At 39.4% G+C, this 115,343-nt stretch carries 107 protein-coding genes, 1 tRNA gene and 3 pseudogenes (1 of these 111 only partly in view); 46 read left to right on the plus strand and 65 right to left on the minus strand.

The window, feature by feature from the left end; genetic code table 11:
- Window positions 1-83 carry the 5' end (the start) of a septum site-determining protein MinC gene (gene minC / locus ACRWQL_RS19280; RefSeq protein WP_434951678.1) on the minus strand. Its footprint begins 583 nt before the window's first position, so only the first 83 of its 666 coding nucleotides appear in the window; its start codon is at window positions 81-83; the stop codon falls past the left edge of the window.
- Window positions 84-203: 120 nt separating this feature from the next.
- Here minC and ACRWQL_RS19285 point away from each other — a divergent pair, with 120 nt between their 5' ends.
- Window positions 204-485: a YcgL domain-containing protein gene (locus ACRWQL_RS19285; RefSeq protein ID WP_434926234.1), complete on the plus strand. Its 282-nt coding sequence runs from the start codon at window positions 204-206 to the stop codon at window positions 483-485.
- 71 nt (window positions 486-556) lie between these two features.
- Window positions 557-997 carry a YcgN family cysteine cluster protein gene (locus ACRWQL_RS19290; protein ID WP_434937862.1) on the plus strand — a complete coding sequence of 147 codons (441 nt, stop codon included), beginning with the start codon at window positions 557-559 and terminating at the stop codon, window positions 995-997.
- Between the two features lie 75 nt (window positions 998-1,072).
- Here ACRWQL_RS19290 and dsbB read toward each other — a convergent pair whose 3' ends face one another.
- Both dsbB and nhaB read right to left on the minus strand, forming a co-directional pair.
- The gene (gene dsbB, locus ACRWQL_RS19295) at window positions 1,073-1,591 is read right to left on the minus strand and encodes a disulfide bond formation protein DsbB (protein WP_434951680.1); all 519 of its coding nucleotides are present in this window, start codon (window positions 1,589-1,591) and stop codon (window positions 1,073-1,075) included.
- A gap of 117 nt (window positions 1,592-1,708) precedes the next feature.
- Complete coding sequence (gene nhaB / locus ACRWQL_RS19300) at window positions 1,709-3,298, minus strand: sodium/proton antiporter NhaB (protein ID WP_434926231.1); 1,590 nt, start codon at window positions 3,296-3,298, stop codon at window positions 1,709-1,711.
- A gap of 482 nt (window positions 3,299-3,780) precedes the next feature.
- Here nhaB and fadR point away from each other — a divergent pair, with 482 nt between their 5' ends.
- Window positions 3,781-4,500, plus strand: coding sequence for a fatty acid metabolism transcriptional regulator FadR (fadR, locus tag ACRWQL_RS19305; RefSeq protein ID WP_434951682.1), 720 nt, complete (start codon window positions 3,781-3,783; stop codon window positions 4,498-4,500).
- Between the two features lie 64 nt (window positions 4,501-4,564).
- On the opposite strand, the gene ACRWQL_RS19310 is transcribed toward fadR, so the two are convergent.
- The 4 genes from ACRWQL_RS19310 to ACRWQL_RS19325 form a co-directional block, all read right to left on the minus strand.
- Window positions 4,565-4,759, minus strand: coding sequence for a DUF2986 domain-containing protein (locus ACRWQL_RS19310; RefSeq protein WP_434951684.1), 195 nt, complete (start codon window positions 4,757-4,759; stop codon window positions 4,565-4,567).
- A gap of 89 nt (window positions 4,760-4,848) precedes the next feature.
- Window positions 4,849-5,298, minus strand: a complete 450-nt coding sequence (locus ACRWQL_RS19315) for a hypothetical protein (RefSeq protein ID WP_434951686.1) — start codon at window positions 5,296-5,298, stop codon at window positions 4,849-4,851.
- Window positions 5,299-5,375: 77 nt separating this feature from the next.
- On the minus strand, window positions 5,376-5,738 hold the full coding sequence (locus tag ACRWQL_RS19320; protein WP_434937859.1) for a glutathione S-transferase N-terminal domain-containing protein: 363 nt from the start codon (window positions 5,736-5,738) through the stop codon (window positions 5,376-5,378).
- 107 nt (window positions 5,739-5,845) lie between these two features.
- The gene (locus ACRWQL_RS19325; protein WP_434951687.1) at window positions 5,846-8,878 is read right to left on the minus strand and encodes a DUF748 domain-containing protein; all 3,033 of its coding nucleotides are present in this window, start codon (window positions 8,876-8,878) and stop codon (window positions 5,846-5,848) included.
- Between the two features lie 216 nt (window positions 8,879-9,094).
- On the opposite strand from ACRWQL_RS19325, the gene ACRWQL_RS19330 reads away from it, so the two are divergent.
- The 4 genes from ACRWQL_RS19330 to ACRWQL_RS19345 all read left to right on the plus strand — a co-directional run bounded on the left by ACRWQL_RS19330 (window position 9,095) and on the right by ACRWQL_RS19345 (window position 10,909).
- Complete coding sequence (locus tag ACRWQL_RS19330) at window positions 9,095-9,466, plus strand: GNAT family N-acetyltransferase (protein WP_434951689.1); 372 nt, start codon at window positions 9,095-9,097, stop codon at window positions 9,464-9,466.
- 72 nt (window positions 9,467-9,538) lie between these two features.
- A complete protein-coding gene (locus ACRWQL_RS19335; RefSeq protein WP_434931810.1) occupies window positions 9,539-10,237 on the plus strand; it encodes a DUF445 domain-containing protein in 699 nt (232 codons plus the stop codon).
- Between the two features lie 124 nt (window positions 10,238-10,361).
- Entirely contained in the window at window positions 10,362-10,709 is a 348-nt protein-coding gene (locus ACRWQL_RS19340; RefSeq protein WP_434926224.1) for a VOC family protein, read from the plus strand.
- A 5-nt stretch (window positions 10,710-10,714) separates the two neighbouring features.
- Entirely contained in the window at window positions 10,715-10,909 is a 195-nt protein-coding gene (locus ACRWQL_RS19345) for a DUF1289 domain-containing protein (protein WP_434931812.1), read from the plus strand.
- Window positions 10,910-10,991: 82 nt separating this feature from the next.
- Here the strand turns inward: ACRWQL_RS19345 and ACRWQL_RS19350 are convergent, their stop codons facing one another.
- A complete protein-coding gene (locus ACRWQL_RS19350; RefSeq protein WP_434951690.1) occupies window positions 10,992-12,224 on the minus strand; it encodes a uracil-xanthine permease family protein in 1,233 nt (410 codons plus the stop codon).
- A gap of 171 nt (window positions 12,225-12,395) precedes the next feature.
- Here ACRWQL_RS19350 and ACRWQL_RS19355 point away from each other — a divergent pair, with 171 nt between their 5' ends.
- Both ACRWQL_RS19355 and hda read left to right on the plus strand, forming a co-directional pair.
- Complete coding sequence (locus ACRWQL_RS19355) at window positions 12,396-13,484, plus strand: DUF2066 domain-containing protein (protein ID WP_434951692.1); 1,089 nt, start codon at window positions 12,396-12,398, stop codon at window positions 13,482-13,484.
- Between the two features lie 76 nt (window positions 13,485-13,560).
- Entirely contained in the window at window positions 13,561-14,271 is a 711-nt protein-coding gene (gene hda, locus ACRWQL_RS19360) for a DnaA inactivator Hda (RefSeq protein ID WP_434926220.1), read from the plus strand.
- Between the two features lie 90 nt (window positions 14,272-14,361).
- Here the strand turns inward: hda and ACRWQL_RS19365 are convergent, their stop codons facing one another.
- From ACRWQL_RS19365 to ACRWQL_RS19380, 4 genes are all read right to left on the minus strand, one after another.
- Entirely contained in the window at window positions 14,362-16,293 is a 1,932-nt protein-coding gene (locus ACRWQL_RS19365) for a hypothetical protein (RefSeq protein WP_434951694.1), read from the minus strand.
- Window positions 16,294-16,435: 142 nt separating this feature from the next.
- Entirely contained in the window at window positions 16,436-16,816 is a 381-nt protein-coding gene (locus tag ACRWQL_RS19370) for a DUF2069 domain-containing protein (RefSeq protein ID WP_434931816.1), read from the minus strand.
- Window positions 16,817-16,823: 7 nt separating this feature from the next.
- On the minus strand, window positions 16,824-17,177 hold the full coding sequence (gene arsC, locus ACRWQL_RS19375; protein ID WP_434951695.1) for an arsenate reductase (glutaredoxin): 354 nt from the start codon (window positions 17,175-17,177) through the stop codon (window positions 16,824-16,826).
- 33 nt (window positions 17,178-17,210) lie between these two features.
- Window positions 17,211-18,659, minus strand: coding sequence for a M48 family metalloprotease (locus tag ACRWQL_RS19380; protein ID WP_434932004.1), 1,449 nt, complete (start codon window positions 18,657-18,659; stop codon window positions 17,211-17,213).
- A 158-nt stretch (window positions 18,660-18,817) separates the two neighbouring features.
- Here ACRWQL_RS19380 and ACRWQL_RS19385 point away from each other — a divergent pair, with 158 nt between their 5' ends.
- Together ACRWQL_RS19385 and ACRWQL_RS19390 are read left to right on the plus strand one after the other, a co-directional pair.
- Window positions 18,818-19,033, plus strand: coding sequence for a sulfurtransferase TusA family protein (locus ACRWQL_RS19385; protein WP_226415655.1), 216 nt, complete (start codon window positions 18,818-18,820; stop codon window positions 19,031-19,033).
- A 44-nt stretch (window positions 19,034-19,077) separates the two neighbouring features.
- Complete coding sequence (locus tag ACRWQL_RS19390; RefSeq protein WP_226415656.1) at window positions 19,078-20,154, plus strand: AI-2E family transporter; 1,077 nt, start codon at window positions 19,078-19,080, stop codon at window positions 20,152-20,154.
- A 24-nt stretch (window positions 20,155-20,178) separates the two neighbouring features.
- Here ACRWQL_RS19390 and ACRWQL_RS19395 read toward each other — a convergent pair whose 3' ends face one another.
- The 7 genes from ACRWQL_RS19395 to ggt all read right to left on the minus strand — a co-directional run bounded on the left by ACRWQL_RS19395 (window position 20,179) and on the right by ggt (window position 29,077).
- Window positions 20,179-20,442, minus strand: a complete 264-nt coding sequence (locus ACRWQL_RS19395; protein ID WP_434951697.1) for a Rho-binding antiterminator — start codon at window positions 20,440-20,442, stop codon at window positions 20,179-20,181.
- A 28-nt stretch (window positions 20,443-20,470) separates the two neighbouring features.
- A complete protein-coding gene (locus ACRWQL_RS19400; protein ID WP_434951699.1) occupies window positions 20,471-21,052 on the minus strand; it encodes a histidine phosphatase family protein in 582 nt (193 codons plus the stop codon).
- A gap of 267 nt (window positions 21,053-21,319) precedes the next feature.
- Window positions 21,320-23,374: a bifunctional 2',3'-cyclic-nucleotide 2'-phosphodiesterase/3'-nucleotidase gene (locus ACRWQL_RS19405; protein ID WP_434951700.1), complete on the minus strand. Its 2,055-nt coding sequence runs from the start codon at window positions 23,372-23,374 to the stop codon at window positions 21,320-21,322.
- 374 nt (window positions 23,375-23,748) lie between these two features.
- Window positions 23,749-24,144, minus strand: a complete 396-nt coding sequence (locus ACRWQL_RS19410; RefSeq protein ID WP_434926213.1) for a phosphate ABC transporter substrate-binding protein — start codon at window positions 24,142-24,144, stop codon at window positions 23,749-23,751.
- A gap of 12 nt (window positions 24,145-24,156) precedes the next feature.
- Window positions 24,157-25,344 (minus strand): hypothetical protein, encoded by a 1,188-nt coding sequence (locus ACRWQL_RS19415; RefSeq protein WP_434926212.1) that lies wholly within the window; start codon window positions 25,342-25,344, stop codon window positions 24,157-24,159.
- A 107-nt stretch (window positions 25,345-25,451) separates the two neighbouring features.
- Window positions 25,452-27,068, minus strand: coding sequence for a methyl-accepting chemotaxis protein (locus ACRWQL_RS19420; protein ID WP_434951702.1), 1,617 nt, complete (start codon window positions 27,066-27,068; stop codon window positions 25,452-25,454).
- Window positions 27,069-27,382: 314 nt separating this feature from the next.
- Window positions 27,383-29,077 carry a gamma-glutamyltransferase gene (gene ggt / locus ACRWQL_RS19425; protein WP_434953437.1) on the minus strand — a complete coding sequence of 565 codons (1,695 nt, stop codon included), beginning with the start codon at window positions 29,075-29,077 and terminating at the stop codon, window positions 27,383-27,385.
- Window positions 29,078-29,236: 159 nt separating this feature from the next.
- Between ggt and ACRWQL_RS19430 the strand changes: the two genes are divergently transcribed.
- Window positions 29,237-30,400, plus strand: a complete 1,164-nt coding sequence (locus tag ACRWQL_RS19430; RefSeq protein WP_434951704.1) for a GNAT family N-acetyltransferase — start codon at window positions 29,237-29,239, stop codon at window positions 30,398-30,400.
- A gap of 5 nt (window positions 30,401-30,405) precedes the next feature.
- Here ACRWQL_RS19430 and ACRWQL_RS19435 read toward each other — a convergent pair whose 3' ends face one another.
- The 3 genes from ACRWQL_RS19435 to ACRWQL_RS19445 form a co-directional block, all read right to left on the minus strand.
- Window positions 30,406-31,023, minus strand: coding sequence for a LysE family translocator (locus tag ACRWQL_RS19435; protein ID WP_434951706.1), 618 nt, complete (start codon window positions 31,021-31,023; stop codon window positions 30,406-30,408).
- 102 nt (window positions 31,024-31,125) lie between these two features.
- Window positions 31,126-32,166: a 4-hydroxyphenylpyruvate dioxygenase gene (gene hppD, locus ACRWQL_RS19440; RefSeq protein WP_434951708.1), complete on the minus strand. Its 1,041-nt coding sequence runs from the start codon at window positions 32,164-32,166 to the stop codon at window positions 31,126-31,128.
- 80 nt (window positions 32,167-32,246) lie between these two features.
- Entirely contained in the window at window positions 32,247-33,407 is a 1,161-nt protein-coding gene (locus tag ACRWQL_RS19445; protein WP_434931827.1) for a homogentisate 1,2-dioxygenase, read from the minus strand.
- A gap of 234 nt (window positions 33,408-33,641) precedes the next feature.
- On the opposite strand from ACRWQL_RS19445, the gene ACRWQL_RS19450 reads away from it, so the two are divergent.
- Both ACRWQL_RS19450 and ACRWQL_RS19455 read left to right on the plus strand, forming a co-directional pair.
- A complete protein-coding gene (locus ACRWQL_RS19450; RefSeq protein WP_434951710.1) occupies window positions 33,642-34,571 on the plus strand; it encodes a LysR family transcriptional regulator in 930 nt (309 codons plus the stop codon).
- Window positions 34,572-34,680: 109 nt separating this feature from the next.
- Entirely contained in the window at window positions 34,681-35,436 is a 756-nt protein-coding gene (locus ACRWQL_RS19455; RefSeq protein ID WP_434951712.1) for a TIGR00266 family protein, read from the plus strand.
- Window positions 35,437-35,592: 156 nt separating this feature from the next.
- Here the strand turns inward: ACRWQL_RS19455 and ACRWQL_RS19460 are convergent, their stop codons facing one another.
- Window positions 35,593-36,060 (minus strand): EVE domain-containing protein, encoded by a 468-nt coding sequence (locus ACRWQL_RS19460; protein ID WP_434951714.1) that lies wholly within the window; start codon window positions 36,058-36,060, stop codon window positions 35,593-35,595.
- Between the two features lie 156 nt (window positions 36,061-36,216).
- Between ACRWQL_RS19460 and ACRWQL_RS19465 the strand changes: the two genes are divergently transcribed.
- Window positions 36,217-36,972, plus strand: a complete 756-nt coding sequence (locus tag ACRWQL_RS19465) for a substrate-binding periplasmic protein (protein ID WP_434951716.1) — start codon at window positions 36,217-36,219, stop codon at window positions 36,970-36,972.
- Between the two features lie 12 nt (window positions 36,973-36,984).
- Here ACRWQL_RS19465 and ACRWQL_RS19470 read toward each other — a convergent pair whose 3' ends face one another.
- Window positions 36,985-37,398, minus strand: a complete 414-nt coding sequence (locus ACRWQL_RS19470) for a YccF domain-containing protein (RefSeq protein ID WP_434926203.1) — start codon at window positions 37,396-37,398, stop codon at window positions 36,985-36,987.
- A gap of 413 nt (window positions 37,399-37,811) precedes the next feature.
- Between ACRWQL_RS19470 and ACRWQL_RS19475 the strand changes: the two genes are divergently transcribed.
- A complete protein-coding gene (locus ACRWQL_RS19475) occupies window positions 37,812-38,579 on the plus strand; it encodes a 1-aminocyclopropane-1-carboxylate deaminase/D-cysteine desulfhydrase (RefSeq protein WP_434951717.1) in 768 nt (255 codons plus the stop codon).
- A gap of 291 nt (window positions 38,580-38,870) precedes the next feature.
- Here the strand turns inward: ACRWQL_RS19475 and ACRWQL_RS19480 are convergent, their stop codons facing one another.
- The 4 genes from ACRWQL_RS19480 to ACRWQL_RS19495 all read right to left on the minus strand — a co-directional run bounded on the left by ACRWQL_RS19480 (window position 38,871) and on the right by ACRWQL_RS19495 (window position 41,613).
- Complete coding sequence (locus ACRWQL_RS19480) at window positions 38,871-39,044, minus strand: hypothetical protein (protein WP_226415678.1); 174 nt, start codon at window positions 39,042-39,044, stop codon at window positions 38,871-38,873.
- Between the two features lie 523 nt (window positions 39,045-39,567).
- Window positions 39,568-40,245 (minus strand): ChrR family anti-sigma-E factor, encoded by a 678-nt coding sequence (locus ACRWQL_RS19485; RefSeq protein ID WP_434951719.1) that lies wholly within the window; start codon window positions 40,243-40,245, stop codon window positions 39,568-39,570.
- Window positions 40,238-40,888 (minus strand): sigma-70 family RNA polymerase sigma factor, encoded by a 651-nt coding sequence (locus tag ACRWQL_RS19490; RefSeq protein ID WP_434951721.1) that lies wholly within the window; start codon window positions 40,886-40,888, stop codon window positions 40,238-40,240. The genes ACRWQL_RS19485 and ACRWQL_RS19490 overlap by 8 nt, the downstream gene beginning before the upstream one ends.
- Window positions 40,889-41,025: 137 nt before the next feature.
- Window positions 41,026-41,613 carry an LON peptidase substrate-binding domain-containing protein gene (locus tag ACRWQL_RS19495; protein WP_434951723.1) on the minus strand — a complete coding sequence of 196 codons (588 nt, stop codon included), beginning with the start codon at window positions 41,611-41,613 and terminating at the stop codon, window positions 41,026-41,028.
- Window positions 41,614-42,058: 445 nt separating this feature from the next.
- Here ACRWQL_RS19495 and ACRWQL_RS19500 point away from each other — a divergent pair, with 445 nt between their 5' ends.
- Complete coding sequence (locus ACRWQL_RS19500; protein ID WP_434951724.1) at window positions 42,059-43,000, plus strand: chemotaxis protein CheV; 942 nt, start codon at window positions 42,059-42,061, stop codon at window positions 42,998-43,000.
- Window positions 43,001-43,040: 40 nt separating this feature from the next.
- Here the strand turns inward: ACRWQL_RS19500 and ACRWQL_RS19505 are convergent, their stop codons facing one another.
- From ACRWQL_RS19505 to ACRWQL_RS19515, 3 genes are all read right to left on the minus strand, one after another.
- The gene (locus tag ACRWQL_RS19505; protein WP_226415683.1) at window positions 43,041-43,223 is read right to left on the minus strand and encodes a DUF6435 family protein; all 183 of its coding nucleotides are present in this window, start codon (window positions 43,221-43,223) and stop codon (window positions 43,041-43,043) included.
- A gap of 193 nt (window positions 43,224-43,416) precedes the next feature.
- Entirely contained in the window at window positions 43,417-44,073 is a 657-nt protein-coding gene (locus ACRWQL_RS19510; RefSeq protein WP_434926198.1) for a hypothetical protein, read from the minus strand.
- Between the two features lie 69 nt (window positions 44,074-44,142).
- Window positions 44,143-44,502, minus strand: coding sequence for a DUF2750 domain-containing protein (locus ACRWQL_RS19515; protein WP_226415686.1), 360 nt, complete (start codon window positions 44,500-44,502; stop codon window positions 44,143-44,145).
- 221 nt (window positions 44,503-44,723) lie between these two features.
- On the opposite strand from ACRWQL_RS19515, the gene ACRWQL_RS19520 reads away from it, so the two are divergent.
- From ACRWQL_RS19520 to ACRWQL_RS19545, 6 genes are all read left to right on the plus strand, one after another.
- Window positions 44,724-45,932 (plus strand): lytic murein transglycosylase, encoded by a 1,209-nt coding sequence (locus ACRWQL_RS19520; RefSeq protein ID WP_434951726.1) that lies wholly within the window; start codon window positions 44,724-44,726, stop codon window positions 45,930-45,932.
- A gap of 90 nt (window positions 45,933-46,022) precedes the next feature.
- Window positions 46,023-46,505, plus strand: coding sequence for an FKBP-type peptidyl-prolyl cis-trans isomerase (locus tag ACRWQL_RS19525; protein WP_226415689.1), 483 nt, complete (start codon window positions 46,023-46,025; stop codon window positions 46,503-46,505).
- Window positions 46,506-46,565: 60 nt separating this feature from the next.
- Window positions 46,566-46,793: a DUF3389 domain-containing protein gene (locus ACRWQL_RS19530; RefSeq protein ID WP_226415690.1), complete on the plus strand. Its 228-nt coding sequence runs from the start codon at window positions 46,566-46,568 to the stop codon at window positions 46,791-46,793.
- A gap of 39 nt (window positions 46,794-46,832) precedes the next feature.
- Entirely contained in the window at window positions 46,833-47,504 is a 672-nt protein-coding gene (locus ACRWQL_RS19535) for an alpha/beta hydrolase (RefSeq protein WP_434926196.1), read from the plus strand.
- Window positions 47,505-47,837: 333 nt separating this feature from the next.
- The gene (gene ushA, locus ACRWQL_RS19540; RefSeq protein ID WP_434951728.1) at window positions 47,838-49,544 is read left to right on the plus strand and encodes a bifunctional UDP-sugar hydrolase/5'-nucleotidase UshA; all 1,707 of its coding nucleotides are present in this window, start codon (window positions 47,838-47,840) and stop codon (window positions 49,542-49,544) included.
- A gap of 260 nt (window positions 49,545-49,804) precedes the next feature.
- A complete protein-coding gene (locus tag ACRWQL_RS19545; RefSeq protein WP_226415693.1) occupies window positions 49,805-50,254 on the plus strand; it encodes an Hsp20 family protein in 450 nt (149 codons plus the stop codon).
- A gap of 146 nt (window positions 50,255-50,400) precedes the next feature.
- On the opposite strand, the gene soxR is transcribed toward ACRWQL_RS19545, so the two are convergent.
- The gene (gene soxR / locus ACRWQL_RS19550) at window positions 50,401-50,847 is read right to left on the minus strand and encodes a redox-sensitive transcriptional activator SoxR (RefSeq protein ID WP_434926193.1); all 447 of its coding nucleotides are present in this window, start codon (window positions 50,845-50,847) and stop codon (window positions 50,401-50,403) included.
- Window positions 50,848-50,968: 121 nt separating this feature from the next.
- On the opposite strand from soxR, the gene ACRWQL_RS19555 reads away from it, so the two are divergent.
- The 3 genes from ACRWQL_RS19555 to ACRWQL_RS19565 all read left to right on the plus strand — a co-directional run bounded on the left by ACRWQL_RS19555 (window position 50,969) and on the right by ACRWQL_RS19565 (window position 52,828).
- Complete coding sequence (locus ACRWQL_RS19555; RefSeq protein WP_434953438.1) at window positions 50,969-51,388, plus strand: VOC family protein; 420 nt, start codon at window positions 50,969-50,971, stop codon at window positions 51,386-51,388.
- A gap of 12 nt (window positions 51,389-51,400) precedes the next feature.
- Complete coding sequence (locus tag ACRWQL_RS19560; protein WP_434951730.1) at window positions 51,401-51,901, plus strand: flavodoxin family protein; 501 nt, start codon at window positions 51,401-51,403, stop codon at window positions 51,899-51,901.
- A 429-nt stretch (window positions 51,902-52,330) separates the two neighbouring features.
- Window positions 52,331-52,828, plus strand: coding sequence for a fasciclin domain-containing protein (locus tag ACRWQL_RS19565; protein WP_434951732.1), 498 nt, complete (start codon window positions 52,331-52,333; stop codon window positions 52,826-52,828).
- Between the two features lie 156 nt (window positions 52,829-52,984).
- On the opposite strand, the gene ACRWQL_RS19570 is transcribed toward ACRWQL_RS19565, so the two are convergent.
- The 4 genes from ACRWQL_RS19570 to sppA form a co-directional block, all read right to left on the minus strand.
- Entirely contained in the window at window positions 52,985-53,827 is an 843-nt protein-coding gene (locus ACRWQL_RS19570) for a hypothetical protein (protein WP_434951733.1), read from the minus strand.
- Window positions 53,828-54,119: 292 nt separating this feature from the next.
- Window positions 54,120-54,371, minus strand: a complete 252-nt coding sequence (locus tag ACRWQL_RS19575) for a TIGR03643 family protein (RefSeq protein WP_434926190.1) — start codon at window positions 54,369-54,371, stop codon at window positions 54,120-54,122.
- 290 nt (window positions 54,372-54,661) lie between these two features.
- A complete protein-coding gene (gene ansA, locus ACRWQL_RS19580) occupies window positions 54,662-55,675 on the minus strand; it encodes an asparaginase (RefSeq protein ID WP_226415699.1) in 1,014 nt (337 codons plus the stop codon).
- Between the two features lie 124 nt (window positions 55,676-55,799).
- Entirely contained in the window at window positions 55,800-57,641 is a 1,842-nt protein-coding gene (gene sppA, locus ACRWQL_RS19585; protein WP_434951735.1) for a signal peptide peptidase SppA, read from the minus strand.
- A gap of 163 nt (window positions 57,642-57,804) precedes the next feature.
- On the opposite strand from sppA, the gene ACRWQL_RS19590 reads away from it, so the two are divergent.
- The 3 genes from ACRWQL_RS19590 to ACRWQL_RS19600 all read left to right on the plus strand — a co-directional run bounded on the left by ACRWQL_RS19590 (window position 57,805) and on the right by ACRWQL_RS19600 (window position 62,221).
- A complete protein-coding gene (locus ACRWQL_RS19590; RefSeq protein ID WP_434951737.1) occupies window positions 57,805-59,820 on the plus strand; it encodes an FAD-dependent oxidoreductase in 2,016 nt (671 codons plus the stop codon).
- 545 nt (window positions 59,821-60,365) lie between these two features.
- Window positions 60,366-61,343, plus strand: a complete 978-nt coding sequence (locus tag ACRWQL_RS19595) for a transposase (protein ID WP_434951739.1) — start codon at window positions 60,366-60,368, stop codon at window positions 61,341-61,343.
- 287 nt (window positions 61,344-61,630) lie between these two features.
- Window positions 61,631-62,221: a hypothetical protein gene (locus tag ACRWQL_RS19600; protein WP_434951741.1), complete on the plus strand. Its 591-nt coding sequence runs from the start codon at window positions 61,631-61,633 to the stop codon at window positions 62,219-62,221.
- A 129-nt stretch (window positions 62,222-62,350) separates the two neighbouring features.
- On the opposite strand, the pseudogene ACRWQL_RS19605 reads toward ACRWQL_RS19600, so the two are convergent.
- The 3 genes and pseudogenes from ACRWQL_RS19605 to ACRWQL_RS19615 all read right to left on the minus strand — a co-directional run.
- Window positions 62,351-62,839 (minus strand): annotated as a pseudogene (locus ACRWQL_RS19605) (IS3 family transposase); the annotation flags it as partial.
- 318 nt (window positions 62,840-63,157) lie between these two features.
- Entirely contained in the window at window positions 63,158-64,429 is a 1,272-nt protein-coding gene (gene ltrA, locus ACRWQL_RS19610; RefSeq protein WP_434951743.1) for a group II intron reverse transcriptase/maturase, read from the minus strand.
- A 679-nt stretch (window positions 64,430-65,108) separates the two neighbouring features.
- A pseudogene (locus tag ACRWQL_RS19615) lies at window positions 65,109-65,806 on the minus strand (IS3 family transposase); the annotation flags it as partial.
- Window positions 65,807-66,667: 861 nt separating this feature from the next.
- On the opposite strand from ACRWQL_RS19615, the gene malQ reads away from it, so the two are divergent.
- From malQ to ACRWQL_RS19645, 6 genes are all read left to right on the plus strand, one after another.
- On the plus strand, window positions 66,668-69,031 hold the full coding sequence (malQ, locus tag ACRWQL_RS19620) for a 4-alpha-glucanotransferase (RefSeq protein WP_434951745.1): 2,364 nt from the start codon (window positions 66,668-66,670) through the stop codon (window positions 69,029-69,031).
- A 60-nt stretch (window positions 69,032-69,091) separates the two neighbouring features.
- Complete coding sequence (gene glgB, locus ACRWQL_RS19625; RefSeq protein WP_434951746.1) at window positions 69,092-71,407, plus strand: 1,4-alpha-glucan branching protein GlgB; 2,316 nt, start codon at window positions 69,092-69,094, stop codon at window positions 71,405-71,407.
- Window positions 71,408-71,561: 154 nt separating this feature from the next.
- Window positions 71,562-73,670: a glycogen debranching protein GlgX gene (gene glgX, locus ACRWQL_RS19630; RefSeq protein WP_434953439.1), complete on the plus strand. Its 2,109-nt coding sequence runs from the start codon at window positions 71,562-71,564 to the stop codon at window positions 73,668-73,670.
- Entirely contained in the window at window positions 73,657-76,236 is a 2,580-nt protein-coding gene (locus tag ACRWQL_RS19635; RefSeq protein ID WP_434951748.1) for a glycogen/starch/alpha-glucan phosphorylase, read from the plus strand. The genes glgX and ACRWQL_RS19635 overlap by 14 nt, the downstream gene beginning before the upstream one ends.
- A 102-nt stretch (window positions 76,237-76,338) precedes the next feature.
- Window positions 76,339-77,604, plus strand: a complete 1,266-nt coding sequence (gene glgC, locus ACRWQL_RS19640; protein ID WP_434931841.1) for a glucose-1-phosphate adenylyltransferase — start codon at window positions 76,339-76,341, stop codon at window positions 77,602-77,604.
- Window positions 77,605-77,613: 9 nt separating this feature from the next.
- Window positions 77,614-79,308, plus strand: a complete 1,695-nt coding sequence (locus ACRWQL_RS19645; RefSeq protein WP_434951750.1) for a glycogen synthase — start codon at window positions 77,614-77,616, stop codon at window positions 79,306-79,308.
- 148 nt (window positions 79,309-79,456) lie between these two features.
- Here the strand turns inward: ACRWQL_RS19645 and ACRWQL_RS19650 are convergent, their stop codons facing one another.
- The 9 genes from ACRWQL_RS19650 to ACRWQL_RS19690 form a co-directional block, all read right to left on the minus strand.
- Window positions 79,457-80,878, minus strand: coding sequence for a TonB-dependent receptor (locus tag ACRWQL_RS19650; protein WP_434951752.1), 1,422 nt, complete (start codon window positions 80,876-80,878; stop codon window positions 79,457-79,459).
- A gap of 208 nt (window positions 80,879-81,086) precedes the next feature.
- A complete protein-coding gene (locus tag ACRWQL_RS19655) occupies window positions 81,087-82,301 on the minus strand; it encodes a pyridoxal phosphate-dependent aminotransferase (protein ID WP_226415713.1) in 1,215 nt (404 codons plus the stop codon).
- Between the two features lie 237 nt (window positions 82,302-82,538).
- Window positions 82,539-83,099, minus strand: coding sequence for an elongation factor P (gene efp / locus ACRWQL_RS19660; RefSeq protein WP_235084850.1), 561 nt, complete (start codon window positions 83,097-83,099; stop codon window positions 82,539-82,541).
- 46 nt (window positions 83,100-83,145) lie between these two features.
- Complete coding sequence (gene earP / locus ACRWQL_RS19665; protein WP_434951754.1) at window positions 83,146-84,363, minus strand: elongation factor P maturation arginine rhamnosyltransferase EarP; 1,218 nt, start codon at window positions 84,361-84,363, stop codon at window positions 83,146-83,148.
- 8 nt (window positions 84,364-84,371) lie between these two features.
- The gene (locus ACRWQL_RS19670; protein WP_434951756.1) at window positions 84,372-85,280 is read right to left on the minus strand and encodes a hypothetical protein; all 909 of its coding nucleotides are present in this window, start codon (window positions 85,278-85,280) and stop codon (window positions 84,372-84,374) included.
- Window positions 85,281-85,404: 124 nt separating this feature from the next.
- On the minus strand, window positions 85,405-85,932 hold the full coding sequence (gene fldA / locus ACRWQL_RS19675; protein WP_226415720.1) for a flavodoxin FldA: 528 nt from the start codon (window positions 85,930-85,932) through the stop codon (window positions 85,405-85,407).
- 51 nt (window positions 85,933-85,983) lie between these two features.
- Complete coding sequence (gene ybfE, locus ACRWQL_RS19680; RefSeq protein ID WP_226415722.1) at window positions 85,984-86,256, minus strand: LexA regulated protein; 273 nt, start codon at window positions 86,254-86,256, stop codon at window positions 85,984-85,986.
- Between the two features lie 8 nt (window positions 86,257-86,264).
- Window positions 86,265-86,486: a DUF2788 domain-containing protein gene (locus tag ACRWQL_RS19685; protein WP_226415723.1), complete on the minus strand. Its 222-nt coding sequence runs from the start codon at window positions 86,484-86,486 to the stop codon at window positions 86,265-86,267.
- Between the two features lie 111 nt (window positions 86,487-86,597).
- Complete coding sequence (locus ACRWQL_RS19690) at window positions 86,598-87,362, minus strand: alpha/beta fold hydrolase (RefSeq protein ID WP_434951758.1); 765 nt, start codon at window positions 87,360-87,362, stop codon at window positions 86,598-86,600.
- A 306-nt stretch (window positions 87,363-87,668) separates the two neighbouring features.
- Between ACRWQL_RS19690 and seqA the strand changes: the two genes are divergently transcribed.
- Entirely contained in the window at window positions 87,669-88,385 is a 717-nt protein-coding gene (seqA, locus tag ACRWQL_RS19695; protein WP_434951760.1) for a replication initiation negative regulator SeqA, read from the plus strand.
- Between the two features lie 21 nt (window positions 88,386-88,406).
- Window positions 88,407-90,056, plus strand: coding sequence for a phosphoglucomutase (alpha-D-glucose-1,6-bisphosphate-dependent) (pgm, locus tag ACRWQL_RS19700; RefSeq protein WP_434951762.1), 1,650 nt, complete (start codon window positions 88,407-88,409; stop codon window positions 90,054-90,056).
- Window positions 90,057-90,146: 90 nt separating this feature from the next.
- Here pgm and ACRWQL_RS19705 read toward each other — a convergent pair whose 3' ends face one another.
- From ACRWQL_RS19705 to hyaA, 13 genes are all read right to left on the minus strand, one after another.
- Window positions 90,147-90,326 (minus strand): hypothetical protein, encoded by a 180-nt coding sequence (locus tag ACRWQL_RS19705; RefSeq protein WP_434926174.1) that lies wholly within the window; start codon window positions 90,324-90,326, stop codon window positions 90,147-90,149.
- Between the two features lie 68 nt (window positions 90,327-90,394).
- Window positions 90,395-90,739, minus strand: coding sequence for a hydrogenase maturation nickel metallochaperone HypA (locus tag ACRWQL_RS19710; protein WP_434951764.1), 345 nt, complete (start codon window positions 90,737-90,739; stop codon window positions 90,395-90,397).
- Window positions 90,739-91,752, minus strand: coding sequence for a hydrogenase expression/formation protein HypE (hypE, locus tag ACRWQL_RS19715; protein WP_434951766.1), 1,014 nt, complete (start codon window positions 91,750-91,752; stop codon window positions 90,739-90,741). The genes ACRWQL_RS19710 and hypE overlap by 1 nt, the downstream gene beginning before the upstream one ends.
- Window positions 91,745-92,866 (minus strand): hydrogenase formation protein HypD, encoded by a 1,122-nt coding sequence (hypD, locus tag ACRWQL_RS19720; protein WP_434951768.1) that lies wholly within the window; start codon window positions 92,864-92,866, stop codon window positions 91,745-91,747. The genes hypE and hypD overlap by 8 nt, the downstream gene beginning before the upstream one ends.
- Before the next feature lies 1 nt (window position 92,867).
- Window positions 92,868-93,107 (minus strand): HypC/HybG/HupF family hydrogenase formation chaperone, encoded by a 240-nt coding sequence (locus ACRWQL_RS19725; protein ID WP_434951770.1) that lies wholly within the window; start codon window positions 93,105-93,107, stop codon window positions 92,868-92,870.
- Window positions 93,108-93,109: 2 nt separating this feature from the next.
- A complete protein-coding gene (hypB, locus tag ACRWQL_RS19730) occupies window positions 93,110-93,919 on the minus strand; it encodes a hydrogenase nickel incorporation protein HypB (RefSeq protein ID WP_434951772.1) in 810 nt (269 codons plus the stop codon).
- 134 nt (window positions 93,920-94,053) lie between these two features.
- Window positions 94,054-96,543, minus strand: coding sequence for a carbamoyltransferase HypF (gene hypF, locus ACRWQL_RS19735; RefSeq protein ID WP_434951774.1), 2,490 nt, complete (start codon window positions 96,541-96,543; stop codon window positions 94,054-94,056).
- Window positions 96,543-98,009, minus strand: coding sequence for a NiFe hydrogenase (locus tag ACRWQL_RS19740; RefSeq protein WP_434951776.1), 1,467 nt, complete (start codon window positions 98,007-98,009; stop codon window positions 96,543-96,545). Before ACRWQL_RS19740 ends, hypF begins: the two co-directional genes overlap by 1 nt.
- Before the next feature lie 20 nt (window positions 98,010-98,029).
- Entirely contained in the window at window positions 98,030-98,458 is a 429-nt protein-coding gene (locus ACRWQL_RS19745) for a hypothetical protein (protein WP_434951778.1), read from the minus strand.
- Window positions 98,436-99,002 (minus strand): HyaD/HybD family hydrogenase maturation endopeptidase, encoded by a 567-nt coding sequence (locus ACRWQL_RS19750; RefSeq protein WP_434951780.1) that lies wholly within the window; start codon window positions 99,000-99,002, stop codon window positions 98,436-98,438. The genes ACRWQL_RS19745 and ACRWQL_RS19750 overlap by 23 nt, the downstream gene beginning before the upstream one ends.
- A 5-nt stretch (window positions 99,003-99,007) precedes the next feature.
- Window positions 99,008-99,673, minus strand: coding sequence for a Ni/Fe-hydrogenase, b-type cytochrome subunit (gene cybH, locus ACRWQL_RS19755; RefSeq protein WP_434937773.1), 666 nt, complete (start codon window positions 99,671-99,673; stop codon window positions 99,008-99,010).
- 32 nt (window positions 99,674-99,705) lie between these two features.
- Window positions 99,706-101,409 (minus strand): nickel-dependent hydrogenase large subunit, encoded by a 1,704-nt coding sequence (hyaB, locus tag ACRWQL_RS19760; protein ID WP_434951782.1) that lies wholly within the window; start codon window positions 101,407-101,409, stop codon window positions 99,706-99,708.
- A 2-nt stretch (window positions 101,410-101,411) separates the two neighbouring features.
- Entirely contained in the window at window positions 101,412-102,548 is a 1,137-nt protein-coding gene (hyaA, locus tag ACRWQL_RS19765; protein ID WP_434951784.1) for a nickel-dependent hydrogenase small subunit, read from the minus strand.
- A 405-nt stretch (window positions 102,549-102,953) separates the two neighbouring features.
- On the opposite strand from hyaA, the gene ACRWQL_RS19770 reads away from it, so the two are divergent.
- Genes ACRWQL_RS19770 through ACRWQL_RS19780 form a run of 3 tightly spaced genes read left to right on the plus strand, consistent with a single transcriptional unit; the run spans window position 102,954 to window position 105,832 of the window.
- Window positions 102,954-103,436 carry a putative 4-hydroxy-4-methyl-2-oxoglutarate aldolase gene (locus tag ACRWQL_RS19770; RefSeq protein ID WP_434951785.1) on the plus strand — a complete coding sequence of 161 codons (483 nt, stop codon included), beginning with the start codon at window positions 102,954-102,956 and terminating at the stop codon, window positions 103,434-103,436.
- A 51-nt stretch (window positions 103,437-103,487) separates the two neighbouring features.
- Window positions 103,488-105,299 carry an AsmA family protein gene (locus ACRWQL_RS19775; protein WP_434951787.1) on the plus strand — a complete coding sequence of 604 codons (1,812 nt, stop codon included), beginning with the start codon at window positions 103,488-103,490 and terminating at the stop codon, window positions 105,297-105,299.
- On the plus strand, window positions 105,299-105,832 hold the full coding sequence (locus ACRWQL_RS19780) for a BsuPI-related putative proteinase inhibitor (RefSeq protein WP_434951789.1): 534 nt from the start codon (window positions 105,299-105,301) through the stop codon (window positions 105,830-105,832). The genes ACRWQL_RS19775 and ACRWQL_RS19780 overlap by 1 nt, the downstream gene beginning before the upstream one ends.
- A 72-nt stretch (window positions 105,833-105,904) precedes the next feature.
- Here the strand turns inward: ACRWQL_RS19780 and ACRWQL_RS19785 are convergent, their stop codons facing one another.
- On the minus strand, window positions 105,905-107,458 hold the full coding sequence (locus ACRWQL_RS19785; protein WP_434951791.1) for a LysM peptidoglycan-binding domain-containing protein: 1,554 nt from the start codon (window positions 107,456-107,458) through the stop codon (window positions 105,905-105,907).
- A gap of 153 nt (window positions 107,459-107,611) precedes the next feature.
- Window positions 107,612-108,397, minus strand: coding sequence for a hydroxyacylglutathione hydrolase (gloB, locus tag ACRWQL_RS19790; protein WP_434951793.1), 786 nt, complete (start codon window positions 108,395-108,397; stop codon window positions 107,612-107,614).
- 126 nt (window positions 108,398-108,523) lie between these two features.
- Here gloB and ACRWQL_RS19795 point away from each other — a divergent pair, with 126 nt between their 5' ends.
- Window positions 108,524-109,219: a class I SAM-dependent methyltransferase gene (locus tag ACRWQL_RS19795; RefSeq protein WP_434929044.1), complete on the plus strand. Its 696-nt coding sequence runs from the start codon at window positions 108,524-108,526 to the stop codon at window positions 109,217-109,219.
- A gap of 10 nt (window positions 109,220-109,229) precedes the next feature.
- On the opposite strand, the gene rnhA is transcribed toward ACRWQL_RS19795, so the two are convergent.
- Window positions 109,230-109,703 (minus strand): ribonuclease HI, encoded by a 474-nt coding sequence (gene rnhA, locus ACRWQL_RS19800; RefSeq protein WP_434951795.1) that lies wholly within the window; start codon window positions 109,701-109,703, stop codon window positions 109,230-109,232.
- 71 nt (window positions 109,704-109,774) lie between these two features.
- Here rnhA and dnaQ point away from each other — a divergent pair, with 71 nt between their 5' ends.
- The 4 genes from dnaQ to ACRWQL_RS19820 all read left to right on the plus strand — a co-directional run bounded on the left by dnaQ (window position 109,775) and on the right by ACRWQL_RS19820 (window position 113,535).
- Window positions 109,775-110,503, plus strand: coding sequence for a DNA polymerase III subunit epsilon (gene dnaQ, locus ACRWQL_RS19805; RefSeq protein ID WP_434931863.1), 729 nt, complete (start codon window positions 109,775-109,777; stop codon window positions 110,501-110,503).
- Complete coding sequence (locus ACRWQL_RS19810; protein ID WP_434951797.1) at window positions 110,485-111,864, plus strand: TIGR03503 family protein; 1,380 nt, start codon at window positions 110,485-110,487, stop codon at window positions 111,862-111,864. Before dnaQ ends, ACRWQL_RS19810 begins: the two co-directional genes overlap by 19 nt.
- 98 nt (window positions 111,865-111,962) lie before the next feature.
- A tRNA-Asp gene (locus ACRWQL_RS19815) sits at window positions 111,963-112,039 on the plus strand.
- A gap of 302 nt (window positions 112,040-112,341) precedes the next feature.
- The gene (locus tag ACRWQL_RS19820; protein ID WP_434926160.1) at window positions 112,342-113,535 is read left to right on the plus strand and encodes an amino acid aminotransferase; all 1,194 of its coding nucleotides are present in this window, start codon (window positions 112,342-112,344) and stop codon (window positions 113,533-113,535) included.
- A gap of 43 nt (window positions 113,536-113,578) precedes the next feature.
- On the opposite strand, the pseudogene yvcK reads toward ACRWQL_RS19820, so the two are convergent.
- Window positions 113,579-114,519: pseudogene (gene yvcK / locus ACRWQL_RS19825) on the minus strand (uridine diphosphate-N-acetylglucosamine-binding protein YvcK).
- Window positions 114,520-114,673: 154 nt separating this feature from the next.
- Between yvcK and ACRWQL_RS19830 the strand changes: the two are divergent.
- Window positions 114,674-115,309, plus strand: a complete 636-nt coding sequence (locus ACRWQL_RS19830) for a DUF2987 domain-containing protein (RefSeq protein ID WP_434926158.1) — start codon at window positions 114,674-114,676, stop codon at window positions 115,307-115,309.
- Window positions 115,310-115,343 lie beyond the last annotated feature (34 nt).

Genomic DNA, 115,343 nt, shown 5'->3' on the forward strand with positions numbered 1-115,343 from the left:
ACAACATCTAAATTACTATTATTAATATAAAGTACCGATAGAGTAAAAGATGTGGCTTTTAACTCGAGATTTTGTTTAGCCATCTCGTCGCTAGTCTCCAAATTTCTATGCTTGTAAATCAATTTACAATTATTTTATTGGACACCATGTTATAGTGTGCGTTGTGGACTATCAAGTTTGAAACAGCGGAAAATTACACTAAAATGATTTGTGCAGTATATAAAAGCAGTCTGAAGGTCGAAACATACCTTTTTGTCGAGAAACGTGATGTTTTTGATGCAGTTCCTGATGCATTGATGAAAATGTTTGGCGCACCAAAATTAGTAATGCTAGTGCCTTTGTCTAAAAGGGAATCATTAGCGTTAGCGGATATCGAAAAAGTGAAAAGTGAATTACTCGCTAAAGGCTATTATTTGCAAGTTCCGCCTCCAAAAGAGAATTTACTTGAACAACATAAAGCTAGTCTAAATTTCGATAGTAAATAATTTCATCAGTCGACTGAGATTACATTTTGTAAAGTTTCACTTATTGTGATTGAGTAAGAGATAAACTGAACATGAATTTTTGGCAAACCACTGCATTAGAAGATATGACAAACGCACAATGGGAATCCCTTTGTGATGGTTGTGGTAAATGCTGTTTAAATAAAATCATAGACGATGAAACAGAGGCGCTTTATTACACTAATGCCGCTTGTCATTTATTAGATGATGAGAGTTGTCAGTGTAAACGCTATAGCGATCGCTTTAAATATGTACCAGAGTGTACAGCAATTAATTTAGCTAATTTACCTGAACTCACTTGGTTACCAGAAAGCTGTGCCTATAGACGGTTATATTTGGGTCGTGATTTACCCAATTGGCATCCATTGATTACAGGTAATAAAGATGAGATGCATAAATTAGGGATATCAGTTAAAGGCAAAACTGTGAATGAAATGAAAGTAAGGTACCTTGAAGACAATATCGTTTTATGGCCCTTACAAGATTTTGATTAGAGAATACTCAGTCATAAAAAAACAGACCAGATGGTCTGTTTTTTTATGATTATTGAATACCGACAGTTAATAGTGCTATTTGCTACTGCGCTTAGGTGTTAATGCAGGTAATAGCATTATGAACCATACAACACCATAAACGACAAAGCCTATTATCGTCCACTGTACCATGGTAACCGACATAAATGACCAGACTGATTCACCGCACATCCCTGTTGGAGAGAACACTTGCGGTAACCACTTGTCTAGTGGCATAAATGCTGGAAATTCAGGAAAAAAAGAACATGTGGCAAAAGGAGAGGGGTTTACTTGCATATCATTAAGCTCAAATGCCAGTTTGGCTCCCCAAACAGCAGAAACTATCCAGCCAGCCATGCCAATCAGCCTCAGCAACCAGAACTTGGGATTAACTAAACCAACCAGAGCAGATAGCATTATCCCTAAAATGGCAACACGAATGTATACACACATTACACACGGGTCATATCCCATGACGTACTGAAAATACAACGCAGCACCTTCAAGACCTAAACCAGATAGAAATAGAATCGCCCATGATATGCGATGGTGGCAAAAAAGTTGTAATGCGGTCAAAATATTATCCTGTAAATTTTAAAGAAAAACACCCTCTATGAGGGTGTTGATATTATTGATAGACCATAAAATATTTACAGATTATTGTCTATGTTAAGATTTGCTCATTAACAGATATTAATGACCTGAAATCGCGCCACCAATATCTTTTGCCGAATGGTGAATTAACCACTGACTATCATAAAAGTAACTGGTCATTTCGACTAAAAAGCCTGATTCAATCATCATTATGCCAACGATCGATAATACGATGGTATAAGGTAACGCCATCCAAACCATACGACCATATGATAGACGAATGAGTGGTGCGAGGGCTGATGTTAATAAGAATAAGAATGCGGCTTGACCATTAGGCGTCGCAACAGAGGGTAAGTTAGTACCAGTGTTAATCGCTACGGCTAATAAGTCGAATTGGTCGCGGGTAATTTGACCTGAAATTAAGGCTGCTTTCACTTCGTTAATATACACAGTGCCGACAAAGACGTTATCACTGACCATAGACAATAAACCATTAGCAATATAGAAAATCACTAACTGCGTATTACCTTCATAGCTTAACGCCCAGTGGATCACTGGCGCGAATAAATGTTGATCTATTATTACCGCAACAATGGCAAAAAACACTGCGAGTAGTGCAGTAAAGGGCAGTGCTTCTTCAAACGCTTTACCAATTTGATGTTCATCAGTAATACCATTAAAAGCCGTCGTAATAATAATAACGGATAGGCCAATCAAGCCAACGGATGCCAAATGCAATGCTAAACCGGCAATCAACCACACGCCGACTAAAGCTTGAATAATCAGTTTTGCTTTATCCTGTTTAGTGCGATGTTCATCCTCATAATTAGAATAGTCGGTTAAAATTTGATGAACAGCATCAGGAAGTTGCGCACCGTAACCGAACCACTTTAATTTTTCAACCAGGTAACAGGTAAAAAGCCCTGCAATTAAAACAGGCATAGTAACCGGAGACATGCGAATGAAAAATTCACCGAAATTCCAGTGAGCTTGTGCTGCAATAATTAGGTTTTGAGGCTCGCCGACCATAGTACAAACGCCACCAAGCGCGGTACCTACACCTGAATGCATCAGTAGATTACGTAAAAAGGCACGGAAATCTTCTAATTCATCATGATTGAGTTGTGGGCTTGCATCTTCGTTGGTGTGGTCATGGCTTGAGTTAAAGTTTTTACCTGAAGCGACTTTGTGGTAAATCGAGTAAAAGCCTACTGCAACAGAGATAATTACAGCAATTACGGTTAACGCGTCTAAGAAAGCAGACAAAAATGCTGATGCCGCACAAAACATCAATGACACAATAATTTTTGAGCGAACCTTAGTGATCATTTTAGTAAAAGCAAAAAGTAATAATTGCTTCATAAAATAAATGCCCGCCACCATAAAGATTAGCAGTAACAATACTTCTAAATTGGCTTCAATTTCATGTAGCACCTGGCTTGGGGATGTCATCCCTATCATCACAGCCTGAATGGCCAATAAGCCCCCAGGTTGAAGTGGATAACACTTAAGCGCCATAGCAAGGGTGAAAATGAATTCAATAACTAAAACCCAACCAGCAATGAATGGGCTAACAAAAAAGAATAATAATGGGTTAATTACAAGAAATGCCACAATTGCAAGTTTGTACCATTTAGGTGAGTTACCTAAAAAGTTACTAAACATTGCCTCAGCTTGGGTTGCAGGCATAATAGCCACTCCGATAATGTTACGTTACCAATCAAATAGCCAAATTAAGTGCCAATATCATATAAGTCAGTTGCAATGTCTAAAATGGCTGTTTGTTTTCGAACACACGAGTCATGTTTAAAACATAAATTAACAGAGATTAATTTGACTAATATCTGCTCAGCTTGTAAAAGACGATGTTTGCTTACTAATTATTTGATTTTAAGAATATTATTATTAAATTAATTATATTCCCACTCGTTTTGACGTTGTATTTTTCGTTAGTTTAGCTTAATTGATCTTTAAATGTAATTATTAAGCATGTGCTACATCATAAAAATGAATGATTTAATGAGATAAAATAAATTTACTGTGGTGATAAATTGACCACTAAAGTTATTGTGAATAAACAATAGTTTTTATTTACTGCTTCTCTGGTATGATCAGTATTAATTCAAGTAGCAATAATTGCTATTACCGCTAAGTATAGGAAATCTAGGCTGATGATTATCAATGCCAAAGGTCCTGCAAGTTTTGCAGAGAAATACATTGTTCGTTCAATTTGGGACAACAAATTTCCACCAGGGTCTATCTTACCTGCTGAACGTGAGCTTTCGGAACTTATCGGTGTCACACGCACGACATTAAGAGAAGTGCTGCAACGATTAGCAAGAGATGGCTGGTTGAAAATTCAGCATGGTAAGCCAACTCAAGTTAATAACTATTGGGAAACTTCCGGCCTTAATATTCTTGAAACAATAGCCGACTTAAATCCTGATGGTTTTCCGCTATTGGTCGATCAACTTATGTCTGCTCGTGCTAGTGTGAGTACCATTTACTTCAGGGCTTCATTTAGACAAAACCCAGATAAAGCTGCGGACATTTTAGCTAAAATTCATCAATTAGAAGATGATGCAGATACCTATGCAGAATTTGACTATCGACTTCATCATACTTTAGCGTTTGCTTCTGGTAATCCGTTATATGTGCTGATATTAAATGGTTTTAAAGGGCTTTATAGTCGAGTGGGTCGCTACTATTTTTCAAGTAAAGAGGCTAGAAAGTTGGCATTTAATTTTTATATTGAGCTTGAAAAATTGGCTAAAGATAAAAGTTATCAAGCAATTCCTGGTTTAATGCGAACAAATGCAATTGAAAGTGGCAAGATTTGGCAGAAGTTACGAGATGATATGCCAGCTGAAATCGCCCATGACAATAACTAATCTATACTAGAAAATTAAACATAAAAAAACGCCAATCATTTGATTGGCGTTTTTTTATGTTTAATTACTCTGCCGAAGTGGCTGATTCTATTGTTGGTTCAGTGACTGATTGTTCCTGCTCTAAAGCAATTTTTGCACGTTCTGCTTTTGATATATAACGTTCTTTCACTTTAGTACTTGGATTATCTGGCACAACTTTATTTTGTCGTGCTTTAGCACGTTTAGCCAGTTTCTTAATCATCACTTGTTTTTTGTTCATAATAAATCTTCAGTATGCAGGTATTCGATTATTGGATAACAATCTTAAAAAAATAATAGTCCTATTTTATCCTATATTGAGCGAAAACCCTAGTGACCAAATTTACTGATATCTTCAGCTGTAGCCCCATCATTACATTCCCCGCGAATTTCCCCGCGTTCATTCTCAATGTAACGGCTTAATTCAATATAACCTTGTTTACAGTAACCGGTCATTACAATAGTTTTATCTAAACCGACTTGCACTTGTTGGGTCCACAGCTCAAGAAACTCTTCTTTTTCACGCATCTCTTCAGCATAGCTTTGCGCATCTTGCATACGTCGATCTATACGTTGTTGATGAGCAGGTTTATCACTGATATTTCTATCGGAGGCGGTGGCAAGCTTAGCTTGATAAACAAACAATTTAATTCCATCGCCTTTGATTTGAGTGTTAAATTTATCTTTGAATTGACCAGCAAACTCCATAGGGTCAATCGCTTTAGCACTGCAACCCGCCAGTAAAATGAATAGTATATTGAATGCGATAGATTTAATCACTTGAAACCCTTTGTACAAATGGAATGTAGCATTAATTTATTTGAATTTAATTAATGCTCAATAGGCGTATTATCCGGTTATGCTTTTGCATAATTGTCATTGAGGTAATTCATTATTGCCTTAGACTCATACAACCATTCGGTTTTGCCATCGTTATTAATTTTCAAACAAGGTACTTGTAATTTACCACCTTGAATCAATAACGCTTGTTTGTTGCTGTCCTGTTTAGCATCAATTAAGGCGATATTTAAGTTTTGACGACGCATTTCTCGACGTACTTTTACACAAAAAGGGCAGGCATTATACTGATATAGAGATAAATTTTGTGTTTGCATATCAATTTTAGCTTGTTCAGATTCAGGGCGTTGACGTTTTTTAGGGCTAAAAATAAAATTTAACAATAGAATTATCCGACCTAAAATCCAGCGAACTACAAACATAATTACCTCTTTATTATTGAAATATAAATTTACTGATTTTCAGTAAACGCCAATACTACTTTATCTCATGCTGCTTATAAACAATTGTGTCAGCTATCATGCGCTATTTAGTTTGCTTGTAACTCAAGTTGCACTTCTGCTAGTTTTTGTTTTGAATTAATTCTACTTTCCATCACATACACCCTAGTAGCTTCAATGTTTGCCTGCTCAACCAAGAATGATTTAACCGTTTTAGCCCTAAGTTGAGCGAGTTTGCCTAATTCACTAGGTGCTACAACATGGGCACTTTTGATTGTGTTGTATAAAACAATATGCAAACGGGTATTGAGGTCGTTTTCTAACAAGGGAGTATCTGGGTATTGGGCTTCATATTCATCAATAATGGACTGCTTAATTGCCATAGAATCTTGTGCTAACTCTTGTTCAAAAAGTGTATAAAGTGCTTCTGTAATTGGCCCTGATAGTGGAAACTGGCTGGCTGATAAATCAGCTGGTAATTGGTCAATGGGGATCTGCGCTGTATTTGCCAGTTTTAGATGCAGGGCTTGTTTGGCCAGTGCTTGGCTATCATTAATAGCATCAACCTCACCTTTAACATTAACAATCAGTAACGGCCTGTCTAATAATGCATCAGCCAATGTCATTAAGTGTTTAGTCTGTGTATTGCTTAGTTCAGCATTACCATAATCAAAACTGACTTTATTCAACGGTTCGTCTGAGCCAATCAAATTCGCAAGTAAACTAAAAGGAGCCGTAACGGCTTTAGTAATGATATTACCCAAAGCACCCCAAATAACGCTACCAAAACTAAAACTGGGTGAGCTTAAATCACCTTTTACATCAACGCCTAAATCAATAACGCCGTGGCGATCTTGAAGTAAAGCAACAGCTAATGTTATTGGTAAACTAGTAGCAAGATCGCTGTTGCTCGGTTTACCCAGTTGGAGTTGGTTGATAACGACGTGATTAGAACCCACTAAGACATTATTTTTTAATTGATAGTTTAAATCTAATGAGATTTGACCTTTATCGATATAGTAACCTGCATAAGTGCCTGAATAAGGGTTAACAGAGGTTAGCTCTACATTTTTAAAAATGAGATTAAGGTCAAGATAAGGATTTTCTAGTAATGGGTTAATTTCACCTTTTAATATTACTGGAGCATATTTATCTATTTTTCCCGCTAAATTTACCGATGCAATCGTTTGTGGATTATTAGATAGTTGGTTAATTCGACCATTTAACAATTCAATTCCAGATGCAAAATTTGGAGTTAACGAATTATCGGCAAAAAATGCTGAGCTGTCTTTTAGTGTAATATGTTTAATGGCAATTTGTGGACTAATACTGTTTTCTTGTGCAAGTTCTACTTGCTGTTGGTTTTGTTCAATCTCTTCATCATTACTATCAGCTTGAAGCGTAACAGTGGGTTTTTTTAGTAGATTTGAAATATTGGTGCTTCTGTCTTTTGCAATAATGATACGAGAATACAATTGCTCAAATAGAATTTCATCAATATAAATTTTACTTTGTTGTCTATCAAACTCTAATTGATTAATTGACATTTTATGCCAGCTAACTAAGGTCTTTTGATGTAAATTGTCCTTAATATCAAGGTTATCAATCCAAGCCTGACCACTGTAGTTTAATTGTTTTTCAGTGTCTAAATTCAACCGTCCAGTGGTATTGAAAGTGCCGTCTTCGATGGTAATGTTGATAAATTTTTCGACATAAGGTTGCAGAGAGGTTAACGAGACATTTTGATAACTAAAGTCTGCATTTAATGTTTGATCTACTAAGTTAAATACACCGACAGATCCAAGTTCGCTTTTTTGGTTAATTTTAGCCGAAAATTGGTAGTCTAATGGAATGGACAAATCAGATTTAATTTGACCTGTTTTGATATTAATTTGGCCTATTTGCCATAAAACAACCTGATCGCTAGCGACAGATTCGCCTAAATTTATATCATAATTAGCAATGTCGACGGCGTTGAGGTTGATTATCCAAGAAGTGCTAGCTTTCTCAATTGAGGGTTCAAGATTGGTATTGTCGATATCAGTGAGGTTTTTGGGCATTAATAGTTTGATTAAATCTGCTCCTGTTGGAGAGATATTCAGGGCCACTTTACCTGATTTTGTTTGAAAACTGTCTATGTTAACTCGCTGAGTTGCACTATCGACTTGAATGTCATTGAGGTTTATCGCGTCAATAACGATCTTTTCTTCATTGGCATGTGAAGCAATAATGCTATTAATATTGATGTCAGTATCGGTAAGGGTAAATTTGACAGGGGTATCCTGTTTAGGGTCAATATTAAGGATGATTTTACTGTTGATATTCAATTTCCCTTGGGTTAGCTGAATATCAAAGTGCTCATCAACAAACTGCCAATATTTAGCAATATTAAATTCAGACAAGGCAACATTCACTTCTAATACGAAGGGAAATAGCTGCAGTTGTCCAAAAAGTTGCAGCTTACTGCTGTATTCATCTGTGAGAGTTAAATCATACTGATTATGAATACTAGTTGCTTGATGTTTGATTTTAGCAATAGAATCAAAATGATCGAAAGCTAAATTGATTTGCGGATACACCACCTGGCTATTACTGACAGCATCTTTAATTGAGATAGCACCCTGCTCGATAGCTATTTTAGTAATACGTATTTCAATAGGTTTGTCGATAGACTCCTCATTTTGGGCCTCAGGATCAGAAACTGATTGAAATAAGGCAATAATATCAGAGTAATTATAACTATCTGTAGTCAGCCGCTCTATATTAATTGTGGGCTTTGTAATAGACACGTCTTCAAAAATAATGGCGAGATTGGCTAACGATTCCAGTGGTGAGATATTGATATATAGTTGTTCAAACCCGATAAAAGTTTGTGTCGGTTTACTTTCAGAGACAATCAAATGTTCTACTGATAGTTCAAAGGTAAATGGATTAAAGTGAATACTTTCAATTTGAGTTTCACGGCCCAACTTGTCAGAGACTAAAGGTGCCAGGTGTTGTTTTGCGATAAAAGGCATAATAATGCCGAAAATAAAACAAAACAGTCCATAAACGATAAATAGGCTAATAAGAATTCTTTTAAGAAGAGGGCTAGATGAGAATTTTTTTAATGAGCTTGCCATACGATACTCTTAGGCATAAAAACGAATAAGATTATTTTAACTAAAAAGTAGCTTAATTGAGAGGTTTTTATTGGCTATTTTATATATGGTTGGTAAATAGACTTTTAGAATATTAGTGTGTAAGGTTTTACAGTTAATTGTGTTACTTTTTTACAAGAACTATGATTAATCTTGTTTTTAATCATGAGTTTTATGCTGGTAATTCAAGGATGAAATATGCAAATACGTCTTGCCTCAAATATAGATTTACAGACACTTAGCCAGCTTTTTGATCAATATCGCCAGTCTTGTGAACAGCTCAGTGATATAAATGGTTGTTACTCATTTTTAAGTCAGCGCCTATCAGAAAATGATTCGATTATTTTTGTCGCATTAGAAGAGGAGCATTTGCTCGGTTTTATTCAATTGTACCCCTCATTTTCTTCATTAATGTTACAGCCAGTGTGGTTTTTTGATGATGCTTTTGTATTACCACAATACCGTAATAGAGGTATTGCCAGCCAGATGATAGCCAGAGCCAGAGTGTTAGCAAAAAGTGCACAAGTTGCACTAGTTAATAGACACATTGAACAAGATTTAAAGGTATAGGTTCTAATCCTTATGACCCGCAGTATTTTACTGTTAAAATATTGCGGGTTTATTGTATTTGGAGAAGTAAGATTGAATAAAAGTCTTTTTACAAACTTAATTGCAACCTTGTTTGTGTTAGTTGGCTACTTAATGGTTCAGCCCATTATATTAACAATCGGACTGTTTGCCTTGTCTGGTGCGATCACCAACTGGCTAGCAGTGTATATGCTATTTGAGAAAGTGCCTGGTTTATATGGTTCAGGTGTTGTACCAAATCGTTTTGAAGAGTTTAAAGCAGGCATTAAACATCTGATGATGGAGCAGTTTTTCACTCAAGAAAATATTGACCGTTTTCTTACCGTTAGTGACAGTAAAAGTATCGATTTAACCCCTGTAATAGAAAAAGTTGATTTAACGCCATCGTTTGATGCGCTTGTGTCAACTGTTGAAAAGTCATCTCTTGGTGGAATGCTCGCCATGTTTGGCGGAGTAGAGGCTTTAATGCCCCTAAAAGAGCCTTTTATTGATAAAATGAAACAGTCATTAATTGAACTGTCTCAAAGTGATCAATTTAATCAAATTTTAGTTAACGAATTAGAACAACCGAATGTGATTGCTGATATTCAGGCTAAGGTCGCTAATATTGTTGACCAGCGTTTGGATGAACTAACACCTGACTTAGTTAAGCAAATTATTCAAGATATGATTAAAAAACATCTTGGTTGGTTAGTGGTCTGGGGTGGTGTTTTAGGTGGAGTGATTGGTGCTATCGCCGCGTTAATTAACTAAGCTCAAATTAGATAAGTTAGTATTTTGACCCAAGTTTTTCTCTGATAAACATTGGGTCAAAATGGTTATTTGCAATTATTTCGTTATACTCAAAATATCCTTTAATCACTATTAAAAGCAAAGCATGTCACATCATCAGATTAGTTATTTAGAAATACCGGTTAAAAATATTGCTTCTACTAAGGATTTTTTTAAGCATGTATTTGGATGGCATTTTAAAGACTACGGTCCGCAATATAGCTGCTTTATAAATGTGGGCATTGATGGTGGCTTCTTTGAATCTGACAGTCATTTCACTACCACAATAGGTGCACCTTTAATTGTTTTGTACAGTCAGTCGTTAGAGGAGACCCAAAGCAAGGTCACTCAATATGGTGGAGTCGTTAATAAATCCGTATTTGCTTTCCCTGGCGGTAGACGATTCCACTTCCTCGATGTCAATGGCAATGAATTTGCCGTATGGTCTGAGTAATAACTATGGACGATATCCCTAGTGTTGAATGCCCATGCATTAGGCAGTGTAGTTTAGACGAGCAAGATATTTGTTTGGGTTGTCATCGTACTTTAGATGAGATTTTAGAGTGGCACTCTATGAATAATGCACAAAAGCTTAATTTAATTAATAAGTTAAATTTTCGAGCCGTCGCCAGAAAACGCAGTTATGATTTTTAAATTATTGTTGTTCTAAGGTGAATAAAAAAGCCATCAAAAATATGATGGCTTTTTAGTATTTGTTTCCCATTCTGAAATAAGATTAATGTTCAGCTTGATGATTTTTATCAGTTTTAGGCAAAATCATATTCATTAATATGGCGATTATACCGCATAAACTAATACCAGTGAGACTGAAAGAACCTATACCAAATGCCATTCCGCCAATACCAAATACCAAGGTGACAGCGACGATACTTAAGTTTCGCGGCTCTGATACGTCGACTTGATTTCTAATTAAGGTATTCAAGCCCACTGCGGCAATTGATCCAAATAGCAAGCACATAATGCCACCCATTACTGGAACAGGAATTGTTTGTAATAAGGCGCCTAATTTACCCACAAAAGCTAAAATGATGGCGGTAATCGCGGTCCAAGTCATTATGCGAGGATCAAAACTTTTGGTTAAGGTAATCGCGCCAGTGACTTCTGAGTAGGTGGTGTTTGGAGGCCCACCAAATGCCGATGCTGCCATTGTTGCGATGCCGTCACCGGCTAAGGTGCGATGCAAGCCGGGCTTTTTTATATAGTCTTTACCGGTTACGTTAGATATCGCTAAGATATCTCCAATATGCTCAACGGCCGGTGCTATGGCAACGGGGATCATAAAGAGTATGGCTTGCCAATGAAACTCGGGGGCGACAAAGTTGGGCATAGATAACCATGCTGCTTGTTGTACAGGCGTGAAGTCCACCACATCAAAAAATAGACTTAAACTATAGCCCACTATAATACCTGCCAAAATAGGCATCAATCGGGCAACACCTTTTGCAAAAGTCGCGACTAGAATGGTGGTTGATAGTGAGGCAAGTGAAATAATTAACGCGGTGTTGGTATTAATTAATTGGACAGAACCATCGCCCGTTTTGCCTAAAGCCATATTAACAGCCATTGGTGCTAACCCTAAGCCGATAATCATAATGACCGGACCAACCACTACAGGCGGGAGGAGTTGATGAATAAACCCTACGCCACGTATTTTGACTGTTGCTCCCAATAGTACATAAATTAATCCTGAAACCATCAGCCCGCCCATAGTTGCTGGTATTCCCCATGTTTGCACACCATAAAGTATCGGGGCTATGAATGCGAAAGATGATGCTAAGAAAATAGGCACTTGACGCTTTGTGACGAGTTGAAAAAGTAGTGTGCCAATACCTGCAGTAAAGAGCGCTACACTGGTATCTAGCCCAGTAATTAAAGGCATTAATACGAGTGCACCAAAGGCCACAAATAACATTTGTGCTCCTTGGAGCGGAATTGAAAAGCGTTGCATTAGATTAACTCCATTATTTTTATTATGTCTTTGAATAGGTACAGTTAGCATGTTTTCTGCTTATGTTTAAATAGTGCGTTCACATAAAAAAGAGTGTGATTAGACCATACTCGATAGATCTTTATTATGTTACACTTTGATCACTTATTTTGATTGCGTTTATAACTCCCAATGCTAAAAAATTTACTCAATATTACCGTGCTTTCACTGGCTATTTTCCATGTTCAGTTATCTGCTGTCGAGGTGACGAAGCTAGATCAAGCAGATATCATAGTTGATTCTCGCGCTAACAGTGCTCGTTCGGCTGCACTTAAACAAGCGTTAGCCAGTGTTTTTTTGAAAAACTCTGGCAGCCCTAGCGTCGTGATGCACCCTACGGTTAAAGCACAAATTGACAATCCTGAAGCATTACTCATTCAGTATGGTTATAGCCAGGCTGATAGTGATTTATTACTGACAGCAAGTTTTGATCATCAACGCGTAATCAGCACTTTGCGCCAGGCTGATTTACCTGTTTGGGGGGCTCAACGTCCTTTAACCTTATTATGGGTAACAATTGCAGATGCTAATGATACAGTTATTTTATCTGACTCAAGCGAGAGCGCTTTACGATCTGATTTAATCGCTGAGTCAAATAATAAAGGTATTCCAGTATTGTTACCTTTGATGGATCTTGATGATCTTATGGCGGTATCGCCAACAGATGTAAAAGGCATGTTTCTAAGTCCTGTCAATATCGCATCGGCTCGTTACCAAACGGATTATTTTGCTATTGCAGATATTTCAGAGACCACGAGTGCAGTAACATTTACTTTGTCTTTATTCGATAAAACACAAACGGGTTCAACACTTCAACCCTTAATTAAACAACAAGGTGAGGCAGTCGATACAGCTGCGGCATCTAAACGCATAATGGCTTTATTAGCTGATTATTATATTAGCCAATATGCTATTGCATCTTCAGGTAATAACCTTGAAACGCATGTGAGTTTTACCGGTGTGACACAAATGACACAACTGGTAGAAATTGAAAAGTATTTGCAGCAACTCAGTGCAGTGAAAGAGATTTCAATCAGCCAATTCCAAAATGAAACAGTGACTTATCAGTTGTCATTATTCAGTAGTGTTGAAGACCTACAACGATTATTAAGTATTGATAATCGTTTAAGCAAAATAGATACAATGGGCAATGTAAATTCCTACCTTGAGCCGAAATCGAACGATAAGTCAACGTTAACCTATCAATGGCAGGGGCAATAACCCCAGTGATATTTTACCCGAAGGGCGCTTGTGTTATAGTAGCGTCCGCTTTATGTTTATTTTCGAGAATGTTTGAGTGACCCTATCTTCTCCGCGCCAATTATCTTTGCCGGTTTATTTACCGGATGATGAAACGTTTAATAGTTATTATCCTGCATCGGGTAATGATGAACTTATTCAAAAACTTCAGTCTTGTGCTGAGGGGAGCATGACTTCGTCTATTTATTTGTATGGTCCGCAAAAATCAGGCCGTACCCACCTAATGCATGCTGCATGTGCACATGCAAGTGATTTAGACCGTCGTACTTTATACATACCTCTAGGTATTCATGCCAGTATTTCGCCCGCTTTATTTGAAGGTGTTGAGTCTTTAAATTTAATTTGCATTGATGATATCGATGCCATAGCAGGTCATCCTGTCTGGGAAGAAGCTTTATTTCATTTGTATAATCGTATTGCTGAACAACAAGACTGTCGTTTAATTGTCAGCGCAAGTGCATCACCATCTGAAGCCCGTTTTGCTTTACCTGATTTGGTTTCCCGTATGCAGTGGGGGTTAATATACCAATTGCAAGCTATGGCTGATGATGAAAAACTGTTAGCGTTACAACGCAGAGCCGCTATGCGTGGTCTGCAATTGTCTGATGAAGTAGGGCGTTTCTTACTGACGAGAATGGCACGAGATTTACGCACACTGTTTGATGTATTAGACAAGTTAGATAAAGCATCTATGGTGCATCAACGTAAATTAACCATACCTTTTATCAAAGAAATGCTTAAGTTATAGCTGCTTACAAATTGCCCTAGCTTTAAGGCCAGGGCAAAAATTCAAAATCTGCGTTTGTCTAAGTCTATTTGATGCATCAGCTGAATCCTATTATCTATGTTGCTCGCCACTTAATTCTAAGGGCCTATCCTCTAATGCTTTTATCTCGGTTGATTGGCTAACCTTTTGCGGTGAACTCGCACCCGCTGGATTAACTACTAAGTTTTCTGTCCACGATTTACCGGGGGTTAATTGCAACGGTTTCGATAGACTGTTAATAAGGTTTTGACTTGCCACTTCTGGCATTATTTCATCAATAACATATTGTGCACGTATTTTAATATTGGCTTCGCCAATACGACCGCGTTGACCCCAATCGACAGTAATATTAGAGCCCGTTGCATTTTCTGGTTTGTCAGTAACGGCGACATCTCTCAACATACTATAGCGATAGCTCATAAAAGCTTCTTCAAACAGCATAGCTGCATCTTCTCGATTTGAGGAATAGTTGTAATAGTCGGATGCATTGTCTTGACTAAAGAAGGTGGTAATATCGCTTGGTAGGTATGATTTTTGAATGTCATTAGCGGTTTGGCCCTTGAAGCTTACAGTACCTAGTGAATACATTTCGCTGCTTTGTAATGGAAAGCGTATTGCGAGTTGATCAGACACCAAAGCATTACTACTCGAACGTCTGTTGAAATCCTCTAATAAAGTTGGCCCTTGAAGTGTGCTGTGTGTACTGCGGGGGAAAAAGTCATTAGCGTGGGCTAACTCGTGATATAGCAACGAGGAAAGTCTAGGGGTAAAGTCAGCAACTGAGCGGTTTGTTCGGGTTTCATATGGGTAAGATGCATAGGCATACTGATTATTTTTCACATATCGCCATGGCATTAAAAACTGTAAATTATTACCAAAATTACTTCGGTAATCTGGTGCCTCATTAATGGTATCTCGCTCAGCAGCTGTTAACCAAAGATTGTCGGGATCTAGGTATATCGCGCCGGTAACTACCCAATAAAAAGAGGGGCGGACATCATAACTAATGATAATAGCGGTAACAGATTGTAATAATGTAATGAAGTCACTATTAGGGTCTTGCTGCTGCAAAAACTGCTCAAAATTCTTCCCCATCCAATCGTGAGATACCACAACTCTGTCCATGATATTAGCAATAGAGGGGGCACTTGTTTGCTGTCCAATTAAAGGTAGTTGATTAATACGGCAACTACTATCAAGTTTATTTGAATAAACACATTTAGGTAAAACAGCGGCATATGATGAATTAGGCTTATAGGCATAAGTGCGAGAAACGGGCTGATCAAAATAGGGAGAAGTGATCCCTGCTTCATTGGTAATTAAGATGTGGACATCATCGGTTAATGTTTGCCCATTCAGTTCGGCTGTAACCCTAAGAGATACAATGCTGTCTTTGTTGACAATAGGTGCAATGAATAATGGCCGTTCAGTTTTGGTTAGGTCTAAACTAATCGGATTATCTGAGTAAGCACACCATTTTACATTAGTCGGCATTTGACCATTAATGGACGCTAATCTCACGCTAACACCATTACCTTCAACGACTTGATGATCAGCATTTACTGATAATGATATTTGTTGAGCATTCGTGACATTAATGGTAATCAATTGATTAATATCAATACCAGAACCTGAAATTGTCACTTTAAATTGGTATTCACCGGTATTGGACGGTGTAAAATTAAGTATGGGAGAGGAGTTATTGGCTAGAGATAAATCTGTACCTGCCATTTGCTGCCATTTAAAAACTAAGCCACTTGAGTCTTTATTCGTTAGTTTAGCAATAAGTGCCCCTGGTTGGTTTACTTGATAACTTGTCTCAAGCAAAAACTCCAGGTTATCTGTACCTGTTACAGTGCTCAACTCTAAAGGCTGACTACAGGCTGTAACAGGCAGTGTATTGTCGGGGACAACAGGTATCGGTGCTGAGTCGCTGCTACCTCCACATCCGGTTATTATGCTGGTTGAAATAAGAAGCGTAAGAATACTACGACTGAAAGCCATTATTTAATCCCTTCTGCAATTATTTACTGACTATATCATGTGTTTTTTGCATGCGAAAGAATAAAAAAGCGCCAATTGGCGCTTTTAAAAATGAAACATTTATTGATAATAATAAGCAATTAAATTAATTTAAATCAGATTGTTAATCTTCTTGTTGTGATTTTTTCTTTAAGCCCAGGCCCAGTTCTCTGCCTCTTATTCTGGCATAAAATGGAAAGCCAATTAGCAAGGCACAAATAAGCGCAGACTCTATAATTGCAAACACAAGCGCGTCTTCAGTCACATAGACTAAGGTTAATCCGTGAAGCAGATAGAGACACAGAATAAAACTCGCCCAGGCGTAAGTGTATGGATTACCTTGAATAACACCTTTTAATGGCATCAATAGCGGGATAATCCACATTAGATTAAATATTAATGAATAAGATCCTTGCACACCTTGTTGTACAAACCATCCAGTAAGCAATAATACCAGTGCAATATAACCTATACGGCAAAGCTGAAATAAGCTGTTAGTTTTCATTAATAATTTACTCTATGATTGCCAAAACATTTTCAGGAGGTCGACCAATAGCGGCTTTGCCATTGCATAACACAATAGGTCGCTCAATTAATTTTGGCGTTTTTACCATGGCTGCAATAAGTTGCACTTCCGTGAGATTGACATTTTTTAAGCCTAATTCTTTATACTCACTTTCTTTAGTACGCATCAATTGACGAGCGCTTAAACTAAGTAGCGACAGTATGTTACTGATTTCGTCTGCTGAGGGGGTATTTTTTAAATACTCAATCACATTTATTTCATTAGACCTAGCTTGAAGTAATGCTAGGGTTTCACGGCTTTTTGAACAACGTGGATTATGTAAAATAGTAATTTTAGTCATAGTATTAGCTTTCTTTTTATTTCAGTATAAAAGTTATTTGAATTGCTCTAGATTTCGTTCAGCATCTCTAAATTGACGTATTCTGGCTTCAATTCTGGCAATTTGCAGCGGCTGACCTTCAGAGTATCTATATGCGTAGTTTAATTGATCAATCGCGCCAGGGTAATCCGCCACTAATGCCATAACCTCTGCATTAGCATAATATTCTAGTGCTTTGTTGCCCATTTTTTTATAGGCATCATTTAACAATTGATAGGAAAGTATATTTTGCTTATCGAAAAAAATGAGATCTTCCAACAACGGGATTGCTAGCTTGGGCGATCCTGACTCAACATAAATGTGGGCCAAATTAGTATTAATAACCTGAGAGGTCGGCTTTAATTTACGCTGGTCTTGCAATAGTGTAATAGCTTCATCAAAGGCTTTACGTTCGGCCAGTAAATCGGTTTTTGTATCGATATAAAATAAATTATTGACATCTGTTTGGCGTAACTCATCAATTATGGCCTCTGCTTCAGCAAATTTTTTCAAGCGAAACAGTGCCAAAGCTTTGCCATATAAAGCAGCTTCTTTAAAAGTGTAAGAGCGTTTCTTTAACTGGACATTAAATAAAGATAAAGCCGCTTCATCGTTATAGCTGGAAAATCGAACCTGGATACGCGCTTTGGCGAGCTGGTAATTTAAGTTATCTGCAATATAACGATTTGGATATTGTGCTGCCCGATTACGTGCATCGGTAATGCGTGATTCAGGTAATGGATGAGTGAGCAGCATTTGAGGTGGCGTTGTGGTAAAGCGGTAGCGAGTGGCCAGTTCTGCAAAGAAATTAGCAGCGCCATTCTGGTCAAATCCAGCTTCAACCAATATTTGCATGCCTATCCGATCAGCTTCCTTTTCATGCAAGCGTGTGTAATTAATTTTAGCTTGAGTTGCTAAAGCCTGAGTTGTTGCTAATGCCGCCATACCAGCTTGTGGCGCAGCAATAGTCAGTAATATAGCCCCTAGTAAACCGGCAATCGTAGCGGTGGAACTTTTTTCTTGTGCTTCCAATGAACGGGCTAAATGGCGTTGGGTAACGTGGGTGATTTCATGGGCCAGTACTGAAGCGAGCTCACTTTCGGTATCTGCATTTAAAAATAACCCAGTATGAACACCAACATGACCGCCAAAAAAAGCAAATGCGTTAATTTCATCATTGCGCAGCAAGAAAAAATAGAATGGCGTTTTAACGCCTGTGGCGTGAGCAACTAATTTATTACCTAACTCAGATAAATACTGGCTTAGAACGGGATCAGTCAATAGCGGTGCTGATGAGCGTATGACTCGCATGTAAGCATCGCCATAAACCATTTCTTTTTCAAGACTGAAGGTATTGACCGCGGCAGTACCAAGATCGGGTAAGTCGTTATTGGCAAAACTGCTGGTAATATTTGCTGTGAATAGAGTAGCTGCAACACTGCCGGCGATGAAAGTTTTGCTCATTTTGCTGAATGATTTGGTGGTGAAAGTAATTTTAGCCAAACGACACCCTTTAATCTGATTAATTAGTAGAGAAAAACGCGTAAGAGTTTACTCTGTTAGCTTGTGGTTTACTATGCAACTAAGGATAATAGCTTTAGTTTATTTAACGTAAATTCCCTATGAAACTGATAGATTTAACCGCTTATCGATGCCCATATCCATTAGTGCAGATAAAACTGTTATTGAAGCAATTACCGCAAGGTGAAACGTTAAAGGTTTTACTGTCTGACCCTGGTTCCTGCAAAGATGTTCCCACATGGGCTAAAAAAAGTGGATATCAGGTCAGTCTATTGCAACAAGATAAAAGCATTATGGCAATTAATATCACTAAATAGCGTGGTATTAGGTTAATTTTCTTTCATTTATACAAGGTTTTGCAATGTTATCGTTTTTAAAAGATTGGTACCAAACTCGTTTTAGTGACCCACAAGCAATAACATTAGTGTTTATTTTGATGGGTATTGCACTGACAATATATTTTGGTGCGGAACTATTGGCGCCTTTACTTGTTGCATTGGTATTAGCATTTTTACTAGAGTGGCCTGTGGCTCAAATGTCAAAGCTGGGCATTAATCGTACCGCTGGGGCTTCAATTGTGTTGGTGGCGTTTTTAGGGCTAATGATGCTGACATTGTTAGTACTGATGCCGAGTATTTGGCGCCAAGGGGTCAGTTTAGTCACTGATTTACCTAGCATGCTGGACAAGGGGATGATTGTCGTTAAAGACTTAAGCGATAAGTATCCGCAGTTTATTAGTGCTGAACAAATAGATGCTTCACTTAACGAATTCAAAAAATTGCTCGATACTGAACACTTATTGGATTTTGCTAAACAAATACTGGGTATTTCAGCATCTGTATTAGTATTAATGGTTTACGTTATCCTAGTCCCTTTGCTTGTGTTTTTCTTTTTAAAGGATAAAGAGGAACTGATTGCCAGTAGTAAACGATTTTTCCCTGCTAATCGTGGTTTAGCAAGTAAAGTATGGTACGAAATGGATCAGCAGATATTTAATTATATCCGTGGCAAAGTGATCGAAATTATCATCGTTGGTGTTGCCAGCTATGTGTTTTTTGCGCTAATGGGTCTGAGATATTCTGCTTTGTTAGGTGTGTTAACGGGCTTGTCTGTGTTGATCCCTTATGTTGGCGCAACATTGGTGACATTACCCATAGCACTTGTGGCCTTTGTGCAATGGGGTATAGGTCCTGAGTTTGGATATTTAATGTTGGGTTACGGTATCATCCAGGCGCTAGATGGCAATGTATTGGTTCCAATTTTGTTCAGTGATGCGGTAGATTTACATCCGGTGATGATTATTGCCGCAGTTTTGGTCTTTGGTGGCTTATGGGGCGTGTGGGGTGTTTTCTTTGCTATTCCTTTAGCATCATTGGTGAAGGCTGTAATTAATGCCTGGCCAAATAATGATAATAAGTCGGTATTCGATCCCGAATAATCTTTAACATGCTTTATTAACTCTTTAAAAATGCACAATATTAAATTGTGCATTTTTAGTTAATACTGTCACTGTTTTAATGTCAGTTAATACCAAGGTTAAATCAACACCATTATCATCCTTACCACGAATGATCTCTTGCTTATCGGTTGGTTGACCAATAAAGCCGGTTGAGTCAAATTTCCCCGTAATGTGATGACCGTTGTTAAGCGTAATCTGCACTTCATACCGATATAGGCACATTACCTCAATATAATCATGCAGATTGCAAGCAAGTATTTTAGTCATATCGTCCAGCTTCCTTTTTTAAGATAAATTAATAACTGAAACGATACATTGAATTAATGCGTTTTCCATCCACAATATTCACCTCAATAAAATATAAACGATCGAATTCTTCTGCATGATCCGGGTCAGTGTTTACTGATGGTTGATTTAGTTTGTGAGCTAAAATAGCGGTGGTATTACTGTGGCCGACTATCAAATAACTACCAGGACGCTTGAATAATTGTTGGCTGAAACTGTCAAGATCACTTGGGTCGTATGACGTTATAGGCAAATGATGGCCTATAGCAGTTGGCTGGGCGGTTAGCTGAGTGCGTTGGTAATCGGTTGAGTATACTTTATCTAATGGGATATGTTGTAGCATCTGAGCAAGCCGTTCAGCCCGTTCAGTACCTTGTTTCGTTAATTGTGGATCGTCACCAGGTTGCTTTTCACCATGGCGAACTAATATAAAAGTCCATTTTTGAGTCGTCTGTAATGGAGCATTTCCATTGATGGCAGTTTCCCTCTGGTCTATTACCTGCTGAGTAAACCCAAGTGGACAGAAAAGCGTTAAACACAATAGAGTAATGCAAATTGTTGTTTGGTATAAAGCACTAGATGTTGCTCGCATTAGGAAGTTCCGCAGATATTAAATAGCGTTAATACTAACATTAGTTGCTAAAGCTGGCGAAAATAAAACCAGATATAGTAAGCGTTTATTTTGAATAGCATTTGCAGTTATACTGCTCCGAGGCAGTAAATTTGATAAACCTCTTATAGAATTTTTGATGAACTATTTTGGGGGGAGTTAAAAAATTACATTGAAAAAAGCCCTGAGTAAACAGGGCTTTGAATTAGGGATTTACGCCCTGAATAATTATTCGCATCATGTAGTAGATCAGTTCTGTAAATCAATGCTGTAAACAGCAAAACCAAACTCATCTACTACATTATTGAGTTTGATCATCTTACGTTGTTGATACTTAGAAACAAAAGCATCTGCCAAGGCACTATCTTGAGTTTCAAAGCGGACATCAAGAGCAACAGTTGTGCTAATCGTAGCAAAGTCCCAGTTGTTGTCGGCAGATGGATTCACTTCGCCGTAGGTTTCAGTTTCAGCAGTAATATACTGTGCTAGTGCTTCACGGTTTGAATCTGGCAATTCCATTACAACGTAATCAGAACCCGTACCAGCGAATTTACCACCAAAAGCACGATAGTTATTTGATGCAATAATGAACTCTTTTTCAGCAAATTCAGCACCAATAAACACAGTACCTTCTTTGTCTGTATAGGATAAACTGACAATTCGATGTGCATTTGCATCGACTAATTTACAGTCGCCATCAAAGCGGGTTGGCTGAGTCACATCGATTTGATAGTTAACACCATCAATAACATCATAATTGTAAGTTCGATGTGTACTCCAATTAATCAAGTATTGCGGCGTTGTTGCTGTAGGATTAATTTGATTAAATTGATTTGCACTGCATTCCAACCAATCTTGTACTTGGGCTCCGGTGACTTTTACTGCAACCATGGTGTTAGGGTAAAGGTATAAATCGGCCGCATTTTTGTAAGTTAACTCACCAGCGGCAACTTGGACATAGCTCTCTGTATCTGCAGTAGTGCTGTGACGACCACCTGCTTTGAAAGGCGCTGATGCAGAAAGTACGGGGATGTCTTTTAACGCTGGAGGTAAATTTTGTTGCACTTTTGCTATCTGAGCATCTGAAACAATTTGAACGGTAGGATCATCTTGCAATAAACTGAGAAAGCTATACATATCTGATGATGCTTTACCAATTGGCTGGTCAACGTAAGTTTTAGTATCGTCATGCTCTTTAGCAACAGCATCTCGAATACCAAAATCTGGCTGGACTAACTCCGGGGTGTTAGCGTTTTTATCATAAATGGGCATCGATTTAGCCGTTCTATCGACAATCAACCATTTACCATCTTTCATTGCAAGTTTGAAATCGACTATGCCTAAGTTGTCACCCCAACGGCCAGGCATAACGGCAGCGACACCGTTAATAGTGCCTTTTTCAAGATCCGCATTTTCTAACCCTGCAAAAGTACTTGATGGAAATACAGAATGACTATGGCCAAAGGTAATAGCGTCAATACCAGCAACTTTTGATAATGCCCAAGTGGCATTCTCGTCATCAATATCGACAGGATTAGTCGAAGATCCAACACCAGAATGCGGAATCGCAATAATAATGTCAGCACCTTCTGCTTTCATCATTGGAACAAATTTTTCAGCAGACTCCACAATCCCCATGACGGTGACTTTGCCTGTTAAATTTTGTTTGTCCCATAATAGAATTTGTGGCGGTACAAATCCGATATAGCCAATTTTAATGACTTGCTGATCGCCATTACTATCTAGCACTGTTTTTTCTTCAATGAGGTAAGGTTTAAATAAATTATCGCCTTTTTGTTTACCTTCCCAACAATCGGCTTCACATAATACATTGGCGTTAATATACGGAAAGTTTGCTCCAGAAATAGACTCATAAAGAAAATCTAAACCATAATTGAATTCATGATTACCTATATTGCCGACAGAATAACCGAGCGTATTCATAGCTTTATAAGCTGGGTGGGTACCACCAATAGTGCTATCTTGCTTGAAGTTGTTGGCGATATAGTCACCCATAGGACTACCTTGTAATAAATCACCATTATCTACTAAGACAAAGTTATCGGCATCAGCGCCATGACGTTTAATTAAACTTGCGGTGCGGGCTAGGCCGATAGTGGCATCGTACTTAGATTTATAGTAATCGTAATCCATAATATTGGCATGAAGGTCTGATGTTTCCAGAACGCGAAGATTAACTTCAATTGGTTTAACCTCAGGTTGTTTATCATCATCTGAGCTACCACATGCGGACAAGCCTAGTGAACTCGCGATCAATACCGCAAGTAACTTTTTATTGTACATATTCATATTTCCTTTATGACCCCGGAGCGAACTTGCCCCTGTTTAAAACAATAAACCTATGATTAGTATTTGGTTTTTTATGTTGAAAACGTTTGGATTATAATGAAAACCAATTAAGGTATTGTGACTTCTGCTGGATTTTGCTGTATCAATTTGTGGCATTAAGATAGTTTGCCGATTAATTGATCAAAACTTATGATTTTGCGGTTTTGGATATATCAATTATGTTGTGGCGTTATGAATGGCTATTGATCAAATAGTCTTGTTGAGTTTTTGAATCTTATTTATAACAAAAGGAGATGTGACACATATGTGCTACATCTCCTTTTTAATGCCAATACTTAGAAGATTTGCTTAACCTTTTGAGTTAGGAACTATGGTTTTAAGATAACTTTAACTGTGCCATCAACATCAGCTTCATCAATGTACCCAATTGCACTTGGATTTGATGCTACAGCTGCTTTCATAGCCGTTGCTGAAGATACTGTGGCAGGTGGATTACCTTTTCCAGTAAACACTTGTTTAGACCAAAATGCCTTTAACTGTGCATCTGATTTACCCGTAACAGTACTGTGAAATTCAGAGCGAGTGCTATTACCTTCATCTAATTCATAAACAACCAGTGAGCTATCACCCTTGCCTAAAAATGCTTTTTTAGCATCGGCAGCTGACATATCACCAGCTGCATTATTACCAATAACAACAACACCAGCAGAAGCGGTAAATGCAACACCCAAACTGAGCGTTAATACGCATAGTAACTTTTTCATATTATCGCTCCTTTAAAATACTGCATCGAATTTAACGGTGTAGACTAATGTATCATCAAATAAGAATTGCTTAGTCAATGGGTTAACAACCGCATTACCACCTAAACCACCAGAAGTATCTCCAAAGTCTGTTGCATAGGTTAAGTCAAATTTGATCGCTACGTTATCAATGGCATCCCAGCGAACACCTGCGCTATAAGCAGTTCGTTCTTCGTTCAATCCTAACCCTAATGGTATTGCTAATTGAGGCGGTAAAGCTGATCTCACATCATCGTCAGTCGTTTTAGCATATGCCATGGTTACATAAGGCGTAAATGCCTTAATTCTATAGCCTAAAGTCACATAAGCTGATTCATGATCTGCAAGTAATCCTTCAATCTCAACTGTGGTCCATTCTGTGATAGCAATGAATGAGCCATTGTCGTAACTACCACCTAAGCCTGTAAACTGTGCTTGCTCACCGTCGATAACCAATGCGCCACCAGAAGCTGAACCGTCAAGGTCTGTTTGACCATATACAGCACGCAATGTCCAAGTTAGATCAGTCCAAGAAGCGTTAACCCCCATGATGTTTGATAAATCTAGGCTTGTTGCTTCACCACTTACATCAGATTCACCGCCAAAACCTTGCAAGGTTAAGGTTGAGTCTTCAAATTCAAAATCATAAGCAATGTCGCCACCGGTATATGATGAGAAGGGCACTTGGTCATAAACTTCGCCAGGTGGGCGAGCAAATGGCTGTGCATAACCCACATCTAAATAGTCAGAATACATAAATAAGGGCACGCGTAACTTACCACCACGCACTTTTACGCCATTATCAAAACGGTGAGATAAATAAGCCCATTCAGCCTCAACATCCCAATCATTTTCACCTTTCATCATGAGCTGAAGAACTGCCTGAGTTTGGTTACTGATGTTAAACGTTGCTTGTAGCCCCATTTTACTGTCTTGCGTAAAATCTGCGCTGCTAGTGGCATTGTTATAGCCCGCATCGTTATCCGAACTGATATATGCACCGCTAATAAATCCGTTAAAATTGAATTTATCAGTCAGATTTTTGGTTTGTTGAGCTTGTAGCGCCTGAACTTGTTGTTCTAGCTGAGCTACTTTTGCATCGGTTGCTTCGTCAGCAAAAGCTGCGGCAGGAACTAATGCTACAGAAATCGCTAACGGAAGCGCTTTCAAGTAAAATTTCATAGTGTTACTCCTTTCTCATCACTCATCATACCCATCGGGTTTATTTTTATATTGCTCTATTTATATAGCTAACATTCACGTAACTAACCAATTTTTAAGCGAATTATTTACACTTTAAATTGGTTTGTTATGATTTGGAGCTGTTTACTGACATTTTGGATATCAAAACTGATCCCGCCCATGTCTTCGGTAGTGGTTTTGACTTTCTGAGCGTTTTGCTGAATATCGGCAACATATTGCTGGATCAACACTGAGGTATTGTGTTGCTCCTCTGTTGCGGCGGCAATCTGTTCATTTACAACACTAATTGCACTGACTTTTTCAGTAATACTTGTCAAGGTTTTGCCGGCAAGCATAGTTGACTCAACTCCTTCGTCGGCTGTTTCAACACCATGCTGCATAGCCTGAACCGCTTTTTTAGAAGAGGTTCTTAATTCTTGCAGTACTTGTTGAATTTCTTGCGTTGACGCCTGTGTTCTAGAAGCAAGGGTTCTTACTTCATCTGCCACAACGGCAAAGCCCCGTCCTTGTTCTCCTGCTCTAGCAGCCTCAATAGCAGCGTTTAGCGCAAGAAGATTTGTTTGATCAGCAATACCCCTGATCGTATCTAAAATAGAATTAACATTATTGGTGAAAGCATCTAATTGGTTGACTAAAGTGGCTGTGGTTCTAACTTCTTCCGCTAGCCTTTTAATGGTAGACACTGCTGTATTAACCACTTGAGTACCTTTAGTGGCTTCTTTATTTGCGTTGTCTGCCTCGCTAGCCGCGTTTGCAGCATATTCAGCAATATGAGTCACACTGATAAACATCTCACCCATTGCTTGGGAAATTAGTTCAATAGCAGCGGTTTGTTCTTTGACTGTAAGCTCACTGACTTTACTGCCGTTTAATAATGTTTGTGATACAGCACTTAAGCTTTCTGTTGTTTGTTTAGTGTCTGCTATTGAAGATTGAAGTTTAGAGACGAATTGATTAAACCAATAGACTAAATCGGCTATTTCATCTTTGCCATCATATTGAATACGCGAGCGTAAATCACCTTCACCTTCAGAAATATTACGTAATGAATTAGTGACATTAGAAAGGGTAGTAATAATTGAACTATTAACTAATAAGCCAAGAATCACCATTAATATGGTAGCGACAATACCTATCATTAAGACTGAGGTTTGTGCACTGTTCGCATCTGTGATGGTAGACTCGATACTGTTGGTAAATTGCGATTCAAAATCGGCTTGATTAGTTTTGAAATTCTTAACTAGATTTTGGTATCTTGCAGCATTGTCAGCCGCTTGAGTTTTTATTGCGTTAAAATCGATATCGTCGGCTAAAAAAGCCATCACCAGTGTTTTAGCATTTTGATGATAAGTAGTGATATCACTTTTTAATCGCTGCATATCACTTGATTCACTTGGTAATAATTGACCAATTTCATCTAAGTTTTTTATGATGGTTTTCACCATGGCGTCAACCGTTTGTAGGTTTTCTTCTTCGCCAGTCGTCACCGCAGATTGGATAATTTGTTCCAATTGGATTAACAGTCCGTCATTGACTGTCGCTAAGCTTAGCACTGGGTAGAGCCTGTTCTGTAAATTACTTAAACGATCAGTGTTGCTTGTGGTTGTGACACTGTTGATAGCGATTGAAATAATAAATGAAGCTAAAGCAACAAAAGTGAGTATTGCTATACGGTGTTTAATTTTCAGGCTAGATAGCTTCATGGCAACCCTTTTGTAGTAATTGTTTCAATTCAGTTACTTATTTTAACACATGCCATACGTATAGGCATATATTGATTATATAGATCTGTCTATCGGCAGTAAGATTGATTAGCTTTAGTTATTGTTTCATTAAAGTTTTGTTAGAAAGTGTGTGGGATAATCTTTGAGAGATAAGTAAAAGTAACATTAGTAGGTTAACTATAGTGTATAAAAAATAATAAGCCCAAGCTATGGCGTTACGTTTTATGTTAAGTGTATTAAAAACATTCAGAAGATGTAAGTTTGAGCATCTTCTGAATGGCGAGTATTGATTTTTAGTAGCCTACGGCAGCAGAACCAGCTCTGCGGGGATCTGACGACCCATATTTACCTTGTTCCGTGACCATTATTGACTGGGTACTCCCAATAGATTGTTGAATTTTTACCTGATGGCCTTTTGCTTCTAGCAGTGAAATAGTGTCTTGATTCAAGCTACGTTCCACCCATAAAAAGTCAGGTAACCATTGATGATGCACACGAGCTGCTGCACTTGCTTCTGCAATGTTGAGTTGATGATCAATCACATTCATAATGATTTGCAGGGTGATATTTATAATTCTAGAACCACCGGGGCTACCGGTAACAATAAAAGGTTTACCGTCTTTCATTACAATTGTTGGACTCATTGAGCTCAGTGGACGCTTATTACCTTTTACAGAATTTGCTTCGCCTCCAATCAGTCCGTAACCGTTTGGCACGCCAGCTTTGACGGAGAAATCATCCATTTCATTATTGAGTAATATTCCAGTTCCTGATGCCACCAGCCCAGATCCATAACTAAAATTCAAAGTATAGGTATTAGATACAGCATTACCCCATTTATCGACTACAGAATAATGTGTCGTTTGCGGGCTTTCATATCCACCAACTTTCCCGGGCAGAATTTCACTGCTAGGGGTCGTTTTGTTTAGGGCTATTTTACTGGCAATCGTATGAGCATAATCTTTACTGATTAAATGACTTGTCGGTACTTTAACGAAATCAGGATCGCCTAAAAACTCACTGCGATCGGCATAGGCATATTTCATTGTTTCAGTCATAACATGGATTGTTTGTGCGGTGTTGTGACCAAATTTGTCTATGGGGAATTGCTCTAATACGTTGAGCATTTCAATAATATGAATTCCGCCAGAAGAGGGTGCTGGCATTGAAATAACTTCATAACCTCGATATGTACCTCGAACCGGTTCACGTTCGACTGCTTTATAATGGGCTAAGTCGGCTAATGTCATTACACCACCAGCTTGCTGAACAGCGTTGACTATTTTTTCTGCAGTTTCACCTTGATAAAAACCTTTACTACCCAATTTAGACACTAAGGTGAGTGAATGTGCTAACTCTGGTTGATATAATATATGGCCGACATCAAAATTACTGCCATCAGCTTGATAAAAGATAGCTTTTGAGCTTGGCCATTGGCTAATACGGCTGCGTGTTCCTGCCAAAGAATTGGCTAAATCTGATGTGATAATAATGCCATCTTTTGCCAGTTTAATTGCTGGTTTTAACACCTGTTCAAGTGACATTGTCCCGTATTGCTTTAAAGCTAACTCCATTCCCATAACGGTACCAGGCACTCCGACAGCTAAACCGTGTTCACGACTTAATTTATCAACCGCGTTACCTTTTTCATCTAGAAAGATATCTTTGTGGGCTTTACTGGGAGCCGTTTCACGGTAATCAATCGCAATGGTTTTATTATCTTCGGCAAGATGAACTAGCATAAAGCCTCCACCTCCAATATTTCCTGCTCGAGGTAGTGTTACTGCTAATGCAAAGCCAACGGCAACAGCGGCATCTACAGCATTACCACCTTGTTTGAGAATTTCTACACCAATTTGACTTGCTATGGCTTCCTGGCTAGCCACCATACCGTGTTTAGCAAAAATAGGTTGTGCGGTAGCCATTTCACTGAATATTGCGTCATCATTCGCCCATGTATAGGTTGAATGCAACGCAGCTGATGACATGCTAATACCAATCAAAGTAGATAATAACAGTGGAGTGAATTTTATTGTTAGGGACACGAATAATCCTTAGATAATTACCAGAATGATCTGACTGTGCCATAGCTGTCATTAAATTGGTATGCTATATAAGTAAATTGATTAAATAATAAGGGCTATACATTGCCATCTGCGTATACATTTTCACATGTTTCGAGTATTGAAGAGATTGGTCAAGATAGATGGACCCAATGTTTTGGTGAGTCTAACCCCTTTATACGGTATGCATTTTTACAACAGCTAGAAGGTTCGGCTTGTATTGGGGATGGAACAGGCTGGCAAACGAATCACCTTGTTATTTCTGACAAGTTAACCGCAGAAATAGCTGCAATCGTGCCTTTGTATCTGAAAACACATTCATGGGGAGAGTATGTTTTTGATTGGGCCTGGGCTGAGGCTTATGGGCGTAATCAATTAGAATATTACCCTAAGCTAGTGACTAGTGTGCCTTTTATTCCAGCTTCTGGACAAAGAATAGGGTTTCACTTAGGTATAACCGAAGATGTTAAACAAAGCCTGTTACTGAGTTTGTGTGAGTATTTGCGCGATATAATGGCTCAACAAGACTACTCTTCATGGCACGGTTTGTTTATTAGCGAACAAGAGCAAGCTTTATGGCCTAAAGATGCTGCCATAACACGGGTAGGGACTCAATTTCACTGGCGTAATAAAAATTACACTGATTTTAGTGATTTTTTAGCGTCTATGACATCAAGAAAACGTAAAAATATCAGTAAAGAAAGACAGCTAGTTGCCAATTATCAATTAAGTTTTCGCTTTGTTGTTGGTGCTGAAGCATCGCTTGAACAGTGGCAGCATTTTATTAAATGTTATCAAATGACCTATCAAAAGCGTTCAGGCCATCAAGGATATTTAACAGCAGCTTTCTTTCTAGGGCTGCAACAAACTATGGGGGAGGCGATTCGATTATTGATTGTCACCGATGTGAATGGCCAAATGATCGCATCTGCGTTATTTTTTGTATCTGATACGCATTTATATGGCCGATACTGGGGCACATTAACTGAACTTGATGGTTTACATTTTGAAAGCTGCTATTACCAAGGGATTGACTATGCAATAGCTCATAATCTCTCAATATTTGATGCTGGAGCCCAAGGTGAGCATAAAGTATCGAGAGGGTTTGAGCCTAGGTTAACGTATTCAAAACACATTATTATTCACCCAGCATTTAATGATGCTATTAGTCATTATTGCCAGCAAGAACGTGAACAAATGAATTTATACATGGTACAAGTTGCACAACAATTACCGTTTAAAAACTAATACAATTATCCTAAAGCCAACCAGATACCTACAAGTATCATTAAACTGCCGGCGATACGATTCATCCAACGAATGTTATCACCGCGGGATAAAAATAATCGTAAACTTTTACCACCACTGGCATAAGCCAACATAGATGCTGATTCTGTTACTATTATAATACCCAATAAGACAACTAATTGAGTTGCCACTGGCTTATCTACATTAATAAATGGCGGTAGCAGCGAAATCATAAATGCCCAACCTTTTGGATTGGCAATGGCGGTAATAAAGCCCTGACTGATCAAACTTAACCGACGAGTGTTCGTTGGTTGGCCATCAACAACAGCCATTTTCCCTTTCGAGCGCCACATATTGACACCGATGTAGACAAGATAAGCCCCACCTAACCATTTTAATATTTCAAATATCTGTGGGTAGTTAAGCATGATGCTAGCAACTCCTAGTACAGCGGATATTGCCACAATCGCTACACCAACGAGTTCACCTATCATCATCCACAAGGTACGTCTTACGCCGATGCTCATACCTAGGGTCATTGCCAAGGTCATACACATGCCTGGAGTGATAGATACAAAGAAGAACGTCGGGATAAAAACCGCAAGTACTGCGTAATCAGGCATATAAAATATTCTTAGTGACAAAATTAATTCGATTATAATGCTTAGATAAACAAAAACCAGCACTCGGCTGGTTTTGTTTAGTTTGAATCAGCTAAATAAACGTTACAGTACGCCACGTTTAATTTGATCACGCTCTATAGATTCAAATAACGCTTTGAAATTACCTTCACCAAAACCTAAGTTATTTTTACGTTGAATGATTTCGATAAAAATAGGACCGAATAAATTCTTAGTGAAAATTTGTAATAAATAACCGTCTTCATCACCGTCGATCAAGATCTGATGATGCTTGATTTTTTCTCTGTCTTCAGTAACCTGTGGCAATTTATCAAAAATGGTTTCATAGTACTCAGGAATGATATCTAAGGTTTTGATTGCAGTTCCTTCCATTGCATCTAATGAGGCCACAATATCACGGCTTCTAAAGGCTAAATGCTGCACGCCAGGACCATTGTATTCACCTAAATATTCATCAATTTGGTTTTTATCGTTGCCTTTCCCTTCATTGATTGGAATACAGAAGCTACCATCGGGTGAGCGTAATGCATAGGATACTAACGCGGTTTGTGACCCTTTAATGTCAAAATAGCGCACTTCGGTAAAACCAAAAATATCTTTGTAAAAGTTTGCCCACTTCTCCATCGTGCCTTTGTAGACATTATTAGTTAAGTGGTCAACCTCCATAAAGCCTTTTTCAGGTGTATTGATTGGCTCATCTAAATCAACGAAATCAGTCGCATAAATATTATTATCAGCGCCGAAGGTTTCGATAAAATAAATTAAGCTGTCACCAATACCGTAAATAGCTGGATATGGCATATCTTTTTCAGCTTCTGCCGCAGCTTTTGCGCCACGTTCTACCGCAAGTTTGAACGCTAATTCTGCATCTTCAACACGCCAACCCATTGAACAAATTGCCGGTCCGTGTGATTTAGCAAACTCTGCTGAGAATCCTGCACGGCTTTTATTTAATAGAAAATTAATGTCATTTTGCTTGTAGTAGGTAATGTCATGATTTTTTGCTTTTTTCAACATAGAAAAACCAAAATCAATAAATACTTGATGCATAAACTCAGTGTCTGGGCTGGCAAATTCAGTAAACTCTATGCCTAAAAGTCCCAGTGGGTTTTGTTCGCTTGCCATGTTGTTATTCCTCGTTATATTCAACTCAGCATCACGTTAAAAGTGATGCAGTTAGAAGGTATTTTCTATCGATTTATGGTTTAGTCTTCTAACCAAGAGCGGTTGTAGTCTTCACTCATGCAATTTTTTACATGTGAAGTAAGATTCAGTGGGGCGAAAGTATCTACCATCACCGCATATTCATAGGTTTCTTTTTTACCAATTGACGCTTCTGTTCGTCCTGGTTGTGGCCCATGTGGCACACCTTTTTGATGTAAGGTCATGTAACCCGCTTCAATACCGGTGCGGCTCATAAAATCACCGTCGACATAATATAAAACTTCATCGCTATCAATGTTGTTATGGTAATAAGGTGCAGGGATTGACTTAGGATGGAAATCATATGGGCGCGGCACAAAGTTACATACGACAAAATTGTGCGCAGTAAACACTAAATGGTCAGATGGAGGTAAATGAATTTTACCTACCTTAGGTGCATATTCAGCAATATTGAACGCCCAAGGGTAAACACAGCCATCCCAGCCGACTAAATCAAATGGATGCCATTCGAGTGTCATTTGTTGATACTTGTCACCAAATTTACATATTAATTGAAACTCACCTTTTTCAACGATCGCATCTGCAAGTTCTGGGGTACGTAAGTCCCGCTCACAATAGGGAGCAGACTCTAATAATTGGCCGTACTCATTGCGAAAATGTTTAGGTACTTCAACCATTGAAAACGATTCAATGACAAACAAACGAACATTGCTGTAATCATTAAAAGTTAATTGATAAGTGGTGCCGCGGGGGATAACCAGGTAATCCCACTTTTTAACGTCAATAACACCATATTCACTTAACAGCTGTCCTTCACCTTCATGAACAAACACAATTTCATCCGCATAAGCATTACGATAGAACTCGTTTGTGCTGTGGGTTACCTTAGCGGTATAAAGGGCAACATCGCTGTTATAGAAAATTTTATTGCGGCTGCTGAAAAAATTACCGTCACAATCTGCTTTACGCGAATCCAGTTTGTAGTTTTGAATTAATGAGTCTTGCCATTCTTGACCATGTTCAACCGCGTATGGCACCACATTAATCGCCTTAGTCGGCATATTATGGTGATATTTATTAGAATAAATATTTGAAAAACCATGGGTTGAAAAAAGCTCTTCACGGTAAAGTTCGCCATTTTCTTTTTCAAATGCGATATGACGCTTTGTGGGGATTTCACCTTGTTTTACATAAAATGGCATATCAGCTTCCTTAACCGGGTATTTACAGCACTTAGTTTGTTCATCTAGCTCATTTTATCAATGAGTAGTGTGACCTCTGCCGCATAGATAGATTCAATTTAGTTGCTTAGATGAACAAAAAAAAGAATAATAAACAGCTAGACTCCATCTGTTTTTTAGATTGTATTGTTATCGGTACATTTCTGGCAGCTAATCGATACAAAAGCACAAATTTACCTCACAAAGGAGTGATAAATGCGCATAGATGTTGATGCATTTAAGGTTTTACAAGTATTAGTCGAAGAGGGAAGTTTCGCTAAAGCATCTGAGCGTTTACATAAAGCGCAATCTGCGGTGAGTTACCAAGTCAAAAAGTTAGAGCAACATTTGGGGGTAAGTTTATTTAATCGCGATCAATACCGTGCAGAGCTAACCCCTGAAGGCCGAGTTATTTTGGCTGAGGGGCAACGTTTATTGCAACATTTGGCCAATATTGAGCATCTTGCTAGCCGTTTTAGTGAAGGCTGGGAGCCCAAACTTGAACTGGTGATCGACGGGGCGTTGCCGATGGAACCTATCATGACGGCGCTCAAACGTATGGCTGAACATAAAGTACCGACTAAAATTCAACTAAATATGGAATTTTTAGGCGGTGTGCAGCATAGGTTTGAGCGAGATGGCGCCGATTTAATGTTAGTAAAAGACTATTTGACAGGGCCAAACTATCATCCTAAAGCCTTACCCACTATTACCAGTGTACTTGTTGCTAGTTGCCATCACCCCTTAGTTAAGCAAAGTCAGATAAGTTTAACTGAGCTACAACAGCATGTGGAATTGACCATTGAAGATTCGTCCCCACAGCGTTTAGTGCGTGATGAAATGCAATTTGGTGGCGACAAGGTGTTTTATCTATCAGGGTTTATCATGAAAAAAAATGCTTTACTGAAAGGCCTTGGCTTTGGTTGGATGCCAGCATTTTTGATCCATGAAGAGTTAAATTCAGGCGAATTAAAATCGGTCGATTTTGTTGGCGGTAATACATTCAGCTTTACGCCTCAATTAGTGTCAACCTTAGAAAGACCATTAGGGCGAGCAGGGCAACTATTTACCGAGTTGATTTTAGATGAGTTTACTCGTTTTGAATTGCACACTTCCAAAGAGATTAATACCACAGGGCTTGGATAATATTGTCTATAAACGATTAATGTGCCAACAGAGATTTGATAGAGTCGGTCATTACTTTTATGCTAAATTCATTGAGAATGAGATTAACTAACAGTCCAAGGAGTGACAAATGACCAAGCGATGCCACGAAGTAGATTATGAAATTATCGGCTCAAGTATGCAATTAGTTGAGGTGGAGCTCGATCCACATGAAACTGTGATAGCAGAAGCGGGCGCGATGAATTACATGGAACAAGATATCACTTTTGAGGCTAAAATGGGCGACGGCTCTGAACCTGAGTCTGGATTTTTCGGTAAGTTACTTGGCGCTGGTAAGCGGGCGTTTTCCGGTGAAAGTATTTTCATGACTCACTTTACTAATGGTGGGCACAGTAAGCGTAAAGTCGCTTTTGCAGCTCCTTATCCAGGTAGTGTTTTAGCGGTCGATTTATCTCAGCATAATGGTGAGCTTATCTGTCAAAAAGACAGTTTTTTAGCTGCAGCACTGGGCACAAACGTTACCATGAAATTTAATCGTCGTTTAGGAGCAGGTTTTTTCGGCGGGGAAGGTTTCATATTACAAAGTTTGAAAGGTGATGGTATGGTATTCATTCATGCAGGTGGCACCTTAATTAGAAAAGAGCTTCACGGAGAGTCATTGAGAGTTGATACTGGATGTATAGTCGCGTTTTCTCCTGGAATTGATTACGACATTCAACGAGCTGGTTCGCTTAAGTCTATGGTATTTGGCGGTGAAGGGTTGTTTTTAGCTACCCTACAGGGGCACGGAACCGTTTGGCTACAATCGTTACCATTCTCTCGTATGGCTGATCGTATTATTGCCCATGCACCTACTACAGGTGGTACATCAAAAGGTGAAGATTAATAAGCTATTATTTAATCAATTTTATAGTGTTTAAAAATATCAATTATCCAAGATTATTCGTAAATTCAAGTAAGAATGCTTACTCAATATCAGGTAAGCATTTTGATTTTTATAAAGGTAAAACTTTATGAGTAATAATCTGAATATATTTACTCTTCAAGCCCTACTACAAAGTGATAATATGTATTTGAATTCAGACCCTTTGACTGGTTGAACACTTAATCTTGCACCTTTTGCCACTAACACCATATCAGCTAATTCCATGTCAGCTTTAAGTTGTTTCAGGCTTATCTGATTAACAAACTTCTCAATAAATGATATTTCAACCTCAACCCAGCGAGGTTTCAAAGGATCAGATTTAGGATCAAAATACGGTGATGAGCTATCAAAAGCACTTAGATCAGGCCGTGAAGATTGGCTTACTTGAGCGAGTCCTACAATTGCAGGCTCTTTGCAGCTTGAATGATAAAAGAGCACTAAATCATTGACGCGTACTTGATCTCGTAGGAAATTCCTGGCTTGATAATTTCTAATCCCTTGCCAAGCTGATTTTTGTCCACTGCACCTTTTTAAGTCATCTATACTGAAGTCATCAGGTTCAGACTTCATTAACCAATATTTCATAAATTTCACCAAGACGTTATGTTGTACTACTATTACTAAAGTTAGTTCTTATAATCGCGCAGTATGTAGGGCATTTTTTATGGTAGCTTTTACTACAGGTATCAACAAGATTCTGTTATGTAACGTTATCTCAAAGTATACATTTTTGGAGATGATATGATGGTGACCTTAGCTAATAGAATGACACAACTGTGGTTACATCTGTTTCTTACTTCAGTATTATCAAGCACTGCGATATCAGATACCCTTGAGCTATCTACATTAGAATGGCCACCATTTAGTGGAGCTGAGTTGACTGAAAAAGGTATTGCTACCCGTATAGTTAAACATGCTATTGCTTATGACAACCATCAATTAAAAGTCACAGTTGTTCCTTGGGTTCGTGCTATTAGAATGGTAAAAACTGAGGCTAAAATAGGCTATTTCCCTGAATACATTAATGCCACAAATGAGTTTGTTTTTTCTCAATCTTTAGGCGAAAGTCCGATAGGTTTATTGGAGCTTAAAAATAACCCGATTATGTGGAATACAATCACTGATTTAAATAAATATGTATTAGGCGTGGTAAAAGGGTATGTAAACACAGACGAGATAGACACTATGATTGCTAATGGTGATCAAAAATACGAAGAGGCCATGAATGAAAAGCAGAATATATTAAAATTAGCAGCCGGACGTATTGATACAATTATAATCGATTTAAATGTTTATCAATACTTAAAAAGTGATCCAAAAATTGAAAAAATATCACATCTACTGCAAATCAATAATAAAATCCTTGACTCTAAGAGCTTGCATGTTGCATTAGCAAATAATAAAGAGGGTGAAAGGTGGCTTAAAATAATTAACGATGGCTTATCAAGATTTGAACCTCAAATAATGCTGGATGCTTATTTACAAGAAAAAAAATAAGCATCCCTAATGTTAATACTGTTCGTTTGGTACCACAGTTTGGCCGATAGGGGTTAGGCTTAATAATGCCAGTTTAAGATGCTGAATGCCAAATGGAATACCAATAATCGTCACAAAACACGCTAGTGCATGAGCTAAATGACCTATCGCTAACCAAATTCCAAAAAACACAAACCAAACAATATTACCGATTAATCCTATGGTACCAGTTCCTAGATCTTCAACACCCGTTAAGTGTTTTCGGTTGACACTTTGCTGGCCGAATGGCCAAAATGCCATCTCACCAATGACGAAACAAGCCCGTCCAAAGGGAATACCAATAATACTAATAAAACATAGTAGCCCCGCAAGCCACCAGGCTAGACCCATTATAAATCCACCTAAAATAAACCATGCAATATTAAAAACTAGTCTAAAAATAGCCATATCTTTTTCCTTTTACAACTGAAATAGGAGATTAATATTGATAACTAAGCAGGGAATGTGCCAAGGTTTAAAGTATTGATCTAAATGGTTAAATTGATTTTTATTTGGATGAAGTAAACTAAGAATTGAGATTTAGACTAAAAATGAGTGATTTTAACCAATTTTAGTTACAATGACCCTAATCAATTTTAATGGTGTTATAAATGCTAAGTCATAGTCCAACAGATACAATTAATTTTGCAGGAAGACAAATATTCGTCAAGCGCGATGATAAATTACACCCTGATTTTAGTGGTAATAAAGCCCGAAAATTTTATCATTTCCTTATCAATGACTTTCCTAAAGTGACACGAATAGTGGGATCGGGCTCGGCTCAAGCAAATTCATTATATTCGCTATCGGTATTGGCAAAAATGAAAGGCTGGCAGCTAGATTATTATGTAAGTCATATTAGTGCTTATATAAAGTCACAATTACAAGCTACACCTGCTATTGTGTCAAATTTTACTCAAGCCCATCATAACGGTGCCAATATTATCCAAGTTGATTGGGACCAAGCTGAACTCAGTGGCTGCAAGCATTTGGATGAAGTAATAAACATATTTAGGCCTGAATACCTAAATCGATATTCTGAGCAACAAATACTGTTTATTCCTGAGGGGGGCAGATGTGAATATGCTAAAACGGGCATCTACCAGCTTGGTTGTGAAATTATAGATTGGGCTAAAGGACAAAATATATCCGCTCTTTCTGTATATCTTCCATCTGGTACAGGTACGACAGCAGTTTTTCTGCAACAGTATTTTATAAAAAAATGCCAAAAGGAAATAATTGATATTAAGGTATTAACTTGCAGCACTGTTGGTGGTGATACATATTTAGCAAATCAATTTTGTGAATTAAACCCAGATAAAACCCAGCATCCCACTATTATTAATGATGGCAATAAGTATCACTTTGGTAAGTTGTATTTACCCTTATTTGAGTTGTGGAACGATGTGCTAGAAACAAGTGGAATAGAGTTTGATTTATTATACGACCCTATTGGCTTGAGCGTGTTGAAGCGCTACATAGAAGCGAATCAATGCCAAGATAGGCAAGTTTTATATATTCATCAAGGCGGTTTGTTAGGGAATGCAACTATGCTACCCAGATATAAACGTAAGCTTGCTAATAGATAACTGATTGCTATATGCAGTATGTGTAGAGGGTATTAATATTGAATATATATTTTACTGCATAACAGACTATCTACCACTGCATTGCAACATAATAATGTCGTTTACAGATATATAAAAGTTATTTTCTTTAACAGAAATTATTGATAAGAGTTTTTGAGTGTGTGGTAAAGCGGATTTATCAGTTTGCCCTGTTGTTAATAAACGCCCGGTAAATGAGAGGGGAATACCGTTAGCCAGGTTTATTAAATAACAGAGCAAATGATTTACGCCTAAGCGTAGGGGATGTACTTATTACTTATTCGAACTAATCAGCCATTTCATAAAGTTTACGGCTTCAATGCGTTTTGAAAAAGTTGTTTTGTTTTTACCTTGTGAATCGGTAAAAGCAATTGAGTTTTTGTTTGATGAAATTGAATTAACAGGAAAGTTAACTGTAATTTCGTGTCCGTTAAATTGGTATGACATTATCATACTCCTTATAATTTATGCTCACCCTTGGGTGATGTAAGTTTTAACAATATAATTCCCTTAATATATTTCGTGTTGCGAAAGATTTAAGTTACTAGATTAAGTTACCTCATCAATCTTACACTAATCAAGTTTTTGCGTGAGAAATATGTAAAAAATTTAATTATTTATTAAAGATTTTTTCACAATTCACTCAATTATTTAATGTGTAGATAATACATCAAACTCTTGACTGTGATAGTTGACCATAGGTTTATGACAAGCCCATTACAGTGAGAATAAATATGTTCAAGGATACAAATTACGTATCAACATAGATAAAATCAAAGACACTTGTGGTGGTTTACAAAGGAAGTTGAGCAGACTTACGATAGGTAAACAGATAAACAAAGTAATTAAACTTTCATCATAATATAGATAAAAAATCTGCTTGGCAATAGATATTACTTATTTATTACCAAACAGCACAATCACAAAAATTATCTGTAATAAGCATCACAGTTAAGCTCAACATCCCACCTTAATAAATCAACTCACCAATAGGGTTTAACAGTTTGCTAAAACCTTTAGTAAAATACAATGGTGCGTCAACTATGGTGTAGCATAAACAACCTGACATTGTTTTAGGAGAATGTTCATGGTTCTCATCAAGTAGCATGAAGTCTCCTGGCTTATAACTGTTGAACTTATCACTAAATTCACCTGCTAATAGTAACGTTAGCTCAGAACCTTTATGGGTATGTTCAGGAATTTCACCGTCTGCAGCTATGTGTAATAAGCTGGCCCTTGCTTTTTCTTCACCTGTATTTAAGCGCAGGCGGCTGACTTTACCAATACCCTGCCACTGAGCGTTAATCTGATGTCTAAATGCTCTTGGTAAAGTATAAGACTCACCTTTAACTGATACTTCAAACGTACCCTTGTCTACTGGGCGATGTGGTGTTGAATCAAGTTCATCCAGTGTGCTATCCAACATTTTTTCTAACAACAAATCCATGTCTATATCTGTTGTCGAATCGTTGCTGAAACTATCAATGTTAAACTCTTCAACGGTTTGCTCATTGGTTAATAGTGATAAAGATTTGTGGCAAATATCACAAAGTTCGGCATGGGCTGAAACCGCCAATGACATTGATAGCGGTAGTTCTCCCTTAATATGAAGTAGTAATAATTGTTCGTTAGGATGATAATTAATCATAATGTTTCTCCATAAAGCCTTTTAACTTCTCTAAACCTAAGCGTAATCTTGATTTAACTGTACCTATAGGTATCTCGAGTTTGTCTGCCAATTCTTGCTGTGTCATTTCTTGCATGTATATGCCCTGTACAACTTCACGTTGTAAAGGAGGTAATTCGTTAACGTGAAGTAACAGAGTGCCTGTAAGCTTAAAATCATCTTCGTTATTTTCAGCATCATCTGACTCGAAAAGTGGCCAAATGTCATCACCAAATGAATCTTCACGGTTATGCTGCACTTTTCTGAGCATATCAAAACACTGGTTGCGCATAATCGTAAAAATCCAGGTGCTAACAGCTGCTTTATCTGGGTTATATAAATGCGCTTTGGTCCATACTCTGGTCATTGTCTCTTGTACCAAGTCCATTGCTAAACCTTGTTGGTGCAATCGCTGATTACCAAAAGCATTAATTTTAGAGCCAAAATGGCTAAATAATTTAGCAAAAGATGCTTTACATCGCACATTAGCCACTTTTAACATTAACTTAGCTAACTGATCTGCATCATGCTCTTTAGTATTAGACAAATTCATTACACCGTTTCGTTTTACAAGACTTGCCTTATCATAACGATTTTGTGCACTTTGTGATTGAAAATTTTCCATTATCTTCACTCGCGTCTATTTAATGGGCTTAATATATAGTTTTATACGGTGAGTAAATAAATTAGATCACTTTAAAATCACATAAATTAATAAAATAACATTCTTTAAATAACAATTGGTTAAGACGAAAATTTTTTCTAGCTGATTATATTTGCCAGAAATGTTTGTGCCATATGATGATCGTGACTGTTTATACAGCGATACTTTTCTGCTGCACTTATTGGAATGATTTCTAACCACCGCTGACATACCCATGACATATCTTGGAAATTTTCTTGCTGATAGTGGGCTAAGTGATCAGGGTATTCACTTAGTATGTCTTTAAGCGTGTCACTGAGTACTTTATCGGGTTGCTGAATCTTGTCGGGTCTGCTTATCGAATTTAGGCTATTGATATGCGACTCAGGCCAATCTTCAATCATTTCTACATTTGCTCGTTTCAAACCATCGTGTTCAACGCTAACATCTTTAATAATAAATTTGTGCTCACCGCGGATGCTAATGCCTAATAGGCCATCGTCGAGTGTTTCAAAGTCAATGATTTTGCATAAGGTACCTATAGGAAGAATTTCTTTTTTATCATCACTGAGCATACACAATCCAAATCCATCTCCTGTTTTGAGTGACTCTGTGACTAGACGCTTATAGCGAGCTTCAAAAATGCGCAACTGACTATACCCTTGAGGTAATATACAGATCGGCAAAGGAAAAATTGGAATTATCATAACCAGCCTTTATATGAACAATGTAAACTAACAATTTATACGAGCTTAATAGGTAATTGATCACATTCGTTTTGCCGTTTTATTCAAATTTGATAGACGTTAATTGCGTGAATGGGCGTGTTGTGTGTCTGCAGCGGTTTTAATGATTAGCATTAGCCGTTTTGTAATTATCATGTCTGCATCTTTTAACCATAATGTTTTCCACGCTTGATGTTACACCTCTAAAAACAGTGAGCTTTTATCATTTTGTTGATAATATTTTTGTTAAATTGTAATTAAACAAAATGAGCTATAATCTCATTATTAGGAAAAAAATAGCTTAGATACTAAATCTAGTCATCATAGAGTCATCTTTTTGCTGATTTATGTTTATAATGATAAATATGATGTGTAGTGCCTAGCGTAATTAGTCACGACTTGTATTTATAGATTGGTGGTAGGTTTAATGAAGAAAGTGCTCGATAGTGTTGATCAACGTACTAATCTGGTGGGTGAGAACCGCTTGGAGTTATTGCTGTTTCGAATTAACTCAACACAGCTATTTGCAATCAACGTATTTAAAGTAAAAGAAGTCGTTAAAGTGCCATCTTTAAGCGCTATGCCGGGCAGTAATAATAGTATCGCTGGAGTGGCTAACATTAGAGGCACTTCGATACCTGTGATTAATTTACGCGGCGCTATTGGCTTTTCTCCCTTACCAATTACTGATGACTGTAATTTAATTATTACTGAGTATAATCGCAGTATACAAGGTTTCTTGGTTGGTAAAGTGGAACATATTGTTAACTTGACCTGGGGTGACATTATGCCACCGCCTAAAATGGCAGGTAAAAACAATTATCTAACTGCAATCACTCGTTTAGAGGACCAAGGTCAATCCCGCTTAGTATCGATAATTGATGTAGAGAAAGTCCTCGCTGAAATCATTAACTATGATATTCGGTTATCGGATGGTGTTTTGGATGAGGCTTTAGCCCCGCAAATGCCTGGTCGTAAAATATTAATTGTTGATGATTCAAGTACTGCCAGAAGACAGGTCAGAGAAACACTCAGTCAGCTGGGCATTGAAATTATTGAAGCGTCAGACGGGTTGCAGGCGTTGAACTTACTTAAGTCCTGGGCGAATAATGGCCAAAATGTCGCTACTGAATTATTAATGATGATAACGGATGCTGAAATGCCAGAGATGGATGGCTATAAGCTCACTTCTGAAGTGCGTGCAGATCCTCGAATGGCTTCGTTATTTATCACATTAAATACGTCTTTGAGCGGCAGCTTTAATAATGCAATGGTTGAAAAGGTTGGCTGCGATGCTTTTATTTCGAAATTTCAGCCTGACTTATTAGTAACAGGTGTTCAAAATAGGTTAAGAGATATTCTGGGGTAAGCTTTCAAATGGCTCATTACGAGCCTATGAGTAATATAGTTTAAAGAGGCTTTTTCTGATTTTCTAATGCACTAATCTCAGCCTCTATTAGTGCAGCTTCTGCTGTAATCATAGAGTAAGATTTAATATCGCCATTGCGCTGCGCGTGCATCGCTTTTTCAAGTTTTGACTCATAAAGTTTAGTGAGTTTTTTTATCGGGTCTTGTCTGAATAATGAGAACATTTTGATCACTTGTTTGTGGACGATACTTATTTGTACGATAGAACATTGTTTTTGGTTTCGTTGGATGTAAGATTATTCCCCATAACGAGAAGCTTCGGCTATTTTACGGCAAATTATTAGTGCTAACTATTGGTTTTTCTCTTGAAACGACGTTTATAGTAAGTCAAATTCTGCGAAACTGTTAGTCTGTAATTTAGCGGTCTAAATCTTCAAGTAGTTCTTGTAGAATTTTTTGTTGCATACTTTTAGTCACGCCAATATTAAGTCTGGCGAGCTTGATTGCATGACCAAATTGATCTTTACCTAAATAAGTCACCAACTGCTTTAAAAACTCTTCATCTAACGCCAATACTTGACAGTAATGCTTAATGCCTTGATTTAGGTTGTTGAATTGTAAGCCATCAAATTCGAAGCCTAAGGTATTGGTCCCTGCAAACAAGGGATCATCTTCAAAGTGATTATCATCAATACTTAGCGCCCAGCCTAAAGCATTGATTCTTTTTTGAGCAATCTTGAACATCATCCAAGCGCTCTTTTTAAAGCCCCCAAAAATTCTACAATCAAATTCAGATTCTGCTAATTCTTGTTCGGTCCAATTAATGCCAATTGCCAAATCCTTATGGTATCGCTTCATTAACTGATCTTTAACCGCTTCACGACAATCCCAGATAGAGGTTAATAGGTGCTTTTGTGCCAGCAACTTACATTCTTGACATGCTGGGACGGTTAATGATGGGTGAGGAGTATGCGCCATACGCCAATAAGGCAACTCTGCATGGCAGGGTTCATCACAAAACCAACACATGTGGCGTTTATCGAAGGGAATGTCGACCATAGTAGGGTTTGTCATATTGGATACTTAAGCAAAAGGTAATGGGCAAATGCACTGAAATGAATATCCCAGTGCAAGTAACAATAATTAATCTTTTTCGATATCAACTAAGCTTTTTGCTAATACAATTGGGTCTATTTCAAAACACTCTTGATCGCTTTCCCAGTTAACACCCACTAAAACGCCATCATCATTTAAGTCGCCAACCCAATACTCAAGAAAGTCGACCAAAGTGATACTAACCGCTGTATATTCAGCCCATTCTTCGGTGCAATGACTTTTGGCAGTAGCTTCTGACGACCACAGTGGCATAACATCAGTTTCTTCAAACTCAGATGAATCACACACAACCCATCCTTCGCCTGTTTCGTCCTGAAGACCCCAAACGATTTGGTGTTTTTTTACACTTTCGATGAAGCTAGTTAACGTCGGGTTTTGTTCGGTCATGATCATTCTCATTAAGTGAAGTTAAAAACGGTTTCATTATACTGAATACCTACTTTAGCTCAAGTTGGTTATGCCTAATGCTGATGGCTATTTCAGCTAACACACTTTTTATATCGTAAATCGGTCTTTTTAAGGTTATTAAGCGCTTGTGAAGTTGATAGCAATCAGTCACGATATTCACACAATCTTATTTGTTATTATTTGGGTGCCACTTGAGTCTTATGCGCGTTAATTTATCCATTACAGCATTATTATTAAGCGTCAGTTTCTCTCATTCAGCTATAGCCAGTGCTGATTTTGCACAATGTGTGAGTCAATTACAGTTAAAAGCAAAGCAACAGGGTATTTCACAGCAAACAATTGATACTACGGTGGCTAACTTAAGCTTCATTCCTAGGGTGATTGAGCTCGATAACCAGCAGCCTGAGTTTACCACCACATTTAAAGATTATTATGACAAGCGTGTAACCGATTGGCGCATCAAAGAGGGACGTAAACTCTATGTCCAGCACGGCCAGTTATTGAGGCAGTTAACCACTAAATATGGTGTTCCGGGTCAGTATATTGTTGCGTTCTGGGGGCTTGAAACTAACTATGGAAGCTATAAAGGGAATATGTCAGTGCTTAACTCATTAGCTACTTTGGCATGCGACCCTCGACGCAGCGAATATTTTACTCAGGAATTGATGCAAGCTTTAACCTTAAAAGAGCGCTATCAATTTGCTGATAAAGATATGGTTGGATCATGGGCGGGGGCAATGGGGCATACCCAGTTTATGCCAACTAATTATCTTAAGTATGCAGTTGATGGCGATGGCGATGGCAGAGCAGATTTATGGAATAGTACCGCAGATGCATTAACCTCTGCGGCCAACTTTCTGCAACAATTAGGTTGGAAAGCCAATGAGCGTTGGGGACGGGAAGTACAGTTACCGAAAAATTATGATTTTGCCTATATGGGCAGTAAGGATACAAAATTATTGATTGATTGGGCTGGGCTAAACATAAAGCAAACAAGTGGCAAGCCGTTATCAACACCTGACATGCAAGCGGCATTATATGTGCCTGCAGGCCATACAGGACCAGCCTTTTTAGGTTATGAAAACTTTAATGTGATAATGCGCTGGAATCGTTCTGAATTTTACGCTATTGCGGTGGGTAAACTAGCCGATCAAATTAATGGTGGCGCTGGTATTTCTCATCCTTTACCAAATCATCCCCGTTTAAACCGTGAAATGGTGCAACAGTTGCAACAAAAACTGACTGATGAGGGTTTTGATGTGGGTAAACCAGATGGTATTTTAGGTCGAAACTCTGTAATAGGATTACAAGCTTATCAGCGTAAACATGGTTTAATAGCGGATGGTTATCCAGATAATGCTACATTTGAGAAGTTAGGCATAAGCTTAAACAAATTGCCGACCCCATAAGCATTTGTTAAGCTCTTCCGACTTTTTTAATAGCCGTTAACTGTATAATCGACAGTTGACGCAAATACAGATTAATTTTAAGGATACGTAATGAGCATTAAAGACAATATGGTTGTGCAGTTTAATTACACGCTGCGCGATGAAAAAGGCGAAGTGCTTGAATCAAATGAAGGCCGCGATCCGATAGCTTACCTTCATGGCAACGATAACATGATGCCTGGTATTGAAGATGCTATTACCGGTAAAGCAATTGGTGACAAGTTTACTGTCACGCCTCCGGCAGCTGACACCTATGGTGAACGTCAAGAAGGAGCTGAGCAACGCGTCTCTGTTAAGCATTTATCAGGTGCTAAAGTATGGAAGCCAGGTATGGCTGCAATAGTTAATTCTGATCAAGGTCAACGTCAAGTGACTATAGTTAAAGTTGGTAAGTTTATGGCCACAGTGGATGTTAATCATCCATTAGCGGGCCGTGAATTAACCTTTGATATTGAAGTCGTTGGTGCACGCGATGCAACTGATGAAGAAATCGCCCATGGTCATGCCCATGGCGCCGGTGGTCATCAGCATTAATTAGCCGATTTTCTCCCAAGCCTTCAATAGACTTGGGAGAAACTTTTATTAAGTACCCATATGATCCTCGAATTCTCCCAAGGTAAGCTCATCATTACCCCTAATGAAATACAATGTCGTCTTTTTGAAAATCATATTATTCTCAGCGCAGTTGTCGATGATATAAGTTGTTTTCATCATGGATTAGTCATAGCGGCTGATGCTGGTACGGTGAAATGGACAATTAAACTGGATAATCCACAACAGTTTGAACAATTGTTACAAGAAACCGGTATTCACGCTCAATAATATTCAAAGTACACCACATACAAATAGATAAGGAATCACATGACTCAATCATCTCTAGAAGCCATTGTCGTTGAACCTAGCAATAAGGCTTCATCTTGTGTTATCTGGTTACATGGTTTAGGTGATTCAGGTGCCGGTTTTGCTCCTGTTGTACCTGTTTTAGGGTTACCTGGCGATCATGCTATTCGGTTTGTTTTCCCACATGCACCAGAACAAGCGGTAACCATTAATGGGGGTTATATCATGCGTTCATGGTATGACATCAAAAGCATGGACTTACATGATCGTGCAGATATCGCAGGTGTGCAGGCATCAGAGCTACAAATAAAACGTCTCATTGAGCAACAGATTGCAGCGGGTATTCCAGCAAACAAAATAGTGTTGGCTGGTTTTAGCCAAGGTGGTGTGATGAGTTTGTTCACTGGGTTACGCTTTGAGCAATCTTTAGCCGGAATTATGGCTTTATCCTGTTATTTACCCGGTGGCGAGCATTTACCGGAACAACTTGCCCAGGCAAATAAACACACACCAATCTTGCAAAATCATGGTGAACAAGATGAAGTAGTGCCATTATTTGCTGGCAAAATGGCATACGATGCCTTGAATAATGCGGGTTATAATAGCGTTTGGAAAACCTATTCAATGGCGCACAGTGTTTTGCCTACACAGTTATCTGAAATAGGTCAATGGTTGAAAAAAGTATTGAATTAATCTTTACCACACAACTGACAGAACTGTTCTCTATGCGGGATAATGGTGCGTTGTTGGGTTGTATATAAAATAATCTTTGTTTATAAAGGCTTAACTTCATTATTGGGTTAAGCCTTTATTGTTTACTGCATAGGTATAAATCTGATAGGGTTGCCCTGTTCTTTATTTACGACAGTTTTTCATGTAACTCATTGTTAAGATTGCACTAAATGTCATTGTTTTGTCATAAAGTTGTCACGTGTATCCCTCATTGTTTGGTATCATTTTAAGGTGAATTTAAAGTTCGCTTATTTATACAAATAAATACAAGATAAATAATAAATGGGGTTACATATGTCTAAAGTGTTAATAAAAGGAATGCTGGCATCAGCTGTGTTAGTTGCATTAATGGGCTGTAATAGTGACGACGATGCAAAAGTGCCTACCACCTGCGCAGAAGCTGGAGCAGATTGTAAAATATTTACCGTTCTTCATACCAATGATAACCATGGTCGCTTCTGGGAAAATACTAGTGGTGAATACGGTATGGCAGCGCGCAAAGCCTTAATCGATCAAATTCGTGCTGAAGTGAGTGCTAATGGCGGTGAAAGTATACTGTTATCTGGCGGCGATATTAACACCGGCGTACCTGAATCAGACTTACAAGATGCCGTTCCTGATTTTATTGGCATGAACGAAATTCGTTATGACGCCATGGCAGTGGGTAATCATGAATTTGATAACCCATTAGCAGTATTAGATTCACAACGCTCTATCGCTAACTTTCCAATGCTAGCGGCCAATATCTATCATGCTGATGGCACTACACGTTATTTTGAACCCTACAAAATATTCGACGTTAATGGCGTACGCATTGCCGTTATTGGTTTAACAACTAAAGATACTGAGAAGTTAGGTAACCCAGAATACATTCAGGATATCAAGTTTACCGATCCAACCACAGAAGTGGCAAAAGTGATTGCTGAAATTAAAGCGAACGATAGTGCAGATTTAATTTTTGCCACTACCCATATGGGACATTATGCCGATGGCAAACATGGCAGCAACGCCCCAGGTGATGTTGAAATGGCAAGAACACTTGCTGCAGGTGATTTACAGGCGGTAATTGGTGGGCATTCACAAAACCCAGTGTGTATGGAACCTGGCACGAATGAATACGCTGATTTCAAACCTGGCGATGACTGTGCACCTGATATGCAAAATGGCACTTACATCATGCAAGCCCATGAGTGGGGCAAGTATGTGGGACGTGCAGATTTTGAATACTTCAATGGTAAATTGAACCTTGCTAGCTATAAGTTGATCCCAGTTAACTTGAAGAAAACAGTTGAAGATGCTGAAGGTAAAAAAACCACAGTATTTATTGGTGAAGAAATTGTACCTGATGCAGATTTAAAGCAATTACTGTCTTATTATCAAGCAAAAGGTCAAGGTCAATTAGGCGAAGTGATTGCTGAAACTGACGCTAAACTTGAAGGCGATCGCGCTATTGTACGTGGTGAGCAAACTAACCTAGGTCGTTTAATTGCAGAAGCACAGCGTACTAAAGTTAATGCCGATTTTTCTGTAATGAACTCAGGCGGTGTACGTGCATCAATTGCAGCGGGTGAAATCTCGTATCGTGACGTATTAACCGTACAGCCGTTTGGCAATATGGTTACCTTAAACACACTCACAGGTGCACAAGTTTCTGAATACTTAGCTACAGTGGCGACATTCCAACGTGGTTCAGGTGCTTATGCACAAATTACTGGCGTTAAAATGACTGTCGACTGTGCAGCAAGCACTGTTGATATCAGTGAAATCAATGGTGAAACGTATGCTGCCGATGGTAGCTACACCTTCACTGTACCAAGCTATAATGCTGCAGGTGGTGATGGTTATCCAAAACTTGAGTCAGTACAAACAGGCTATGTTGATGCTGAGGTGCTTTATACTTACTTTAAAGATAAAAGCATGATTGTTGCTGCTGATTTCGCACCAGTAGGTGATATTGTTTACACTAACTCTAATAGTGTTTTAGGTTGTCAGTTAAACTAATTCTCAACAGACATTAACATTTGCAAGATGAAATTGTTAATGCATAAAAGACAGCTAAGTTAGCTGTCTTTTTTTTAGTATTTTTTATTTTCCCCTTGAATTAACAAATCCCATCCCTATATTTTATTTGTAACAAGATGATAGTTAAAAACGCTCAACAGAGGTTTTGATATTTTGTTATCCATTGTGCCGAAAGGGCAATGAAAACTCGCCAATAATGGCTTAATTTTTTACATATTGCTTTAGACAAGGATATGATTATGCGTAATTTTTCTATTTCTCCAGATTTAACCCCACTATACCGTAGCGCTATTGGCTTTGACCGTTTAGCCCAGCTTGCGGAACATGCCGCAGCGAACAATGGCAACAATGGCTATCCTCCATACAACATCGAATTGCTCGGTGAAAACCTTTATCGCATTACCATGGCTGTTGCTGGTTTCAACATGACTGAACTTGATATCACTAGTGAAGGTGAAAAGTTATTAGTTAAAGGTAATAAAGCTAACACAAAAGATGAACGTAAATATCTTCATCAGGGCATTGCTGAACGAGGTTTTGAACGGGTATTCCAGCTTGCAGATCATGTCAGAGTCGTCGGCGCTGAGTTAGAAAATGGATTGCTGAATATTGATTTGGAACGTGAGATCCCAGAGGCAATGAAAGCCCGTAAAATTGAAATTACTCGCTCTCGTATACTCGAAGAGTAACCCTTAATTCATAACACGTTTCATTGTTCTCAATTTCCTCCCAAATTAGATGAATAGTTTCATCAGGGCTTAGTCGAAGTGACTAGGCCCTTTTTAGTTTTTATGTGGTGAGCAATATGGCTTAAATTGCTATCAGTAAGCTTTTTTTAATTGGTTATATCCAATAATACAGCCCCATTACCTTTGGTGGCCAAGGTATCGTTCGGGTTATAAATAGGGCAGCTAGTCATCGACAGGCAACCACAACCAATACATCCTTCAAGTGAATCCCTCAAATCTTCTAATGCTGCAATTTGTTTATTTAATTGCGTTTTCCACGTTTGCGACAGTTGAGTCCAATCATCTTTGTTTGGGGTTCTTTGATCAGGTAAATGACTAAACGCGGTTTGAATATCCTGCAGGCTAATCCCGAACTGTTGAGCCGCTTTAATCACAGATACCCGTCGTAACACATCACGTTGATAACGACGCTGATTACCTTGATTACGCAATGATTTAATTAGCCCTTTTTGCTCATAAAAATGCAATGTCGATACCTTAACACCACAACGTTTAGCCACTTGTCCCACAGATAGATCGTACTCGTTCAACATATTTAAGCCACACACGGAAAATTAAGATTATTAAAATAACGAAAAAAACGCTTTACCTCAAGTTAGCTTGAGGTTTTATGCTGTGTCTAGTTAATTTAATTGGGATTAAAAATAAGGACATATCATGCATTTAGAGCATATAAATATCGTTGTAAAAGATTTAGATCAAACATTAGCTTTTTATCGTGCTGCCATGCCTCATTGGCGGATAAGGGGAGGCGGCGAGTCAACGTGGTACGGCGTACCACGTAAATGGGTACATTTTGGTGATGACAAACAGTACTTATCTTTTAATGATTCTGGAACAGGCAAAGTACGAGAGCTAGCCTCTAATGAAATGGGTGTAGCCCACTTTGCTTATGTAGTTGCTGATTTAAACAGTTTAATAGCACGTTTAAACAATGCAGGGTTTGAAGTACGTATTTGGGGTGGAAATGATCCCCATGCTAAAAGTGTGTATTTTATTGACCCTAATGGTTTTGAAGTTGAGTTTGTTCAGTACCTAAGCGACTTGCCGTTGGAGCGTAATATCTATCAATAACAAGGAAGTAATATGAGCACTGCAATTATTCTTGGCAGTTGTCGAAGTAACGGAAATACGGCAAGACTTGTTAGACAATATCAGCAAGCCGCTACATCAAACGTCAGTGTGTATGACTTAAATACCTTTAGTATCGGAGAGTTTGATTATGCGTATCAAAACCAATCCGATGACTTCAACTCGCTATTTAAACAGCTACTGACATACCAGAAACTCGTTTTTGCGACGCCAGTTTATTGGTATTCACCCAGTGCAAGGATGAAAATATTTCTCGATAGAATTTCAGACCTACTCAGTCAAGACAAAGAGATGGGTAGAGCGCTACGGGGAAAGTCAGTAGCCTTGTTAGCAACGGGGGGCGATGTGGAAGTAAAGCATTGCTTTGAAGAGATATTCATTCACACTTTTCGCTACTTAGGTTGTCCTTATGAAGGAATGTTATATATTCCATTTGATGGTGATATGCCCAAAATACCCATGGACATATCAGTTAATAGGTTTGTTTTAAACTAAAAAGAATTATAGCCGCGACAAGATAAAAGGCGACTTAGTGTATATCTTATCTGCAATCAATGAGCCTGGAGCGCTGCCTAGCATATACCAGACTTACAACAAAAAATGATTAAACCAACTATTGTAGTGGCGTAGGTTTAGCGCTGTTGAAGTGGTAAAAATTTTAGCGTGCTTGTTATCATGAAAGTTATCAAACTGTTATCTATAGGAATTTGCATAGTTGTTAATAACCTATTGGTCGCTGTAAACAATTGATTAATTGATGATTAATAAGATGGCACTCTGTTGTTAGGTCTGATTTTTAATAGTGATGAACCCTTTAAAAGTAATTGATATGTAAATTGAGTGATCTTTATCCTTTAATGCTTCGTAAAATACAGCGACAACAAAACTTAACTCTCTACAAAAATCTCAAAAAAGGAAAATACAATGTTAAAGAAAGCAATTACAACACTATCGATTATCCTTGCCAGCTTTGCGTTTGTGACCACTTCTTATGCAGAACATCATGGCATGAAAAAAGACATTGTTGATGTCGCTGCTGAAAATGGATCTTTTAACACTTTAGTCGCTGCGGTAAAAGCGGCTGGGTTAGTTGAGACGCTTAAGGGAGAAGGTCCGTTTACAGTGTTTGCACCAACGGATGAAGCTTTTGCAAATCTTCCGTCCGGTACTGTTGAAATGTTACTAAAACCAGAAAACAAAGATAAGCTAGTCGCTGTATTAACATACCATGTAGTATCAGGAAAGGTATTGGCGGCAGATGTGGCTAAAATTGATAGTGCTGCAACCGTTCAAGGTGAAATGGTGATGGTAAAAGTTACTGACGGTAGAGTCATGATAAACAATGCTAAAGTTATTATGGCTGATGTTGCTGCAAGTAACGGTGTAATACATGTAATTGATACAGTATTACTGCCTAAGTAACACATTCGAAGTCAATCCGTTGTAAATATTCCTAATCTGGGCGTTGATGATAGATAACACCCAGATTATTATTTCTTTTTGCCGTTACACAGAATCTTTTACAGGCTTGTTTTACAGGCACATATCGACGCTAATCAAACAGAGTGAAAATAGTATTTAACGCCAATCGCTGTCCAACCAATTAAACATAGTCAGGCTATAGTTAATTGAAACTAATAATTGTTTCGTTTGATCTGGCAAATCATTTTTTAGCCAAATTTTAGGCTTACCAACAAAAGATAAAGCACCAACTTGTTCTTTATTATCAAAAAACTCAAGTCCTGAGCTTAATGATCGCCATGGGGCTGAATGTCTCTGCTCAATAATATCCCCCTTTTTTACTAAACTTACATTCTGTGAAATATCTTCGACTTGATAAGACCGATCATCGCTTTTAACTTGAACTATTGTTGTTTGATTTTGATAAGATTTTAATGTTAGCTGCCAAAGTTTTTGATTGTGTGTGATAGCACATACTAGGTATGTTTTTAACCGGGTATTATGACTAGAATGAGAACTTGGACCAGAAAATTCAATATCATTTGCTTCTGTCTCTTTAGTCAAAGACTGCGAAAAAATTTCACATTTTGATGTAGAAACATTTTCATCATTTTGTTGAAGGGTGAAAGAAAACCTTTGTGTATCATCAACTTCATATTCTGCGCTAATGAATGAAAGAGCATCATCAAAAAGTATATAGTTGATAAAACTTATGTCTTTCTTTCTATCAACTAAGTTTTTTTGTGAGCTTTTCCAGGATGTTTCTGCGTTTACAACGGAATAGATACCCAGATCATTGTTATAAACTGAATCAGGGATCCTAAAGCTAGGATTGTCCAGAATGATGACTGTCGAACTAGTCTGAAACTCATTAGAAAGAGGAATTGTTTGATCTATTGTAGATACACAGGATGTTAATAGTGGCAAGGAAAGCGCTATTTTAAGCAAATTTTTAGTCATATATTTATCTTTAAATGATCCTAAACTATCACTCAACAAGGAAGGGAAGTTGTTTTGAGTATTAAACTCAGATTGATAAATAGTATTAATAATTCAACACTCTGCCTTTTAAATACCCGTTTTGCAAAGCTTTAATCAGAGAAAGGATAAGTTTACTGCTAGGGTGGGAGACTTTGCATGGTTATGTTTTGGTGAGGCTGAGTGGACAATTATCGATTCTGGATTAAACCGACCTTATATTATGTAAACAGCAGGTCGGAATAGAAGATGTATCTAATTATAATCGCTCGTATTAACGCTGTTTATATTGGGTTGGGCAATAACCTCTGCTTATTTCAGGGTTTCTGAGCTTTAAATGCTTTGTGTTGCGGCCACTGACCCTTTCACGCCACAGTTTGAAACTTTTAGGTTTAAGGCGACTGCGCATAAATTTAATCACTAAAGGTTCATTCATTCCGAACTGCAGCTCTATTGCTTCAAAAGGCGTTCTGTCTTCCCAAGCCATTTCTATAATTCTTGATTCTTCGCTTAATGAAAATGACATGGCACTACCTTGGATCAGTTAATTATTTCTATAAATACTGTAACGCCAAGGAAGAAGATCAATTTATACAGTAAATTGAGCAGAATTTTCTACTTTGTATACCTAAGTTGATGTGGTTGATAATTAACTTAGGCCGCAGAGGAGGATTGTCAGCTATCAATTTAATTGATGTGAAATATAAAAACTCGCTGCTAAATTAAGATAATGACTTTAGTACACCTATTTCGCAAATATGACTACTAATCCTGTAAGCGAGTTTTTATCAGTTTATCATCAGATCTTAACAGTGATTAGTCTGCTGACAGCTCACCAATCAAGTTCATTTGCATCGATTTCTTAATTTCTTCTGGTGTCAAATTTATTGAAAGCAAATAGTGTAATTTTGCTAATGCTGCTTCAATAGTCATATCCATACCACTTATTACGCCAGCCTTAGCTAATGAGTTACCTGTGGCATAACCGCGCATATTGACTTTGCCCTGAAAACATTGAGTCAGGTTCACTAGGACTATGCCACGCTCATCGGCCTGTTTTAATGCCTGTAAAAGCAGTGGGTCCTGTGGTGCATTACCCACACCAAAGGTAAGCATGATTAATGCTTTAACCGGTTGCTGTAGAATATTGTTAAATATCTGGGTTGAAATTCCGGGATATAAAGTCACTACCCCAATAGGCTGCGGTTTGATATTAATTACATTTAAAGGCGAGTTTGTCGGCTGAGTGATTTTGCCTTCTTTGATATTAATCTTAATACCCGCCTCAAGTAGTAGCGGGAAGTTAGGTGAGGCAAATGCATCAAAGCCATCGGCATGGGCCTTAGTTGAACGATTACCTCTAAACAATTTATTGTTAAAAAATAAACAGACTTCTGCTATTGGGTAATTGGCAGCGATATACAATGAGTTTAATAAGTTTGTTTGACCGTCAGAACGAAGCTGCGCTAAAGGAATTTGAGAGCCAGTGACAATGACAGGTTTTGATAGCCCTTGTAGCATAAATGACAATGCTGAAGCGGTATAAGCCATAGTGTCGGTGCCATGTAATATGACAAAACCATCGTATTTTTCATAATTAGCTTTTATGTCATTAGCGATGAGTTGCCAATCCGTAGGCGCCATATTTGAAGAGTCAATTAATGGGCTGTATTCCTGGATCACAAAGCTTGGCATTTCTTCGTGATAAAACTCAGGCATAGACTGAACGCAATCGGTTAAAAAGCCAGAAACAGGTGCAAAACCATTAGCGGTTTTTTGCATACCTATTGTTCCGCCCGTATAGGCAACGTAAATAGCGCGTTTAGTCATGGATTAGCTCAAATTAGATTAATTTTACATAATGTGTAAATTATACGAGTTATATTGTCGAATCGATATAAAAAAGCCTGCTAAGCAGGCTTTTTTTACATATTTAATAATTCTATGCTAAAAACTAGAAGTCACATTGCTCGCAGTAAAGGTATACTCCCTGCGGGTCATCAAACTTAGCAAAATCTTCAATCACGCCACTCCACTGAGCTAACATAGTTTCGAGTATGGATGATTTATGCGCAGATACTGGTATATAAGCCGCTGAGGCGCCTATTAACTGCTGAATAAACTGTTGTTCAGTAGTCAATTCCTGTTCAATTAATTTGGTATCAAACTTATCCATTTCAGCCAGTTCTGCAGCTTTTGCGATAGCTTGTTTCATGTCGCCAATTTCATCAACAAGACCTAATTCAAGTGCACGGTTACCTGTCCAAACACGGCCCTGGGCAATATTATCAACTTGTTCAAGTGTCATATTACGCTCGGAGGCAACAAGAGAAATAAACTCATGGTAACCACGTTCTATATGACGTTGAATAACGGCTTTTACATTGGGACTTAAACTGCGAGTAGGTGAGAGACCAGCCCAATCAGATGTTGCCACGCCGTCTGAATTAACACCCAAATGGCTTAGGGTATCTTCAAAGGTGGCAAACATGCCAAAAATACCAATTGAACCGGTGAGCGTCGTCGGAGTTGCATAAATATAATCAGCACTTGCTGAAATCCAGTAACCGCCAGACGCGGCTAAACTTCCCATACTCACAACAACGGGTTTACCTGCATTTTTAAGTGCCAGCACTTCTTGGCGTATTTGCTCCGAAGCAAATGCACTGCCACCAGGGCTATCTACCCGTAACACCACAGCTTTTACTTTATCGTTTAGGCGAGCTTTACGCAGGTATTCAGACGTGGTTTCACCGCCAATTTGTCCAGCGGGCTGGGCGCCATTAAGAATGTTACCTTTTGCGACAATAATGCCTACTGAATCATTTTCAATAAACTGAGGTAGCGGTGCCGTGAGTGATAGGTAATCATTGAAACCTATTTGACGGTATGAATTACCTTCTTTATTGCTACCGACAAGTTCTATCATGGCGAGGCGAAATTGCTCCGCAGAAACAAGCTCATCAACCCAACCCATATTCATTGCCATCAATGCACTGTCACCGTTTGCTTTATCTAACTGAGCTAAATAAGCATCGGTATCAAGCACTAATTGCTCAGGGCTAATGCCGCGGTTTTTAGTAACAATAGTTGAATAGCTTTGCCAAATATCGCCCAGCAATTCATCACTCGCAGCTTTGTCAGCGTCAGACATGTCATCACGAATAAAAGGTTCTACCGCTGACTTGAAAGTACCAACACGAAAAACATGGGTGTTAATTTTAAGCTTTTCTAGTGCAGACTTATAGTAAAGGCGATAACGGCTTAATCCATCAAGGCTAACCATGCCTTTAGAATTTAAAAATAAGGTGTCTGCATAACTCGCAAGGAAGTACTGGTTTTGACTGTAACCATCCTCCATTGCAATCACTTTTTTACCGGCAGCTTTAAACTCAGTTAACGCATCGCCAATATTAGTCATTTTGCTTACACCTGCCGAGCGTAAGTTACTTAAATTAAGTACTATGGTGCTAATTCGTGTATCTAGGGTGGCGTTGTTAATCACATAAAGCACATCCGCTAACAGAATTTCAGCATCGGGATTATCATTGCCCTGTGCTAACACAGCTTCAAAGGGATCAACAAAGCGTTTTTGATCGACTATATGACCAGATAAATTGAGCACTAAGGCTGTTTGATTGTCGAGCACAATTTCATCTTCTGAAGTCATGACCGCAATAATGATGATTGCTAATATGCTGAAAAAAATAAAATTGATAATTAATTTTCTTATAGTGTTCACTGTATTCCATAATAAGGTGAACAACCTTTTTAAAAACGGGGGTTTAGTGGACATTTACCACTCCTATAACATTCTAATAATGTCATCCTAACTGAAAATGGATTTAAATGGTAAATTCAATTGTAAACGTTTTTGACAATCCGCTGTGTCAATGATTGAGCTTTATCAAAGTTAAGGTTATGCTGGTTTCAATCACTTGTTTAAAAAGGATGTTTGAATGTCGTTTCCACACATACTAGAACCTTTAGATTTAGGCTTCACGCAGTTGAAAAACCGCGTGTTAATGGGCTCTATGCACACAGGCTTAGAAGAAGAAAAAGGCGGATTTGAGAAACTGGCAGCGTTTTATAAAGAACGAGCCGCTGGCGGAGTAGGTTTAATTGTTACTGGCGGTATCGCGCCTAATATGCGCGGACGTCTTGCGCCACATGCATGTCAATTAAGCTTTCCCTGGCAAGTCAGGAAACACAAAATTGTTACCGATGCAGTGCATGACGCTGGCGGTAAAATCTGTATGCAAATTTTGCATGCGGGTCGTTACAGCTATCATCCTTTTAGCTTGGCGCCGAGTAAAGTTAAATCACCGATCACGCCTTTTACCCCTTCGGCTATGTCATCAAGACAAGTTAATAATACCATTAAAGATTATGCCAGCAGCGCTAAATTAGCCCGTAAAGCAGGTTACGATGGTGTTGAAGTGATGGGATCAGAAGGGTACTTGATTAATCAATTTATCAGTTCTCGTACCAATAAAAGAACCGATGAATGGGGCGGCAGTTATCAAAACCGGGTTAAGTTTCCTTTAGAAATAGTCAAAGCTATCCGTGACAAAGTCGGTAAAGATTTCATTATCATTTTCCGTTTATCTATGTTGGACTTAGTCGATAATGGATCAAGCTGGGATGAAGTAGTTGAACTGGCGAAATCATTAGAAGCCGTCGGCGTGAGTATTATCAATACTGGTATTGGTTGGCACGAGGCGCGAGTACCGACAATTGCTACCAGTGTCCCAAGGGGCGGCTTTGCATGGGTGACTGAAAGATTAAAATCGGAAGTTAGCATACCTTTAGTTGCTACAAACCGTATTAACACCCCCGAAATTGCCGAACATATTATTGCCTCTGGTCAAGCGGATATGGTGTCTATGGCACGGCCATTTTTAGCAGATGCTGAATTTGTTAATAAAGCAGCGGCTAATCAAAGCGAGTTAATTAATACCTGTATTGGCTGTAATCAGGCTTGCCTTGATCATACCTTCTCGATGAAGCGCGCCACTTGTTTAGTGAATCCGCGTGCGTGTTATGAAACAGAAATTAACTTTACCCCAACCCAGGCGAAGAAACGCATTGCCGTGATGGGCGCAGGTCCTGCTGGCATGGCTTTTTCCGTCTATGCAGCAACTCGCGGCCATGATGTGGTGTTGTTTGAAGCGAAAAGTGAAGTGGGCGGCCAGTTCAACTTGGCGCGTAAAATCCCTGGTAAGGAAGAGTTTAATGAAACCATTCGCTACTTTACCAATCAGATTAAACTGCTGAAAGTCGATTTACGTTTAAATACTAAGTTAGATGCCCAAGTATTGAAGCAAGAACACTTTGATGAAGTGGTTATTTCTTCAGGTGTAGTGCCGCGTAATCTTAAGCTAGAAGGCTTTGATGATCCCCGTGTGGTTGATTATCAAAAGGTGCTTAATGGCGAAGTTGAAATTGGTCAAAAAGTCGCATTAATCGGTGCAGGTGGTATTGGTTTTGATATGGCGCATTTTTTATGTGAAAAAGAGTCTTCTACATTGCAACCCGATAAATGGTTAAAGCAGTGGGGCATTGATAAAGAGTATCAGAATCGTGGTGGACTGACAGAAGAAGCGGAGCATCACCCAAGCCGTGAAATCTATTTGCTACAACGCAAAACCACTAAAATGGGCAAAGGCCTAGGCAAAACGACTGGTTGGATCCATCGCTCAGTGCTTAAACAGCATGAAGTTAATATGATGACCGGAGTCAGTTATGAAAAATTTGACTCACAAGGGCTGCATATTAAAGTCGGCGATGTATCTCAAATTCTTGCGGTTGATAATGTCGTGCTATGTGCGGGACAAGAATCAAATCGCACCTTAGTGGATGAAATGAAAGCGACAGGGCTACCGGTTCATCTTATTGGTGGTGTTGATGTTGCCGCTGAGTTAGATGCTAAACGTGCGATAAGACAAGGTGCTGAATTGGCTATGTCAATTTAGATCTTGGATGAGGCAAGTCGCTATTTTAAAAGCCTAACATTCTGTGTTAGGCTTTTTATTTATCCTTAAACACAGTTTCCGGTACTAAAGGCAGTGGCCACGGGTATAGCTTAATTCAACTAGCAATATACAGTTTGTCGTCTGGCCTTAAACCTATATAGGTTTATTCAATTACATCATAATTCTACCAAAAAAGAGACTATAAGCGGGCGTTTACGTCATACCTCCCATCATAATAGACTAAAGCTCCAGCACATTTTTACGCCATTCCTTGTTAGAGATGCCAATTCGCCGATTTCAACTTAATGAATAAGCTCTAGCATCATGGCTCAGCATCATGGCCACCCATTCCTGCTGGCTGGCAGTATCATGGCCACCCATTCTTCCTGCTGGCTGGCAGTATCATGGCCACCCATTCCTGCTGGCTGGCAGTATCATGGCCACCCATTCCTGCTGGCTGGCAGTATCATGGCCACCCATTCCAGCTGGCTAAACATTAACCACTCAACTACGCTTTATGTACCCTTCCTAAATGGTATTTGAAGATGGCCAGACCAAGACAAACTATCGTTAGCTTAGAAGATACACCTTACTATCACTGTTGTTCGCGTGTGGTGCGTAAAGCTTTTTTGTGCGGTTTTGATAACTCAACAGGTGAAAACTTTGAGCATCGACGCGAATGGGTTGATGCCCGTATTCTTGAATTAGCGACAATTTTCGCCATTGATATTTGTGCCTATGCCGTCATGAGCAATCATTTACATGTAGTGGTTAAAGTGGATGCTGACAAAGCAAAACAGTGGTCAGATAAAGAAGTGCTAATTCAATGGCACAAAGGCTTTAAAGGTACTTTACTGACACATAAGTTCGTAAAAGGTGAAGAGCTGAATGAATTTGAATTAAAGACGGTAAACGACAGTATCATTCAATATCGCCAACGTTTGATTGATATCAGCTGGTTTATGCGCTCACTTAGTGAGCCAATAGCCAGAATGGCTAACAAAGAAGATAAATGTACAGGTCGCTTCTGGGAAGGTAGGTTTAAATCACAAGCATTATTAGATGAAGCAGCAGTATTAGCCTGTATGGCCTATGTCGATTTGAATCCTATTCGCGCCCAAATGGCTGCTACCCCTGAAAGCTCAGACTATACCAGTATTCAGCGTCGAATAAATTCAGCGATAAAAGGTGAGCAACCAACAGAATTGTTGCCTTTTGTGGGTAATGAGCGTTTGAACATGCCTAATGGGTTAATGTTCAGCGTAAAAGACTACATAGTACTGGTTGAAGATACCGGCAGGATAATTCGACAGGATAAGCGCGGTGCCATTAGCGCAAGTAGTCAGGATATTCTCAATCGATTAAATATACCTGCTGAAAACTGGTTAAAAATCACTACCGAGTTTGGCGCATTATTCAAAGGTGCGGTAGGAGCTTTACCTGCATTAACTGACTATTGTGACCATTTAGACCGAAAACGACGACAAGGCGCAGCGAACTGTCAGCGCTGGTTGTGCGCTTAACCGTTAACTTTCCTCCAAATAACTTTCCAATTCATACTTGAATGATATCAAGTATTTCTGCAGTGTTAAATTCACTAGATGACTAATCAACGACTAATATAGCGCTAATTTTCAGCAATATCGATTCAAATAATTGGATTGAGTATCTAGAAAAGAACTGTCGTAAAAGGGATCAAAACGGGTTATGTTATTTTCTTAAAAATGGGTGGCTATGTTTTAGGTGGTTAGCCTCATCAAGAAATCAGCTCTCTTTGATTCCCCCAAGGTGTACTGTTAGGAGTTTTATAGTGCTTAAAATCTTTAAAATTTTAGTATTAGCGATTGTTATCTGTAAACCTGTGTTTGCAGACTTCGAATACAACCCTACAGATTATTTGGGTGAGGCGTCAGTAGAGGTGATGAAAACGGTCCCTCTACTAACAATTAATAATTTTAGTAGAAAGAATAAGACGATGGATTTGCTTCATATTAATGATATTTGCAGGATGACTACACAAGATTCTATGACTGGAAAAGAAGCCTCAGTAATTGATACAATTCTTCGACGAGAAAATATAGATAAGAAACATTTTCAAGAAGTTGGGTTTGTAAATGTAGATTGTGCTTCAAACAACTTCATCGTTGATGCAATGATCAAAAGTATACCAACACTTGATAAATTAATTGAATATGGCTTTAATTTTAATAGACCACTTCAGTATCAAGGTAAGGTTGGAACAGTTTTAGATGTCGCTGCATTAATGATGGAAAAATATAAAGCTGAAGGAAATGATGAACAGTTTCGTCAGTGGCGTATGAGGTATGGAAAATTTAAAAGAAAAAAATACCTAACCTGCAAAGAACAAGGAATTAAATGTTCAATTGATATTGGAAGATAATGTTTTTTTCACTCTAAGCTTAACTAAGTTTACTTGACCACTACACACCGTTGGGAATCAAAGACGGAAGATTTCTTGATCATGCCACATCTCCTCTTCCTTAACAAAGAACACCTCGTTGTGTAGTGGTCAAGTAAAATTGGCCACGGTTTTAGAGTCATTCCAATATAAACGTTCTGACTCATTTGGCGTTAACCCACCATTATATTGATGGGGTCTAGTTTCACTGTAATATCAAGTGATGTAATTTGTGATCGCTTTGTCTGCTTCTGTAAAATTCCCATAACCACTTACGGGTACCCATTCAGATTTCAAACTCCTAAAGAAACGCTCCATTGGTGCGTTATCCCAACAATTCCCGCGACGACTCATGCTTTGCTCAATCTGAAGACGCCATAATAATTGCCGGAATTTCAAGCTAGTATAATGCGAGCCCTGATCACTGTGATATACCACATTCTCAGGCTTCCCCCTTAACTCAAACGCCATATTTAAGGCTTTGCACGTCAGTTCGCTATCTGGCGATAATGACAAAGCCCATCCCACAGGTTTGCGGGAAAATAAATCTAGAACAACCGCTAAATATGCCCAACGATTACCGACCCAAAGTAGAGTAAGAGGCAGAGCGTAGTCGAACTATTTCTCTGCTTCTCCTCTCCGAACCGTACGTGCACCTTTCAGCGCATACGGCTCTCCGCTTAATTGTGGCTAACAGCCATGGCAACATCGCTATAGCGAGACGTGACAGTATTTCTAATTTCATCTCTGAGGTAGGGGTTTGCTTCTGGTGATCGCCATCTGAAGGGTAATTTAGGGCTACTCACTAATCTAAATAGTGACGTGCCACATAAATTTCCACGATTGCTTTTACCAAATAACACCCATGTCGTTGCCTGATTTGGTGTCGGACGTTTGATCCATTTCATCATTAACGATTTAATAGAACAACGATATTTCCCTAGCCAACCACTTAGCGAGTTTCCAGAAAATAATACGATCAATTTTGCTGTAAACTTTCGCGGTGTAATCAGTATGTCGATAAAATTGTGCCCAACCCTTAAGTTTGCGATTGAGTTGTTCCACTTTGTCTATCTTGCTACAGCTATGATCCCCTGATAAAGCCTGACTCAATGAATGAGAAAATGCTTTGGCTTTACCGTTTGGAATACCAGACACCACTCGCATATTTCCCTTAGGTCCACGCTTTCGAATGATCCTATGTCCGAGAAATATAAAACCGTCATTCACATGTGTAATATGAGTTTTATCCATATTTAACGTGAGTTGCAGCTTACCTTCTAGGAAGTGTCGACATTGGTCCCGAATTGCCTCTGCTTGTTGTTTATTGCCTTTGACAATCACTAGAAAGTCATCAGCATAACGGCAATAAGCAACGGCAGGTTTCCATTGTCTGTTTTCCTCAACCGCAGGTTTTCGCTTGATTTTGATACTGTGGTTCCAGTACCATCGGTCTTTACGGGCTTTCTTGCTCAAGTAACATTTATCCAAATATTGATCGAACTCATTAAGCATTATGTTTGACAATAACGGAGAAATTACACCGCCTTGTGGTACGCCTTCGCTTGTTGCACAAAATAGGTTACGTTCAATGTGTCCAGCTTTAATGAAGCGCCAAAGCAAATCATTAAATCGACGGCAGTTGATCCGTTTACGAACACATTTCATCAATAATCGATGGTGAACTGTATCAAAATAACTTGATAAGTCACCTTCAACTACCCAGCGGCCTCTAGGCTCCTTGGATTCAGTCATTTGTAGCTTAACTGTTCTAATGGCGTGATGGACGCTACGCTCGGGTCTGAAACCGTAGGATAATGAATGAAAATCATTTTCCCATATTGGTTCCATGGCCATGAGCATGGCACGTTGTACTATTCTGTCTCTAAGCGTTGGTATGCCTAAAGGGCGTTGCTTTCCATTGGCCTTGGGGATATAAATTCTTCTAGCAGGTTTCGGTTGATAGTTACCTGACAATAAGTCATCTCTGATCTCATCAAGGTAACCTACCAAATTCGTCTGTAAATGAATCTTCGTTAACCCATCAACACCAGGCGTTTTAGCACCTTTTGAAGAAAGCGTTACTTGTGCCGCTTGGCTAAGCCAATGCGGATGACTGATAAGGCGCAACAGTCGATTAACGCGGTGCGCTTTATCGGTTGCTGTCGATGTTGCTAATTTGCGTTGCATTTCGCTGATTATCAAAGGTCTTCACCTCATTAAGGTCAGATAATTTGCTCACGCAAATCAATTAAACTGCGCCCCTTCGCCATGTAATGGGCTTTCCCCATCTCAGACTACTACGAACGCTCCGCCAGCTTGTTTGTCATCGGGGTCATACTCCCTTAGCATTCAAAACAAACCTTCCCCGGTTTACCTACCTGAACTCGAACATATTGGGGTGGATGCCGATCGCAGTCTTTGACCTTATCGTACTGTAAGGTGATGATGCTTAAACGCAGAATTGTGATTTAACGTTTATCCATTAATAAGTACATATTTATTACTCATTAACTCGGCAATAGTGCCCATACATTTAGCACTATTGCAGCACCATATTACCTATTAATTCGTGTAGGCAATGGCGACGTTTCAGCCCATAGATGCGGGTTAATCGGTTCATGTTCTTCATCCGTCCAATGCTTAGTCTAGAGGAGCATCTTGGCTTAACGAATTCGCCTCACTCCCCGTTGTCAGCGAGTTACATCACCTTATCAGCATACGATAAGTCACTGCCGCTCAGACTCAACTATCTGCACAACCAGATAGTGCCATAAACAATGTAGCTCCTGCCTTAGTGTTCATGTATTTCAGATAGACTCGTGGTTCATTAAAGCATTCCATGCTAGTGCTGAACTCCGGGCACACCATACGTCACGTCGCCACACCACACTTGATTTGGTTGGGTAACAGCAAACTGTCGATTAAGCGTATTAGGGATAGCTACATGCTCTTGTGTTGCTTTCCTATAAGCATGCTTAGGCTGCTGACAACTGACTAACCCAAGCTTTATCATGAGATTACGAGCTCGATAACGACTGAGATTAATCCCTTTGTTAGTCACTAATTGCGCTATCGTTCGAGCACCGGCAGAGCCATTACTAATACGATGCGCGGTCTTCACTTCACTGCATAAAATTGTAAAATCAGCATCAATATGCTCTTTTCTTTTTAGCCAATATTTATAGCTACTTCTATGCACTTTGAATGCATTACAAATTGTGAGAATAGAGTGGCTCTGCTTGAGTTGGCTGATTAGCGCAAATTGTTCATCGAGTCTGACATCAAGAGAGCGGTAGCCTTTTTTAGGATAAGATTATGCTCCTCAATACGTGCTATGTGTTTCTTCAACTCACGAATTTCAATTTGTTCAGGGGTAATGGGAGAGGCTTTTGGCGTGCCACCCTGGCGTTCTAGTTTTAACTGTCTCACCCATTTATCCATGGTTGATTTACCCACGTTCATCGCCTTTGCAGCTTCGATGATGCTATGGTTTTTATCTAGGACTAATTGGGCTGCTTCAAGTTTGAATTCAGGACTAAATGTTTTTCGGGTTGTCGATCTCATGTGTTCACCTAAAGTAATTTACGAGGTAATAATATCACCTCTATTTAGGTGGCCAAAATAACTATGCCACTACAAAGCAAGTATATTTGCTGAAAGAGTTGATTGAATTCAGTTAGGTGTTTTGAAGTCTATTTACGGTAGTTGGAACAGATCAAATTCAAGTAGCTTATAAGACTGAGAGTATGTGTTTGGTACTATAAGTTATCCGTGAACTGCTAATTTACGCAAACACTCTAACAAGCTTTTGTCCAAAAACGAGTTAACTCTTGTTCTGATTTAGCTTTTACTACAATCACAAATGAAGCTAAATCGAAGAGATAAAAATGCAGGTGCAGATGAGTCAGCGAGTATCCAAAACATGGATGTTTTGGTTAAGCCCACACGGACGTGCTTGCGGCGTCTCGCTGGACCATCTGCACTTGTAGTCAATCTCAAGCCTATGAGAATTTAATTCTATCTGGTTACACTTTTAGTAAAATGAAACCTTCCAACACGCCTTTCTCCAGAAGTAAGCTTGAAGCTCATCAAGCTTTATCATTATCGCTCGGCGATGAACGTCGCATGTATGTTATCGATGCTAATTAACCTCATAGGTATTTTGTGCGGCTTGTTTTGTTACTTTCGCTACTACCTCCTTTGCAACCTCATCTATTATTTGCGCTGTTATCGAACATTTATCGCCCCACTTTTGTGCATTTAAACAACTGTTTTAATGGGTGCTAAAAAAGTAAAATATTCTTATTTATTCATAACGCACTGTAATTAAATAATATTGTCTGTCTTATTATTGTCATTAATCTGTCTTCTTACTGTTACTTAACACTGGCATGGTAGCTGCTATTAGTTGTTATGGTGCAGAGCATGGAGACAAATATGGGGCTAGAGAAGTTACTGTATTTGCAGGGCGTTGGGGCAGAGTTTATTGACTGCTTTGGCAGGCATGTAAAAATTGATCAACACGATAGGCTAGGGATAGTAAAGGCGATGTTGGCACCAAATGGCCATGAGCCATTATCAGCATCCTTAAATAAGCATCTGCCAGTTAATAGCAGTATTAATAAAAGCATTAACAATAGTATCAGTCACGATGAACCTTTAAGTGTTTCTATCGTTGAAGAGACTGTTTATACGTTAGATGCAAAGCCATGGTTATCGATATTACCTTCTTTTCAATACAGTTATGTATCAATGGCCGCTGCCCACATTCATTTACCTGAACAAGATGCTGTGGTTAGGGTTGAAATCATTTTTGATCAAATGAGTCGCCGTTCTATAGATTCACCTAGCAGCATTGTATTTACTTGTCGTACGAGTGACATGGCCATTATTGGTGAGTATTACTACCAAGGTGTTCGTTATTGCCGCTATCAATTTACCCTCAATCAATTTACTGAATTTGCTATTCCTGATGGTTATCATCATATATCGGTAGAAATTGAGTCTGCAGCGAATATAAACACGGTTTCTTCTGCCTCAGCAACTTTACTTATTGCCCCTAATCATTGTTTTGATGCTGGGCTGGTTAAGCAAAACCAACCAAAATTGTGGGGAATAAGCGTCCAACTTTATAGTTTAAAAAAGGGCGGCGAGGGTTTTGATGCAATAGGGGACTTTAACAGCTTAAAAAAAATGATTGAATATAGTGCCTCTATGGGAGCTGATTTTGTCATGCTTAATCCTCTACATGCACTTGATATTGCTAATCCAGACAATTGTAGTCCCTATAGTCCAACAGACAGAAGACGACTGAATCCGCTCTATATCGATCTTGATGAGATGCACAATCGGTTAACTAAAGACGGTAATAGTTATGTTGATATAAAACATAATGATTTTGATGTGAAAATAAATCATTTAAAAAATATTAGTTACAAAAGGGTTTTTGACTATAAATATCGCTCATTTGTAACTATGTATGAATTATTTTCTGTTAATAGTAAGGCTGTAAATTCAAGTTATTATCAACAGTTTCGCCAATTTGTTGAGCAAGAAGGTCAGTCACTGCAGCAGTTTTGTGCAGATCAGGTATCTCAATCTCCCCAATGGCTAACTATGCCAGAAGAGTTTTATGCCTATTTGCAGTTTATCGCGGTAGAGCAACTTAAGGCATGCCAAGCATATTGCACATCCCTTGATATGAAAATCGGCCTGATTGGTGATTTAGCCATAGGCGCATTACTGAATGGCAATGAAGTACAAAGCAATATTGGGCAGTTTTGTACACAAGCCAGTATTGGTGCGCCGCCAGATCCTTTTTCGGCAAGTGGCCAAAATTGGGGGTTAACACCACTAGACCCCGTTAAGCTGAAACAGGCTAACTATCAACATTTTATTGATTTGCTTCGCACCAATATGCGCTTTTATGGTGCAATTAGAATTGATCATGTTATGGGATTACTCAGACTCTGGTGGTGGCCTGTCAATAAACACTGGGGCAACGGCGCCTATGTTTATTACCCATTAGAGACTCTACTCGCCATTGTTTGTATTGAGAGCCATCGCGCTAATTGTGTTGTTATTGGTGAAGACTTAGGCACGGTTCCGCCTGAAATTATCGATGCTATGGCTCAGCGTAATATTTTATCGAATCAATTATTTTATTTTACTACACAACAACATCAGTTCTGTCCGCCTGATTCACACAAAACCAATAGTTTAATGATGTTGGCTAATCACGATGTCGCACCATTAAAAGCTTGGTGGCAAGGTGAAGATTTATTGATCCGTCAGCGCTTAGCGCAATATGAGTCAGAACAGGATTTTATCACCGAAGCTGAGCAACGTGACGTTGATAAATGGCACCTTATTGATTGGCTAGTTATCGGGCTTGGCCAAGTTAAATCTGATGGCCTGCACTTGCCTGATGACGTCAGTTTGTTACTTGCAGAATTACAAACCTTGTTAAACCAATATCATCAGATACCTGTCGACAAACGTGCATCTCACATGGGCTTAAAAAAAGCTTTATCTGAATTAGTTTTCAATCGGTTGCTTAATGCTTGGCTGATTGTGGCGTCAACAAGTAACTCGACATTATTTTGTGTCCAGCTTGCTGATTTGATGGCTGATAACCACTGCGTCAATATTCCGGGAACCTGGAAAGAGTTTCCTAATTGGCAACGCCGATTACCGATGACCTTGACGCAACTGTTTCAAGATAAGGCCATTCAGCAACGATGCCAATTAGTCTTGTCTAGCAGAAATCACCACAACCAAAATGAATAGCCAGAACAATTTAATACCGTTACGCCAGCAAACGACAAAAATTACCTTATGGAAGCCATTATGATGATAACAAGTGCCACCAATATTCATGCTTCAGTGCTTAGTCAGATAAGTGTGGGTCAATTTAACGATGTGTTCTCGCAACTTGGAATGCATTATGTTGAAGAGTTTAAATCACTTGTTGTAAATTGCTTTTTACCTGAGGCAAGTCAGGTTGAGGTGATTGATTTAAAAAGTGGTCGTAAAGTGGCAACACTGACTGCGGTTGATGCTGGTTTTTTTAGTGGCAAAATTCCCCGTCGTAAAAATAAGTTTCAATATCTATTGCGAGTCAGTTACCCGCTCAGTGTGGTTGAGATTATTGACCCTTACCAATTTGATAGCCTACTTGATGATAAAGATGTTTATTTATTCAACGAGGGCTCACAGTTACAAGCTTATTTATTTCAAGGTGCTAATTGGCAAACCCACCAAGGTATTAAAGGGGTTCACTTTTGCGTGTGGGCGCCTAATGCACAAAATGTTGCGCTTGTTGGCGATATGAACCATTGGGATCCGCGCCGTCATATATTAAGACGACATCCAGCAAGTGGATTGTGGGACATCTTTATCGCTGATGTTGATGCCGGCATGCATTATAAGTTTAGTATTGAAGATGCGCAGGGCAATAGGCATGAAAAGTCAGATCCCTACGCCAAAATGATGCAGGCTGCACCGGGTAATGCATCTATTGTGGCTGATGTTGATGCTTATCAATGGCAAGATGCTAACTGGATGACACAAAGGACAGCTAATACACAACAATCTAGTCGTCAAAGTTGCAATCAACCGATGGCAATATATGAGGTGCAATTAGCCTCATGGCGCCGCAAAGGGGACACAGGTGAATGCTTTTATGACTATCAGCAATTAATCGATGAACTTATTCCCTATGTCAAAAAAATGGGTTTTACACATCTGCAATTAATGCCGATCAGTGAATATCCATTTGATGGTTCGTGGGGTTATCAACCTGTAGGCTTGTATGCACCGACCTATCGTTTTGGCAAACCAGAAGGCTTAAAAGCCTTTATCGACAGTTGTCACCAACATGACCTAGCAGTGTTGCTTGATTGGGTACCGGCACATTTTCCTAAAGACCCACACGGCCTGGCTCGTTTTGATGGTTCATGTCTTTATGAACATGCCGATCCACGCCAGGGAGAGCATCCAGATTGGGACACTCTTATTTATAACTATGGCCGAGCGGAAGTTAACAGTTTCTTGTTAAGTAATGCTTATTACTGGTTAAGTGAGTTTCATTTTGACGGCCTTAGATTAGATGCCGTGTCGTCAATGTTGTATTTAGATTATTCAAGAGCGGAAGGCCAATGGTTACCCAATGAACACGGGGGCCGTGAGAATTTAGCTGCGATAAGTTTTCTAAAACGACTGAATATCGAAATGTATCAAGCTTTTCCGGGCATAGATATGGTCGCTGAAGAATCTACCGCTTGGGGCGGAGTGACTCAAAGTACCGAGCATCAAGGTTTAGGTTTTGGTTATAAGTGGAATATGGGCTGGATGAATGACTCGCTTAGTTATTTAAAGCGCGATCCGCTGTATCGCTCTCACCACCACAATGAACTGACATTTGGTTTAGTGTATGCCTATACAGAGCAATTCATACTGTCGGTTAGTCACGATGAAGTGGTGCACGGTAAGGGTTCGCTCATTAATAAGATCCCCGGAGATGACTGGCAAAAATTTGCTACTTTACGGGCCTACTTTGGTTTTATGTGGGCTCATCCAGGCAAGAAGCTGTTATTTATGGGGTGCGAGTTTGCACAGCGAAATGAATGGAATCATAACCTAAGTTTAGATTGGCATTTACTCGAATATCAGCCTCATCAGCAAATACAGCACTGGATAAGTGATCTAAACGCACTTTACCTGCACACCCCGGCATTATATGCACTTGATACTCATCCGGCGGGGTTTAGTTGGCTTGATTGCCATAACGAGGCCAATAGCATTCTAGTGTTTGCTCGATTTGGCAAACAGTCTAATGAGCATGTGGTGATTGTGATCAATATGACACCAACTGTGCACCATGATTTTCGCATCGGCTTACCTCAACATACAGCTTATCAGCAAGCGTTAAACAGTGATGATGCCCGCTATGGCGGATCGAACCTGATTTATGAGCATGCTATCGATGCTGAAGTTCAAGCATGGCAAGGGCAAGATTACAGTGCGCTGATAAAAGTGCCGCCATTGTCCTGTGTGATTTTTACGCCAGTCATTAAATCGTCTGTAAAAACACTCTCGCAACCTAAAACAAAAGCAAAGACTGAGCTTAAAGCTAAATCAAAGCCGAAGACATCTAAAACCTAAGGGTAATCGATAAAAACTGGCTAAGTCCGTTTATTGTTTTTGTGCGTGTGGTAAAGGAGTGGTGAGTATGGTTAATCAAACTGAAAGTAATGATAAGGTTGAGTATAAACCGTCAATTGTCGCAGGCGTTAATCACCTAATACTCGATGAAGGTATGCCTTATCCTTTAGGGGCAAATCTAACCGAGAATGGGGTGAATTTTTCACTGTTTTCAGCCAATGCCACCAAAGTCATATTGTGTATATTTGATCCCATTTCACAGCTTGAAATTGCCCAATACATATTGACCCATAAAACCCATCATATTTGGCATGGTGAGTTAACCGGTGCAAAAGACGGGTTACTTTATGGTTATCGAGTGTTTGGACCATATCAGCCTGAACTCGGTCATCGATTTAATCACCACAAGCTTCATCTTGACCCCTATGCACGAAAGCTGGTTGGTGAATTGCAGCATAGTCATGCCCTTTATGGATACGATGTTGATGACGCCAGTGCAGATCTGTCGTTTAGTCAGCAAGATAATGCCGCCTTTATGCCCAAATGTGCAGTGGTTGATATTGAGCGTATTAAGGCGATACCTATAGCGCCGATAAGGCGCGAGCTTAACCACAGTATCATTTACGAAACCCATGTTAAGGGATTTACCAAACTGCATCCAGATTTACCAAGTGAGATGTGCGGTACATTCGCAGGCCTGTCTCATCCCGCAGTTGTAGAGTATTTAACTCAACTTGGGATCACGGCTATTGAGTTACTCCCTGTACATGCATTTTTTGACGAACCTTTTTTGGTAGAGAGAAAACTCAATAATTATTGGGGTTATAACACAGCAGGATTTTTTGCACCGCACCCACAATATCTGGCATCAGATGATATTGCTGAGTTTAGGCACATGGTGTCAAAGATGCACCAGGCCGGTGTCGAGGTTATTTTAGATGTGGTTTATAACCATACTGCAGAAGGTAATCATTTAGGCCCAAGTTATCATTTTAAAGGCATAGATAACGCAAGCTATTACCGTTTAATGCCTAATGAACCTCGCTTTTATATTAATGATACTGGCTGTGGTAATACCCTTAATGTTAACCATCCTCAGGTTTTAATGTTAATCATGGACTCATTACGGTACTGGGTTGAAGTGATGGGAGTAGATGGTTTTCGCTTTGACCTTGCTAGCTGTTTAGGCCGTGAAAATTATGGCTTTGACCCAGGCAGTGGATTTTTTGATGCGTTAATGCAAGACCCAACATTGTGCCGGGTTAAATTAATTGTTGAGCCATGGGATATTGGCCCCGGTGGATATCAATTAGGTAATTATCCTGTGGTATTCAGTGAATGGAATGACAGATACCGTGACACCATGCGCCGATTTTGGCGTGGAGATAATGGCATATTGTCTGAGTTTGCCAAGCGGTTCCATGGCTCAAGTGATTTCTTTGAACACAATGGCCGTGGCCCCGCGGCAAGTATTAACTTTATTACTAGTCATGATGGTTACACTCTGCATGATTTGGTGTCTTATCAAGCTAAGCACAACTTGGCTAATAACGAAGATAATAGAGATGGTCATCAAGAAAACTTCAGTTGCCATTATGGGGTAGAAGGCGAAACAGAAAGCAGCAAGATTAATACTGTGCGCAGCCGTCAAAAACGTAATTTTTTAGCGACTTTATTGCTATCTCAAGGCGTACCTATGTTGTTAAGTGGCGATGAAGCTGGCCACACCCAACAAGGAAACAATAATGCCTACTGCCAGGATACGCCTGATAATTGGTTCAACTGGCAAGCCATTGACTGGGATTTGGTTCATTTCACCCAAGAATTGATCAAATTGCGCAAGCATTACCCTTTGCTATGTCATAAAGAGTTTATCCACCAGCCTGAAGCCTTATTTGATAATGGCATTGCCTGGTTCAATAAACTAGGTGAGCCAATGACCAAAACGCTGTGGAGTGAACATCACTGCCGCACATTAACCGTTATTGTTACTGGCAATTTGCTTGAAGCTGAAGTCGGCGCCATTCCCGAAAATACCCAAGCGTTAATGCTATTTATTAACGCTGATGAACAACAGCAAACCTTTCACCAACCTAACTTAATCCATTTTGGACATTGGTCCTGTGTGTTGCATACCCAAAGCGATACCCAGATAGATGTTGCACAAACTCAAGCTAATCTTGATGGGAAATTTTACCTTCAACCCCGTAGTTTGATGATATTTCATAGCCATTTTCAAGGAGTGGAACATGACCGCAGCTAAAACTGTTAGTGCGAATAAATCGACAAACAAAAAGCCAGCTAAGCCCAAGAGTCACACTAAATCAGAGTCTGAGTCAGAATCTAGCGCAAAGAGTACATCCTTAGCCAGTAATGCGTTAACTGATCAAGTGTTAACCAAATCTGAACCTTGCGATCCCTGTGATTCATTGGCAGCAAGTGTTGCAAGGCAAATTCGTTATGGGTTATGCCACAGTGAGCACCAAGACTCATCGCTGTTTGAGGCTTTAGCATTAGGTGTCAAAGAGCAAATGCTCGATAAGTGGCGATCTACTCGTATTAAAGATAATCAATTTGATCAAAAACAAATTGCCTATTTGTCACTTGAGTTTTTAATGGGACGTGCTTTAGGTAATGCTTTACTGAGTTTAGAGTTAACTGACGAGACCCGTAAACTGCTCACTGACTATGCCATTCAGCTAGAAGTCATTGAAGAATATGAGCATGACGCAGGCCTTGGCAATGGTGGACTGGGGCGACTCGCTGCATGTTTTTTAGATAGCTGTGCCAGCCTTGACTTAGCCGTGACGGGCTATGGCATTCGTTATCAATATGGCATGTTTGCCCAAAAAATAGTCAATGGATATCAAGTAGAAAAGCCCGATCGCTGGTTACGCCAAGGTAACCCCTGGGAAGTGAGAATGCCCCACAGGATTGTGTCAGTACCCTTTTTTGGCCACTGCACAACCTATCAAGATAAGGCCGGTAATACTCAGCATGTTTGGCAAGATTGTCGCTCAGTGCTGGCTGTGCCCTACGACATGCCAGTACCAGGTTACCGTAATGGCCGTATAAATACCCTAAGGCTTTGGAAAGCAGAAGCTAATGATGATTTCGATTTAGCAGAATTTAATGATGGCGATTATGCCGAAGCGGTGGCCGATAAAAACTTAGCAGAACAAATTACTATGGTGTTGTACCCCAATGATGCCAGCGAGAATGGTAAAGAATTACGCTTAAGACAACAGTACTTTTTAAGTTCAGCAAGTTTACAGGACTTATTGGCCCGATATGTGGCGATATACGGTGAAGACTTCAGTCAATTCAGTGCTAAAAATGCAATTCAGCTTAACGATACTCACCCAAGTATTGCCGCGCCAGAATTAATGCGCCTATTGATGGATGAACATGGCTTAGGTTGGGATAGCGCCTGGTCAATCACCTCACAAACCTTAGCTTACACTAACCACACTTTATTGCCGGAAGCGCTTGAGCGCTGGCCGGTACCATTAATGCAGCATATGTTGCCACGCATTATGCAAATTATATTTGAAATCAACGCTCGATTCCTTGAACAGGTTGCCCATCAATGGCCGGGGGATGTGACTAAGTTAGCTGCGATGTCGATTATTGAAGAAGGGCCAGTGCAACATGTTCGTATGGCTTACTTAGCCATTGTGGCCAGTTTTTCGGTCAACGGTGTAGCAGGTTTACATACGCAGTTATTAAAAGCAGGCTTATTTAATGATTTTTACCAATTATGGCCAACTAAATTTAATAACCGTACTAACGGTGTCACACCAAGACGTTGGTTAGTGAATTGTAATCCTTTATTAACCGATTTGATCAATAGCAAACTTGGAGATGCCTGGATTAACGATTTGTCGCATTTAACCGCGCTAAATGCGTTTACCTCTGATAAAAAGTTCGTCAAACAGTGGGCCGAAGTGAAACATGCCAATAAGCAAGTGTTGGCAAGGTTTGTGTTGGCAGAAAGTGGTGTGCCGTTTGATACAAGTATGATGTTTGATGTGCAGGTAAAGCGTATCCATGAGTACAAACGCCAGTTGCTTAATATCATGCACGTTATTCACCTGTACCAGAGAATACTAGCTGGCGATACTCAAGACATGGTTCCGCGCTGTGTGTTGATTGGTGGTAAAGCAGCGCCAGGTTATGCGATGGCCAAACAAATTATCAAGTTAATCAATAATGTGGCGCATATGATTAACAATGACCCAGCTGTTACGCCGTATTTACGGGTTGCCTTTTTGCCTAATTATAATGTCAGTGCAATGGAGAAAATCTGCCCAGGTACCGATTTATCAGAACAAATATCAACCGCAGGTAAAGAAGCCTCTGGCACCGGCAATATGAAGTTTATGATGAATGGCGCGCTAACAATTGGCACCTTAGATGGCGCGAATGTTGAAATGTTAGCGGAGGTCGGCCAGGAAAACTTTTTCTTGTTCGGCTTAACCGCAGAGCAAGTCCAATCACTCAAACCCCATTATCAGCCACAAAAGTATATTAACGCCTCCCCAGCGCTACAAGGAGTACTTGATATGTTAGCTGGTGGCCATTTCAATTTAGTTGAACCCGGCATATTCGACAGCATCATCAATGCCATTAAAGATCCCCACGATCAATGGATGCTAGCAGCAGACTTTGATGAGTACTGCGGTGCGCAATCAGCCGTGGCCAAACTTTATAGCGATCAAACCTTGTGGCAGCAAACCAGTATTCGTAACACTGCTGCCAGTGGCCGATTTTCAAGTGATAAAACCATCGCTGGCTATCGTGATGATATTTGGCTCAAACATGTGTGATGTCTAGGTTTTGAAAGTAATCAAAGTAATGTCAGTTAAAAAGTAACAACAGGGATGTTAACGCCCATTTAAACCTAATCGTGTTGTCTATGGAGTGAATGTATGAATAAAAGTGTACGGTATATTAGTAATTTAACGCGTGATACTTATGCGATTATTCTCGCTGGTGGTCGTGGTTCTCGCTTGCATGAGCTGACCGACTGGCGTGCAAAGCCTGCGTTGTACTTTGGGGGTAAGTATAGAATTATCGATTTTCCTTTATCAAATTGCATCAACTCTGGCATTAGACGGGTTGGGGTGGTGACACAGTATAAATCCCATTCGTTGATCCGGCATGTTACAAGGGGCTGGGGCCATTTTAAGAAGGAACTGGGTGAATCAGTTGAAATATTACCGGCATCACAGCAGACCTCAGGTAATTGGTATGAAGGCACCGCAGATGCTGTGTTTCAAAATATTGATATTATCCGCCATGAAACGACCAAGTATGTGATGATTTTATCTGGCGATCATATTTACCGTATGGATTATGCGGGTCTGTTGGCGGATCATGCTGAGTCTAATGCCGATATGACGGTTTGTTGTTTAGAAGTACCTTTAGAAGAGGCCGCTGGTGCATTCGGGGTTGTTGAAGTTGATGAAAATAATCGTATTATTGGCTTTGAAGAAAAGCCAGCACACCCAAAGCCTATTCCAGGTAAACCTGATAAATGCTTAGCATCTATGGGCAACTATGTTTTTAATACCAAGTTTTTATTTGATCAATTGAAAAAAGATTCGGTCAATGAACACTCTGAACGCGATTTTGGTAAAGACATCATTCCCAATATTATTAAAGAGCATAACGTGTATGCCTTTCCGTTTATCAGTGCCATTGAAGATGAGCCCGCTTATTGGCGCGATGTGGGGACATTAGAATCGTTTTTTCAGGCCAACATGGAGTTGTTGTCACCGACACCGGCGCTTAATCTTTACGATGCGAAATGGCCTATTTGGACTTATCAAGAGCAACTCCCTCCGGCTAAGTTTGTCTTTGACGATGATAATCGACGTGGAATGGCGGTAGATTCAATTATTTCTGGCGGTTGTATTATTTCCGGTGCAAAAGTAAAACGCAGCGTGTTGTTTGACGAAGTCAGAGTGTGTTCCTATTCATTAGTTAAAGACTCTGTGCTGTTACCCGATGTTGTGGTACTTAAAAACTGTAAAATTAAAAACTCTATTTTGGATCGCGGTTGTATTATTCCTGAGGGCATGGAAATTGGTTATAACCATGATCACGATAGAGCTCGCGGCTTTAGAGTATCAGAAAAAGGCATCACCTTAGTCACGCGTAAAATGCTCGGGCTCGCGGTTGGTTTTGAATAAGGAATGTTAATGAATAAAGTGCTATTAGTCGCCGCTGAAAACGATGCCTTGATTAAAGCCAAAGTCGGCGGCATGGGGGATGTTATTCGCGATCTCCCCAAGGCATTAAGTGAGTGTGGGATATCTGCCGATGTCGCCATGCCTGAGTATGGCTTCTTAAAGGATTATTATTGCGCCGATAAAGTCACTGACATTGAAGTGTCTTTTGGTGGGGCAATGGAAAAGATAAGCATCTATAGGATCCCACGGCCAGGAAGTAAAGCACAGGTTTGCACAGCCAATGGGTCTAGCGAGCAAAATAGTTGGGTATATTTATTTGCCCATCCTATGTTTAATCAAGCCGACGGCAGCATTTATACTCAAGGTTCCGCTGACAGGCCTTTTGCTGATGATGCAGATAAGTTTGCCTTGTTTTGTTTAGCGGTTGCCAGTGCATTAGTGCAAGGTAAACTCGGACATTATGATGTGATGCATCTACATGACTGGCATACCGCAATGATTGCGATGCTCAGGGAATGTGTGGATGATTTTGCATCATTGAAACAGCTCAAGTGTATTTATACTATTCACAACCTAGCGCTGCAGGGCATAAGACCTTTAACTGGCGATAAATCGTCATTATGTCATTGGTATCCGCAATGGTTTTTTGCCAATCAACTTGATAACTTGCCCAACGGCATTGTTGACCCAAGGTATCCTAATTGTGCAAACCCGATGCGCATGGGGATTGTGTTTAGTGACAAAGTGCATGTGGTATCACCGACTTATGCTAAAGAAATATTATTAGCATCTCATCCTGAAAAAGGCTTTTATGGTGGCGAGGGACTAGAGCAAGATTTACAGTTGAAAGCTGCAAATCAGCAGCTTGTCGGTATTATTAATGGCTGTGATTATACAATTGATGATAACCATGCCCAAAATACAGCCGATAGCGCTCGTTCTAAAACCCAGCAAGTATCAAAGTCTCAATCCGAAAATCTCACATTTCAAAGACTGGATTTGTTGAGCACTGCCCAGGATGCATTGATTCAGTGGCAAAAGTATAAATCAGTGGTTTCATCAACCGACTTTATCGCTAATATACGAGTCGATCAGCATATTCGTCGGTATACAAATATTGACAGCAGTTATCCGGGACTACTGGTGACCTCTGTAGGGCGATTAACGACACAAAAGGTGATGCTTTTTTTAACCAAAATAGCCAATGGTAAAACGGTATTAGATCAATTACTGATTAATCTAAAACAGCAGCAACCAGATGCTTTGTTTATGCTACTTGGCAGTGGTGATGAGCAATTGTCAAATCAGCTTAAAACGATATGTGCCCAGTATGCTAATAGTATCTTTTTAAATGGTTACGACGAGCAATTATCACAGCTACTGTATCAACAGGGGGAGTTATTCTTAATGCCTAGCTCATTCGAGCCCTGTGGTATTAGCCAAATGTTAGCCATGAAACACGGTCAACCTTGTTTAGTCCATGGCGTCGGCGGGTTAAAAGATACGGTTAAACATGATGAAAATGGTTGGGTGTTTAATGGTGATGGAATTGAAATGCAGGCTAATAATTTTATCTCGCAATTTAATCAATGCTTACAAAGTTACGGCACACTTCCATGGCAACAGATTAAACAGCAAGCCAGTATGGCAAGATTTGATTGGCAAACGGTGGCTCAGGCGTATAAAGAACATTTGTATAATTGATTGATGTTTGCAACTATTGATTGTCGTTGCTACTAAAGTGACAAAAACTGCATAAAAAAGCCATTAACGTAATGTTAATGGCTTTTTTTGTATTTTATTTTGAGAAACGTTGTTAAGTAAATCTAAGATTGTCATCAAGCAATATTGTTTACTTGCTCGCGCCTCTATAACCGAATAACTTATGCTTAATCACTTCTTCAGCAACAACCTCTGGCAGAGCTAGTTTCCATTCATCAGATCCACGTGCCAGCTGTTTGAGGATCTCACGGGAATAAATACTAAATAGCTCTATATTACTGGTCTCTATGCCTTTGATAAAACCATTATCAACTAAATGGCGATACAGGTAACGAAGATTAGCCGGCACAGTCACATTGGATAAATCGTTTAATGCCCCTTTATCATCCAATTCTGGATAAACGAATAAACGGGTATTGTCTGGAAATAATTTACCAAAACCTTCTAAAATACCGCCCTCAAGGCCGCGATAGAATTCAACATCAAAAATTTGTTTAATGTTAATCATGCCAACAACAATGCCAATTTGTAGGTTGGTAAATTGGCGGAAGTAGGCTCTTAATGAGAAGTAACGGGTATAATCTGATACCAGCACGTTATAACCCAATAAATTTAATAGGCGAACCCGTTCAAGAATGTCTTTCTCAGACATATTCGCATCGTTACCTTGCAAATCATTTAATGATATTTCAGCGATCAAAATGGTGTTGTCTTTGTCAACGCCCTCTAATTCAGCAAAAGCCTTTTGACCTTGTTCAATCATATCCACATTAAGCTTAGTGACCGGCTTAAATGACCCGCGAATAGTCAGCACGTTTTTCTTGTAAAGCATCTCAGCGGGTACGCCAATGGTGCCATCAGGCTTAAACATCACAGCACGGGTTTTCCAGCTGCGAATTAGATGGATATTTTTAGCTTTATTGTCAATGTCTTCAAAGTAAGGGCCTTGAAATTCAATCGAGTCTATTTCAACACGATTGGCTTTCATATTATCGGTTAACGAATCAATTAATTTCTTTGGATCTTCGAAGTAATAGTAGCTGCCATAAATTAAATTCACACCAATAATACCCAGTGCATGCTGCTGGTCTTCTGCATTGTCATCAAACATGCGCACATGGACCACAATATTTGATGGTTCTGCACCTGGGTACATTTGCACTCTAACACCACACCATGCATGGCATTCATTGTCTTTATTGAAGCTTTTAGCTGCCACAGTGGCGGCATAACTGAAGTAACGTGATGAGCGTGAACGTACATCAGCAACACGTTCAACTACTAAGTCGTATTCTTGCTCCATCATGGCAAGTACACGGCCTTTACTGACATAGCGGCCATTTTGCTGTACGCCATAAATGGCATCGGAAAACTTCATGTCATAGGCTGACATGGTTTTAGCAATAGTGCCTGCCGCGGCTCCTGCAACGAAAAAATTACGCGCCACCTCTTGGCCAGCGCCAATTTCAACTATGGTGCCGTATTTCTTATCATCCAAATTAAGTCTAAGGGCTTTTTCTTTGGTACTGCGAGAACTGACTTTCTTGTCCATATTACTTCCGAACTGAATAATAAATTTGCTGACTAATCATAGTGTAAATCACACATTTTTTAAATGCTTTGAATACGTGTTCATACAATTAAAGTGAATTCAATAATGATATGACAGCAGGCTATAGTTGAATCTAGGCTTGGCAAAAAAACAGGGGCCGAATTAATCAGCCCCAGTTGTTTGTACTTTAATATGTATTGCTAATGATTTATTGGCGATAATCTTCTAAAAAGTGACCAAACTCCTGTAATGCTTTGGTGAGATCTTCTTTATGAGGTAAAAAAACCACCCGTAAATGATCAGGTTCTGGCCAATTAAATGCGGTACCTTGCACAAGTAAAATCTTCTTTCGCTTAAGTAATTCAAGCACTAAGCGCTCATCATCGCGTAAATTAAACTTTTTCATATCTAATTTGGGAAAAGCGTACAGTGCACCTTTAGGTTTTTTACAACTGACACCCGGTATTGAATTTAATAATTCATAACAAGCATCACGCTGCACTGTTAGCCGACCCTTAGGTAAAATAAGTTCATTGATAGATTGATAACCCCCTAAAGCCGTTTGAATTGCATGTTGATTCGGCACGTTGGAGCATAACCGCATTGAAGCCAGCATTTCTAAGCCTTCAATATAGCTTTTAGCCGCTTTTAAATTACCGGTTAGCATCATCCAGCCCACTCGAAACCCAGCGGCTCGATACGCTTTTGATAGGCCATTAAAGGTCACAGTTAAAATATCATCTGATAATGAAGCCGCGTGAACATGTTGCGCTTCATCATAGAGAATTTTGTCGTAAATCTCATCGGAAAACAAAATCAAATCGTGTTGACGACAAAGCTCAATAACTTGTTGTATCAGTTCGCGCGAATACACAGCACCAGTGGGATTATTAGGATTGATTAACACAATACCGCGGGTGCGAGGACTGATCTTACTTTTCATATCCTCAATATCAGGAAACCAATCTGCTTCTTCATCACATCGATAATGTACCGCTTTACCGCCAGACAAGTGAGTTGCCGCCGTCCATAATGGATAATCCGGTGACGGGATCAACATTTCATCACCTGGGTTGAGTAAACCTTGCATCGCCATCACAATCAGTTCCGATGCGCCATTACCGATATAGATATCTTCAATATCAACGCCAAAAATACCCTGAGATTGATAATGTTGAACGATAGCTTTACGGGCAGAGAATAATCCTTTTGATTCACAGTAACCTTGAGCACTGGGCAGGTTTAAAATCACATCACGAACAATTTCTTCAGGCGCTTCAAATCCGAATGGTGCAGGGTTGCCAATATTCAGTTTTAATATCCGGTGTCCTTCATCTTCTAAACGGCGGGCTTCTTTGTGTACAGGTCCACGAATGTCGTAACACACAGTATCTAATTTATTCGATTTGATGATTGGACGCATACTACTCTCTATAAAATACTACTAAGTAAGCGAACCATAACGAATTTATAAAGAGAGTGGAAGTGTCAAAATGAGATTTCATTAAAGATTTTTAGTGAATAATTCTAATTGGCAGACTGAAATTAGCGTTTCTATCTTATTTTGTGGGGCAGGCAATAAGGATTTTAGTTTTTTATGCTACTTCAAAACAAAAAAGCCAGCAATTAAGCTGGCTTTTAGACAATTTACAAGATGTGATTAAACACGTTTCTTGAATTCGCCTGTACGGGTATCAATCTCAATTTTATCGCCAACTTTTACGAAATCAGCAACAGTAACCGTACCGCCACCAGTAATGGTAGCTGGCTTCATTACTTTACCTGAAGTATCACCGCGAGCTGATGGCTCGGTGTAAGTGACTTCACGTACAATGTGAACCGGTAATTCTACAGAAATTGCTTTGCTGTTGTAGAAAGTTACCTGACACTGATCTTCCATACCGTCAACGATGTAAGCAGCTGCATCGCCTAAATTGTCAGCTTCAACGTCGTATTGGTTGAATTCTTCATCCATAAATACATACATAGGATCAGCAAAGTAAGAGTAAGTACAATCTAGACGTTCTAAAATAATATCGTCTAACTTGTCTTCACCTTTAAAGGTTTGTTCAGTACCAGAGTCAAGCAACAAGTTTTTCAATTTTAGCTTAACAATTGCAGCATTACGGCCAGAACGAGTTGTCTCAGTTTTTTGAACAACCCATGGGCTGCCATCTAACATGATCACGTTGCCAGGACGGATTTCATGAGCAGTTTTCATTACATTATTTCCTATAATTTATCGATTTCTTATTTCGAGCAGTATCTTAGCGACTTTTCACGAATTGAACTAGTCGCGAAGCAAGATCTGCATCATTTAATGCGGTCATTGGCCATTTTTTAGCATACTGTAATAAAGGCAAATGATTAAATTCGAGTTTTTGCCAATGATTGACGATGTCAATTTGATCACCTTGGTTAAACGACAAGTTCAATTCACACCAAGGCTTGGCTAAATCAGGCGCTAGATTATCGCAGTAAACTTGCATAAAAGCTTGTAATTTTATTAGATGATAATCATCTTCTTGCGGATATATATGCCAAATAAACGGTTTTGCCGCCCATTGTGCCCTTAAAAAAGAATCTTCGCCGCGTACTATGTTGAAATCACAGCTCCATAACAGTTGATCATAACCTTGTTGATCTGTCATCGGTAAAATGTGCAGCGTCACCGAATCGAGCAGAATTTGCTGACCTGCGACTAACTCATTTACATGACAAGGTAATAAAGCACTGAGACTATTTAAGCTTCTGCCTTTTGGAATAAGTAAGTGAATTGGCGTCGCCGATACCTGCCAATGCTTAATAAGTGCGGGGAGGGCGTTTGTTTCATAACTAAATACTGAAATGACAATATGGTGCGCTTCAATGCCACTGAGGCCGAGTTTGTCGAATAATGCCAGTTTATTGCTATCATCATTTTGCCAGTTATCGCGCTGAACAAATAAATCTTGTTCGCATATTAATCCGCCGGTTTTGACACTAAAACCGGGGAAATAAAAATGCTTGATTAAACCGGATAGTTGAGTCGAGGGTAAACCATGGCAACCTTCAACCCAGTCTTCAGCGGATAAATATTCTAAATTCAGCCAAACAGGTATTTGGTCTAAATGTGTGTGTTTTAGTTGAGTAAGCGTATTTATAACAGATGAAGGTAATTCACAGGCAAAAGCTTCGATTAACACTGAACCTGCAATAAAGCTTATTTCTGTTGCTTTATTCCAGTGAATAATATTAACGTCAGAAAAATTTTGTTGGTTAAGATGAGGATTTAATGCCGGTAAAATATGCGAGAAACTGTTTAAATCATCCACCCATAAATTGACCTGAATACTGTATTCAGCAGCAAGCTGTTTGGCTAATCGCCAAGTGACGCCTATATCCCCATAGTTATCTACCACTACACAGAAAATATCCCAGTGTTTAGCATAGGTTTTGTTTGTTAAGTGAGCAGGGGTGACTTGAGTGTTCAATGTAGTTTTCATCCAAATGGCTAACGAGAGATGAATTGATCTAGTTTAACTTTAATTTTAAGCATGCGCTTGTGACAACTCGCCGCTATTCGTTCAATTACTTTATTGGGCTCAAATTTAAAGTGAGTGATTTTTTGCTTAGCTTTATGCCAGTAAATAATCGCCAAGCGTCTGTTAGTGAAGCTTTTATTCGGTTTTTTAAAGGCATCTCTAAAGTAATAACTTAAGGCTCGTCTGCCCCTGATCCCTGCATAGAAGTAATCTTGATCAATTGTGCCCAGTCTAAATTGCAGAATAACCTCCGACAGCATATTTAAATGTTGTAATGCGCGTGGAACACGGTGACCTACTGCGTATATTTTCAATACAGTTAATGCTTGTTCAAACCTTTGTACATGCAATTTATCGGCAATAGACAGTGGATCATATATTACCGTTAGCGGGGTTTTACAGCCTTTACCGTCCAGTGTTTTCATATCACTTATGCGACTATCTTGGGCATTCATTACAATAGAGTCCCAAGGGGCGATGGCTTTACAATAAGTACTTTGCGGCATCATCAATAAGGCTTTATCCAAGCCTAATCTGTCTGCATGTAAGCTAAGGGCAAACCCGCCTAAACTTGTGCCATAACCTACTTTACTTGGAAACATGGCAATGGCGTGTTTAAGCTTATCTAAGTATGAGATAAACATTTCACTGTCAAAATAATTGCCTTCACCGATATGATTAAAGGCAATAATATTCAGTTTACGATTAGCGAAGTAATCAAAGCTCCACACTGGCGCATCAGGGGCGGCATCGATATTGGGTATACTTTGACAGACAGGAGGAAACGTAACCATTATAGGTTGATTAACATCGAATATATGGTATTTCACCACCACGTTATCAATGATCTCCCGCGTCTCAATATTCAGCTTTAGCATAAAATACCGCTTTAGTTTACATAGTAAAAAAGCGGCTAAGGCCGCTTTTTAGTGAAGATTTATTCTAGACTTTTATAATAGATGCTGTTTATCAATAAGCTGCTATTTAATAGTCTTTAAGGATTTAGTCTTCTAATTCAGCTAAACACATTTCTTCATAGATTTGTTTAACCCATGCATCAACACGTTCTTCGGTTAATTCGGGCTGACGGTCTTCATCAATGCCTAAACCGACAAAGTGATCATCATCTGCTAAACCTTTAGATGCTTCAAAGTTATAACTTGCAGTTGGCCAGTTGCCAATAATAATGCCGCCACGGGCTTCTACTATGTCACGAACCATGCCCATAGCATCTAAGAAATACTCAGCATAATCTTCTTGGTCGCCACAACCAAAAATAGCGATTAACTTATCGTTAAAGTCAATTTGCTCAAGTTCAGGGAAAAAATCATCCCAGTCACATTGTGCTTCACCGTAGTACCAGGTTGGAATGCCGAATAGTAATAAATCATATTCTGCAATTTGCTCTTTGGTGCTTTTGGCGATGTCTTTAACATCGATCATTTGCTTGCCCAGTTTTTTCTGGATCATTTTGGCGACAGCTTCGGTATTACCTGTGTCGCTACCGAAAAATAGACCTACAGTTGCCATGGGGTATCCTTTCAATATCAATTTCGCTTAGTGCGATGTTCAAATAACGAATCAGTTGTCGATTTGCTGTTGCAGAATATGTTCGATTAACTGGCTACGACTAATGTTACTGGCCAAAGCTTGTTGGTTCAAGGCGTCATATAAATCTTGTGACACCTTTAACTCTATCCGCTTTAAACCGTTAGCGCGATCACGCTGAATTTGGTTACGCTTGTTGATCTTCAGTTGCTGTTCACGATTTAATGGATTACTTCTAGGTCTTCCACGCCGTCTTTCGCTGTCAAAAAGATCAATGGTTGTTCTGTCTGCTGTTTCTTTTGCCATGTCTCTTATTAACCAATACCTGAGCCTTCCCAGGTCATTTGAATAATGCCTTTTGCCACAAAACCTGCACAGCCTAAAAATAATACGCTCCAAACAACGTAACGTCCAAATTTTGGTACGTTGCCTTGCTTTAGCACATCGCTTATAGCCATGCCGATAAAAAAGAAAATTGCTGCAAAAAAGAAATTTAAGCCAAAGGTTTCAATTTGTTCCATATATTGATTGAGCATACTTTACCTTTACTAACTTCTTTAGATTGCAAAAAAGAGGCGCGAATATATCACATCAGAGTCACAACGGCTATCTGTCACTGTGTAAATGGTGTAAAAATAGCCATGATTTTAACGTAAAAAATTTGCCACTATCCGATTAAATATTTCAGGCTTTTGCGCATGCAACCAATGACCTGCGCCATTGATTGTTTTTGCACTCACCTGTGGAAATTGCGCAACGATAGCATCGCGATGTTCCGCCATGACATAGTTAGACTCATCACCACGAATAAACAAACAAGGTTTATCGTAATGCAGTGGACGATGATCATCGGTTAACTGCCAGCCAATAATACGGTCGTAACAGTTAATTAGCCCAGTTAAGTTCATCTTCCATTCAAAGCCGTCATCTGTTCTTTGTAAATTTTTCAGTAAAAACTGGGCAGTGCCTTCATCAATGCCGGAATTGATTAAATGCACCAATGCGGTTTTGCGATTGGTATCTTTATCTAACACTAATGAACTTAGGCCAGCAAACACCGTTTGATGGCGAGGTTGATATGTCACTGGGGCAATATCAGCGACGACAAGACTGTTAACGCGCTCTGGATACAATAGGGCAGTCGCCATAGCGATTTTTCCGCCCATGGAATGACCCACTATTTTAACTGAGTTAAATCCTAACTCATCTATCAATGCAATGATTTCCTTAGCTAGGCAGGGATAATCCATTGTCGACCAATGCTCACTTAGGCCATGATTAGGCAAGTCAACTCGAACGACTTGAAAATCATTTTCAAGTGACGTGCCTAAAGACTTTAAGTTATCTAAATTTCCAAACAAGCCGTGAATTAAAATGACCGGCTCACCAGCGCCTGAGATGACGTAATGCATGTTGTTACCTAAGGTGTGACTTTAATTGCGGCAAATTTTGCGCGATACCCGTGTTCAAATCAAGTATTGTTGCTCAGCAAAACGGCAAGTTGGACAACATTTTTAGTTAAAGGGGGGTTATAAGGTGAATTTATATCAATTATTTGATTTGGGGCTTTATTCTTAGCAGAGCCTTAGCTTAAACTGGGACGATAAGCGATCGAATTTGATCAAAAATAATAATTAAATAAGCTCAGTATTGCCAAACGTGGATATCGCAGTCCAGATGCTTTGGTTATACCTTCAACATGCAAAAGGATGATTGAAATGAAATACATTGAAATTGATGAAGAACTTTATCGTTTTATCGCCAGTAAAACTGAAAGAATTGGCGAAAGCGCTTCAGAAATTTTGCGTCGTTTATTGGATCTTCCTGTTGAATCTGTGGCAGATCAACGCCCAGAATCAATTAGTCAGCCAGGCTTAGATGCGCTTGATGCCAATACAAGAGATGCGTTATTTAATAAAGCTAAGACAATCGTTGAGCAATTAGTTAATCATCGTGCTCAAACTCGCACTGAACCTGCTTCAGCAGTTGCACCTACTGCTATTGAATCTCATCAGGTAAAAGCTGAAAATCCTGCTACCGCAGACATTCCTCTTTCAATTGCTGAAACCCAGACTCATTCAAGTAGAACCGCACAAAAAATTGATTTTAATACCGTGGTTAATGAGCACTTAATTGCACAACAAAAGGGCGCTGTGGGACGGTTCATGTTTTTGCTCGATGCATTAGCGGTTCAAGCGGGTAAAGACTTTGAGCAAGTATTACAAATCCAAGGAAAAGGGCGTTTATATTTTGCTCAATCTAAACAGGCGTTATTAGATGCCAGCCAATCTGCTAATCCTAAAGAAATAGGCCAAAGCGGCTATTGGGTTACAACCAATAATAATACTGCAAAGAAACAAACTATTTTATCAGAAGTGTTAGTTCATTTAGGGTGTGACGCCATTAAAGCATCGACCATAGCGCAATATATTTAACCTCAATCAAAGGAGAATGACGTGGCCATACATGAGCGTGCAGGGACGTTAGCATTGCAATCTGATTTAGTGAATATTCCTAAATTAATGAGTTATTACTATCGGATGATCCCCAATGTTGCCGATGTGCAACAAAAGGTGACTTTTGGCACGTCTGGCCATAGAGGCAGTGCGTTCAAATCCAGTTTTAATCAAAATCATATTTGGGCGATTACACAAGCTGTGATTGATTATCGTCAGTCGGCTAATATTACCGGCCCTATGATTGTGGGTTATGACACTCATGCGTTATCTTATGCGGCGTTTATGTCGGTTGTAGAAGTGCTAACCGCCAACCAGGTTAAAGTACTTATCCAAGCTAATGATGGTTTTACGCCTACACCTGTTGTTTCACAGGCAATAATTTGTGCTAATGCTTCAGCTAAAGGCTCTGCTCACTTAACTGACGGATTAATCATTACCCCTTCGCATAATCCGCCAGAGGATGGTGGGATTAAATATAATCCGCCCCATGGTGGGCCAGCCGAAGGCGCAATTACTAAAATTATTGAAGATAAAGCCAATGCTTATTTAACCCAACAACTCAGTGGCGTTAAAAAAGTAAATTTTGGGGCAGCGTTAGCATCGGGTTGGGTACAAGAGGTTGATTTTATTGCACCCTATGTTGACTCTTTAGCTGATGTAATTGATTTTGATGCTATTAGAAAAGCAAATTTGCGTTTAGGCGTAGATCCTTTAGGCGGCTCTGGCATTTATTACTGGCAACATATTGCTAAAAAGTATGATTTAGATATCACCTTGGTCAATGAAAAGGTCGATCCTACATTCAGCTTTATGACATTAGATAAAGACGGCAAAATTCGTATGGACTGCTCATCGCCTTATGCCATGGCTGGGTTACTTGCACACAGTGAAAACTATGATTTATGTCTAGGAAACGATCCAGATTATGATCGTCATGGCATTGTTTGCCCAGGCTTTGGCTTGATGAACCCAAACCACTATTTAGCCGTTGCCATTGATTATTTAATTAGCCACCGTCCGCAGTGGTCTGAAAAACTGTCTATTGGTAAAACACTAGTGTCCAGTGCCATGATTGACCGCGTCTGTGCAAGTTTGAACCGAACTTGCTTAGAAGTGCCGGTTGGGTTTAAATGGTTTGTTGATGGCTTAGCTAATAGCACGATTGCTTTTGGTGGTGAAGAAAGTGCCGGTGCGGCATTCTTAAAGCGTGACGGCAGCACTTGGTGTACTGACAAAGATGGCTTTATCTTAGCGCTACTGGCCCTTGAAATTACTGCTGTGACGGGCAAAACACCCGCACAACGTTATCAGGAATTAACGGCTCAATTTGGTGAAAGTTTTTACACTCGAATAGATAGCCCAATTAGTCTCAAGAAAAAAGCAAAGTTTGAATTGTTAAACAGTGACAGCTTTACCGATACTGTATTAGCCGGTGAGCCGATAACGGCAATACTGTCCCACGCACCAGGTAATAATGCGGCAATCGGCGGTATTAAAGTGACCACAGAAAATGGTTGGTTTGCGGCGCGTCCATCAGGCACTGAGGCGTTATTCAAAATATATGCTGAAAGTTTTATCAGTCAGCAGCATTTGGACAATATCATTATTCAAGCGCAACAAATGATTGATAACGCCCTAAAAGGCTAACCCCTTCAGCATCATAATAGTTAAATAAAATGACATCACTAAACGCACTCTGAAGAGTGCGTTTTTATTTGCATATTTTATGCAATGAATTTACTTTTTCATTTTCCATAAAATACCTGCCACGATAGCCACTAACAAAATTGCTGGCGCCATTTGTTCAAAGTGATGGAATAAGCCCGGTGCACCATGGCCTTCATGAGCAAAGGCTGACCCAGAAAACACCATCAGAGACATTGCTGCGCTCAATACTACAGAGTTAAATTTTATCATTGCCAATTCCTTATACTACTTGTGTGAGTGTTTTTTATTTTTATCAATTTTAGTCAGAAAGTCAGTGTTTAAGTGTCCATCTCTAATTGCATCAACATCATGTCTTCACCATCAATAATTTGCGTATCTGCTGAGCCACAATGTGGACATAAAACCGTTCGCTGCGATTGTTCTGACTGTTTTTCGCACTGATGGCACTGTATGATCAGTGGTTGGATCTGCATGTTCAATAGCGCATTTGCGCACAGGCTATCCAGTTTAAAGGTCATAAAAGCTTGTTCTAATAAGCAAGGTTCCACGCCACTTAATATGCCAACTTTAATGTCAACTCGCACAATTGAGTTGGCTTTATGCTGTTTTGCCAATGATTCACATTGTTCAATCAATGCCATCACAATCGAATATTCGTGCATCAGCAAATCCTTGGCAGAAGTTCCCCATGGGGCAAATCTAAATAACGATGGCTACCCCATGGTGTTGTTAATACAACTCTGGTTGGGTGCGCTTCTACCACATGGCCAATAATACAAGCCTGCTCACAGTGTCCGTAACGTTGCAGTATTTCTACCGCACCTAAAGCAACATCTTGTGGTAGGGCAATCACAAAGGTGCCTTCATTAGCTAAGTCATAGGGTTCAAAACCAAATAACTCACACAGTCCTTTCACTTCATCTGCAACAGGGATGTCCTTTTCTATTAAATCAATTCCAACATTAGAAGCCTTAGCCCATTCATTTAATACCGCGGCAATACCGCCACGGGTAGCATCCCGCATGGCATGAAGAGTGACATTTGCTGCAATTAATTGTTCAACCACTGGCCACAGAGTGGCGCAATCACTGGTTAAGTCAGACTCAAGTTCAAGCCCTTCACGGGCCATTAAAATTGCTGCGCCGTGCCTGCCAATATCTCGTGAGACAATAATGGCATCTCCTGGTTGTACATTTTTAGCCGAAATATCAGTTATTAATATTCTGCCAATGCCGGTGGTATTGATAAATAGTCCATCAGCACATCCTTTAGGCACCACTTTAGTGTCACCGCAAACAATTCTTGCACCGGACTGATGCAGTTCATCGGCCATGCTTTGGACAATTTTTTTCAAATCAGTAATTAAAAAACCTTCTTCGATGATAAAACTGCAACTGAGATATTCAGGTTGCGCCGCCATCATGGCTAAGTCATTTACCGTACCTGCTATGGCAAGTTTACCAATATTGCCACCAGCAAAAAAAAGCGGTGATACGGTAAAAGAATCTGTGGTGAACGCCACTGGCCCACAAAGGTTAAGTTTGGCGGCATCCTCTTCGGCGCACAGGATAGGGTTAGCAAATGCACTAAAAAAAATGGATTTGATCAACTGATCCATTTCTTTTCCGCCTCCACCATGGCTGAGTTGTATCGTTTGGTTAGCAATATTACCCATTCAGAATGTCTCCATAACGATAGTAAGCATTACACGCACCTTCGGAGCTCACCATACAACTGCCAAGTGGTGTTTCAGGGGTACAACCGCGACCGAATACTTTGCACTCTTTAGGACCAGCAAGTCCCCGTAATATATCTGCGCACTGACAGGCTTTATGATCGTCAATGGGTTCAGTGGACAAAATAGATTTAAAATGATGCTCTGCGTCTCGTCGTTGATACTCAGGCTTTAATTGCAACGCTGATTTAGCAATCGGCCCCAGTCCTCGCCATCTAAACTCATCTCTGGGTTCAAAATAGCGATTAACCAGTTGTTGCGCATGAAGATTGCCGTCAAAACTGACCGAGCGAGTGTATTGCACCTCAAGTTTTGGCTGTTTAGCGACTTTCTGTTTGACGATTGATAATATAGATTGCATCACATCAACCGGTTCAAACCCCGATACCACAACAGGGGTGTGATATTGATCCACCGCAGCTTGGTAGATTTTCGCACCCGAAATAACACTGACATGGGCGGGCCCAATGAAGGCATTAACCTTAGATTTTTTTTCAGCCATTACGGCATCAATAGCCGGTGGTACAAGTACATGGTTGATGTGAAATAGCAGATTGTTGACGGATTGTTTTTCAGCCTGTTCAATTAACGCTGCAGTCATTGGGGTCGAGGTTTCAAATCCAATGGCGAAAAAGACCACAGTTTTATCTGGGTTATCTTCTGCAATTTTTAGTGTATCCAGTGGATCATAGATGGCTCTAATATCGCAACCCTTAGCGCGATGATTAGCCAGACTACCTGTAGAGCCTGGCACCCTAATCATATCGCCTAAACTGACTAATATCACATTAGGCTCATTCGCTAAGGCAATGGCATGATCAATCCGCTCTTTAGGCATCACGCAAACAGGGCAGCCAGGGCCATGAATAAATTTGATGTTATCGGGCAACAGTTGCAATAAACCGTATTTCATAATGGTGTGGGTATGACCGCCACACACTTCCATGATATTAATGGGTTCATCGACGAGTTCAGCGAGTCGTTTAATCTCTGCGGCTAAAAAATGAATCGTCGCAGGGTCTCGAAAGCCTTGGTACAAGTCTTTAAGCTTCATATTATTCACCGTGCTCATTCATTGATGCGACAATTTCTTGGTATAACGCCAAGCTTTGTTGTGCATCGTGATGATCAATTTTATTCATCACAAAACCAATATGAATAAGCACATAATCACCTATTGAGAGAGGCTCAGACATTAGATGGCTGCTGACTCGCCGTTTAACCCCCATAGTATCGACCGTGACACTTGCATCATCATGAATTTCAACAACTTGTGAAGGCACAGATAGGCACATGGCTAGACCTCCTCAATATTAGTTGTGAGCTTAGGCGCTAGGGTCTGGTTTTGGTCTAAACCTTGTTTTATAACCGAGTGTAGACTTACATTTTTCATGTGCTCGGCAGCTAACCAGTTAACTAAAGGAGTAAATGAGTTAGGCTCTTTAATCGATAGCTGCATTAATTCAACATGGGGATTAAGCTTATAAAGTTCAGTTTTTGCCTGTTCAATATCAAAATCGAAGTAGGGCAGCAAATCAGTTTTGGTGATCACCACTAAATCAGCTTTTCTGAACATAACTGGATATTTTTCAATTTTATCATCACCTTCAGGCACTGATAGCAACACAATATTTTTGTGGGTACCCACATCATAGCTAGCCGGACAAACAAGGTTGCCGACATTTTCAACAAAACAAATATTCAATGATTCAAGATCAACATGATGTAAGGCCCCATGCACCATAAACGCATCTAAATGACAAGCCGATCCGGTTTGAATTTGATAAGCCGCAATACCCTGAGCGATTAATCTGTCTGCATCTCGAGAGGTTTCTAAATCACCTTCAATAACGGCATATTGTAATGGGGAGTAATGATGTAAATGCTCCAGCAATGCTGTTTTGCCACTGCCTGGGCTGCTCATGATATTAAATGCAGTTACTTGATGTTGATTGAAGTGATCTCGATTGTGCTGCGCCTCAATATCGTTTTTATCGAGAATTTTGTGGATCACTGACAAGGTTTTCTTATCATTCAATTGAGGATTAGTTTTCAATGAATGATCGTGATGAGTATGGGTAATAGAACAACCGCAATCCTGGCACATATGCTTTCCTAACGAGATGTTGATAAAATAATTCTGCGCCAGAATGGATATGAAAACTTTGATGAATATCAGTTTTGGGAAAATGTTTGACTGTTAACAAAACGTTAATTCAGTTTTGCGACACGGGTCTCATTTTATTCACCCTGTTTTGTCTCACTTTTATTTTGATAACAGTGTAATGCATACCAAAGTTGGCCTAATGCGATACCGCCATCATTTATTGGCACCAGTTTAGGAGACAACACAAGATGATTGTCAGTTTCTGCATCGGTTAAACAATGGCTCAATAAGTGTTTATTTTGAAAAACACCGCCGGTCAATACCATGGGATATTGAGGATACTCTTGCGCAATATGTTTAATTGAATCTGCGATCGCCCTGATAAATTGATTGCAGATTTTGGGGATATATACTTTCGCAGGGGCTTTGGTATGACAAATTATCTCAATGATATCTTTAAACCATTCTTGGCTTTGCCAAATAATAATATCCGCTTGTGGTAAAGATTTTATGGATAATAAACTGACTTGTTCGGCATTAACATTAGCACTGCCTATCACTGATGAATCTCGCGCTTCAATAACAGTTATAGCCGTTAATGGCATGGTTTTAGCCGCCTGCGCCTCGATTAACATACCGGCTTGACCTTCAAATTCATTTAACTCAATAAGCCCAAGTGCGACAGCAAGTGCATCAAATATCCTGCCCACTGCTCGACAGGGAATACAGTGACTGTTGTTAAGCCATAATCGATGTAGATTATTAAGTTCAATAAGTGACAAGCGTTTAATCGCCGGAATTGGCATTTGGCTAATCTGGGTCACTGTGTATGAATCAAATAACAATGCCAACAATATGCGAACTGGCTGCTTGATGGCTTGTTCACCGCCAATCAACTTAAACTCACTAAAATGGGCGAGTGTCGTAAATGTGTTCACATCAGCCAGCATCACCTCGCTGCCCCAAAGGATACCTTTGTCACCTAAGCCTGTGCCATCAAAACTAAAACCAATCACTTTATCCCGATATTGGTTAGCGGCCATTACCGCAAGAATATGAGCATAATGATGTTGGATCGATAATGGCGTCACACCACAATGTTGGGCAATAAAGCGATTTGCCCATTGGCTGGGAGCATATTCGGGGTGGTTGTCGTTAATAATGCACTTGGGACTAAAGTGATAAAGTCGTTTGAATGTAGTTAAGTTATCTTCAAAATACTGCTCTGCTTCAAGACTGAATAAATCACCAATATGTGGCGATAAAATCATATTACGATTAAACGCCAATGCAATCGTGTTTTTTTGTTGCGCTCCAACGGCGAGTGTAGGCTCAAAATTTGAGGGTTCTAATCCATGGGCAAGGGTGAGTGGAGCATAACCTCTGGCAAGTCGTATCACTTGTAATTGGTCATTAATCACCTGTACCACGCTGTCGTCACATGCATTGGCGATAGGGCGATTATGGTCAACAATGGCATCGACTACATGACCTAATTGGCTAATAATACCGTCCAGACTGCAAATAATAGGTTCGCCACTGCGATTAGCACTAGTTGCCACGATAGGCTTGTTAAATTGTTGGAGTAATAGATGATGCAAAGGTGTGTAGGGTAAAAATATCCCGATGCGATCTATCCCCGGAGCAACACTTTTTGCTAAAACGGATCTGGTATCTTTAGACGGTTGTCGATCTAACCAGTCGGGATTGACTAATGCTTCTAACGAACGAGTCATCTTTGTAAGTAAAGTTATGGGTTTTTCAGCGCTGTCTACAACTTGCCATTCAACGTCAGTACCTACCGCCAAATGTTTAGCTTGCTCAAGATTAGCAGCCATAACCGCTAAGGGTTTAGCGGGGCGATGTTTACGTTTTCTAAGGGTGATTACCGCGGCGTCATTGGTAGCATCGCAAATTAAATGAAATCCCCCCAATCCTTTTAATGCAACTATTTTACCTTGATTGAGTAAGGTTACCGTTTGGGTTATCACCTCGGTTGATTGGCAATTCACTTGGACATTATCGACATATAAACTTAGTTGTGGTCCACAATGATTACAGCTAACGGGTTGTGCATGGTAACGTCTATCAAAAGGGTCATGGTAGGCTTTAGCGCATTGTTCACACATATCAAAGTCAGCCATGGACGTGAAATGACGGTCATAGGGTAGATGTTTAATAATCGTATAGCGAGGCCCGCAATTGGTGCAGTTGGTAAACGGATAAAGATAGTGGCGATTGAGTTTATCTTGCATCTCAGTTAAGCAATCCGCGCAAGTGCTTTTATCTGCAGACACCGCCACTATGGCCTGGGAATCGCTAGTCTCACTTTGTAAAATGTTAAAATGATCAAATGTTGTGCTGATAGGTTCCTCGACAAAGACTAGCTCATCTATTCTTGCTAGTGGCGGTGGCGAGGATTGCAACCTAGCAATAAACAAGTCTATTTTAACCGACTCACCTTGTAGGACAATCTCAACCCCTTGGTTGTCATTGAGTACCGTTCCCGCAAGTTTGAGCTCATCTGCAAGGCGATACACGAATGGCCTAAAACCCACACCTTGGACAATGCCTTTGGCCATTAAGCGTTTTTGGCACATCAAAGTAGTGGTTTTTGGGGCCATTAGACAGCCCCACCACGTCGGCGTATGGGCAGTAATAAGCCACCGACAGCAATATTGGCACCGTCTAAATCCATCTGAGAATCAACCACTAATGTAAAATTATTAGCGAGCCTTAACTGTATTTGACGCACTAAAGGGGGATAGCTAAATTCGCTGCCCGCTAACACTAATTGATTGATACCTATATTTTGATCCAAATGCGCTAACCAATTACTCAAATAATCAGCGAAAGAATCAAAAAATCCATAAGCAAGTTTTGCTTTATCTTGTTCACCGGCAATTCTAAAACTCATCAAAGTACCGAGTGTTTTACACCAATTAAGACTTCTTACGGCTTCTCCTTTAACTAATTGGAAATCAATTCTCGGGGCGTTACTGCCTTGATAGCATTGTGCAAGGCTGATGATGCCATCGAGTAATTGTTGTGTAACTGAGTGCGGCGAGTTTTCATTGATAGGACATCCGATAATAATTGCCGCCATAGGCAATAAACCACTTAAGTTAGCGTTTTGCTGCGGTAGCTTAAGGTCAAGTAAACGCAAATAACTTTGAGGAAATTGTTGTTTAAATTTGTTGAGTAAAGGGGCTTGTTTACTGGAGAGAATTTGATGACATATTTCATAACCATTTTCAGGTATCGCGGCAAATTCGAAAAAACATTCAGCTTTACTTTGGCCATCTAAAGTGAAAATTTGACTTTTATGCTGCTGGCTAAAATACAATACCGCGGCATTTTTGGGTTTATCAGGCCTATTTGCCAGCCCTGCGAGTAGAGATCGATAGCCTAAATGTTGATCATTTTCTGATAAATTTGTTGTTATCTGTTCAGCATTGGCGGCTAAGTCTTCTTCGCTATAAATACTGTGGCTTAAAAAGATTGTTTTAAGGTGATCTTGGCTATTTGACTGGTCTGTTGCGGTGAATTGTTTATTACCGTCATTAAAAACAGCATGATCATGCAAGCAAGGCTGTAAAATATCAATACTGATAGCCTCTGTTGTCTGTTGTATTTCAATCCATTGATGATTAACTCGCGCTAATCGTAATGGCTTGTTTACTTCTGCATGTTTAGCTTGTAAGCGTTTTTTATCGACAGTCGGGGAGATATAAACCCAATTAATGCCTTTTTGTCTTAATCGTTCACAAATGACCTGCAGTAGTCGGTTATAAGCAAATTGAACATCATATCGAATCGCATGACTGCAGTTTTCTGACTCGGTTTGTTTATCACAACTGACCAGTGTCAAGATAGGTTTTTCAATACTGGATAAAGCCAATACCTGATAGTCATTTACTAAAAACTGAGCATTTAAGGTATTTGGGTTACACATCAAAATATGCGGTCTTAAGGTAAGGTGCTCTGACAGCGACTCACTAGTTGAATTTTTTAACGGTTCATCTATTGAGAGAATTAATTTCTCGCTTAAGAGCGGTAATTCACCTTGAATTAGCAGTGTATCGACCATAGCGCGGATATCATTTGCTGTTAGGCCTTGTTGAACTGCTGTGAGTTTAGTTTCACCATGGCAGTGAGCACATAACAGGTTAAGCTCTCCAAACTGTTGGCTTTGATTATCGCCAAAAATAGGTTGGCAATGTTGGCAAAAAAACAGTGGCGCTGATGATAGTGATTTAAGTGCATCCACGGGGGGAATTGTTTGTTGTGTATTCGTTTAATCTCAGTATCAACTAACCATACCGATAGGAGAAAATTTGCTGCAATTTCATCGGCAAGGCTTTCTAATTCTGTTTGTAGTGCACAAGCTTCAATTATGTAATGTGTTAGCTGTTTATCATCCTTTACGATACCGAAGCTAATGTCGAATTCAGTGCGTAACGTAAAATAATGGCAAAGATATGCGTAAAGCGGCACAGGTTTAAGGCAAACAAACTCAAACTGAATGAGGTGCTTCATAGCTGACTCCACGTTTATATGCATCGGGGATGACATCTTCAATTTTAATGGATTGTTGCTGAACTGCGGTAATTCCAAACTCATCTAAAAAACCAAGCAGGGTTTTTTCCATCACAGGAATAGCGGCAATCAAAGAAGGTGTTAACCCTAATGTCATCGGTTCTATTACCGTTGGAATAACGCCTAATACTTGAGTTGCAGGGCGATCGCCGACCATATCCATCATGGTTAATGTTTGTAACATTTCTACTTCATGTGCGCTGCCTTGCCAGTCAATTTCAGCAGGGGCATGGTCGAAATCAAAAAAGAATACATCGCCTGCTTTGGCTTCTGAACTATTGACAGTGTCGACCACAATGAGTTGATCATACTGACAAATCAATGGGATTAAACTTTGTGCTAGGGTACCGCCATCAATTAAATCTATTTGATGGGAAAGGTGATTAAATTGATATTTATCTTTGATGTAATTGACGAAATGTACGCCGATACCTTCATCGGCGTACAACACATTGCCAATACCCAATATGAGTATTTTTTTCATGGGTTTTAATGATCCTTGTGATAATCATAGCCCGATACAATGGAGTCTACAGAGTTATGTCTAAAGCGTATGCCTGACCACACCGCCATATAAACATGGATAACAACGAATATAATAAATGCCCACATTAAATAGTGGTGTATGACTCGAACGTACGCTAATCCGCCCATTTGCGCTGTGATCCAAGCCGACATTTCCCAAAGTGCGCCCCCCAAACCTTGGTGATAGACATTGGCGTACAGGACTAAGCCCGTAATACAGATAAGCAAAGCAACAAAAGATATGGCGACGTAAGTCATAAACTGTAGTGGACCATAAACTCCTGCTTTATTCAGTTTGCCCATCCATAAGTACGATTTTAATTGACTCATCCAACTCGATACACTTAACACGTCTTTAAATGAGCGTCTTTCAATATTATGCCGACTGAAAAAGAACAAATAAAAGCGTGCTAGGGTAATTGCCGTTAATGCAAAACCAAAAATGATATGTGCAAAACGGATCCAACCTTGAACCAATACATCAGATGTGCCAGGCGCGACTAGAAATGGCCATGCCAAATAAAACCCGCTGATCACCAATATCAGTATCGATAATGCCCTTAGCCAATGAAATATTCGAATGGCTGGAGTAAAAATGTAGTGCCTTGTATGGGTTGCTTGATGTTGCATAAGTCATCCCTCCATATTGAATTCACTCAAGATTAAAACCCATTAGGATCAATTTTAAATTGGCCTAAGGTTTGTTTTTTGTAATCCATCACATGCACTGAACACGCCATACAGGGGTCAAATGAGTGAATAATACGAATAACTTCTAATGGCTTAGTAGGATCTTCAAGTGTTAAGCCGATTAATGAGGCCTCATAAGGTCCCATTTTTCCGTTAGCATCAACTGGTCCCGCATTCCAGGTGGTTGGCACTACCGCTTGATAGTTTTCTACCTTGCCATTCTTAATTCTTATCCAATGACTGAGCATTCCCCTAGGAGCCTCATTCATGGCATGACCCACGTATTCTTTATCAACGTCAATTTGTGGCGTTATGTAGGTAGCTTCATCGCTTTTAAGATTAGTCACTAACGCGTCAAAGGTTTTTAAACTGGCTTGACCTACTAATACTGTTTGCAGCATTCGAGCTGCGGTGCGACCTAAGGTGGTAAACAGCGCATCAATTGGCAAACCTGTTGCAGTTAATAAACCATTAACGGCATCAACAACAATTTGGTTACCTTTGGCATAGTTCACTAATAAGCAAGCGAGTGGGCCTACTTCAATTGGTTCATCTTGGTAGCGTGGTGATTTAACCCAGGAATATTTACCGTCACCATCTAAAGTTGGTAACTTGCCATACACTGTGTCTCTTTCGACAAAACCTGTGTAATCTGGCACCGTTGTACCGTCATAGGGATGCTGCGCGCCATCAGCTTTATACCAAGCGTGAGTCACGTCTTCTTTGATTAAATCGGGGTTAATATCAGTCACGTTTGCCAAGTCGCCATGCGTTATTACGCCTTGCTCAAATAAAAACTGACCATCTCCCATTAAAAAGTCATTTGTACACAGAAAGCTTTTCACATTTACGCCACCTAACACACTAGGTTCAGCACCAAATGCATCAGCAGCCATCACTATGTCTGCTTGATAAGCGCGTTCAATAAAATCTTGCACAATGGCATGCTTCTGTTTCCACTCTTGCAAACGGGCCGGGCTCAACATGTCGCGTACAGAGGTTACCCCGCCAACCACCAATGATTGTGGGTGAGGGGATTTTCCACCAAAAATAGCCAACATTTCGGCAGCAACTCGTTGTACTTCTAGAGCTTTTAAATAGTGTGATAAGGCAATTAAGTTTTGTTCAGGGCTAAAACGGTAAGTGCTATTGCCCCAATAGGCATTGGCGAACGGGCCTAACTTACCAGTATCAACCAAACCTTTTACTCTTTCTTGTACAGCCTTTAATTCTCCTTCGCCTGTCGCGATGGGTTTGTCTGTATATTTTAGTGAGTCCTGCGCCGCTTTAGCGGGGTCAGCACCTAATGCAGATACTACATCAACCCAGTCTAAGCCATGTAAGTGATAAAAATGGACGATATGATCGTGCATATATAATGAAGATTGCATCAGACTTCTAAGGTATTTAGCATTGATAGGAATCGTCATTCCTAAAGCATTTTCCACCGCTTCGGTACCACAGCGATAATGTGAATATGTACACACACCACAAATACGCTGCACGATTAAGCCGACGTCCATCGGCGTGCGGCCTTTTAAGATAACTTCTATACCACGCCATAAAGTTGATGATGACCAAGCCTTTGTGATGACATTGTTTTCATCGACTTCAACTTCTACTCGCAAGTGACCTTCAATGCGGGTGATAGGGTCGATAACTACGCGTTTGTTCATGATTAATCCTCCAATGGCTTAGCAAATACACTAGCAACAGCATGGGCACCGATCCCGACAACCGTTGCACCTAGTATGACTGCGCCAATGGTGTCTGCCGTAGCATCAATACCGTGTAAAAGTTGACGCCCTAATGGTTTTTCAAAATCTGCCATATCATCCCAGAAGTTGGGTTCAGAACAGCCCATACAACCATGACCTGCGAGTACTGGCCAACTAGTATGGTGATTGAATCTTTCTGTTGGACAGTTGTTGTAAGTGTATGGACCTTTACAGCCTACTTTATATAAGCAATAGCCATCTTTAGCTGCTTGATCGCCAAATGTTTCAACAAACTCACCGGCATCAAAGCGCCCACGTCGTTCACAGTTGTCATGTACGCGAGCACCATAAGCCCACTTTGGTCGATTAAACATATCTAAAGCAGGGAGTTTGCCAAACATGATGAAGTACATTAATGTGCCGACGATATTTTTTTCACTTGGCGGACAGCCCCCAAGATTAATAACTGTTTTATCAACAACTTCATGTACGCCTTTTGCACCAGTTGGATTCGGGTATGCGGCTTGCACGCCACCAAATGCTGCACATGTACCCACAGAGATGATAGCAGCAGCACCTTCAGCAGCTTCTTTTACGATGTGTAATCCGGTGTGTCCTTTACAACCTACAGTCAAATAAGCGCCATTATTAGCGGTAGGAATAGCGCCTTCAACGGCTAAAAGGTAGCGTCCTTTGTATTCTTTAAGTGCATTTTCAAGATTCTCTTCCGCTTGCCACCCAGAAGCTGCCATCAAGGTTTCATGGTATTCCAATGAAATATGGTCAAAAATCAAGGTATCTAAATTAGGGGTGTCGGTGCGAATAAGTGATTCAGAGCAACCAGTACATTCCGCCATGTGTAACCAAATTAACGGTACTCTGTCTGCTAATTCAGCGGCTTCTGCAACTAAGGTACTGAACGGGAGTGGCAACGCCAGCATAGCCGCCATAGCCGCACTCCACTTTATAAAATCTCGGCGATAGATGCCATTATCGGCCATCTTCTGTTCTAAACTAACAGGCTGTCTAGGTGCTAGTGCACGTAAATAATCAAGACGCTGTTTGCCTTGTTCATATAGAGCTGCATGAGTATCCATAAAGTAACCTTCTTAATGTCAGGGTTTTCATATCCTCACGGTAACTATATGGCGCGCTAATGATGGCCAACTTGATTTAAATCAAGGCTTAAATAGAAAATGTAAATAAGTTAACAGATAAGTGTTAATAGTTTGATCTAGATCGATTAATTGATTTTTACTGCGACATTTTGACCCTACAACCGCAATAGTGAGGATACGATCACGCTTTGAAGTGACACTGAGAGTGATTATGGGCTAAGCAATTTTATGAATTAAAGCAATATAGAAAGTGCTCTTCAATAGGCTGGCAATCATATTGTCTCTATTAACTTTACATCATGTATAAGCTTAACAACTTGTTCATTAATGGCTTTTTAAGTAGGCTTGTTGTGTGTTTATTCAATTATATCGTGTGGAGGCATTATGCTTGATTTACTTCCTGATCTGTTTGACCAATACCCTCAAGAGTTACAACTGATTAATTTACCCTGGCTATCCTTTGGACAAAAAAGCATTTTTTCAGGCAAAATCGTAACTGTAAAGTGCTTTGAAGATAATTCAAAGGTAAAATCAATTCTAGCTAAACCAGGCCATGGGAAGGTGTTGGTCGTTGATGGTGGCGGCTCCACTAGACGGGCGTTATTGGGTGATATGATAGCACAAGACGCTGTTAATAATGGATGGCAGGGTATTGTTATTTATGGTTGCATAAGGGATGCCGCCACAATTAACACTATGGATATTGGTGTAAAAGCAATTGGCGTTAACCCCATTAAAACAGAGAAGCGCGACTTGGGGGAGATAGGCGTAAGTCTTGAGATTAATTCAATCGAAATTTTTGATGGCATGATGCTTTATGCTGATTTGAACGGAGTAGCCATTAGTCAATCAGTTTTAAGTTTATAGTGTATACACGATCAGATTAGTAATTTACTCATAACAGACTAAGGAAGAATGATGAAATTAATTAAATGGTTGGTTATATCCATCCTCGTTATCGGCATATGTGCCGCTCTGTATTTAACATTGTTTTTCAATATTAATGATTTTAAACCGCAAATTGTTGATGCGGTAAAAAAACAGACAGGTCGTACGTTAACGATAAACCAAGACTTAAGTTGGAGCTTTTTCCCCTCTATTGGGATCAACGTGGGCGCGATATCGTTTAGTAATCCGGACTCATTTCAACCTCAGCACATGCTAGAAATTAATCAAGCAGTTGCCAATGTTGCTTTAATACCGCTACTGAGTCAGGAAATCGAAATTGAACAGTTAGCTCTAGATGGTTTGACCGTTAATTTAGTTACCGATAAAAAAGGAAAAACCAGTTTCTATGGCTTAGGTGAAGACAAGCAAACGACTCAAATACCAGAAGAAGCATCCAACGGTCAAGCGATGGCCTTATCAAGTCTTAATATTGGTGGGATCTCTATAACCAATATGCAAGTTAATATCATTAATCAACAAACCAAAACTGAGCAGCATTTTACATTAAGCTCATTTACGTTAGGTCAATTTTCACTTGGGCAATTTGCTGATATAGAATATGAGTTTGACGCTGAATTGGCTGAAATGAAATTAAGCTCAGCAGGTAAAGGGCAAATTAAAGTTTCAGATAAATTGGATAGTATTCATATCAATCAGTTTTCGATTACAAATAATTTTAAAGGCGAATCGTTACCGAACAAATCGTTACAAGCAGATTTGCTTACCGATGTTGTTATCGCGCTTAATAGTAAAGACGTGACACTCACTATTAGCCAGTTAACCCTTGATAACATTGAAGCTGATGCTAAAGTCGCACTCAATTATGCCAACACTATTCCTGTTATCAAGCTCGATATTGAATTCGGTGATATTGATTTAGACAGCCTACTGCCAAAATCTGCAACAGATGCGAGCGAAGAAAAAGTCGCAACAGTCAGTACGGGAAGTGACAAAGAGCCGGACTTATCTGCACTTAAACAAGTTGATTTAACCCTGAATTTAAAAGCCAAGACGATCAAGGTAAATAATTTACTGACTCAAAACTGGCAAATGAATACTGTTATCAAGCAGGGCGTTATTGATTTGAAAAAATTATCAGCAGAACTGTATCAGGGTAATATCACAGTCTCTGCCAAAGTTGATGCTCGTAAAAGTGTGCCAACATATCAATTTTATAAGCAAGTTACTGGGGTACAAATACGGCCCCTATTAATTGATTTGGCTGAAGTGGATTTGATATCAGGTATAGCAAACTTTTCTGCTAAGGGTGAAGGGGCAAGTCTTATCCCCAGTAAGCTTAAACAACAACTGTTAGCCAATGGTCAATTTGAGGTTGCTGATGGGTCCTTATACGGTGTTAATATTCCGCAAATGATCCGCAGTGCTCAGAAAAAGATCGCTGGAGACTTATCAGCCCAAGATGCACAGGAGCTTAAAACTGATTTTACCAGTTTAACCGGAAGCTTTAATTTACTTGAAGGCGTATTAAACAATCCTGATTTATCAATGTCCTCACCTTTAATAAGATTAGAGGGTAAAGGTACGGCTAATATTATTAGCCAAAATATTGATTATAAACTGATCACCAAAGTAGTAGGGTCACTTGCTGGTCAAGGCAGTGAGCAAGATACCTTGAAAGGCATCGATATCCCGTTAAGTATAAATGGTAGTTTTCAAGACCCTAAGTTTGCTTTAGACACAGATGCCTTATTAAAAGGCAGATTAAATCAGGAAAAGGATAAATTGAAAGACAGTCTACTTAAAAAATTAGGAGGATTCTAATGCGGAAGGTATTAGGCGCAATAAGCTTATTAGCCTTAATAGGTTGTACTGGCGGCGTTAATTCGGATGTACAGGCTAACCATGCTAAACAAATTAACAAGAAAGCCATCTTAACCGCGGGAAATGAAATGCAAACGGTGAATGAATCATTGCTGCACGCCAAGTTAGAGATAAGTCCATATTATCAAGATGCCAAGTCAATGGCGGTTGAGCTAATTGTAACTAACAGAGGCAGTATGGGAGTTGATTTACAGTTCAACTCTGGGATGCAGGCTGATTTATGGCTGCTTGACCCAAAAAATCAGAAAGTTTGGGCATGGTCAGATGACATGATGTTTACCCAGGCAATAAAGCACATCCGTATTGGTGCTGGTAAATCATTGAAATCAAAATTTAATATACCTAGCGATATTTTGGAACAAGTCAACAAAGGTGGATTTACATTACAGCCTAAGTTTAAAGGTCTAGTATCAGAAAGTAGCTCACCAGTCGTAAATGTTATTTCTGTGGAGTTATTGTTAGATCGTAAATGATATAGCGTATAAATAAAAAACGGGTTAACTTAGTTAACCCGTTTTTTATAACTCAATAATTTAACCCAGCTATTAGCTATTAGCTATTAGCAGTTTTAACATTTGACCCGGCTGTAAATATTTATTTTTCTGCAAGCTATTCCATTCAATTAAATCAGCAACGGTAACTTTATAGGTTGCTGCAATACGGGCAAGTGAATCGCCGGATTTAACTCTATAATTGACGACTTTCTCAGATAAACCGTTTGTTTGCGCTATTTCATTAGGATAAAAAATTAAGTTTTGACCAATTTTAAGGGATTGATCTTTAGTAAGCTTATTCCACTTGGTTATCTGGGCCACTGTAATACTATTCTTTTTTGCTATATTCCAGAGGTTATCACCTGATTTTACCAAATATGATTGACCTTTAGTACTTGATTTGACTACAGGTTTGCGTGCAAGCTGTTGATCAGCATGTAAACTTTCTATATCTGCATCTTTAGTTGCTATCGGTATAATCAAAAATCTTCCCGCGGTAATATTATTACCTTTAATACCATTACTGCTACGTATCAGGGTGGGGGATGTCTCAAATTGATCGGCAATTTCGCTGATACTGTCACCGGGTTTAATCTTATAGCGTACCCAGTTAATACGTGAATTTGGGTCCAAAGACGCAAGTGAGCGCTTAAAGCTTTTGGCATTATCAATTGGTATCGTTAGGTAATGTGGCCCTTCTGGTGCTGTGGCCCATCGTGTTAACCCAGGATTGAGAAGCTTAAGATCTTCGACTGAAATATTAGCCATTTCGGCCGCTAAATTTAAGTCTAGTTGGCTTTCTATATTCACCATTTCAATACGCGGCTTATTTTCAATTGCCGCCAAGTGAATACCTAACTCAGATGAGTTTTTAACTATATCAGCAAGTGCTAATAATTGTGGGACATAATGTGCAGTCTCTTTTGGTAGTTTTAACATCCAAAAGTTTGTTTCAGTGCCTTGATTTTTATTTCGCTTTATCGCGTTTAGCACTCGTCCTTCGCCTGAATTATAGGCTGCAAGGGCATAAATCCAATTGTTATCCATTTTGGCATATAGATATTCTAATAAGTCTAAAGCTGCGATTGTCGATGCCCGGATATCACGTCGACCGTCATACCACCAATTGGTTTTTACTTTAAAAGCTGCTGCGGTAGGTAATGTTAATTGCCATAGTCCTGATGCATCACTGCTTGATGTTGCAGAAGGGTCAAATGCGCTTTCAATAATGGGTAACAGGGCGAGTTCTGTGGGTAAATTTCGCTTTTCAATTTCTTCTAGAATGAAGAACAGAAAAGGTTCTGCCCGTTGGGTCACCACTTCTAAATGCTGTGGATTTTCGATAAATTTTTGACGGTAATACTCAACTAACTCTTTATCAGCAATGCGCAGTTGCATGCCATCTCGAATACGCTGCCAAACATCATTTGCTTGGGCTAAATCATCTTCAATGTCTTCTATTGAAGTAGGTTGCTGGCTTGTTTTGGTAGGAACTTTTACTAAAGCGGTTTTGATAACAGGATCGGTATCTATATCATGCTTTACTGATTGACAGCCTATAACTAATATAATACTAGCTGCAAGCAATGTTAACTTTGTTTTCATTAAATAAATATCCTGAAATAAAGGCACAACACCTTGATTTGATACAATTATATTCTAGTTTTTTGAGATAGTTTTTCTCAGTCAAGAAAAGCCGAATTAAACATTGTAAAAGAAAATATATTTAATGTCTTATTAAACTCTGTTTATATAGGATTAAAAGTTATCTTTCCATAGCCTTAGGTTTTTAAACACTTGAATTTCATCATTAAGTTTTTCATTTAAATGTGATTCAACAGCTGTTTTAACGGCAAGGTCATCGCATTGAAGAAATGGATTAACTCGCTTTTCTAAACCAATACTGCTTGGAATCGTGGGTTTATTATCATTTCTCAATGCGTTAACTTCACAGACGTAATCTTGTAAAACCTGATTATCAGGCATGACAACAGTAGCAAAAGTTAGATTTGATAAGGTATATTCGTGGGCACAAAACACTTTTGTCGAATCTGGTAATTGAGACAAGATAGACAGCGAAAGTGACATCTGCTGTGCAGTTCCCTCAAACAATCGGCCGCATCCGCCGCTAAATAATGTGTCACCACAAAATAAATTATCATCCATAATATAGGCGATATGTCCTCGAGTGTGTCCGGGAACACTAATGACCTTTATATCTGTATTCCAATCTTTAATGTGTAGTATATCAGTTTGATGTTCTGTCAATTCTATCGGCTGAGTCAATCCTGTAATTGACTCATTATAGGGTCCGAAAACGGTTAATTTATCTTGATAATAGCTTTGTAATAATCCGATACCACCAGTATGATCATGGTGGTGATGAGTAATGAGTATGCCGGCCAACTGAATGTTGTTTGCTGTAAGATAATCAATCACACTTTGGCCACAACCAGGATCAACAACATATGCATGGTTTGAGTTATATTGAATTAACCAAATATAATTATCATTAAAGGCGGCAATACGGTGGATTTGATACATTATCATTCTCGAGTTTCATCATTCGTTTTGATAGAGTAAACATATCAGCGACTTTGTTCAATAATGTGCGCTTTTTAGGAGTTCAATTTGCTAGATGGATCAGATGTTAATGACGCAACAACACCCATGATTTGGCAGGATTTTGCATGCGGTGATTACATTGAATCTGAAATCAACTTAGCCCTTAAAGCCTGGTGGCCAAGGCTATTTGGCTATCATTTATTGAAGTTAGGTCCTTTAAGCTCTGCTATTAACAGCCTGCATTGCCAAATAAACTATCATTTTAGTGTGTACCAAGACCCAAAAGCTTCGATTAATGCCAGCCCAAAACACTTACCCATACAACAAAATTGTATTGATGCGGTACTCATGACGGCCTTACTTGAATATGAGTCCGACCCATATCAAATTCTCAGGGAAGTGGACAGGGTAATTGTGTCGGGAGGATATGTTATCATCGCAGGCTTTAATCCTATTAGTCCTGCTTTTTTTGGTAAATTAATGCCAAAGTATCAATCTCAATTGCCCTGGAGTGGTCATTTCTATATGCCATCAAGAGTGAAAGATTGGTTAGGCTTATTGGGTTATCAAGTATTAACCGATGATCGTTTGGTGTATCACCATTTGTTGACCCAATACCCTAGTAAATTCGGCTGGCATAACCGACTTCAAAACTGGTTGCCTAGTACTGGCGGTATGTATTTGATTGTGGCGCGAAAACTTGACTCACCTTATACACCTATACGCGATAAACAAAAGATTAAAGCCCCTAATTGGTCCACCGCGCCTTCTGCTGGGCGCTCTGGATTAAGAGTTAAATAGTGGGTTGATGTTAACTGGCTTGATAATGAATATCTTTTTGTAGATTATTACCCATAGCAGCATTGCGGGCTAAGTCATCACATCGCTCGTTTTCAATTTGGCCAGAATGTCCTTTCACCCAACGCCAGTCAATTTTGTGTTTTTGACTGGCGGCGTCAAGACGCTTCCATAAATCGACATTTTTAACTGGCTCGTTAGCTGAGGTTTTCCAATTCTTTTTCTTCCAGCCATGGATCCACTGAGTGATCCCTTTACGCATATATTGACTATCACTTATCAAAATAATGTTACAAGCATCAAAAAGTGACTCTAAGGCTACAATTGGCGCTAATAATTCCATCCGATTATTGGTGGTAAGTTCAAATCCGGCAGACAATTCTTTTTGCTTTTGCTTATAGATCATCACGACACCATAACCGCCAGGGCCTGGATTGCCAAGGCAAGAGCCATCGGTATAAATATGAAGTTGTTTTAGTTCAGTCATTGAATTGATACACTTGCTTTTAAGTAACATTTTGGCGCTAGTATACTCATAACCTTAAGATGACTAAATAAATGAATATCATTTCTTCAGCACCACGACAAATTATTCTCGATACAGAAACAACCGGCATGAATCAAGCTGGCGGCCCAATTTACATTGGTCACAGGATCATAGAAATAGGCTGTGTTGAGGTGATAAACCGTCGCTTAACGGGACGTATATATCATCAGTATATTAACCCAGGGCAAGCTATCGATCCCGAAGCCATTCAAGTTCACGGCATAACCGATGAACGTGTTGCGGGTGAGCCTAGATTTCATCAAATAGCGCAGGATTTTATTAACTTTATTGATGGAGCTGAAATTGTTGCGCATAACGCAAACTTTGATGTCAGCTTTATGGATCATGAGTTTTCTAAACTTAATCCAGTCGGTCCTAAAACCAAAGATATCTGTCAAATCCTCGACTCGTTAGCGATAGCTAAGCGTTTACACCCAGGTCAGAAAAACAATCTAGATGCGCTTTGTCGCCGTTATGGTATTGATAATACTCGTCGTACCTATCATGGCGCATTACTTGATGCTGAAATTTTAGCGGATGTTTATTTGATTATGACTGGTGGTCAGATCAAGTTTAATTTATCCAGTGAAAAAGCAGGACAAGAGGCCGGTGGTATTAAAAGAATTGATCAAAATGCGTTTAATCTTAAAGTGATCCGCGCATCGGCCGATGAGATAATATTACATGAACAAAGACTTGATTTAGTTGCTAAATCAGGAAAATGCCTCTGGAGAGGATAATTCACTTAATGAAATCAATGGGTGTTTACACGTTAACGATACTTGCTAGCCTTTGTTGGTCTATTTCAACAGGCAGCTTTGCGGCTGTCGCTAATTCAACCACAATGAGTAATTATGTGCCCGCACCCTATGCGATGGAACTGAAAAATAGGTTCAGAATCGATCATAAAGTTGATCAGGTTACGTTAATTGTTCAACGTAATTATGGATCATCCCCCGTGGTTATCGTGCAGCCAGATGGCAGTAAATGGTACTCATCTAGACACCCTGAATCCGTAAAATGGGTAGATGGCATTACTGGCGATATCATTTCAATAGCTAATCCAACGCCAGGTCCATGGCAATTGCTTGGTGATGTTTTACCTGGTTCAACTATTGAAAAAGTATCCAAAATTAACATTGATGTTGAACCGTTGCCGCAACCTTTATACCAAGGTGAGCGATTAAAAGTCCTTGCACGATTAACCGCTGATGATTTAACCATGCGGATGCCAGGTTTAGAATTTATGATTGAGTGGACATCAAAGTTTACTAGCCAACATTTACCCAGTGATGATAATTTTGCCACTGGTACTATTATAGTTGGAGCATATAAAGACAATGGTGAAGACTTAGATGAACGACCTGATGATGGAATTTTTACTGGCAGTACTAACCTAGAACAACCGTCAGGCCATTATGTATTAAGTGTTACAGCGAGAAACAACATATTTGAACGTGAATATAGTATGCCTTTTTTACTGTCTAAGCAGCCTGTAAACGTAAAAATGGTTGCTCCAGAAGATCCACTAACGGGAACCTGGTATTTAGAAGTTTTGGTCAATGAAGCCGAAGTCTTATTGTCTCAAACCCATATTCAATTTGAGCTTGTTGGTCCTGCTGGTTTGCATGTGCCCGTGGTATTAATGGGAGTGCCAACACCTGAATATATGTTACCTCTGCCTTCAGTTTCAGCGTTTGGTAGTTACCGTGTAAAAGGAACTGTGGCGAGTACTACTATTCGTGGGCGAGAAATACTGCTCAATATCCCTGAAATGTTTTTTAATCTGGTTGAGCCACCGCCACCACCGCCAAGTGCGGAAGAGTTAGCCGAGAAAGCGGCTGTTATCGCAAGGGCAGAAGAAGAAAAGGCTAAAGAAGATGCTGTTTTTTTAATAGCAGTGATAAACGGGGTATTGTTTTTTCTCGGGATCATAGGCTTTATTATCTGGCGTAAAAAGCAAGCTCTTTCAAAAGCGTTAGCTGCTGCAGAGGTTAGATTACAGCAAGAAGAGCTTGAAACTGGCAAAAAGAAAAAAGATGATAGTTTAGATTTAGATCTCGATGATATTGATTTGACAATACCAGATGATAAAAACTAATTGGTTATTTTTTAGCTAATCAAATTAAAATGTTATAAATATCTATTGACGGCATAAACAGACAACTTTATTATCTCGACGTTAGATTAAAAGAATTTGGAGCGGTAGTTCAGTTGGTTAGAATACCGGCCTGTCACGCCGGGGGTCGCGGGTTCGAGTCCCGTCCGCTCCGCCAAATTAGAGAAAGCCTCATCAAATGATGAGGCTTTTTTTATACCCACTGCAAAGTTTATTGTTATAGCAGGGGTGTTTTTTAAAAGCGGCTTTGATTCAACTATAATATTGATATGCCATATTGATTTCATATTTAGCAATAATTAACCATTATTTTGCTGCATTCACATTTAAGTGTGTTTTTTATCTCAACATTCAAAAATCTCACTACTCAGATCTGAACAGCAGTGGTATAAATATCGAAACCACCCAGTACTCGAATCAGTACTCAATCATGTAAGTCACTATTTTAGGAATGTTGTAATGATTTTCTCTCAAGTATCCCAAGCTCCTGCTGATCCCATCTTAGGTTTAACCGATGCATTTAAAGCTGACCCTCGTGCCCATAAGGTTAACTTAGGTGTCGGTATTTATAAAGATGAGGCTGGTCAAACCCCAGTACTCACATCGGTAAAAAAAGCAGAAGCTAAGCTTTTAGAAGTAGAGAAAAGTAAAAACTACCTTGGAATAGAAGGTGTAGAGGCTTACAACAAAGTAGTGCAAACATTATTGTTTGGTGAAAACAGCTCACTTGTTACTAATAACCGTGTTGTTACCGCTCAAGCACCGGGTGGAACAGGCGCATTACGTGTTGCTGCTGAATTTTTATCAACTAACACCACATCTAAAACCATTTGGGTCAGTAATCCAACCTGGGCAAATCATCAAAATATTTTCGAAACAGCCGGCTTGACGGTTAAGCAATATCAATATTATGTAGCTGAAACCCATGACATGGATTTTGATGCTATGGTTGCTGACTTATCTGAAGCAGCACAAGGTGACATCGTTTTATTACACGGTTGTTGTCACAACCCAACAGGTATTGATTTAAACATTGAACAGTGGAAAGTCATAGCACAGCTTTGTCTTGAACAAGAATTATTACCTTTATTTGATTTTGCATACCAAGGTTTTGGTACTGGTATTGAGGAAGATGCGCAAGGCTTACGTGCCGTTGCTGCTGTTGTGCCAGAGTTACTAGTGGCTAATTCATTTTCAAAGAACTTTGGATTGTATAATGAACGTATTGGTGCTGTGACATTAGTCGCGCAGGATCAAGCTACTGCAGCTCGCAGTTTTAGCCAAATTAAAAGAACTATTCGTGCAAACTATTCAAACCCTCCTGCACACGGTGGTTTGATCGTTAGCACTATTTTGACCGATGCTGACTTACGTCAAGAGTGGGAAAGTGAGTTAACTGCGATGAGAGTGCGTATTGGAGAAATGCGTCTACTATTTGTTGAGAGCTTAAAGGCTGAAGGGGTGACCCAGGACTTTAGCTTTATTTCACGTCAAAATGGTATGTTTAGCTTTTCAGGTTTAAGCAAAGAACAAGTCAATCGACTACGTGAAGAATTTGCTATTTATATTGTGGGTTCGGGTCGTATCAGTGTTGCGGGACTGACCAAAGATAACATGCCTTCAGTATGTCGAGCCATTGCACAGGTTTTATAACACCCAATAATTTCGCGATAGGGTTATGAAACGAAAGGGATTGCTAAGCAGTCCTTTTTAATGCTTTAAATCTACTAACACTACAAATAGCATCTCCTAAAGCTAGTATATCGTGTAAACCTTTGTGATGTGAACTGACTAAACTAAACTGATGAAAGTTAACCTTAGTGCCTGAACAGACTTTAGTGGTAACAGCAGGTGATTTTATATCACAATGTTGGATCACATCACTGATGATATCCTTGCCTACAATTTGATTAACCCAACCAATTTTCTCTTCAATACTAAATTGATTTGCTACCGAATATTCATCCGTTAAATTATCAATAAAAATGACTTTAGCCTGCGATGCTCTAATATATTCGGTAACTTTTGGCAGTAATAAGGGGGCAGAATACTGGTCAAAAAGCTCCCAGGCCCGAGAATAATCAAATCAGCATCTTTAATAGCTAAGCATGCTTCAATGGTAGCCTCAACTTGCGGCTCTAAACTTAATGCTACAGGTGCCTCTATCATTTCATCTACATTAAGCTCTCCAATGACCTTTTTACCACAACCCATTATTGCCGTTAAATGTGTCGACGCTTCGGACATAGGAATAATAGAGGTATTTATCTTAAGTATGGTACGCACTAAATTGACCGCATCTAATGGTCGAACACAAAGTTGGTCAAGGGCATGCAAAATAACATTACCTAAGTTATGACCACTTAATTCATTGGTGCCGGTAAAACGGTGATCAAAAAGACAGGCACTTAATGAAGGGCGAGGGGTTAAATGAGACAGACAATTTCGTAAGTCGCCCCATGCAATAGTCTGTTGGTCTTGTCTTAAACGTCCTGTAGAACCACCATTATCTGTTGTGGCAACAATGCCGGTTAATCGATTACCTAAAAAAGATAACGAGGCAAGGACGCGACCCAATCCATGACCGCCACCGATAGCAACGACTTTGTTATAGCTTGATAAACGTTGATTTAACATATAATTACTTGTCTCTTTCCATGAGAAATTAACCAATTGAGTGTGATAGAATAAGCTTTCATTGATTGTATTATACATTACGACAAGACACGCTATAAACATGCGTTTTATACCATATTTGATAGGTGTTTATTGTCCAAACAGGATTATTGATATGTTGTTGCGCAAGTTAGTTGTTTTGGGGATCACATTATGTTCATTTAGTGCCTTTAATGTGATGTCAGACACCGTTTCGTTAGAATATAATAGTTTTTATAATCCACTTAAGCGGGTTAATAAAGGCAGTTATCCGAATGTTGAATTAGCATTTAGTGTTCCAAAATCAGATAATTGTAAAATTATTTCAGGAAATATTACTACTGAGTCGCAATCATTTCCGCTAACGTATACTCAAGAGCAGCGTATATATATTCCATTCAATGAAGATTTAAAGTCAAATCGCGGCCTAATTAATATTGAAGTGCAGGGTGACTCTAGTCAGTGCGGTATAGCAATGCAGGTTAGAGCACGTGAAGCTCTTAGCGAATATCGCAATAATCAATTGCAATTAGTGTTAAATGACATGAATGGTCTGCTTGATTCTTTACAAGGTTTTCCAATGAAGTACTTTAGAAAACCACTGTCTGGTTTAACATTTGAGTTTGCAAATGATAAACCCATCATTATGACGTTGAACGGCGAAACTCAGCAGATCAATGAACACTTTACCTTAAGCAGTGAAAAGATCGCATCCTTGATACATTTAACTTTTTCAGAAAAGCCAAGCGTAGTGAGCCCCTGGGTTAATTAATATAATGATGGTTTAGCTATTTTTATAGGTGCCG

Source organism: Shewanella sp. HL-SH4 (genome assembly GCF_051164845.1).
In the GTDB taxonomy this organism is placed as follows: domain Bacteria; phylum Pseudomonadota; class Gammaproteobacteria; order Enterobacterales; family Shewanellaceae; genus Shewanella; species Shewanella glacialimarina.

What these genes read in the sequence shown, in the direction of transcription:
- ACRWQL_RS19405 (WP_434951700.1), bottom strand. Translation starts at nt 23,374, where the DNA reads ATGTACAATAAAAAGTTACTTGCGGTATTGATCGCGAGTTCACTAGGC.
- fldA (WP_226415720.1), bottom strand. Translation starts at nt 85,932, where the DNA reads ATGGCAACTGTAGGTCTATTTTTCGGTAGCGACACAGGTAATACCGAA.
- ACRWQL_RS19325 (WP_434951687.1), bottom strand. Translation starts at nt 8,878, where the DNA reads ATGGCAAGCTCATTAAAAAAATTCTCATCTAGCCCTCTTCTTAAAAGA.
- soxR (WP_434926193.1), bottom strand. Translation starts at nt 50,847, where the DNA reads ATGTTGAACGAGTACGATCTATCTGTGGGACAAGTGGCTAAACGTTGT.
- hppD (WP_434951708.1), bottom strand. Translation starts at nt 32,166, where the DNA reads ATGGCAAGCGAACAAAACCCACTGGGACTTTTAGGCATAGAGTTTACT.
- gloB (WP_434951793.1), bottom strand. Translation starts at nt 108,397, where the DNA reads ATGTATCAAATCCACCGTATTGCCGCCTTTAATGATAATTATATTTGG.
- ACRWQL_RS19745 (WP_434951778.1), bottom strand. Translation starts at nt 98,458, where the DNA reads ATGAAGCACCTCATTCAGTTTGAGTTTGTTTGCCTTAAACCTGTGCCG.
- fadR (WP_434951682.1), top strand. Translation starts at nt 3,781, where the DNA reads ATGATTATCAATGCCAAAGGTCCTGCAAGTTTTGCAGAGAAATACATT.
- ACRWQL_RS19465 (WP_434951716.1), top strand. Translation starts at nt 36,217, where the DNA reads ATGATGGTGACCTTAGCTAATAGAATGACACAACTGTGGTTACATCTG.
- ACRWQL_RS19775 (WP_434951787.1), top strand. Translation starts at nt 103,488, where the DNA reads ATGAAATTAATTAAATGGTTGGTTATATCCATCCTCGTTATCGGCATA.
- ACRWQL_RS19445 (WP_434931827.1), bottom strand. Translation starts at nt 33,407, where the DNA reads ATGCCATTTTATGTAAAACAAGGTGAAATCCCCACAAAGCGTCATATC.
- ACRWQL_RS19400 (WP_434951699.1), bottom strand. Translation starts at nt 21,052, where the DNA reads ATGCGAGCAACATCTAGTGCTTTATACCAAACAACAATTTGCATTACT.
- ACRWQL_RS19450 (WP_434951710.1), top strand. Translation starts at nt 33,642, where the DNA reads ATGCGCATAGATGTTGATGCATTTAAGGTTTTACAAGTATTAGTCGAA.
- ACRWQL_RS19795 (WP_434929044.1), top strand. Translation starts at nt 108,524, where the DNA reads ATGATTTGGCAGGATTTTGCATGCGGTGATTACATTGAATCTGAAATC.
- ACRWQL_RS19770 (WP_434951785.1), top strand. Translation starts at nt 102,954, where the DNA reads ATGCTTGATTTACTTCCTGATCTGTTTGACCAATACCCTCAAGAGTTA.
- ACRWQL_RS19560 (WP_434951730.1), top strand. Translation starts at nt 51,401, where the DNA reads ATGAGCACTGCAATTATTCTTGGCAGTTGTCGAAGTAACGGAAATACG.
- ACRWQL_RS19690 (WP_434951758.1), bottom strand. Translation starts at nt 87,362, where the DNA reads ATGCATTACGTCATCTCAGGCGCTGGTGAGCCGGTCATTTTAATTCAC.
- hypB (WP_434951772.1), bottom strand. Translation starts at nt 93,919, where the DNA reads ATGTGCCAGGATTGCGGTTGTTCTATTACCCATACTCATCACGATCAT.
- ACRWQL_RS19500 (WP_434951724.1), top strand. Translation starts at nt 42,059, where the DNA reads ATGAAGAAAGTGCTCGATAGTGTTGATCAACGTACTAATCTGGTGGGT.
- ACRWQL_RS19285 (WP_434926234.1), top strand. Translation starts at nt 204, where the DNA reads ATGATTTGTGCAGTATATAAAAGCAGTCTGAAGGTCGAAACATACCTT.
- ACRWQL_RS19320 (WP_434937859.1), bottom strand. Translation starts at nt 5,738, where the DNA reads ATGTTTGTAGTTCGCTGGATTTTAGGTCGGATAATTCTATTGTTAAAT.
- ACRWQL_RS19395 (WP_434951697.1), bottom strand. Translation starts at nt 20,442, where the DNA reads ATGACTAAAATACTTGCTTGCAATCTGCATGATTATATTGAGGTAATG.
- malQ (WP_434951745.1), top strand. Translation starts at nt 66,668, where the DNA reads ATGGAGACAAATATGGGGCTAGAGAAGTTACTGTATTTGCAGGGCGTT.
- ACRWQL_RS19635 (WP_434951748.1), top strand. Translation starts at nt 73,657, where the DNA reads ATGACCGCAGCTAAAACTGTTAGTGCGAATAAATCGACAAACAAAAAG.
- ACRWQL_RS19380 (WP_434932004.1), bottom strand. Translation starts at nt 18,659, where the DNA reads ATGAGCAAAACTTTCATCGCCGGCAGTGTTGCAGCTACTCTATTCACA.
- hyaB (WP_434951782.1), bottom strand. Translation starts at nt 101,409, where the DNA reads ATGAACAAACGCGTAGTTATCGACCCTATCACCCGCATTGAAGGTCAC.
- ACRWQL_RS19475 (WP_434951717.1), top strand. Translation starts at nt 37,812, where the DNA reads ATGAAAGGCTGGCAGCTAGATTATTATGTAAGTCATATTAGTGCTTAT.
- ACRWQL_RS19820 (WP_434926160.1), top strand. Translation starts at nt 112,342, where the DNA reads ATGATTTTCTCTCAAGTATCCCAAGCTCCTGCTGATCCCATCTTAGGT.
- ACRWQL_RS19670 (WP_434951756.1), bottom strand. Translation starts at nt 85,280, where the DNA reads ATGCTAAAGCTGAATATTGAGACGCGGGAGATCATTGATAACGTGGTG.
- ACRWQL_RS19655 (WP_226415713.1), bottom strand. Translation starts at nt 82,301, where the DNA reads ATGCGTCCAATCATCAAATCGAATAAATTAGATACTGTGTGTTACGAC.
- seqA (WP_434951760.1), top strand. Translation starts at nt 87,669, where the DNA reads ATGAAATACATTGAAATTGATGAAGAACTTTATCGTTTTATCGCCAGT.
- ACRWQL_RS19595 (WP_434951739.1), top strand. Translation starts at nt 60,366, where the DNA reads ATGGCCAGACCAAGACAAACTATCGTTAGCTTAGAAGATACACCTTAC.
- sppA (WP_434951735.1), bottom strand. Translation starts at nt 57,641, where the DNA reads ATGTCCACTAAACCCCCGTTTTTAAAAAGGTTGTTCACCTTATTATGG.
- ACRWQL_RS19365 (WP_434951694.1), bottom strand. Translation starts at nt 16,293, where the DNA reads ATGGCTTTCAGTCGTAGTATTCTTACGCTTCTTATTTCAACCAGCATA.
- ybfE (WP_226415722.1), bottom strand. Translation starts at nt 86,256, where the DNA reads ATGGCAAAAGAAACAGCAGACAGAACAACCATTGATCTTTTTGACAGC.
- dnaQ (WP_434931863.1), top strand. Translation starts at nt 109,775, where the DNA reads ATGAATATCATTTCTTCAGCACCACGACAAATTATTCTCGATACAGAA.
- glgB (WP_434951746.1), top strand. Translation starts at nt 69,092, where the DNA reads ATGATGATAACAAGTGCCACCAATATTCATGCTTCAGTGCTTAGTCAG.
- earP (WP_434951754.1), bottom strand. Translation starts at nt 84,363, where the DNA reads ATGAAAACTACATTGAACACTCAAGTCACCCCTGCTCACTTAACAAAC.
- ACRWQL_RS19410 (WP_434926213.1), bottom strand. Translation starts at nt 24,144, where the DNA reads ATGAAAAAGTTACTATGCGTATTAACGCTCAGTTTGGGTGTTGCATTT.
- ACRWQL_RS19340 (WP_434926224.1), top strand. Translation starts at nt 10,362, where the DNA reads ATGTCACATCATCAGATTAGTTATTTAGAAATACCGGTTAAAAATATT.
- efp (WP_235084850.1), bottom strand. Translation starts at nt 83,099, where the DNA reads ATGAAAACTGCTCATGAAATCCGTCCTGGCAACGTGATCATGTTAGAT.
- hypF (WP_434951774.1), bottom strand. Translation starts at nt 96,543, where the DNA reads ATGGCCCCAAAAACCACTACTTTGATGTGCCAAAAACGCTTAATGGCC.
- ACRWQL_RS19390 (WP_226415656.1), top strand. Translation starts at nt 19,078, where the DNA reads ATGTTATCGTTTTTAAAAGATTGGTACCAAACTCGTTTTAGTGACCCA.
- ACRWQL_RS19645 (WP_434951750.1), top strand. Translation starts at nt 77,614, where the DNA reads ATGAATAAAGTGCTATTAGTCGCCGCTGAAAACGATGCCTTGATTAAA.
- rnhA (WP_434951795.1), bottom strand. Translation starts at nt 109,703, where the DNA reads ATGACTGAACTAAAACAACTTCATATTTATACCGATGGCTCTTGCCTT.
- nhaB (WP_434926231.1), bottom strand. Translation starts at nt 3,298, where the DNA reads ATGCCTGCAACCCAAGCTGAGGCAATGTTTAGTAACTTTTTAGGTAAC.
- ACRWQL_RS19460 (WP_434951714.1), bottom strand. Translation starts at nt 36,060, where the DNA reads ATGAAATATTGGTTAATGAAGTCTGAACCTGATGACTTCAGTATAGAT.
- ACRWQL_RS19830 (WP_434926158.1), top strand. Translation starts at nt 114,674, where the DNA reads ATGTTGTTGCGCAAGTTAGTTGTTTTGGGGATCACATTATGTTCATTT.
- ACRWQL_RS19480 (WP_226415678.1), bottom strand. Translation starts at nt 39,044, where the DNA reads ATGTCATACCAATTTAACGGACACGAAATTACAGTTAACTTTCCTGTT.
- ACRWQL_RS19370 (WP_434931816.1), bottom strand. Translation starts at nt 16,816, where the DNA reads ATGAAAACTAACAGCTTATTTCAGCTTTGCCGTATAGGTTATATTGCA.
- ACRWQL_RS19345 (WP_434931812.1), top strand. Translation starts at nt 10,715, where the DNA reads ATGGACGATATCCCTAGTGTTGAATGCCCATGCATTAGGCAGTGTAGT.
- ACRWQL_RS19740 (WP_434951776.1), bottom strand. Translation starts at nt 98,009, where the DNA reads ATGGTCGATACACTGCTAATTCAAGGTGAATTACCGCTCTTAAGCGAG.
- hypD (WP_434951768.1), bottom strand. Translation starts at nt 92,866, where the DNA reads ATGAAGCTTAAAGACTTGTACCAAGGCTTTCGAGACCCTGCGACGATT.
- cybH (WP_434937773.1), bottom strand. Translation starts at nt 99,673, where the DNA reads ATGCAACATCAAGCAACCCATACAAGGCACTACATTTTTACTCCAGCC.
- ACRWQL_RS19455 (WP_434951712.1), top strand. Translation starts at nt 34,681, where the DNA reads ATGACCAAGCGATGCCACGAAGTAGATTATGAAATTATCGGCTCAAGT.
- ACRWQL_RS19590 (WP_434951737.1), top strand. Translation starts at nt 57,805, where the DNA reads ATGTCGTTTCCACACATACTAGAACCTTTAGATTTAGGCTTCACGCAG.
- ACRWQL_RS19435 (WP_434951706.1), bottom strand. Translation starts at nt 31,023, where the DNA reads ATGCCTGATTACGCAGTACTTGCGGTTTTTATCCCGACGTTCTTCTTT.
- ACRWQL_RS19290 (WP_434937862.1), top strand. Translation starts at nt 557, where the DNA reads ATGAATTTTTGGCAAACCACTGCATTAGAAGATATGACAAACGCACAA.
- ushA (WP_434951728.1), top strand. Translation starts at nt 47,838, where the DNA reads ATGTCTAAAGTGTTAATAAAAGGAATGCTGGCATCAGCTGTGTTAGTT.
- ACRWQL_RS19725 (WP_434951770.1), bottom strand. Translation starts at nt 93,107, where the DNA reads ATGTGCCTATCTGTGCCTTCACAAGTTGTTGAAATTCATGATGATGCA.
- hyaA (WP_434951784.1), bottom strand. Translation starts at nt 102,548, where the DNA reads ATGGATACTCATGCAGCTCTATATGAACAAGGCAAACAGCGTCTTGAT.
- ACRWQL_RS19520 (WP_434951726.1), top strand. Translation starts at nt 44,724, where the DNA reads ATGCGCGTTAATTTATCCATTACAGCATTATTATTAAGCGTCAGTTTC.
- ACRWQL_RS19685 (WP_226415723.1), bottom strand. Translation starts at nt 86,486, where the DNA reads ATGCTCAATCAATATATGGAACAAATTGAAACCTTTGGCTTAAATTTC.
- ACRWQL_RS19750 (WP_434951780.1), bottom strand. Translation starts at nt 99,002, where the DNA reads ATGAAAAAAATACTCATATTGGGTATTGGCAATGTGTTGTACGCCGAT.
- ACRWQL_RS19330 (WP_434951689.1), top strand. Translation starts at nt 9,095, where the DNA reads ATGCAAATACGTCTTGCCTCAAATATAGATTTACAGACACTTAGCCAG.
- ltrA (WP_434951743.1), bottom strand. Translation starts at nt 64,429, where the DNA reads ATGCAACGCAAATTAGCAACATCGACAGCAACCGATAAAGCGCACCGC.
- ACRWQL_RS19565 (WP_434951732.1), top strand. Translation starts at nt 52,331, where the DNA reads ATGTTAAAGAAAGCAATTACAACACTATCGATTATCCTTGCCAGCTTT.
- ACRWQL_RS19355 (WP_434951692.1), top strand. Translation starts at nt 12,396, where the DNA reads ATGCTAAAAAATTTACTCAATATTACCGTGCTTTCACTGGCTATTTTC.
- ACRWQL_RS19490 (WP_434951721.1), bottom strand. Translation starts at nt 40,888, where the DNA reads ATGGAAAATTTTCAATCACAAAGTGCACAAAATCGTTATGATAAGGCA.
- ACRWQL_RS19510 (WP_434926198.1), bottom strand. Translation starts at nt 44,073, where the DNA reads ATGACAAACCCTACTATGGTCGACATTCCCTTCGATAAACGCCACATG.
- ACRWQL_RS19530 (WP_226415690.1), top strand. Translation starts at nt 46,566, where the DNA reads ATGATCCTCGAATTCTCCCAAGGTAAGCTCATCATTACCCCTAATGAA.
- ACRWQL_RS19785 (WP_434951791.1), bottom strand. Translation starts at nt 107,458, where the DNA reads ATGAAAACAAAGTTAACATTGCTTGCAGCTAGTATTATATTAGTTATA.
- ACRWQL_RS19570 (WP_434951733.1), bottom strand. Translation starts at nt 53,827, where the DNA reads ATGACTAAAAATTTGCTTAAAATAGCGCTTTCCTTGCCACTATTAACA.
- ACRWQL_RS19310 (WP_434951684.1), bottom strand. Translation starts at nt 4,759, where the DNA reads ATGAACAAAAAACAAGTGATGATTAAGAAACTGGCTAAACGTGCTAAA.
- ACRWQL_RS19810 (WP_434951797.1), top strand. Translation starts at nt 110,485, where the DNA reads ATGCCTCTGGAGAGGATAATTCACTTAATGAAATCAATGGGTGTTTAC.
- ACRWQL_RS19505 (WP_226415683.1), bottom strand. Translation starts at nt 43,223, where the DNA reads ATGTTCTCATTATTCAGACAAGACCCGATAAAAAAACTCACTAAACTT.
- ACRWQL_RS19350 (WP_434951690.1), bottom strand. Translation starts at nt 12,224, where the DNA reads ATGCAACGCTTTTCAATTCCGCTCCAAGGAGCACAAATGTTATTTGTG.
- ACRWQL_RS19485 (WP_434951719.1), bottom strand. Translation starts at nt 40,245, where the DNA reads ATGATTAATTATCATCCTAACGAACAATTATTACTACTTCATATTAAG.
- glgX (WP_434953439.1), top strand. Translation starts at nt 71,562, where the DNA reads ATGCCTTATCCTTTAGGGGCAAATCTAACCGAGAATGGGGTGAATTTT.
- ansA (WP_226415699.1), bottom strand. Translation starts at nt 55,675, where the DNA reads ATGACTAAACGCGCTATTTACGTTGCCTATACGGGCGGAACAATAGGT.
- ACRWQL_RS19780 (WP_434951789.1), top strand. Translation starts at nt 105,299, where the DNA reads ATGCGGAAGGTATTAGGCGCAATAAGCTTATTAGCCTTAATAGGTTGT.
- ACRWQL_RS19415 (WP_434926212.1), bottom strand. Translation starts at nt 25,344, where the DNA reads ATGAAATTTTACTTGAAAGCGCTTCCGTTAGCGATTTCTGTAGCATTA.
- ACRWQL_RS19575 (WP_434926190.1), bottom strand. Translation starts at nt 54,371, where the DNA reads ATGTCATTTTCATTAAGCGAAGAATCAAGAATTATAGAAATGGCTTGG.
- ACRWQL_RS19495 (WP_434951723.1), bottom strand. Translation starts at nt 41,613, where the DNA reads ATGATAATTCCAATTTTTCCTTTGCCGATCTGTATATTACCTCAAGGG.
- ACRWQL_RS19705 (WP_434926174.1), bottom strand. Translation starts at nt 90,326, where the DNA reads ATGATAAAATTTAACTCTGTAGTATTGAGCGCAGCAATGTCTCTGATG.
- glgC (WP_434931841.1), top strand. Translation starts at nt 76,339, where the DNA reads ATGAATAAAAGTGTACGGTATATTAGTAATTTAACGCGTGATACTTAT.
- ACRWQL_RS19525 (WP_226415689.1), top strand. Translation starts at nt 46,023, where the DNA reads ATGAGCATTAAAGACAATATGGTTGTGCAGTTTAATTACACGCTGCGC.
- ACRWQL_RS19515 (WP_226415686.1), bottom strand. Translation starts at nt 44,502, where the DNA reads ATGACCGAACAAAACCCGACGTTAACTAGCTTCATCGAAAGTGTAAAA.
- arsC (WP_434951695.1), bottom strand. Translation starts at nt 17,177, where the DNA reads ATGACTAAAATTACTATTTTACATAATCCACGTTGTTCAAAAAGCCGT.
- ACRWQL_RS19535 (WP_434926196.1), top strand. Translation starts at nt 46,833, where the DNA reads ATGACTCAATCATCTCTAGAAGCCATTGTCGTTGAACCTAGCAATAAG.
- hypE (WP_434951766.1), bottom strand. Translation starts at nt 91,752, where the DNA reads ATGGGTAATATTGCTAACCAAACGATACAACTCAGCCATGGTGGAGGC.
- ACRWQL_RS19470 (WP_434926203.1), bottom strand. Translation starts at nt 37,398, where the DNA reads ATGGCTATTTTTAGACTAGTTTTTAATATTGCATGGTTTATTTTAGGT.
- ACRWQL_RS19710 (WP_434951764.1), bottom strand. Translation starts at nt 90,739, where the DNA reads ATGCACGAATATTCGATTGTGATGGCATTGATTGAACAATGTGAATCA.
- ACRWQL_RS19545 (WP_226415693.1), top strand. Translation starts at nt 49,805, where the DNA reads ATGCGTAATTTTTCTATTTCTCCAGATTTAACCCCACTATACCGTAGC.
- ggt (WP_434953437.1), bottom strand. Translation starts at nt 29,077, where the DNA reads ATGTCATCAGCTGCGTTGCATTCAACCTATACATGGGCGAATGATGAC.
- ACRWQL_RS19385 (WP_226415655.1), top strand. Translation starts at nt 18,818, where the DNA reads ATGAAACTGATAGATTTAACCGCTTATCGATGCCCATATCCATTAGTG.
- ACRWQL_RS19650 (WP_434951752.1), bottom strand. Translation starts at nt 80,878, where the DNA reads ATGGACAAGAAAGTCAGTTCTCGCAGTACCAAAGAAAAAGCCCTTAGA.
- ACRWQL_RS19420 (WP_434951702.1), bottom strand. Translation starts at nt 27,068, where the DNA reads ATGAAGCTATCTAGCCTGAAAATTAAACACCGTATAGCAATACTCACT.